The 114,786-nt window shown below is 68.4% G+C and carries 99 protein-coding genes, 1 pseudogene and 1 riboswitch (1 of these 101 only partly in view); of the genes and pseudogenes, 52 read left to right on the top strand and 48 right to left on the bottom strand.

The genetic code is table 11. The features are described from left to right. Together AP428_RS03225 and cdpA are read right to left on the bottom strand one after the other, a co-directional pair. Positions 1–193: pseudogene (locus tag AP428_RS03225) on the bottom strand (histidine kinase); the annotation flags it as partial. A 27-nt stretch (positions 194–220) separates the two neighbouring features. Next, positions 221–1,963: a cyclic di-GMP phosphodiesterase CdpA gene (cdpA, locus tag AP428_RS03230; protein WP_193759616.1), complete on the bottom strand. Its 1,743-nt coding sequence runs from the start codon at positions 1,961–1,963 to the stop codon at positions 221–223. A gap of 278 nt (positions 1,964–2,241) precedes the next feature. On the opposite strand from cdpA, the gene AP428_RS03235 reads away from it, so the two are divergent. Then, entirely contained in the window at positions 2,242–2,790 is a 549-nt protein-coding gene (locus AP428_RS03235) for a peroxiredoxin (RefSeq protein ID WP_011544995.1), read from the top strand. 87 nt (positions 2,791–2,877) lie between these two features. On the opposite strand, the gene AP428_RS03240 is transcribed toward AP428_RS03235, so the two are convergent. Beyond that, positions 2,878–3,507 (bottom strand): SDR family oxidoreductase, encoded by a 630-nt coding sequence (locus tag AP428_RS03240; RefSeq protein ID WP_006476432.1) that lies wholly within the window; start codon positions 3,505–3,507, stop codon positions 2,878–2,880. Between the two features lie 227 nt (positions 3,508–3,734). On the opposite strand from AP428_RS03240, the gene AP428_RS03245 reads away from it, so the two are divergent. Together AP428_RS03245 and AP428_RS03250 are read left to right on the top strand one after the other, a co-directional pair. Further along, a complete protein-coding gene (locus tag AP428_RS03245) occupies positions 3,735–4,787 on the top strand; it encodes an RNA-guided endonuclease TnpB family protein (RefSeq protein WP_041489291.1) in 1,053 nt (350 codons plus the stop codon). A gap of 119 nt (positions 4,788–4,906) precedes the next feature. Then, positions 4,907–6,403, top strand: coding sequence for an NYN domain-containing protein (locus AP428_RS03250; protein ID WP_011544997.1), 1,497 nt, complete (start codon positions 4,907–4,909; stop codon positions 6,401–6,403). 109 nt (positions 6,404–6,512) lie between these two features. Here AP428_RS03250 and AP428_RS03255 read toward each other — a convergent pair whose 3' ends face one another. From AP428_RS03255 to AP428_RS03290, 8 genes are all read right to left on the bottom strand, one after another. Beyond that, positions 6,513–6,896, bottom strand: a complete 384-nt coding sequence (locus tag AP428_RS03255; RefSeq protein ID WP_011544998.1) for a VOC family protein — start codon at positions 6,894–6,896, stop codon at positions 6,513–6,515. Between the two features lie 231 nt (positions 6,897–7,127). Continuing rightward, positions 7,128–10,436, bottom strand: coding sequence for an efflux RND transporter permease subunit (locus AP428_RS03260; protein WP_011694234.1), 3,309 nt, complete (start codon positions 10,434–10,436; stop codon positions 7,128–7,130). A 3-nt stretch (positions 10,437–10,439) separates the two neighbouring features. Next, the gene (locus tag AP428_RS03265; protein WP_011545001.1) at positions 10,440–13,559 is read right to left on the bottom strand and encodes an MdtB/MuxB family multidrug efflux RND transporter permease subunit; all 3,120 of its coding nucleotides are present in this window, start codon (positions 13,557–13,559) and stop codon (positions 10,440–10,442) included. Between the two features lie 15 nt (positions 13,560–13,574). Further along, positions 13,575–14,948: an MdtA/MuxA family multidrug efflux RND transporter periplasmic adaptor subunit gene (locus tag AP428_RS03270; RefSeq protein WP_011694235.1), complete on the bottom strand. Its 1,374-nt coding sequence runs from the start codon at positions 14,946–14,948 to the stop codon at positions 13,575–13,577. A gap of 254 nt (positions 14,949–15,202) precedes the next feature. Then, on the bottom strand, positions 15,203–16,027 hold the full coding sequence (locus tag AP428_RS03275; RefSeq protein WP_011694236.1) for an IclR family transcriptional regulator: 825 nt from the start codon (positions 16,025–16,027) through the stop codon (positions 15,203–15,205). Positions 16,028–16,643: 616 nt separating this feature from the next. Continuing rightward, positions 16,644–18,608, bottom strand: coding sequence for a PhoX family phosphatase (locus tag AP428_RS03280; protein ID WP_054927566.1), 1,965 nt, complete (start codon positions 18,606–18,608; stop codon positions 16,644–16,646). Between the two features lie 190 nt (positions 18,609–18,798). Beyond that, complete coding sequence (locus AP428_RS03285; protein ID WP_011694238.1) at positions 18,799–19,992, bottom strand: ammonium transporter; 1,194 nt, start codon at positions 19,990–19,992, stop codon at positions 18,799–18,801. Positions 19,993–20,246: 254 nt separating this feature from the next. Beyond that, positions 20,247–20,582: a hypothetical protein gene (locus AP428_RS03290; RefSeq protein ID WP_011545006.1), complete on the bottom strand. Its 336-nt coding sequence runs from the start codon at positions 20,580–20,582 to the stop codon at positions 20,247–20,249. A gap of 197 nt (positions 20,583–20,779) precedes the next feature. Between AP428_RS03290 and AP428_RS03295 the strand changes: the two genes are divergently transcribed. The 4 genes from AP428_RS03295 (at position 20,780) to AP428_RS03310 (ending at position 23,234) form a co-directional block, all read left to right on the top strand. Continuing rightward, a complete protein-coding gene (locus AP428_RS03295) occupies positions 20,780–21,208 on the top strand; it encodes a hypothetical protein (RefSeq protein WP_011545007.1) in 429 nt (142 codons plus the stop codon). A 90-nt stretch (positions 21,209–21,298) separates the two neighbouring features. Beyond that, complete coding sequence (locus tag AP428_RS03300; protein WP_011545008.1) at positions 21,299–21,754, top strand: Rrf2 family transcriptional regulator; 456 nt, start codon at positions 21,299–21,301, stop codon at positions 21,752–21,754. Between the two features lie 132 nt (positions 21,755–21,886). Continuing rightward, entirely contained in the window at positions 21,887–22,528 is a 642-nt protein-coding gene (locus AP428_RS03305) for an NAD(P)-dependent oxidoreductase (RefSeq protein ID WP_006476420.1), read from the top strand. 235 nt (positions 22,529–22,763) lie between these two features. After that, positions 22,764–23,234 carry an Lrp/AsnC family transcriptional regulator gene (locus AP428_RS03310; protein WP_006484401.1) on the top strand — a complete coding sequence of 157 codons (471 nt, stop codon included), beginning with the start codon at positions 22,764–22,766 and terminating at the stop codon, positions 23,232–23,234. 30 nt (positions 23,235–23,264) lie between these two features. On the opposite strand, the gene AP428_RS03315 is transcribed toward AP428_RS03310, so the two are convergent. Genes AP428_RS03315 through AP428_RS03325 form a run of 3 tightly spaced genes read right to left on the bottom strand, consistent with a single transcriptional unit; the run spans position 23,265 to position 26,764 of the window. Further along, complete coding sequence (locus AP428_RS03315) at positions 23,265–24,038, bottom strand: ABC transporter ATP-binding protein (protein WP_011545009.1); 774 nt, start codon at positions 24,036–24,038, stop codon at positions 23,265–23,267. Positions 24,039–24,042: 4 nt separating this feature from the next. Next, entirely contained in the window at positions 24,043–25,731 is a 1,689-nt protein-coding gene (locus AP428_RS03320; RefSeq protein WP_011545010.1) for an iron ABC transporter permease, read from the bottom strand. Next, entirely contained in the window at positions 25,721–26,764 is a 1,044-nt protein-coding gene (locus AP428_RS03325; RefSeq protein WP_011545011.1) for a Fe(3+) ABC transporter substrate-binding protein, read from the bottom strand. The genes AP428_RS03320 and AP428_RS03325 overlap by 11 nt, the downstream gene beginning before the upstream one ends. A 243-nt stretch (positions 26,765–27,007) precedes the next feature. Between AP428_RS03325 and AP428_RS36580 the strand changes: the two genes are divergently transcribed. Further along, a complete protein-coding gene (locus AP428_RS36580; RefSeq protein WP_006476417.1) occupies positions 27,008–27,169 on the top strand; it encodes a hypothetical protein in 162 nt (53 codons plus the stop codon). Between the two features lie 147 nt (positions 27,170–27,316). Here AP428_RS36580 and AP428_RS03330 read toward each other — a convergent pair whose 3' ends face one another. Both AP428_RS03330 and AP428_RS03335 read right to left on the bottom strand, forming a co-directional pair. Continuing rightward, positions 27,317–28,684 carry an amino acid permease gene (locus tag AP428_RS03330; protein ID WP_011545012.1) on the bottom strand — a complete coding sequence of 456 codons (1,368 nt, stop codon included), beginning with the start codon at positions 28,682–28,684 and terminating at the stop codon, positions 27,317–27,319. Positions 28,685–28,976: 292 nt separating this feature from the next. Beyond that, a complete protein-coding gene (locus AP428_RS03335; protein WP_011545013.1) occupies positions 28,977–31,271 on the bottom strand; it encodes an FUSC family membrane protein in 2,295 nt (764 codons plus the stop codon). A 179-nt stretch (positions 31,272–31,450) separates the two neighbouring features. On the opposite strand from AP428_RS03335, the gene recC reads away from it, so the two are divergent. The 4 genes from recC to arfB are packed head-to-tail and all read left to right on the top strand — an operon-like array spanning position 31,451 to position 41,209. Then, complete coding sequence (recC, locus tag AP428_RS03340; protein WP_011545014.1) at positions 31,451–34,789, top strand: exodeoxyribonuclease V subunit gamma; 3,339 nt, start codon at positions 31,451–31,453, stop codon at positions 34,787–34,789. Further along, positions 34,786–38,493: an exodeoxyribonuclease V subunit beta gene (recB, locus tag AP428_RS03345; protein WP_054927567.1), complete on the top strand. Its 3,708-nt coding sequence runs from the start codon at positions 34,786–34,788 to the stop codon at positions 38,491–38,493. Before recC ends, recB begins: the two co-directional genes overlap by 4 nt. Next, on the top strand, positions 38,490–40,808 hold the full coding sequence (locus AP428_RS03350; RefSeq protein WP_054927568.1) for an AAA family ATPase: 2,319 nt from the start codon (positions 38,490–38,492) through the stop codon (positions 40,806–40,808). Before recB ends, AP428_RS03350 begins: the two co-directional genes overlap by 4 nt. Further along, on the top strand, positions 40,805–41,209 hold the full coding sequence (gene arfB, locus AP428_RS03355) for an alternative ribosome rescue aminoacyl-tRNA hydrolase ArfB (protein ID WP_006476409.1): 405 nt from the start codon (positions 40,805–40,807) through the stop codon (positions 41,207–41,209). Before AP428_RS03350 ends, arfB begins: the two co-directional genes overlap by 4 nt. Before the next feature lie 51 nt (positions 41,210–41,260). Here arfB and AP428_RS03360 read toward each other — a convergent pair whose 3' ends face one another. The 5 genes from AP428_RS03360 to thiC form a co-directional block, all read right to left on the bottom strand. Next, positions 41,261–42,541: an EAL domain-containing protein gene (locus AP428_RS03360; RefSeq protein ID WP_011545016.1), complete on the bottom strand. Its 1,281-nt coding sequence runs from the start codon at positions 42,539–42,541 to the stop codon at positions 41,261–41,263. Positions 42,542–43,058: 517 nt separating this feature from the next. Further along, the gene (locus AP428_RS03365) at positions 43,059–43,985 is read right to left on the bottom strand and encodes a DMT family transporter (protein ID WP_011545018.1); all 927 of its coding nucleotides are present in this window, start codon (positions 43,983–43,985) and stop codon (positions 43,059–43,061) included. A gap of 145 nt (positions 43,986–44,130) precedes the next feature. Then, a complete protein-coding gene (locus AP428_RS03370) occupies positions 44,131–44,385 on the bottom strand; it encodes a hypothetical protein (RefSeq protein ID WP_054927626.1) in 255 nt (84 codons plus the stop codon). Positions 44,386–44,601: 216 nt separating this feature from the next. Continuing rightward, positions 44,602–44,814 (bottom strand): glycine zipper 2TM domain-containing protein, encoded by a 213-nt coding sequence (locus tag AP428_RS03375; RefSeq protein WP_011545020.1) that lies wholly within the window; start codon positions 44,812–44,814, stop codon positions 44,602–44,604. 251 nt (positions 44,815–45,065) lie between these two features. Next, positions 45,066–46,997: a phosphomethylpyrimidine synthase ThiC gene (gene thiC / locus AP428_RS03380; RefSeq protein ID WP_054927569.1), complete on the bottom strand. Its 1,932-nt coding sequence runs from the start codon at positions 46,995–46,997 to the stop codon at positions 45,066–45,068. 124 nt (positions 46,998–47,121) lie between these two features. Then, positions 47,122–47,238, bottom strand: a riboswitch (TPP riboswitch). A gap of 270 nt (positions 47,239–47,508) precedes the next feature. Between thiC and AP428_RS03385 the strand changes: the two genes are divergently transcribed. The 3 genes from AP428_RS03385 (at position 47,509) to AP428_RS03395 (ending at position 49,309) form a co-directional block, all read left to right on the top strand. Beyond that, the gene (locus AP428_RS03385) at positions 47,509–47,784 is read left to right on the top strand and encodes a pentapeptide MXKDX repeat protein (protein WP_041489178.1); all 276 of its coding nucleotides are present in this window, start codon (positions 47,509–47,511) and stop codon (positions 47,782–47,784) included. A 76-nt stretch (positions 47,785–47,860) separates the two neighbouring features. Then, complete coding sequence (locus AP428_RS03390) at positions 47,861–48,493, top strand: cytochrome b/b6 domain-containing protein (RefSeq protein WP_011545022.1); 633 nt, start codon at positions 47,861–47,863, stop codon at positions 48,491–48,493. A gap of 27 nt (positions 48,494–48,520) precedes the next feature. Further along, positions 48,521–49,309 (top strand): molybdopterin-dependent oxidoreductase, encoded by a 789-nt coding sequence (locus AP428_RS03395; RefSeq protein WP_011545023.1) that lies wholly within the window; start codon positions 48,521–48,523, stop codon positions 49,307–49,309. Between the two features lie 34 nt (positions 49,310–49,343). Here AP428_RS03395 and AP428_RS03400 read toward each other — a convergent pair whose 3' ends face one another. Continuing rightward, positions 49,344–49,625, bottom strand: coding sequence for a helix-turn-helix domain-containing protein (locus tag AP428_RS03400; protein ID WP_011545024.1), 282 nt, complete (start codon positions 49,623–49,625; stop codon positions 49,344–49,346). Next, positions 49,622–49,975, bottom strand: coding sequence for a type II toxin-antitoxin system RelE/ParE family toxin (locus tag AP428_RS03405; protein ID WP_011694241.1), 354 nt, complete (start codon positions 49,973–49,975; stop codon positions 49,622–49,624). The genes AP428_RS03400 and AP428_RS03405 overlap by 4 nt, the downstream gene beginning before the upstream one ends. 510 nt (positions 49,976–50,485) lie before the next feature. Between AP428_RS03405 and AP428_RS03410 the strand changes: the two genes are divergently transcribed. Next, the gene (locus AP428_RS03410; protein WP_011545026.1) at positions 50,486–51,688 is read left to right on the top strand and encodes an EamA family transporter; all 1,203 of its coding nucleotides are present in this window, start codon (positions 50,486–50,488) and stop codon (positions 51,686–51,688) included. Positions 51,689–51,709: 21 nt separating this feature from the next. On the opposite strand, the gene AP428_RS03415 is transcribed toward AP428_RS03410, so the two are convergent. From AP428_RS03415 to AP428_RS03465, 11 genes are all read right to left on the bottom strand, one after another. Then, positions 51,710–52,909, bottom strand: coding sequence for an MFS transporter (locus AP428_RS03415; RefSeq protein WP_011545027.1), 1,200 nt, complete (start codon positions 52,907–52,909; stop codon positions 51,710–51,712). A gap of 187 nt (positions 52,910–53,096) precedes the next feature. After that, on the bottom strand, positions 53,097–53,921 hold the full coding sequence (locus tag AP428_RS03420; RefSeq protein ID WP_011545028.1) for a phosphodiesterase: 825 nt from the start codon (positions 53,919–53,921) through the stop codon (positions 53,097–53,099). Between the two features lie 82 nt (positions 53,922–54,003). Next, a complete protein-coding gene (locus tag AP428_RS37775; RefSeq protein ID WP_011545029.1) occupies positions 54,004–55,035 on the bottom strand; it encodes an ABC transporter ATP-binding protein in 1,032 nt (343 codons plus the stop codon). A 14-nt stretch (positions 55,036–55,049) separates the two neighbouring features. Further along, positions 55,050–55,952, bottom strand: coding sequence for an ABC transporter permease (locus AP428_RS03430; protein ID WP_011545030.1), 903 nt, complete (start codon positions 55,950–55,952; stop codon positions 55,050–55,052). Between the two features lie 10 nt (positions 55,953–55,962). Beyond that, positions 55,963–56,784 carry an ABC transporter permease gene (locus AP428_RS03435; protein ID WP_054927570.1) on the bottom strand — a complete coding sequence of 274 codons (822 nt, stop codon included), beginning with the start codon at positions 56,782–56,784 and terminating at the stop codon, positions 55,963–55,965. Positions 56,785–56,801: 17 nt separating this feature from the next. Next, on the bottom strand, positions 56,802–57,830 hold the full coding sequence (locus AP428_RS03440) for an ABC transporter substrate-binding protein (RefSeq protein ID WP_041489179.1): 1,029 nt from the start codon (positions 57,828–57,830) through the stop codon (positions 56,802–56,804). Between the two features lie 80 nt (positions 57,831–57,910). Further along, complete coding sequence (locus tag AP428_RS03445; RefSeq protein WP_011545033.1) at positions 57,911–58,936, bottom strand: substrate-binding domain-containing protein; 1,026 nt, start codon at positions 58,934–58,936, stop codon at positions 57,911–57,913. A 799-nt stretch (positions 58,937–59,735) separates the two neighbouring features. Next, the gene (locus AP428_RS03450; RefSeq protein ID WP_011545035.1) at positions 59,736–60,722 is read right to left on the bottom strand and encodes an SDR family oxidoreductase; all 987 of its coding nucleotides are present in this window, start codon (positions 60,720–60,722) and stop codon (positions 59,736–59,738) included. Positions 60,723–60,876: 154 nt separating this feature from the next. Beyond that, entirely contained in the window at positions 60,877–61,881 is a 1,005-nt protein-coding gene (locus AP428_RS03455) for a zinc-binding dehydrogenase (protein WP_054927571.1), read from the bottom strand. 99 nt (positions 61,882–61,980) lie between these two features. Beyond that, on the bottom strand, positions 61,981–62,409 hold the full coding sequence (locus tag AP428_RS03460) for a DoxX family protein (protein ID WP_011545037.1): 429 nt from the start codon (positions 62,407–62,409) through the stop codon (positions 61,981–61,983). A gap of 75 nt (positions 62,410–62,484) precedes the next feature. Continuing rightward, the gene (locus AP428_RS03465) at positions 62,485–63,606 is read right to left on the bottom strand and encodes an alkene reductase (protein WP_011545038.1); all 1,122 of its coding nucleotides are present in this window, start codon (positions 63,604–63,606) and stop codon (positions 62,485–62,487) included. A gap of 156 nt (positions 63,607–63,762) precedes the next feature. On the opposite strand from AP428_RS03465, the gene AP428_RS03470 reads away from it, so the two are divergent. From AP428_RS03470 to AP428_RS03510, 9 genes are all read left to right on the top strand, one after another. Continuing rightward, on the top strand, positions 63,763–64,662 hold the full coding sequence (locus AP428_RS03470; protein ID WP_006476390.1) for a LysR family transcriptional regulator: 900 nt from the start codon (positions 63,763–63,765) through the stop codon (positions 64,660–64,662). A 147-nt stretch (positions 64,663–64,809) separates the two neighbouring features. Further along, positions 64,810–65,436, top strand: coding sequence for a flavin reductase family protein (locus AP428_RS03475; RefSeq protein WP_011694242.1), 627 nt, complete (start codon positions 64,810–64,812; stop codon positions 65,434–65,436). A gap of 414 nt (positions 65,437–65,850) precedes the next feature. After that, the gene (locus AP428_RS03480; protein ID WP_006476388.1) at positions 65,851–67,083 is read left to right on the top strand and encodes a 3-methyl-2-oxobutanoate dehydrogenase (2-methylpropanoyl-transferring) subunit alpha; all 1,233 of its coding nucleotides are present in this window, start codon (positions 65,851–65,853) and stop codon (positions 67,081–67,083) included. A 2-nt stretch (positions 67,084–67,085) separates the two neighbouring features. Beyond that, positions 67,086–68,126, top strand: coding sequence for an alpha-ketoacid dehydrogenase subunit beta (locus AP428_RS03485; protein ID WP_011545040.1), 1,041 nt, complete (start codon positions 67,086–67,088; stop codon positions 68,124–68,126). A 1-nt stretch (position 68,127) separates the two neighbouring features. Beyond that, positions 68,128–69,438, top strand: coding sequence for a dihydrolipoamide acetyltransferase family protein (locus tag AP428_RS03490; protein ID WP_011545041.1), 1,311 nt, complete (start codon positions 68,128–68,130; stop codon positions 69,436–69,438). A 4-nt stretch (positions 69,439–69,442) separates the two neighbouring features. Then, positions 69,443–70,834, top strand: coding sequence for a dihydrolipoyl dehydrogenase (gene lpdA / locus AP428_RS03495; RefSeq protein ID WP_011545042.1), 1,392 nt, complete (start codon positions 69,443–69,445; stop codon positions 70,832–70,834). A gap of 340 nt (positions 70,835–71,174) precedes the next feature. After that, positions 71,175–71,804: an NAD-dependent epimerase/dehydratase family protein gene (locus AP428_RS03500; RefSeq protein WP_054927572.1), complete on the top strand. Its 630-nt coding sequence runs from the start codon at positions 71,175–71,177 to the stop codon at positions 71,802–71,804. A 393-nt stretch (positions 71,805–72,197) separates the two neighbouring features. Further along, entirely contained in the window at positions 72,198–73,628 is a 1,431-nt protein-coding gene (locus tag AP428_RS03505; protein ID WP_054927573.1) for a cytosine permease, read from the top strand. Positions 73,629–73,785: 157 nt separating this feature from the next. Further along, positions 73,786–74,856, top strand: a complete 1,071-nt coding sequence (locus tag AP428_RS03510) for a porin (RefSeq protein ID WP_054927574.1) — start codon at positions 73,786–73,788, stop codon at positions 74,854–74,856. A gap of 67 nt (positions 74,857–74,923) precedes the next feature. Here AP428_RS03510 and AP428_RS03515 read toward each other — a convergent pair whose 3' ends face one another. Beyond that, positions 74,924–75,880 (bottom strand): LysR family transcriptional regulator, encoded by a 957-nt coding sequence (locus AP428_RS03515; protein ID WP_006476381.1) that lies wholly within the window; start codon positions 75,878–75,880, stop codon positions 74,924–74,926. 188 nt (positions 75,881–76,068) lie between these two features. Between AP428_RS03515 and AP428_RS03520 the strand changes: the two genes are divergently transcribed. From AP428_RS03520 to AP428_RS03530, 3 genes are read left to right on the top strand one after another with little or no spacing between them, the layout of a single operon-like run. Next, the gene (locus tag AP428_RS03520; protein WP_054927575.1) at positions 76,069–77,379 is read left to right on the top strand and encodes an MFS transporter; all 1,311 of its coding nucleotides are present in this window, start codon (positions 76,069–76,071) and stop codon (positions 77,377–77,379) included. 31 nt (positions 77,380–77,410) lie between these two features. Continuing rightward, a complete protein-coding gene (locus AP428_RS03525) occupies positions 77,411–78,682 on the top strand; it encodes a Zn-dependent hydrolase (RefSeq protein ID WP_054927576.1) in 1,272 nt (423 codons plus the stop codon). A gap of 24 nt (positions 78,683–78,706) precedes the next feature. Then, positions 78,707–79,729, top strand: coding sequence for a histone deacetylase family protein (locus tag AP428_RS03530; protein WP_027807532.1), 1,023 nt, complete (start codon positions 78,707–78,709; stop codon positions 79,727–79,729). Between the two features lie 104 nt (positions 79,730–79,833). Here the strand turns inward: AP428_RS03530 and AP428_RS03535 are convergent, their stop codons facing one another. Both AP428_RS03535 and AP428_RS03540 read right to left on the bottom strand, forming a co-directional pair. Continuing rightward, a complete protein-coding gene (locus AP428_RS03535) occupies positions 79,834–81,039 on the bottom strand; it encodes an MFS transporter (RefSeq protein ID WP_023477717.1) in 1,206 nt (401 codons plus the stop codon). A 753-nt stretch (positions 81,040–81,792) separates the two neighbouring features. Then, the gene (locus tag AP428_RS03540) at positions 81,793–82,704 is read right to left on the bottom strand and encodes a LysR family transcriptional regulator (protein WP_041489181.1); all 912 of its coding nucleotides are present in this window, start codon (positions 82,702–82,704) and stop codon (positions 81,793–81,795) included. A gap of 161 nt (positions 82,705–82,865) precedes the next feature. On the opposite strand from AP428_RS03540, the gene AP428_RS03545 reads away from it, so the two are divergent. Beyond that, positions 82,866–83,786 (top strand): pyridoxal-phosphate dependent enzyme, encoded by a 921-nt coding sequence (locus tag AP428_RS03545; protein WP_041489182.1) that lies wholly within the window; start codon positions 82,866–82,868, stop codon positions 83,784–83,786. 247 nt (positions 83,787–84,033) lie between these two features. Here AP428_RS03545 and AP428_RS03550 read toward each other — a convergent pair whose 3' ends face one another. Both AP428_RS03550 and AP428_RS03555 read right to left on the bottom strand, forming a co-directional pair. Further along, the gene (locus tag AP428_RS03550) at positions 84,034–85,185 is read right to left on the bottom strand and encodes a DUF2242 domain-containing protein (RefSeq protein WP_011545054.1); all 1,152 of its coding nucleotides are present in this window, start codon (positions 85,183–85,185) and stop codon (positions 84,034–84,036) included. A gap of 116 nt (positions 85,186–85,301) precedes the next feature. Further along, positions 85,302–86,195, bottom strand: a complete 894-nt coding sequence (locus AP428_RS03555) for a LysR family transcriptional regulator (RefSeq protein WP_011545055.1) — start codon at positions 86,193–86,195, stop codon at positions 85,302–85,304. Between the two features lie 110 nt (positions 86,196–86,305). On the opposite strand from AP428_RS03555, the gene AP428_RS03560 reads away from it, so the two are divergent. Further along, a complete protein-coding gene (locus tag AP428_RS03560) occupies positions 86,306–87,061 on the top strand; it encodes a TerC family protein (RefSeq protein WP_011545056.1) in 756 nt (251 codons plus the stop codon). A 90-nt stretch (positions 87,062–87,151) separates the two neighbouring features. Further along, entirely contained in the window at positions 87,152–87,454 is a 303-nt protein-coding gene (locus tag AP428_RS03565) for a zf-TFIIB domain-containing protein (RefSeq protein ID WP_011545057.1), read from the top strand. A gap of 112 nt (positions 87,455–87,566) precedes the next feature. Here the strand turns inward: AP428_RS03565 and AP428_RS03570 are convergent, their stop codons facing one another. Both AP428_RS03570 and AP428_RS03575 read right to left on the bottom strand, forming a co-directional pair. Next, positions 87,567–87,977 carry an Hsp20/alpha crystallin family protein gene (locus tag AP428_RS03570; protein WP_054927577.1) on the bottom strand — a complete coding sequence of 137 codons (411 nt, stop codon included), beginning with the start codon at positions 87,975–87,977 and terminating at the stop codon, positions 87,567–87,569. Between the two features lie 16 nt (positions 87,978–87,993). After that, positions 87,994–88,434, bottom strand: a complete 441-nt coding sequence (locus tag AP428_RS03575; protein ID WP_054927578.1) for an Hsp20/alpha crystallin family protein — start codon at positions 88,432–88,434, stop codon at positions 87,994–87,996. A 246-nt stretch (positions 88,435–88,680) separates the two neighbouring features. Here AP428_RS03575 and AP428_RS03580 point away from each other — a divergent pair, with 246 nt between their 5' ends. After that, positions 88,681–89,598 (top strand): 3-hydroxyacyl-CoA dehydrogenase NAD-binding domain-containing protein, encoded by a 918-nt coding sequence (locus AP428_RS03580; protein WP_027811861.1) that lies wholly within the window; start codon positions 88,681–88,683, stop codon positions 89,596–89,598. Between the two features lie 39 nt (positions 89,599–89,637). Here the strand turns inward: AP428_RS03580 and AP428_RS03585 are convergent, their stop codons facing one another. Together AP428_RS03585 and AP428_RS03590 are read right to left on the bottom strand one after the other, a co-directional pair. Then, positions 89,638–89,919, bottom strand: coding sequence for a DUF4148 domain-containing protein (locus AP428_RS03585; RefSeq protein WP_006476367.1), 282 nt, complete (start codon positions 89,917–89,919; stop codon positions 89,638–89,640). A 167-nt stretch (positions 89,920–90,086) separates the two neighbouring features. After that, a complete protein-coding gene (locus AP428_RS03590; protein WP_012328224.1) occupies positions 90,087–90,935 on the bottom strand; it encodes a LysR substrate-binding domain-containing protein in 849 nt (282 codons plus the stop codon). A 331-nt stretch (positions 90,936–91,266) separates the two neighbouring features. Here AP428_RS03590 and madL point away from each other — a divergent pair, with 331 nt between their 5' ends. From madL to AP428_RS03645, 11 genes are all read left to right on the top strand, one after another. After that, positions 91,267–91,662 carry a malonate transporter subunit MadL gene (gene madL, locus AP428_RS03595; protein ID WP_006485307.1) on the top strand — a complete coding sequence of 132 codons (396 nt, stop codon included), beginning with the start codon at positions 91,267–91,269 and terminating at the stop codon, positions 91,660–91,662. A gap of 11 nt (positions 91,663–91,673) precedes the next feature. After that, positions 91,674–92,441, top strand: coding sequence for a malonate transporter subunit MadM (gene madM / locus AP428_RS03600; protein ID WP_006476364.1), 768 nt, complete (start codon positions 91,674–91,676; stop codon positions 92,439–92,441). Positions 92,442–92,572: 131 nt separating this feature from the next. Continuing rightward, a complete protein-coding gene (mdcA, locus tag AP428_RS03605) occupies positions 92,573–94,219 on the top strand; it encodes a malonate decarboxylase subunit alpha (RefSeq protein WP_011545063.1) in 1,647 nt (548 codons plus the stop codon). A 10-nt stretch (positions 94,220–94,229) separates the two neighbouring features. Beyond that, positions 94,230–94,544, top strand: a complete 315-nt coding sequence (mdcC, locus tag AP428_RS03610) for a malonate decarboxylase acyl carrier protein (protein WP_006485317.1) — start codon at positions 94,230–94,232, stop codon at positions 94,542–94,544. Beyond that, complete coding sequence (locus AP428_RS03615) at positions 94,541–95,470, top strand: biotin-independent malonate decarboxylase subunit beta (RefSeq protein WP_054927579.1); 930 nt, start codon at positions 94,541–94,543, stop codon at positions 95,468–95,470. Before mdcC ends, AP428_RS03615 begins: the two co-directional genes overlap by 4 nt. A gap of 79 nt (positions 95,471–95,549) precedes the next feature. After that, entirely contained in the window at positions 95,550–96,257 is a 708-nt protein-coding gene (gene mdcE / locus AP428_RS03620) for a biotin-independent malonate decarboxylase subunit gamma (protein WP_011545066.1), read from the top strand. Continuing rightward, the gene (gene mdcG / locus AP428_RS03625) at positions 96,244–96,912 is read left to right on the top strand and encodes a malonate decarboxylase holo-[acyl-carrier-protein] synthase (protein ID WP_011545067.1); all 669 of its coding nucleotides are present in this window, start codon (positions 96,244–96,246) and stop codon (positions 96,910–96,912) included. The genes mdcE and mdcG overlap by 14 nt, the downstream gene beginning before the upstream one ends. Next, on the top strand, positions 96,909–97,775 hold the full coding sequence (gene mdcB / locus AP428_RS03630) for a triphosphoribosyl-dephospho-CoA synthase MdcB (RefSeq protein WP_011545068.1): 867 nt from the start codon (positions 96,909–96,911) through the stop codon (positions 97,773–97,775). Before mdcG ends, mdcB begins: the two co-directional genes overlap by 4 nt. Continuing rightward, positions 97,772–98,704 (top strand): acyltransferase domain-containing protein, encoded by a 933-nt coding sequence (locus AP428_RS03635; protein ID WP_011545069.1) that lies wholly within the window; start codon positions 97,772–97,774, stop codon positions 98,702–98,704. Before mdcB ends, AP428_RS03635 begins: the two co-directional genes overlap by 4 nt. A 117-nt stretch (positions 98,705–98,821) precedes the next feature. After that, positions 98,822–99,343: a phospholipase D-like domain-containing protein gene (locus AP428_RS03640; RefSeq protein ID WP_011545070.1), complete on the top strand. Its 522-nt coding sequence runs from the start codon at positions 98,822–98,824 to the stop codon at positions 99,341–99,343. A gap of 125 nt (positions 99,344–99,468) precedes the next feature. Further along, positions 99,469–100,116, top strand: a complete 648-nt coding sequence (locus AP428_RS03645) for a phosphoribosyltransferase (RefSeq protein WP_054927627.1) — start codon at positions 99,469–99,471, stop codon at positions 100,114–100,116. Between the two features lie 7 nt (positions 100,117–100,123). Here the strand turns inward: AP428_RS03645 and AP428_RS03650 are convergent, their stop codons facing one another. Beyond that, positions 100,124–101,341: an esterase gene (locus AP428_RS03650; protein WP_041489183.1), complete on the bottom strand. Its 1,218-nt coding sequence runs from the start codon at positions 101,339–101,341 to the stop codon at positions 100,124–100,126. A 173-nt stretch (positions 101,342–101,514) separates the two neighbouring features. Between AP428_RS03650 and AP428_RS03655 the strand changes: the two genes are divergently transcribed. Beyond that, positions 101,515–102,144, top strand: coding sequence for a glutathione S-transferase family protein (locus AP428_RS03655; protein ID WP_011545073.1), 630 nt, complete (start codon positions 101,515–101,517; stop codon positions 102,142–102,144). 172 nt (positions 102,145–102,316) lie between these two features. Next, the gene (locus tag AP428_RS03660; RefSeq protein WP_006476356.1) at positions 102,317–102,523 is read left to right on the top strand and encodes a hypothetical protein; all 207 of its coding nucleotides are present in this window, start codon (positions 102,317–102,319) and stop codon (positions 102,521–102,523) included. Between the two features lie 109 nt (positions 102,524–102,632). On the opposite strand, the gene proP is transcribed toward AP428_RS03660, so the two are convergent. Further along, complete coding sequence (proP, locus tag AP428_RS03665; protein ID WP_011694245.1) at positions 102,633–104,123, bottom strand: glycine betaine/L-proline transporter ProP; 1,491 nt, start codon at positions 104,121–104,123, stop codon at positions 102,633–102,635. A gap of 538 nt (positions 104,124–104,661) precedes the next feature. Between proP and AP428_RS03670 the strand changes: the two genes are divergently transcribed. Further along, entirely contained in the window at positions 104,662–104,994 is a 333-nt protein-coding gene (locus AP428_RS03670) for a YnfA family protein (protein ID WP_011545077.1), read from the top strand. Between the two features lie 19 nt (positions 104,995–105,013). Here the strand turns inward: AP428_RS03670 and dnaQ are convergent, their stop codons facing one another. From dnaQ to AP428_RS03685, 3 genes are read right to left on the bottom strand one after another with little or no spacing between them, the layout of a single operon-like run. Beyond that, positions 105,014–105,748: a DNA polymerase III subunit epsilon gene (gene dnaQ, locus AP428_RS03675; RefSeq protein WP_011545078.1), complete on the bottom strand. Its 735-nt coding sequence runs from the start codon at positions 105,746–105,748 to the stop codon at positions 105,014–105,016. Positions 105,749–105,788: 40 nt separating this feature from the next. Continuing rightward, positions 105,789–106,232 carry a ribonuclease HI gene (rnhA, locus tag AP428_RS03680; protein ID WP_006476352.1) on the bottom strand — a complete coding sequence of 148 codons (444 nt, stop codon included), beginning with the start codon at positions 106,230–106,232 and terminating at the stop codon, positions 105,789–105,791. Further along, complete coding sequence (locus AP428_RS03685) at positions 106,229–107,041, bottom strand: class I SAM-dependent methyltransferase (protein ID WP_011545079.1); 813 nt, start codon at positions 107,039–107,041, stop codon at positions 106,229–106,231. Before AP428_RS03685 ends, rnhA begins: the two co-directional genes overlap by 4 nt. Positions 107,042–107,059: 18 nt before the next feature. Here AP428_RS03685 and gloB point away from each other — a divergent pair, with 18 nt between their 5' ends. From gloB to carB, 6 genes are all read left to right on the top strand, one after another. Further along, positions 107,060–107,881 carry a hydroxyacylglutathione hydrolase gene (gene gloB, locus AP428_RS03690; protein WP_011545080.1) on the top strand — a complete coding sequence of 274 codons (822 nt, stop codon included), beginning with the start codon at positions 107,060–107,062 and terminating at the stop codon, positions 107,879–107,881. Positions 107,882–108,032: 151 nt separating this feature from the next. Further along, positions 108,033–109,610: a transglycosylase SLT domain-containing protein gene (locus AP428_RS03695; RefSeq protein ID WP_011694247.1), complete on the top strand. Its 1,578-nt coding sequence runs from the start codon at positions 108,033–108,035 to the stop codon at positions 109,608–109,610. Positions 109,611–109,761: 151 nt separating this feature from the next. Next, positions 109,762–110,979: a nitrate/nitrite transporter gene (locus tag AP428_RS03700; RefSeq protein ID WP_054927580.1), complete on the top strand. Its 1,218-nt coding sequence runs from the start codon at positions 109,762–109,764 to the stop codon at positions 110,977–110,979. Positions 110,980–111,345: 366 nt separating this feature from the next. After that, positions 111,346–112,491, top strand: coding sequence for a glutamine-hydrolyzing carbamoyl-phosphate synthase small subunit (gene carA / locus AP428_RS03705; protein ID WP_023475510.1), 1,146 nt, complete (start codon positions 111,346–111,348; stop codon positions 112,489–112,491). 36 nt (positions 112,492–112,527) lie between these two features. Beyond that, complete coding sequence (leuE, locus tag AP428_RS03710; RefSeq protein ID WP_011545084.1) at positions 112,528–113,187, top strand: leucine efflux protein LeuE; 660 nt, start codon at positions 112,528–112,530, stop codon at positions 113,185–113,187. A gap of 49 nt (positions 113,188–113,236) precedes the next feature. After that, positions 113,237–114,786, top strand: partial view of a carbamoyl-phosphate synthase large subunit gene (gene carB, locus AP428_RS03715; protein WP_011545085.1) — the 5' portion only. It continues 1,705 nt past the right edge of the window; 1,550 of the gene's 3,255 nt are visible here — the first part of the coding sequence; it begins with the start codon at positions 113,237–113,239; its stop codon lies beyond the right edge, outside the window.

Genomic DNA, 114,786 nt, shown 5'->3' on the forward strand with positions numbered 1-114,786 from the left:
GCACTTTCTGCGTGAGCGCGAAGTCCGACAGCACGACGCGCACGAGCGCGGTGAAGTCGAGGTCGTCGTTCTTCATCGCGGCCATCGTCGCGCGCAGCGATTCCGACAGCAGCGGGAAATCGCCCCGTTCGTTCATCCGGGCCCACAGCTTGTCGAGCAGCGCGGTGCGGGGCAGGTATTCGGTGGTTGACATACGGATCTGTTCGGTTCGCCGCGCGCGTCAGGCGGCGGCGTGCAGGTGCAGCTGCTGCGCCTCGAAGCGCCGCGCGAGCTCCTCGGACGGCAGCGCCTGGCAGACGAGCCAGCCCTGGATGTGATTGCAGCCCATCTCCGACAGCAGCGCGCGCTGCGCCTCGGTCTCGACGCCTTCGGCAACGAGCTCGAGATCCAGTGTCTGCGCGAGGCCGACCACCGCGGACACGATCGCGCGGTCGTTGCGCGACGTCAGCAGGTTCTCGACGAAACTGCGGTCGATCTTCAGCTTCGCGAGCGGGAAACGCTGCAGATAGGCGAGGCTCGAATAGCCGGTGCCGAAATCGTCGATCGCGAAGCGGATGCCGAGACCGGTCAGTTCCTCGAGCAGGATTTTCGCGTGCGCGGGATCGTGCATCAGCAGGCTTTCGGTGATTTCGAGCACGATGCGGCGCGGGTCGATGCCGGTCAGCGCGATCGCCTCGCGCACGCTCTGCGTGAAGCGCGGGTCGCGGAACTGCTGCGGCGACACGTTGACCGCCACGTATTGCAGCGCGAGCCCCTGGCCGTCCCACGCGACGAGCTGCATGCACGCGGCCTTGAGCACCCAGTTGCCGAGGTAGTTGATCAGGCCGATCGATTCGGCGAGCGGGATGAAGGTGGCCGGCGGCACGAGGCCGTGCACCGGATGGCGCCAGCGGATCAGTGCCTCGACGCCGACCACCGCGCCCGACTGGCTGCGCGTGATCGGCTGGAAATGGAGCGAAAACTCGCCGTTGCGCACGCCGTCGTACAGATCCGCCTCGAGCTTGAGCCGTTCGGCGTCGGCCGGATCGTCGACGGGCGCATGGAACGCGAGCGCGTTGCCGCCCGATGCCTTCGCCTGCGCGAGCGCGTGGTCGGCGCGGCGCAGCAGCGGGCTGTGATGCTGCGCCCGGTGCGGTGCGGCACGTTCGTCGGGATAGAGCGCGATGCCGATGCTCGCGGACAGGTGCACGGTCTGCCCCTGGAATACATAGGGCTCGCGCACCGCGGCCTGCAGCCGGCGCGCGAGCGCATCGGCGGCATGGCTCGCCTGCGCGCGGTCCGCTGCGCCCAGCACGACCGCGAACTTGTCGCTCGCGACGCGCGCGAGCCGCTCGTTCGGCGTGACGAGCGCCTTCAGCCGCTGTGCGGTCTCGCGCAGCAGCATGTCACCGGCGTCGTAGCCGAGCGCGCGGTTGATCCGCTGGTAGTCGTCGAGGTCGAGCAGCAGCAGCGCCGCGCAGGTGCCGCTCTCGTCGGCCGTCTGCTGCGCGGCCATCAGCGCCGGCACGAGCGCGGACAGGTTGTCGAGCCCCGTCATCGGGTCGTGGTGCATTTCGTACGTCAGGCGAGCCTCGAGCGCGCGCCACGACGACACGTCGAACGCCGCGATCGCGAAGCCGTCGACGCCGTGGTGGCGGCTCTTGAACGCGCGGATCTCGACGTCCAGCGGGTAGGTGAGCGACTTGACGATGCACATCGTCGCCTTCTCGACCTGGCCGGAACGGGCGGCGCGTGCAAGCAGGCCTTCGAGCGCCGGGGTATCCTGTTCGGCGATCAGGTCGCGCAGCGTCAGCGTATGCAGATAGTCGCGGTGGTAGCCGATGAAGCGCAGGCTGGCGTCGGACACGTACAGAAAGCGCAGCTCGCGGTCGACGTGGGCGAGGAAATCCACCGTGCCGACCGTCTGTTCCAGCCAGTTGCGCACGGAGTCGTCGCGGCGCGGCGCGACGGCGCGCGCGGGCATCAGCGCGCCGCCCGACCGAGCGAAGCGTCGCAGCGTATGCAAGGCGCTGCGCCAGGAGCCCTTGCGTGACGTCTGTTTCCTGTTGGCTTCCATGTTTCTCGCTGACGTGAAGGGCTGGAACCGGTTGTCCGGAAGGAATAACGGCAGACTGTCAGAAATCTTTAACGGGCCGGCCGCAGGCGGCGCTGCCGCGGTCCGGATCAACGAGGCAGGCGTTCGACAGGCGAACACCTGAATGGCCTGCATCGAGGCCGACTTTATAAGAAATGAGGACGCAGATGAAGCGAAAACTGTTGCTGGGCGCCATGGCGGCGCTGGTGGCCGGCCATGCGCTGCTGGCGCAGGCGGAACTGAGGCCGGGCGCCGCGGCGCCCGATTTCACGACGCAGGCGTCGCTGGGCGGCAAGACTTACACGTACTCGCTCGCGGACGCACTGAAGCAGGGGCCGGTCGTGCTGTATTTCTATCCGGCGGCGTTCACGAAGGGCTGCACGATCGAGGCGCATGCGTTCGCGGACGCGGTCGACCGTTACAAGGCTTACGGCGCGACGGTGATCGGCGTGTCGGCCGACAACATCGACACGCTGACGAAGTTCTCGGTGAGCGAGTGCCGCAGCAAGTTCCCGGTGGCGGCCGACCCGGACGCGAAGATCATCCGCGAATACGACGCGAAGCTGCCGGCGCTCGACCGGGCCAACCGCGTGTCCTATGTGATTTCGCCGGAAGGGAAGGTTCTCTACGAATACACGAGCCTGTCGCCCGACAAGCACGTCGAGAACACGCTCGCCGCCGTGAAGGCGTGGGCCGACGCGCATCCGAAGCAGTAAGCGGCTGCCCCGCACGTGAAAACGGCCCGTCGTGCGGGCCGCGGGCACGGGCATGCGCCGCCCTTCCGGGAGGCGCGCGACGGGCCGTTACGCGCGCAATGCCTGTTCGATCGGCACGCTGCCGCCGACGAAGCCGACGATCTTGCGCGAGATGCCGAGCTTGATCGCCTCGATCGCGGCCCATGCAACATCCTGGCGCGAGACGGGCGGCGCGGGCTCGAGCCACCGGTCGGTCAGCGCGATCTTGCCGACGCCCGGATCGTCCGTGAGCGGGCCCGGGCGCAGGATCACATAGTCGACGCCCGACGCGATCACGCGCTCGTCGCCTTCGCGCTTCATCTGCGAATAGTGGTGCAGCGCGTCCGGGCCCTGCTCGGGCCGGTACGCGGACAGCGAGCTGACCACCACGAGCTTCTGCGTGTTGTAGGCCAGCGCGTAGTCGGCCGCGCGGGCGACCGCGTCGCGGTCGACCTGCTCCTCTTCGGTCGCACCGTCCGATTCCGCCGAGCCTGCCGTGTAGATCACGTGCGTGATGCCCTGGAACGCGTGCGAGAAATCGTTCGTCAGATCGGCCTCGACGACCCGTGCGCCCGCCAGCGCATAGCCGTGCCGGCGCACGAGCGCCGTGACCTCGAACTCCGGCTGCTTCAGCAGCAGATCCGCGCAGGCCTGGCCCGTCCGGCCGGTCGCGCCAATCAGCAGTACCTTCGTCGTCATGAAACCGCTCCTTGCTCGATGCGTCATCCATCCAGATAGGGACGGACGACCGATAACTCAAGTGTAATGTCGAATCGACCCGGCGGCGGGGGTGTAATAAGGGGCGTACCGGCATCGGGCGTACCGGCGTTCATTCATCAGTTGCTCCGAGAAACCCCGTCCTTCAGGACGGGGAGGAAAGGAGCGCCGCTGTTTGACAGCGGCATTCCACCGTTAAAATGGCCGGCATGATCCTTGTCTATCGCTACCGGGTGAAATCGCTCAACGGACTGCTCAACAAGCAGAGCCGTGCGGTGAACTACGTCTGGAACTTCTGCAACGACACGCAGAAGCACGCGCTCAAGTGGGGCAAGAAGTGGCCGACGGGATTCGACCTGAACGTGCTGACGACTGGCAGCAGCAAGGAACTCGGTATTCACTCCGGCACGGTCAACGCGACGTGCGAGCAATACGCGAAGTCGCGCAGCCAGCACCGTCGGCCCTACCTGCGCTATCGCGGCAGGAAATCGCTGGGCTGGTTGCCGCTGAAGGGGCGTGACCTGAAGCGCGAAGGCGACGCGTTCCGTTTCGCGGGCAACACCTTTCGCGTGTTCAACAGCCGACCGCTTCCCGAAGGCAAGATCAAGGACGGGACCAACTTCGCGCAGGATGCACGCGGCAACTGGTTTCTCAACATCGTGATCGAGATGCCCGATGTGCAGGCCCGCCCGATCCGTTCCGGCGTCGGCATCGATCTCGGCCTGAAAGACTTCACCACACTTTCGACCGGCGAGAAGCTGCCCAATGACCAGTTTGGCCGGCGCGCGGCTGAAAGGTTGGCGAAGGCGCAGCGTGCGCACAAGCACAAGCGGCATATCGCGAAGCTGCACGCCAAGGTCGCGAATGCGCGTGCCGATTTCCAACACAAGCTCGCGCTCGATCTGGTGCGGCGCTTCGATTACATCGCGGTTGGCAACGTATCTGCCGTCAAACTTGCCAGAACCAGGATGGCAAAGAGCGTCTACGACGCATCCTGGTCGTCCTTCCGAAACAAGCTCCGCTACAAGGCGATCGCGCACGGGGCCACGTTCGAGGAAGTCGACGAAAGCGGTTCGACCCAGTCCTGTTCGGCGTGCGGATCGAAAGACAGCACGACGCGGCCGAAAGGTATCGCGGGACTGAGAATAAGAGAGTGGGTCTGCAGTGACTGTGGTGTCTTGCATGATCGAGATACCAACGCTGCGCTGAACATTCTCCGATGCGGACGTGCATCGCCAGGTGTGGGAACCCTCTCCCTTTAGGGAGAGGAGGACGTCAATCACACGGATGCGGGAATGACGCGCCGACCGGCTATCATGTGCGCGATGCATTTTTCGCCGCTACGTGTGAATAACGCGGCGGCCCACCGGTTGGAGTACACATGGCATTACCCCTGGACAACGTCAGCATGGCCGTGTTCTGCGACTTCGAGAACGTCGCGCTCGGCGTGCGCGATGCGAAGTACGAGAAATTCGACATCAAGCCCGTGCTGGAGCGCCTGCTGCTGAAAGGCAGCATCGTCGTGAAGAAGGCCTATTGCGACTGGGATCGCTACAAGGGCTTCAAGGCGTCGATGCACGAGGCGAGCTTCGAGCTGATCGAGATCCCGCACGTGCGCCAGTCGGGCAAGAATTCGGCCGACATCCGGCTCGTCGTCGACGCGCTCGACCTCTGCTACACGAAGTCGCACGTCGATACGTTCGTGATCATCAGCGGCGATTCGGATTTCTCGCCGCTCGTGTCGAAGCTGCGCGAGAACGCGAAGAAGGTGATCGGCGTCGGCGTGAAGAAATCGACGTCGGATCTGCTGGTCGCGAACTGCGACGAATTCATCTTCTACGACGACCTGGTGCGCGAGCAGCAGCGTGCGCTCGCGAAGCGCGAACAGCAGCAGCGCGCGGGCAACGGCGGCGCGAAGCGGCCGGACGAGCCGTCGCGCAAGCACGACATGGAAGCGCGCAAGGCCGAGGCGATCGCGCTGGCGGTCGAGACGTTCGACGCGCTCGCGTCGGAGCGCGACGACGTCGGCAAGATCTGGGCGTCGGTGCTCAAGAGCGCGATCAAGCGCCGCAAGCCGGATTTCAACGAGTCGTACTACGGGTTCCGCGCGTTCGGCAACCTGCTCGACGAGGCGCAGGCGCGCGGGCTGCTCGAAGTGGGGCGCGACGACAAGTCGGGCGCGTTCGTGTCGCGGGCTCGCCAGTCGGCCGCAGCCGAGCACGTTGCCGCAGGGGGTGAAGGCGGCGCGGCGCACCACGGCGGCCACCACGGTACGCGCGCGGCGGAGGCGGTGCCGGCCGGCCGCGAGGCGCGCCGTCGCGGGCAGCGCGCGCAAGCCGTCGTCCACGAAAGTGTGCAGGTCGAGGCGGATGACGCGGAAGACGCGGAGTTTGCCGAGCTCGCCGATGCGACGCCGGCCGAAACACCCGACGCACCCGACACGCCCGACGTGGCCGAAGCGCATGGCGACGCGAAGGATGGCCGCAAGCGTGCGCGCAAGAGCGCGGCGAAGAAGACCGGCGCGAAGAAAGGCGCCGCCGCGAAGGGCGCCGATCGCTCCGCCGGCGGCAAGCCGGACGCCGCTGCGCAGGGCGATGCGGCGCACGGTGGCGATGCGCACGCGCCCGGCCAGCGTGGGGACGAGTCGCATCGCGACGCAGCGCATGACGAGCGGCACGCGGTGGCGCCAGCCGAACCGGCGCCTCGCGCTTCCGGCGCTCGGGACGAGGCAGTGCAATCGTCGCACGACGTGGCGCCGCTCGACGCGACGCCCGAAGGCGCTGCCGAAGCGCCGGCCGCCGCCAAGCCGAAGAAACCGGCCCGCAAGGCGGCACCGCGTGCGCGCCGTCCGCGCAAGACGACGGCTGCCGCCGAGTAACCGGGTAACGGTAGCTGGCAGTTGGCGACAGTCTGACGATCGGCCGGGTCTCGTCCGCAACCGGGCGACACCCGCGCCATCCGGGCCGGCGCAATGCCGGCCTGCCGCGCTACCCGTTCAGCCCATACGGCTGAGTCATCACTTCGAGGAAGTGACCGTCCGGATCGTCGAAGTACACGCCGCGTCCGTCGTTGTGGCGGTAGATGTCGCCGGGTTGCCGCTTCGCCGGATCGGCCCAGTGCGGCAGCCCGCGTTCGCGAATGCGCGCGAGCACGCGATCGAAGCCGGCTTCGTCGATCAGGAACGCGTAATGCTGCGACCGGATCTCGCCCGCCTGTTCGTAAAAATCGAGCGACACACCATTGTCGAGCGCGACGACCAGCATCGCGCCGAACGGCGTCGGCGGCGGCAATTCCAGCAGTTCGGTGAGAAAGCGGCTCGACGCATGCTTGTCGCGGCACCAGACGATCGTGTGGTTGAGCTGGACGTTCATGGCGGGTTCCCGTGCGGCGGGGCGGCGGTGGGCATGGACACACGATAGCCGATTGCGGCTGGCAATCAAGCCCGGCAATCAAGCGCAAAAGAAAGCGCAAAAGACGGCCGCCGAAAGAAACACTAACGCTCGGCGCTGTCCAGGAAATCCGGGCGGTTCATTCACGCCCCCCAAGGGTCGGGATAATGTCCAACTCTTGGGGGGGGCAACTCGGAAGGGCAGCCGCGTTCGTCACTCGCCCGCGACCGCCGGCCCGCCGGTATTGCCGCGGCGGTTGCGGCGCTTCTCGGCCCACACGCGGAACCGGTCCATGTACAGGTAGACGACTGGCGTCGTATAGAGCGTCAGCACCTGCGACATGACGAGGCCGCCGGCGATCGCGATCCCGAGCGGCGCGCGCAATTCGGCGCCGTCGCCGTTGCCGAACGCGAGCGGCAGCGCGCCGAGCAGCGCCGCCATCGTCGTCATCATGATCGGGCGGAAGCGCAGCAGGCACGCCTCGTGGATCGCGTCGAACGACGACTTCCCGTGATTGCGCGTCTGGTCGATCGCGAAGTCGACCATCATGATCGCGTTCTTCTTCACGATGCCGATCAGCAGGATCACGCCGATCAGCGCGATGATGCTGAACTCCGTCTTGAACAGCAGCAGCGCGAGCAGCGCGCCGACGCCGGCCGACGGCAGCGTCGACAGGATCGTGATCGGGTGGATGTAGCTCTCGTACAGGATGCCGAGCACGATGTAGACGGCCAGCAGCGCGGCGAGGATCAGGATCGGCTGATCGTTCATCGACTGCTGGAACGCCTGCGCGGTGCCCTGGAAGCTGCCGACGATCGTCGGCGGGACGCCGATCTGCGCCATCGTCTGATAGATGATCTGTGTCGCCTGCGACAGCGACACGCCCGGCGGCAAGTTGAACGAGATCGTGGTCGCGACGAACAGCCCCTGGTGGTTGACCGACAGCGGCGTCGTGCTCGGCCCGAACGTCGCGATCGCCGACAGCGGGATCATCGTCGACTTCGAGGTCGACACCGACGCGCCCGACGACGCGCTCGACTTGCCGCTCGCCGCGATCGAATTGAGCGCCTGGTTGCGCGCGGAATCGGACGCGATCGCCGCGGCGCTCTGCGCGGCCGTGCCGGCGCTCGACGTGCCGGCCGAGGTCGCGACGAAGGTGCCGGCGGCTGCGTTGGTGGTCTGCGAGCCGTTCGCGCTGCCCCCCGACGTGCTGATCCACACCTGGTTCAGCATCTCCGGGCTCTGCCAGTACTTCGGCGCGACTTCCATCACGACGTGGTACTGGTTCAGCGGGTTGTAGATCGTCGAGACCTGGCGCTGGCCGAACGCGTCGTACAGCGTGTTGTCGATCTGCGCGGGCTTGATGCCGAACCGCGCGGCGGTGGCGCGGTCGATCGTCACCATCGCCTCGAGACCGCCTTGCTGCTGGTCGGAGTTCACGTCGGTCAGTTCGGGGCGCTTCTGCAGCGCCTCGGTCAGGATCGGCCCCCACTTGTACAGGCCGGCGCTCGAATCGCCGAGCAGCGTGAACTGGTACTGCGCGTTGCTCTGCCGGCCGCCGACGCGGATGTCCTGCGCCGCCTGCAGGAACGTGCGCGCGCCCGCCACGTCCGCCAGCCGCGGGCGCAACTGCTGGATCACCTGATCGGCCGACAGCTTGCGCTCGGTGCGGTCCTTCAGCGTGACGAACATGAAGCCCGAGTTGGTCTGCGTGCCGCCGGTGAAGCCCGCGACGCTCTTCACGTTCGGGTTGCCCTGCACGATGCGCATCATCTCGGAGAATTTCAGCTTCATCGCCTGGAACGACGTCGACTGGTCGGCCTGGATGCCGCCGATCATCAGCCCGGTGTCCTGCTGCGGAAAGAAGCCCTTCGGCACGACGATATACAGGTAGACGTTCAGCCCGATCGTCGCGAACAGCGTCAGCAGGATCAGGAGCGGCCGGCGCAGCGCCCACGACAGCGAGCGCTCGTAGCCGCGCTGCATGCGCGCGAAACCGCGTTCGAGGAAGCGCCCGAAGCGGCCCTCGCTTTGCGGGTCGTGCTGTTCGGGCAACAGGCGCGCGCACATCATCGGCGTGACCGTGAGCGACACCGCGAGCGACACGGCGATCGCGAGCGATAGCGTCAGCGCGAACTCGCGGAACAGGCGCCCGACGATTCCGCCCATCAGCAGGATCGGCAGGAACACCGCGACGAGCGAGATGCTCATCGACAGCACCGTGAAGCCGACTTCGCGCGCGCCGTCGAACGCGGCCTGCATCCGCGGCTTGCCGTTCTCGATGTGCCGCGAGATGTTCTCGAGCACGACGATCGCATCGTCGACGACGAAGCCGGTCGCGACGATCAGCGCCATCAGCGACAGGTTGTCGATCGAGAAGCCGAGCAGATACATCGCGCCGAACGTGCCGACGATCGAGATCGGCACCGCGACGCTCGGGATCAGCGTCGCGCGCCAGTTGCGCAGGAACAGGAACACGACCATCACGACGAGGCTGACCGCGATCAGCAGCGTGTGTTCGGTATCCCTCAGCGATGCGCGGATGGTAGTCGAGCGGTCGAGCACCGGCGTGACCGTGATGTCGGCGGGCAGCGACGCGGTGAGCTGCGGCAGCGCCGCGCGCACTCGGTCGATCGTCTCGATGATGTTCGCGCCGGGCGAGCGGTAGAGGATCACGAGCACCGCGCGCTTGCCGTTCGACAGGCCGAGGTTGCGCAGATCCTCGACCGAATCGACGACGTCCGACAGATCGGACAGCCGCACGGCCGAGCCGTTGCGGTAGGCGACGACGAGGTCGCGGTATTGCGACGCCTGGGACGCCTGGTCGTTCGTATAGAGCTGGAAACGCTGCGGGCCGAACTCGATCGCGCCCTTCGGCGCATTGGCGTTCGCGGAAGCCAGCGCCGCGCGCACGTCCTCGAGGCCGATCCCGTAGTGGAACAGCGACTGCGGCTCGAGCTCGACGCGCACGGCCGGGTTCGCGGAGCCGCTCACGGTGACCTGGCCGATTCCGTCGATCTGCGACAGCGACTGCTGCAGCACCGTCGACGCGGCGTCGTACACCTTCGCGGGCGACGCCGTCTCCGAGGTCAGCGACACGACCATGATCGGCGAATCGGCCGGGTTGACCTTGCGGTAGGTCGGATTGCTCTTCAGCGCGGCGGGCAGGTCGGCGCGCGCCGCGTTGATCGCGGCCTGCACGTCGCGCGCGGCGCCGTCGATGTCGCGGTTCAGGCCGAACTGCAGGATGATCCGCGCATTGCCGACGGTGCTCGTCGACGTCATTTCGGAGACGTCCGCGATCGAGCCGAGGTGCCGCTCCAGCGGGCTCGTCACGCTGGTCGCGACCGTTTCCGGGCTCGCGCCCGGCAGCGACGCCTGCACCGAGATCGTCGGAAAGTCGACCTGCGGCAGCGGCGACACCGGCAGCTTGATGAACGCGAACAGGCCCGCGAGCGCGACGCCGAGCGCGAGCAGCGTCGTCGCGACGGGGCGGGTGATGAAGGGGCGCGACAGGTTCATCGGTTATGCACCCGTGTGCTTGCCTGCATCGGCGCCCGGCCCGTGCCGCTCGAACCAGCCGCGTACGCGGCGCGCGAGCGAATCGAAGCCGAGGTAGATCACGGGTGTCGTGAACAGCGTCAGCACCTGCGACACGATCAGGCCGCCGGCGATCGCGATCCCGAGCGGCTGGCGCAGCTCGGAGCCCGCGCCGGAGCCGACGATCAGCGGCACCGCGCCGAGCAGTGCGGCGAGCGTCGTCATCAGGATCGGCCGGAAGCGCAGCAGGCAGGCCTGATAGATCGCCTCGCGCGGCGGCTTGCCTTCGACGCGTTCGGCCTCGAGCGCGAAGTCGATCATCATGATCGCGTTCTTCTTCACGATGCCGATCAGCAGCACGATGCCGATGATCCCGATGATGTCGAGGTCGTGCCCGGTGATCATCAGCGCGAGCAGCGCGCCGACGCCGGCCGACGGCAGCGTCGACAGGATCGTGATCGGGTGGATGTAGCTCTCGTACAGCACGCCGAGCACGATGTACATCGTGACGATCGCCGCGAGGATCAGGAACAGCTGGTTCGACAGCGACGCCTGGAACGCGAGCGCCGCGCCCTGGAAGCGCGTCTGGAACGAGCCGGGCAGCCCGATGTCCTTCTCGGCGGCCTCGATCGCCTTGACGGCCTCGCCGAGCGATGCGCCCGGTGCGAGGTTGAACGAGATCGTCGTCGACGGGAACTGCGACAGGTGCGCGACCAGCAGCGGCGACGGCCGCTCGTGGAACGACGCGATCGACGTCAGCGGCACCTGGCCGCCGCCGGCCGACGGCAGGTAGATGTCGTTCAGCGATTGCGCGTAGTGCTGCTCCTTCGGCTCCGATTCGAGAATCACGCGGTACTGGTTCGACTGCGTGAAGATGGTCGACACGATGCGCTGGCCGAACGCGTCGTACAGCGCGTTGTCGACGGTCGCCGGCGTGATGCCGAAACGCGCGGCGCTCGCGCGGTCGATCTCGATGTACACCGACTGGCCGTTGCTCTGCAGGTCGGTCGCGACGTCGGCGAGCGACGGCTCCTGCTGCAGCCGCGCGACGAGTTTCGGCACCCAGGTCGCGAACTCTTCCGAGTTCGGGCTCGTCAGCATGAACTGGTACTGCGTCGGGCTGACCGTCGAGTCGATCGTCAGATCCTGCACCGGCTGCATGAACAGCGAAATGCCGGTGATGTTCGACACGCGCTGCTGCAGGTCGCGGATGATCTGCGCGGCGGTTTCGGTGCGTTCGTCGCGCGCCTTCAGGTTGATCAGCATCCGGCCGCTGTTCAGCGTGATGTTGCTGCCGTCGACGCCGATGAACGACGTGAGGCTGTCGACGTTCGGGTCCTTCAGGATCGCGGCCGCGAGCGTCTGCTGGCGTTCGGCCATCGCGCCGTACGAGATCGACTGCGGCGCCTGCGTGATCGCCTGGATCACGCCGGTGTCCTGCGCGGGGAAGAAGCCCTTCGGCACGTAGACATAGAGCAGGGCGGTCAGCCCGAGCGTCAGCAGCGCGACGACGAGCGTCGAGCGCTGGCGGTTCAGCACCCATTCGAGCGCGACCGCGTAGCGCGCGATCACCCAGTCGATCGCGCGGTGCACGCGCGCCTCGAAGCGGTGGCTCTCGGGCGGCGGCGAGTGGCGCAGCAGCTTCGCGCACAGCATCGGCACGAGCGTGAGCGATACGATCGCCGAGATCACGATCGTCACCGCGAGCGTGATCGCGAATTCATGGAAGAGGCGCCCGACCACGTCGCCCATGAACAGCAGCGGGATCAGCACCGCGATCAGCGACACCGTCAGCGAGATGATCGTGAAGCCGATCTGCCGCGAGCCCTTCAGCGCGGCCTCGAGCCCCGATTCGCCTTCCTCGACGTAGCGCGCGATGTTCTCGATCATCACGATCGCGTCGTCGACGACGAAACCGGTCGCGATGGTGAGCGCCATCAGCGACAGGTTGTTCAGCGAGAAGCCGGCCATGTACATCACCGCGAGCGTGCCGATCAGCGACAGCGGCACCGACAGGCTCGGGATGATCGTCGCGTAGACGTTCGCGAGGAACAGGTACATCACCAGCACGACGAGCGCGACCGCGAGCAGCAGCTCGAACTGCACGTCGCGCACGGCCGCGCGGATCATCGTCGTGCGGTCGGTGACGATCTCGACGTCGAGCGCGGCCGGCAGCGTTTCCTGCAGCTTCGGCAACTGCGCCTTGATCGCGTCGACGGTCGCGATCACGTTCGCGCCCGGCTGACGCTGCACGTTCAGGATGATCGCCGGGTCCGAATTCACCCACGCGCCGAGCTTGGTGTTCTCCGAGCCGGCGACGACCGTCGCGACGTCGGTCAGCATCACCGGGCGGCCGTTCTTGTACGCGACGACCGCGCTGTTGTACTGGTCGGCGCTCGTCAGCTGGTCGTTCGCGTTGATCGTGTACGCACGCGTCGGACCGTCGAAGTTGCCCTTCGGCGTGTTGACGTTCAGGTTCGAGATCGTCGTGCGCAGGTCATCGAGGTTCATCCCGTACTTCGCGAGCGCGGTGGGGTTCGCCTGGATTCGCACCGCCGGGCGGTTGCCGCCCGACAGGCTGACGAGGCCGACACCCGCGATCTGCGAGATCTTCATCGCGAGGCGCGTGTCGGCGAGATCCTGCACCTGCGTGAGCGGCAGCGTCTTCGACTTGACGGCGAGCGTCAGCACCGGCGCATCGGCCGGGTTCACCTTCGCGTAGATCGGCGGAGCGGGCAGGTCGGACGGCAGCAGGTTGCCGGCCGCGTTGATCGCGGCCTGCACCTCCTGTTCGGCGATGTCGAGCGGCAGGTCGAGCGAGAACTGCAGCGTGATCACCGACGCGCCGGCCGAGCTTTGCGACGACATCTGGTTCAGCGACGGCATCTGCCCGAACTGGCGTTCGAGCGGCGCGGTGACCGACGACGTCATCACTTCCGGGCTCGCGCCCGGGTAGAAGGTCTGGACCTGGATCGTCGGGTAGTCGACCTCGGGCAGCGCGGCGAGCGGCAGGAAGCGCAGCGCGACGAGGCCGGCCAGCATGATCGCCGCCATCAGGAGAGCGGTACCGACCGGCCGGAGAATGAAGAGGCGGGATGGATTCATCGAGCGGCCCGCGCGTTACTGGGCCGCGGGGGCCGCGGCTTGCGACGCGCCGTGCCGGTGTCCGCCGCGATGGCCGCCGGCACCGGACGCAGCCGATGCACCCGATGCGGCCCCTGCGCCGCGCGCGCCCGATGCGCCCTTCGGCTTGTCGGCCGGAATCGAGATCTTCGAGCCTTCGCGCAGACGGTCCGAGCCGTCGGTCACCACGCGCTCGCCGAGCGTCACGCCGCTGACGATGCTCGTGCGTTCGCCGTCGACCGGGCCGACCGTGACCTTGCGCACCGTCACCGTGTTGTCGGGTTTCACGACATAGACGAACTGGCCGATCGACCCCGTCAGCACGGCGGAGGTCGGCACGATCGTCGCGTTGCGCATCACGTCGACGAGCAGCCGCGTGTTCACGAACTGATTCGGGAACAGCATGCCTTCCTTGTTATCGAAGTTCGCGCGCAGCTTGACCGTGCCGGTGCTCGTGTCGATCTGGTTGTCGAGCGTCGCGAGCGAGCCCGTTTCGAGCGGCACGGTGTTGTTGCGGTTGTAGGCGGTGACCGACAGCTTCTGGCCGGCGTTCACCTGCTTGAGGATCTGCGGCAGGTTGTCTTCCGACGTCGTGAAGATCACGCTCATCGGCTGCAACTGCGTGATCACGACGATGCCGTTGGTGTCGCCCGGCGTCACGTAGTTGCCGGGGTCGACCTGGCGCAGGCCGACGCGGCCGGAGACCGGCGCCGTGATGCGCGCATAGGTGAGATTGAGTTTCGCGGAATCGATCGCGGCCTGGTCGGTCTTCACCGCGCCTTCGTATTGCTTGACGAGCGATGCCTGCGTATCGACGGTTTGCGACGCGATCGAGTCCTGCGACAGCAGCGTCTGGTAGCGCTTCAGGTCGAGGCGGGCCGTCGCGAGCAGCGCCGCGTCGCGCGCATGCGTGCCTTCGGCGTTCTCGAGCGCGACCTGGTACGGGCGCGGGTCGATCTGCGCGAGCACGTCGCCTTTCTTGACGATCTGGCCTTCCTGGAACGACACCGACTGCAGGTAGCCCGACAACTGCGTCTTGACCGTCACGTTCGCGAGCGGCGTGACGGTGCCGAGCGCGGACAGCACGATCGGCATCTCGCCCTGCGTCACGGGGGCGACCTGCACCGGCTGCGGAACGTTCGCCATTGCAGCGGGGCCGCCGCGGCCGCGATGGCTGCCTGCGGCCGCGCTGGCGCCCGCGCCTTGCGCCGAACTGCCTGTCGCGGGCGTGCGGTTCCACGGATGCCACCACAGCAGGCCGCCGATGACGACGACCGCGACGGTGCCGATCAGCAGCGTGCGGCGCGGGCGCCGTGCAGCGGCGGGCGCGGAGTCTTTCGAAGGGGGCGTGGGCTTTTGTTCGTTATCCATCGTGTTCTGTCAGGAAGACGGCGCGGCGGGCCGGAAAATCGGACTGCTGGGCTGCGCGTGGGCGTGCGGGTGACGGGACGGGGCGGCCCGGCTCGGTCCGGGGCCCCGCCGATCCGCGGGAAAAGAGCGGTGCGCACCGCGAATGCGGCGCGACGATGGGCATGATCCTACGTGCCGTCCCCGTTACAGTCCAGCGGTCTATCTTTCAACGGGTTACGGTCGTTACAGAACGCGACACGGCGATGACGAAACGATTACACGCCGACGCGCCGGGCCGGCGCGCCGCCGATTTCGCGGGTGATTTTCGCGATGCATTCCTGCAGCGCCGGCACCACCTGTTCCCGCAGCCATTCGGGCGGACACTGGTGCGCCGCGCCGCCGCAATTCACTGAATAGCGTTGACCGGACGGGCCGACGAACCCGGCGGCGACCGCATTCAGGCCCTCGCGCCATTCGCCGATCGCGATCGCGTGGCCGTCGCGCATCGCTTCGTCGAGCGCGGGCGTGAGGCGAGCGGACACGTGCGGCCAGTCGTCGCCGGCCGTGGTGCGCAGCGACTCGAGCAGTTGCCGCCGCTCGTCGTCCTCGAGCGCGGCGAGGTACGCGCGCCCCACCGCCGTACGCGCGATGTCCATCCGCGAGCCGATCTCGAGGCGCGTGACGAGCACGGCCGAGCGTGGGCGGATCACGTCGATCGCGACCATGTCGAGCCGGTCGCGCACCGCGAGGTGCACGGACAGCGACGTGCGTTCGGCCAGTTCGATCATGAACGGCCGCGAACGCGCGCGGATGTCGAAGTTGCGCAGGAAGCCGTGGCTCAGTTCGAGCACCGACGCGGTCAGCACGAAGCGCTCGCTGTCGGGCAACTGGAACAGGAAGCCGGCGCTGACGAGCGTCGCGGTGATGCGCGAGACGGTCGGCTTCGGGATGCCGGTCAATTCGGTCAGTTCGCGATTGCTGACGGGGGCGTCGGCAGCCGCGATGCGGCGCAGCACGGCGAGGCCGCGGGCGAGGGCGGTGATCTCGTCGGGCGACGATTCACGGTCCCGCGACGCGGGAGAGGTTACAGTTGTCGACACGAGGGATTCTCTCTAATTCCGAAACTCGATTTCAATTTTGTTGGTATTGTAGGACTATTGTCAAAGGATGCATGTTCCGCGGGTGAACCGGTCATTCGATGCGATTTTACGGGTTCACCCTTGGTTTATTAGGAAAACGCTCAAATGAGCGTTGCTGGAAAGTGCATGAACCGGTGCAAATACCGCTTGACTTGTCGGGCGGAAACGGAAAGAATGTCTCACGTTTTCGAAACATCGTTTCAAGAGTTTAACCGGCAACGATGTTTCGCGCAGTCTCTCAGGTTCTAGCACGGCCCTCGGAATGGCTAGAACTTTTTTAGCGCCACGGTCTCCGTGGCGCTTTTTTTTGCCTGTCGTTCCGACCGTCCGTCCGGACGCGTCAGGCCCGTATTATCCCCCGATCGCCGCAAACGTCTGTCCAGGGCTGCTTCGCGCCTGCTTGCAGGTGCGTTGTGCGCCGCTCTCACGATCCCCGCACGCAAAAAAAAGCGCGACGCCCGCAGTGGGCATCGCGCGTGAAACGGCGTGGAGCGCCGACGAATGAACGGTGATGAAGAAACGACGCCTGGTCGGAGGCGCCCGGTCAAGGGAGCAACGCCTCCGCCTCGCGTGGGAATCAGCCCTTCGCGAGCTTGATGCTGGTCTGCTCGGCCGTCAGGTAGCCGACGCTGGCGCCGAAGCGATCCTTGTAGTTCGCGCGCACGAGCGGGTCGAGCGTCGGCTTGACCTTGTCGTGCAGCGGCGATTCCCAGTCGCCCGCATGCTGGAAGTTGCTCATGATGTAGGTCCAGCCGTTGATCTCGTCGACCGCGTGCAGGCCCGTCGATTCGGCGCCGGCCGGGCACGACAGCACGCGCGAGAGCGATTTCGTGTCGACGTTGTAGGCCCACAGGAAGTTGTTCACGTGCATGCCCGAGTCTTCGCCGATGAAGAGGGTGCGCAGCTTTTCGGAGAACTTCAGGTTGTCCGGGTTCGCGATCTTGTCCGGGTTCGCGAGGTTGCCGAGCGCGTCGGCCGCGGCGAGATCCTCGCCGACCAGCGCGGCCGGCGCACCCATGTCGACCGGCACCCATTCGCTGTCGATCGCGCCACCCGTCGTGTCGCGCTGGCCGGCCTTCAGGTTCAGCGCGTAGACGGCGCCCGCGGCGATCTTCTTGTCGACCGCGACGTCGCGCGACACCGCGTTGCCCTTGACCATCGACGTTTCGATCCGCGACATCGCCGTGTAGACGATCTTGTCCTTCGCGTTCACGGTCGTGCCTTCGAGCTTCGTGAACGCCATGCTGCCGCCGAGCAGCGCCGCGTAGCGGTGCGTCTCGAGGAACGCGGCCGCTTTCTCCATCCCCGGCTTCACGCGCATCCAGTTGAACTTGCCGCCGAAGTGGATCTTCGTGTAGCTCGCATCGTTCGGATCGGTCGTCACCAGGTCCATGATGTCCGACGCCTTCAGCGTGTTCGCGAGCGTCTCGATCTCGCTGCTGGTCGCGTGGCCGATCTTGATCCACGTCAGCGTCGCGGTGCCGGCGCCGGCGGACGACGTCTGCGTCCACTTCGCGACGTACAGCGTGCCGGCCGACAGGTCGGCCGCCTTGTCGGCGACGAACATGAACAGGCCGCCGTTGGTGGCGTCGTCGCCCATCATCACGGTGCGCTGGTCCGGCATGACCTGGATCAGCTCGTGCGAGATGCGGCCGAGGCAGTAGTGCTTCTTCACGGTGCCGGTGCCGTCCGGATTCACGGTGATCTCGGGCAGGTGGCCGTAGTGGTAGGGGTTCGCCTTCGTCTCGTCGCCGAACGTGTTCTTGCTGAACGCCTTGAACTGCGCATCGGTCGCGGCCTTCGTCGCGTCCGGCTCGTATTCCTCGCTCGACAGGTGCGTGCCCCACGGCGACAGGCTCGCGCCGCAGGTGATCCACAGGCCGTGCGCCTTCGACGTGTCGACGTTGTGGTACTTCACGACCCTCAGCGCGCCGGTGGCCGGGTCCTGGTCGAGCGTGAGCACGGCGATCGGCGACGGCAGCTGGCCGTACTGCGACGCGCTCGCCTGGTCGCGCGTCGTGTATTCGAACTGCACGACCGCGAACACCGTGTTGCCCTTCACGCCGGGGACGTTCGCGTTCTTCAGCGTCAGCAGCGAGCTGCCGTCCGGGCAGTCGGAATAGAACTGGCGTTCCTTGCCGGCGACCGAGCGATCGATGATCGGCTGGTTGTTGATGTCGTAGTAGCCGCCCGCGAGCGTCGTGCCGCCGTTGCCGTCCGGCACCATGTCGCCCGTCACGAAGAACGGCTTGTACGCGAGCTTGAAGTTGCGCGACGAGCCGTCCGAGAACGACACCGACAGCGTCGAGCCGACCGTCGTCGTGGCCATCGCGGCCGCGTTGTCGAGCGTCGGCGCGGTCATCGCCGAGAATGCCGCCGACGTATAGGCAGCGGCGACCGGCGCCGGCGTGGACGCGGGATCGTCGTCGCCGCCGCAACCCGTCAGCAGGGCCGGCAGCGCGAGGCCGGAAAGGGGCAGCATCGGCGCGCCGGCGAGGATCTTCAGGGCCTGACGACGGGAAGCATTGGGCAACGCGGGCATGTGGAGTCCAGTTTCGGTTGTTGGAAGAATGGCCTTCGCGAAGCGGGCGAGCGGCAAGCTTCGCGAAGGCATATTGAAAACTGGACGGAAGTGTAAGGACGCTAGATGAAAGTTTTTTGAATCGAAAACGTAATGAGGCGTCGGGCGTCCGTCAGGTGAGCTGGCGGACGCCGATCGCAAGCGTTTGCGCTCAATCGCGCTCGGGCGTGGCCGAGATGCGGTGGATCGACAGGTCGGCGCCGTCGAATTCGGCTTCGCGATCGAGACGCAGGCCGACGGTCGCCTTCAGCGCGCCGTAGACGAGCGTGCCGCCCGCGGTCGCGATCGCGATGCCGCCGAGCGTGCCGACGAGCTGCGACAGGAACGACACGCCGCCGAGGCCGCCGAGCGCCGGCAGCCCGAACACGCCGGCCGCGAGGCCGCCGAGTGCGCCGCACATCCCGTGCAGCGGCCACACGCCGAGCACGTCGTCGATGCGCCAGCGGTTCTGCACGCAGGTGAACATCGCGACGAACAGCGCACCGGCCGCGGCGCCCGTGACGAGCGCGCCGATCGGGTGCATCACGTCGGAGCCCGCGCATACCGCGACGAGGCCCGCGAGCGGCCCGTTGTACGTGAAGCCCGGGTCGTTGCGGCCGGCCATCCACGCGGCGAGCGTGCCGCCGACCATCGCCATCAGCGAGTTCACCGCGACGAGGCCGCTGATCTTGTCGAGCGTCTGCGCGCTCATCACGTTGAAGCCGAACCAGCCGACCGCGAGCACCCACGCGCCGAGCGCGAGGAACGGGATGTTCGACGGCGGGTGCGCGGCAATCCGGCCGTCCTTCGCATAGCGGCCGTGGCGCGCGCCGAGCAGCAGCACGGCCGGCAGCGCGACCCAGCCGCCGAACGCGTGCACGACCACCGAGCCCGCGAAGTCGTGGAACGGCGCGCCGAACGCGTGCGCGAGCCAGGCCTGCACGCCGAAGCGCTCGTTCCAGGCGATCCCTTCGAAGAACGGATAGATGAAGCCGACGATGATCAGCGTCGCGACGAGTTGCGGGTTGAACTTCGCGCGCTCCGCGATGCCGCCCGACACGATCGCCGGGATCGCCGCCGCGAACGTCAGCAGGAAAAAGAAGCGGACGAGCGCGTAGCCGTTGTGCTGCGACAGCGTGCCGATGTCGTCGAAGAATTCGACGCCGTACGCGATCGTGTAGCCGATGAAGAAGTACGCGAGCGTCGACACCGAGAAGTCGACCAGGATCTTCACGAGCGCGTTGACCTGGTTCTTCTTGCGGACCGTGCCGAGTTCGAGAAACGCGAAGCCCGCGTGCATCGCGAGCACCATGACGGCGCCGATCAACAGGAACAGTGTGTCGACGCCGGATTTCAGACCATCCATGCCGTGGCTTCCTTGCGCAAAAAACGGGCAAGGAATGCAAATATCGAGCCAACCTGGTGAACGATTGCGTGGAATTGGTGCCTGGATGCCGCGCCATGCGGCATTCCGGTGAATCGTGCACGGGATCGAAGCGTGATCGACGCCGCTCGAGGGGCGCGTCGATTGCACGTAGCTGGTGCGAGACGTGCTGAACTGGTGCGTACGATGAACGAGGCGGTGCGCGGCGATGCGGTATCACGCACCGATCTGGCGCGTCAGTGGCGTGCGAACAGCGCGGGCGGCCGGCGCAGCCGCAGCGCGCAGGCCGACCAGTAGGCGGCGACGGTCGCCAGCCCGAGCGCGGCGAAGGCAAGCGCCGCGAAGCCCGCGAGGGACTGGCCGTCGGCGTCGGCGCCGAGGATGCCTTGCGCGACGATCAGTGCCGCGGTCCAGAACCCGATCACGGCCTGCGTGAGCAAGCGCGCGCAGGCGATGCGGCGCGGACGCCCGGATTCGGCGAGGCGGCGCGCCGACGGCGCACGCAGGCACAGGAAGAGGGTGGCGGCGAGCAGCGCGGCCAGGGCGATGAGCCAGTCGACGAGGAAAGCCATAACGAGGAAAAGGGGGACACGTACGAAGCGGATTGAAGCGTGCCCACTTTAGAGGCGTGGCGCGTGCGATTGAATCAGACGAATCCGAAATTGAAAGGCATTTTTAATGACGGGTCGTTATTTGGCCTGTTCCACAGGCGGTATCATCGACACCGGTCCAACCACGAGGTCGCGCCACGCGCGGCCGGAGATTGCTGATGAACATGAAGACATCGCGGGCGCGTCGTGTGCCCGGGTCCGTGCTGGCGGCCGTGGCCGCCGGTGCGCTGCTGTTGCTCGCGGGCTGCGAGAAGTCCGGCACGCCGGCCGCGCAACCCGATACGGCCGCGAGCGCGGCCGCCGATGCCGCGAACAATGCGGCCAAGGCGCTCGACCAGGTGGCGAGCACCGTCAATCAACAGATTAACGCGGCGAAGGCCGGCATCGCGTCCGCGGCGTCGGCCGTGCCGCCGCTGTCCGCGAGCGGCCTCGCATCGGCCGCGCAGGCGCAGATCGACGCGGCGGCGTCCGCGGTCGTCGCGCATGCGGCTTCCGAAGCGGGCGCGAAGATCGCCGAAGCCGGCAAGAAACTCCAGCAGTGGAGCCAGCAGAACGCCGCGGGGGCGAAATCCGCGAGCGGCGAATGACGCGGGCTTGCACGATTCGCAAAATGTAATTATGATGGTTACACAAGTCGCCGGTTGCGGGTCGGGCCGGCGTCGCCGAGTGAGTCAGGAATGAATACCAGCAGCCGGTTCGCGTTTGCCGTTCACGTGCTTGCCTTGCTGTCGATGCAGGAAGGCGTGCCGTTGTCGTCCGACATCATCGCGGGCAGCGTGAATACGAATCCGGCGCTGATTCGCCGGTTGCTGTCGATGCTGGCGGCCGCGGGCCTGACCACGTCGCAGCTCGGCGCGGGCGGCGGTGCGCTGCTGGCGCGCGAGCCCGGTGAGATCACGCTGCTCGACGTGTATCGCGCGGTCGACGATGCGCAACTGTTCGCGCTGCACCGCGAGGCGCCGAATCCGGCGTGTCTCGTCGGGCGGCACATCCAGGGCGTGCTGACCGGCTATATCGGCGACGCGCAGCGCGCAATGGAGGCTTCGCTCGCCACGCGCACGCTGGTCGACGTGACGGCCGACATGCTGGATCGGGAGCAGCGCACGCAACGGGCGGCGCGCGCCGGGGGGTGACCGACGGCGGGCAGGGCAGGAAGCCGGACGGCGCGTACGCGCGGCGATCGGCGCAACGGGGGCTTCGCCCCGTTTTTTTCGGTCTTATGTGTAATTAACTGTGTTACATATTTTCATTACTGGAGAATCGATATGACGCAACGTTCGTTGAATATCGCGCTGTTCGGCGCCACCGGCACGATCGGCTCGCGCATCGCGGCGGAAGCCGTGCGACGCGGCCACCGCGTCACGGCGCTGTCGCGCCATCCGGGCGCGTCCGGCGACGGCATCACCGCGAAGGCGGCCGACCTGTTCGACGCGGCCAGCATCGCCGCCGCGCTGCCGGGCCATGACGTCGTCGCAAGCGCGTACGGCCCGAAGCAGGAAGATGCGGCGCAGGTCGTCGCGGCCGCGAAGGCGCTGGTCGCCGGCACGCGCCAGGCCGGCCTGAAGCGGCTCGTCGTGGTAGGCGGCGCCGGTTCGCTCGAAGTCGCGCCGGGCAAGCAACTCGTCGACACCGAAGGTTTTCCGGACGCGTACAAGCCGCAGGCGCTCGCGCACCGCGATGCATTCGACTACCTGAAGACGGTCACCGATCTCGACTGGACCTTCTTCGCGCCGGCCGCGCTGATCGCGCCGGGCGAGCGCACGGGCACGTTCCGCACCGGCGTCGGCAAGCTGATCGTGGACGCGCAGGGCAACAGCAAGATCTCGGCGGAAGACTACGCGGTCGCGTTCGTCGACGCGCTCGAGCAGGACAGCTTCGTGCGCGAAATCGCGACGGTCGCGTATTGATCGGCGTGGCGGCCGGCGGCGTGTGAGCGCCGGCCCGGGCGCGGCGTGCAAGCCGCGACGCGCGACGATGTCAGGCGACGCCACCCCTCGCGGGTGGCGTCGCCTGTTTCATTTGGGGCGGCGAGCGCGTGGCGGATCGGTATTTACACCGGTCGACGTGCCGAGACACTTTTCATATTGTTCCCCGTTGGGCAGGATGAATAGAATAAATTTCTATCGACGAGGGAATGGAGAAATGGACGCCATCGATCGCAAGCTGCTGGAGCTGCTGCAGGCGGATGCCACGCTGCCGATCGCGGAGCTGGCGCAGCGCGTGAACCTGTCGCAGACGCCGTGCTGGAAGCGCGTGCAGCGGCTGAAGGAAACCGGCGCGATTCGCGCGCAGGTCGCGCTGTGCGATCCGCGCAAGCTCGGGGTCGGCACGACCGTGTTCGTCGCGATCCGCACGAACCAGCACACCGAGGAATGGGCGCAGCGTTTCACGCAGGCGGTGCGCGACATGCCGGAAGTGGTCGAGGTGTACCGGATGAGCGGCGAGACCGATTACCTGCTGCGCGTGGTGGTGGCCGGCATCGACGATTACGACCGCGTCTACAAGCAACTGATTCGCACGGTGCCGCTGTTCGACGTCAGTTCGTCGTTCGCGATGGAGCAGATCAAGTATTCGACCGCGCTGCCCGTGCGCGATCTGGCCGAGCCGGCCTGACGGGCTTGCCGCCGCGTCGGCCGCGCGGCTTCAGCGGCCGCGCGCCAGCGCGCGTGCGCGCTCGTCGGCCAGCGCGTCGCGGCGCACGAAATCCGCGACGAACGGGCTGGCCGGATGATGGTGCAGCGCATACGGCGTGTCCCATTGCGCGAGCCGGCCGTCCTTCATCACGCCGATCCGGTCGGCGATCGCGAACGCTTCCGCCTGATTGTGCGTGACGAGGATCGCGGTGTGGCCCGTGTGCTTCAGGATGTCGCGCAGCTCGAACGCGAGCCGCTCGCGCGTATCGACGTCGAGATTCGAGAACGGCTCGTCGAGCAGCAGCAATTCCGGCGACGGTGCAAGGGCGCGTGCGAGGGCGACGCGCTGCTGCTGGCCGCCCGACAGTTCGTGCGGATACGCGTCGCCGGAATCGGCTAGGCCGACGAGGTCGAGCATCTCCGCGATGCGCAGGCGCCGTTCGGCCTTCGGCATGCGCCGCAGGCCGAACGCGACGTTGTCGGCCGCGCTCAGGTGCGGAAACAGCGCGTAATCCTGGAACATCATGCCGATGCGCCGCCGCTCGGGCGGCACGTCGAGCGACGGCGCCGCGACCGGCGTGCCGTCCAGCACGATGCGCCCCATGCGCACGGGTTCGAAGCCGGCGATCGCGCGCAGCACGGTGGTCTTGCCGCAGCCGGACGCGCCGAGCAGGCAGCCGATGTCGCCGCGCGGCAGCGCGAGGCTCAGGCCGTCGACCACGGTGCGGCGGCCGTGCGGCGTGTCGTAGGCGACGCAGAGGTCGTCGAGTTCGAGCAGGTTCACGGTGTCAGGCTCCGATCTTGTGGCGGGTGCGGGCGAGCAGGATCACGGGCACGAGCCCGGCCAGCACGATCGCGAGCGCGGCGACCGCGCCTTCTTCATAGGTGCCGCGCGCGGCTTCCGCATACAGCCAGGTCGCGAGCGTGTCGAAATTCAACGGACGCAGCAGCAGCGTGGCCGGCAGCTCCTTCATCGCGTCGACGAACACCAGCAGCGCGCTCGTCGTGAGCGCGGGCCGCAACAGCGGCAGGTGGATGCGGCGCAACGTGCCGCCGGCCGTCTCGCCGAGCGAGCGCGCGGCCTGTTCGAGCGACGGCGGAATGCGCGCGAGGCCGGCCTCGATGCCGCCGGCCGGGATCGCGAGAAAACGCACGGTATAGGCGATCACGAGCGCGGTCGCCGAACCCATCAGCAGCAGCCCGTCGCGGCCGAGCGCCGCGCCGAACAGCCGGTCGGCCGCCGCGAACGGAATCAGCAGGCCGATCGCGAGTACGGTGCCTGGCACCGCGTAGCCGAGGCTCGCGATCCGCGCGCACAGGCGGGCAGGGCCCGCACCGGCGCTGTCGCGCTGCGCGCGGGCGGCCCACGCGACGACGAGTCCGCACGCGAGCGTCGCGACGGTGGCGGCGGTCGCGATCGTCAGCGTGTTCGCGAGCCCCGTCATCAATTGCGCGGAGATGCCGCCGACGAGGTGCAGCCGCTTGGCCGTTTCGACCGTGAGGTACGCGGCCGGCGCGCCGAAGCCGAGCAGGACGGGTAGCCAGCCGAGCACGGCGGCGCCCAGCGCGGCCGCGCCGGTCAGGCGGCGCGGCGCGATCGGCCGCATGCGTCGGCCGTGCGCGTAGCGCTGGCGGCGGCGCCCATAGCGTTCGAGCGCGATCATGCCGACGACGATCGCGAGCATCGCCAGCGCGATCTGCGCGGCGCCGGCGAGATCGGAGCGCGTGATCCACGTCGTATAGACGGACACGGTCAGCGTCTGCACGCCGAGGAATTCCGACGCGCCGATATCGTTCAGCGTTTCGAGCAGCGCGAGGCTCACGCCGACCGCGATCGCCGGGCGGGCCAGCGGCACGACGACGCGCCAGAACGTCGCGAGGCGGCCCGCGCCGAGCGTGCGCGCGGCCTCGAGCAGGCTCGCGGACTGCGTGACGAACATCGCGCGCGTGCTCAGATAGACATACGGATACAGCACGAAGCCGAGCACGAAGATCGCGCCGGGCAGCGAACGCAGGTCGGGCAGACGGAACTGGCGCGGGCTGTCGAAGCCGAGCAGCCAGCGGATCGCGCCTTGCACGGGGCCGATCGGATGCAGCAGATCGAGATACGCGAACGCGACGATGTAGGTGGGCACCGCGAGCGGCAGCAGCAGTGCCCAGGTCAGGGTCCGGCGGCCGGGAAAATCGTAGGCGGTGACGAGCCATGCGCAGCCGGTGCCGACGATCGACACGATCGTGCCGACCCCGGCGAGCAGCAGCAGCGTATTGACGAGCGCCTGCGGCAGCACGAATTCCGCGAGATGCCGCCAGTGCGCGAGATCGGCGTCGAAGGCGGCGGCCACGAGCACCGCGAGCGGCGCCGCGACCGCCGCGGCGATCGTCAGCGCCGCGAGCAGCCACAGGCTGCCCGCGCGCGGCCGCAGGCGCAGGCCGCTCGGCTCGCGGCAGGCGCGGGCGGGCGATGCGTCAGTTGTCAAAGCCGACCTTGTCGACGAGCTGGCTCGCCTGCTTGCGATGCTTCGCGATGTCCGCCAGCGGCAGCGGATCGACTTTCAGCGTGCCGAAGCTGGCGATCACCGGGTCGAGCTTCACGTTCGCGCGCACCGGGTATTCGTAGTTCGCCTGCGCATACAGCGCCTGCGCTTCCGGCGACACGAGATATTCGAGCAGTTTCACCGCGTTGGCCTTGTGCGGCGCGTGCTTCGCGACCGTCGCGCCGCTGATGTTCACGTGCGTGCCGCCGCTCTTCGCGTTCGCGAAGGTCGGCCGCACGACCTTGATCGCGTCGCCCCATTTGCGCGCATCGCTGCCCGGTTCGGCGTTTTTCATGTGGCCGACGTAGTAAGCGTTCGCGAGGCCGACGTCGCAGATGCCGCCGAGGATGTCGCGCGCGACGTCGCGGTCGCCGCCGGTCGCCTTGCGTGCGAGGTTCGCCTTCACGCCGCGCAGCCATGTCTCGGTCGCGGCCTCGCCGTCGTGCGCGATCATCGCCGCGACGAGCGCGGTGTTGTACGGATGCTGGCCCGAGCGGATGCAGACCTTGCCCTTCCATTTCGGATCGGCGAGATCTTCGTAGCGGAACGCATCGACCTTCAGGTCCTTTTCGACGTACAGCACGCGATCGCGCAGCGACAGCGCGTACCAGTCGCCGTTCGTGGCGCGCAGGTTCGCGGGAATCGCGTCGTCGAGCACCTTCGAGCGCACCGGCTGCGTGACGCCGCCGTCGACGAGGTCGAGCAGGTTGCCGACGTCGACCGTCATCAGCACGTCGGCCGGCGACTGCGCGCCTTCCGCCTTCACGCGCTCGAGCAGGCCGTCCTTCACGAACACCGTGTTGACCTTGACGCCGCTCTGCTTCGTGAACGCGTCGATGAGCGGCTGGATCAGCTTCGGCTCGCGGGTGGTGTACAGGCTCACTTCCTCGGCCGCGTGGGCAAGCGGCGCGAAGGCTGCTGCGGCGGCGGCGAGGGCGCCGGCGAGCGGCAGCAGGCGGGTGCGCGGATTCGACATGAAGACTCCGGTGCGGCAGGTGGACGAGGGAGCGTTCCGGGGCGCGCCTGCCGCCCGAGCGACCCGAAACATTACAAAATGAAAGACTTTGGATTCTAGATCGAAATGGGAACGATTAACAATCGAAAGCTGACGGAAAGCGGAGGAGAAGCCGGGGCCGGAGGGCGGCGAACGGGGCGGTGCAGTGTGGGCGCAAGCGCGTAGAATGCCCGCTTCGACGAATTTGACGGAGCCGCACCGACCATGAACGATCAGCGCAAGAAGAACCCTGTCCGCAACGTGAGCATCCTGATCGTCGTGGCCGTGCTGCTCGTGATCGGGACGATCCTGTACAACGCGATTTCGCAGAAGCACGCGTACGACGAGGCCCATCCGGCCGAGGCCGCGAGCGCGGCGTCGCACTGACGCGCCGCTACGCGGCCTGATCGGGTCGCGTGCGGGGCATGCCACGGGAGTCGATCCGCGGCGTCCGGCGCGACGGGCGCCGCGCGGAACCGGGACATCGGAAGGCGCGTCGGAACCGGCGCGCCGCACCGGCCAGTCCGCCGTGCGTCAACGTGACGCAGGTGCGAATTTCGGGCGAATCCGTGCGTAGAACACGGCCGCGAGCAGCGCGAGCCATGCCGCGCCGACATACAGCGCCACGCGCGTATCCTCGAACCAGCCGAGCATCACGATCACGAAGCCCATGAAGGCGATCGTCAGCGCGGGCGCGACGGGCCACAGCGGCACCTTGAACTTCAGCGCGGCGACTTCGGCACTCGACAGGCGGCGACGCATCGCCACCTGCGACAGCAGGATCATCAGCCACACCCACACGGTCGCGAACGTCGCGATCGCGGCGACCACCAGGAACACGTCCTTCGGCATCAGGTAGTTGAGCAGCACGCCCACCAGCAGCGCGCCGGCCATCACGAGCACCGTGACCCACGGCACGCCGTGGCGCGATGTCGTCATCAGCACGCGCGGCGCCTGACCCTGCCGCGCCATCCCGAACATCATCCGGCCCGCGCCGAAGATGTCGCTGTTGATCGCCGAGATCGCCGCGCTGATCACGACGAGGTTCAGGATCGTCGCGGCCGATTTCACGCCGAGCGCCGAGAAGATCTGCACGAACGGGCTGCCGTCGCTGCCGACACCCGTCCACGGGCTGATCGACATCAGCACCACCATCGTCAGCACGTAGAACAGCAGGATGCGTGCGGGCACCGCGTTGATCGCGCGCGGAATCACGCGTTCCGGGTCCTTCGCCTCACCGGCGCTCATCCCGATCACCTCGATCCCGCCGTACGCGAAGATCACCACCGACAGCGACGCGATCAGCCCGCCGATGCCGTTCGGCAAGAAGCCGCCGTGGTTCCACAGGTTCGCGAACGTCGGCAAGTCGGCCGAATGACCGAAGTGCATGCCGGTCAGCAGGATCGCGACGCCGCCGCCGATCATTGCGACGATCGCGCCGACCTTGATGATCGACAGCCAGAATTCGAGCTCGCCGAACACTTTCACGTGGCACAGGTTCAGCCCGCAGATGATCGCGACGACGCCGAGCACCCAGATCCATTGCGGGACGTCCGGAAACCAGAAGCCCATGTAGATGCCGAACGCGGTGATGTCCGCGATCGCGACGATCACCATTTCGAGCGTGTAGGTCCAGCCGGTGACGAAGCCCGCGAAGGGGCCGAGGTTCTCGGTCGCGTAGTGGCCGAACGAGCCGGCGACGGGTTCGCGCACGGCCATCTCGCCGAGCGCGCGCATCACCATGTAGACGGCCGCGCCGCCCAGGATGTACGCGAGGATCACGGCCGGGCCGGCAAGCTGGATCGCGGACGCGGAGCCGTAGAACAGGCCCGTACCGATCGCCGAGCCCAGCGCGAGAAAGCGGATGTGCCGCGCGCTCAGGTGGCGCTGCAAGTTTTTCATCGAGTCTCCGATATCGTTATGCGACGAACCTGGCGAGCGGGGCCGGTTCGAGTGCGCCAAGTTGTCTATACAACTTGAATGTGAACGAATGATAACAAGCCGGACCCGGTGACCGGAATCGGGTATTCCCTGACTGGCGCGGCGAGCGGAACGGGGCGTGGGGCGGTCGCGCGCTGAATGCGCGCGCCGCATGGAGCGGTGGAGCATGCTTCGGGGGATCGTTGAATCGAGGCGCGCCGGTGGCCGAGCCGCGTCGTGCGCGGGCCGGCCTGCCGGCGCGGACAGCCGGAGGTCAGGCCGGCAGGCGGATCACGCTCGCATCCTTGCGGATCAGCAGCGACGACGCGAGCATCTGTTTGCACTGGTGCGCGAGCACCTTCAGGTCGTGCGTGAGCTCGGCGCCGACTGCATCGGATTTTTCCGCGGACACGACCATCGCATCGAGATCGCGCGTGATCTGCTTCGACGCTTCGAGCTGGTCGGTGGGCGGCGGCTCGCCGGCCTCGGCCTTCTCGAGATTGTCGAGCACCGCGGCGAGGCCGCGCTGCAGCGCATCGTCGTGGACGAGGCCGCCGTCGGCCGCGCATGCGCTGCGGATCAGCGGCGCGGCGGCCGTGATCTGCGCGCCGAGCACGTGCGTCTGCACGAGCAGGTCGTTCAGTTCGGGCACGAAGCGCTGGTGCGCCTTCGGCTCGATCATCATCCGCTGGAACGCCTGCCCGAGGTTCGCGAACGCGATGTGCACGTCCTTGCGGGCGAGGCGGTAGCGGTAGTCGTCGTCGAGGCTGGCCGTCGGGGATTCGATCGCGGCGGCGACGCCCGCGACGACGGCGGCACCGTCGGCGGTCGGCACCGGCACCGGCGGCGACATGCCGCGCCCGGCACGCCACACGGCCTCGAAATACTTGCGGGTGGACGTCAACATGTCGGTGACGAGCTTGCCCATCAGCCGGTATTCCCAGTACGGGAACAGCCGGCTCGCGGCGATCGCGATCATGCAGCCGACCACCGTGTCGATCGCGCGTTCGCCGATGATCCGCATGCTGCCCGGCGCGAGCAGGTGGAACATCAGCAGCACGTATGACGACGTGAACACGACGCTCGCCGCATAGTTGAACAGCAGCAGGCTGTAGCTCATCACCATCGACCCGAACATGATCGCGATCAGCAGGTGCGTATCCTTGACCGTGTAGATCAGCGCGACGCTCGCCGCGCAGCCGATCAGCGTACCGACGATACGCGCCGCGTTGCGCTGCTTGGTCAGCGAATAGCCGGGCTTCAGGATGATGATGGTCGTCATCACGATCCAGTACGCGTTGGTGAGCGGCAGCAGCCGGCCGATCCAGAAGCCGACCGCCACTGCGATCGTCACGCGCAGTGCATGGCGAAAGCTCGGCGAGCGCATGTTCAGGTTCGAGAAGATCAGCAGCGGCGACATGCGGCGGCGCTGCAGGAAGCGCGTGAGCGCCTTGTCGATCTTCAGTTCGGTTTGCTGCGGATCGGCGTGGCCCGACAGGTTGCGGCGCATCCGGTCGATCAGGCGCGTCGCGCTCCAGATGCGCCGGAACGTCGCGACCACGGCCGCATAGGCTTCCGCGTGGGTGGCCGCGAAGTTTTTCTTGCGCATCAACTCGATCTCGTACTCGATCGCGCGCAGCTCGGCCTTCACGCTGATGTGCGAATGCGGCGCGCGGTTTTCGAGCACCGCGAGGCCGACCTCCTCGAGATCGGCTGCGGCCTTGCGGATCAGGTCGCGATAGAAAATGATCAGGTCCGAGCCGCCGAACGTGTTGCGCACGAGCGGGTAGTCGGTGTGCGCGCCGACGAACAGCTCGTGCAGGTCGACGCTGTTGATGAACAGGTTGTACATCGTCGTGCGGCCGGGATCGAGCTTGCCGCGCCGCAGCTTCGGCAGGTTGCGCAGCACGATGTCGCGCGCGGTTTCCTGCGTTTCGACCGCGGTGATCTGCCGGGCGACGAGATTGCGGTAGCACTCGTCGAGATCGGCGTCGAGGTCGTAGAACTGCGCGCGCGCGAGCAGGTAGTCGGCGCAGGCGAACAGGCTTTCGGCCAGCGCCTGCTGCTCGATTCGGCGCGCCTGCCATTGCGACACGAGCGTGGCCCAGTACGTGTACCAGAGGCCGCCCGCGAGAATCCAGCCGGCGTTGACGAACGCCTGCAGCGGCGTGAACTTCTCCTCGAGCGTCATCACCATCATGAACAGCGTCGCGAAGCTGATCTGCGGCCAGCGGTTGCCGTAGACGACGATCAGCGACAGCACGAACGTGAGCGGCACGATCGTGAGCCACAGCGCGAAGATGTTCGGGGTCGCGAGACCGGTCGCGAGCGCGGCCAGGAAGCCGATCACGCTGCACGCGAGCATTTCGTTGTGTTTGTACTTCAGCGGGCCCGGCATGTCGACCACGCACGCACCGAGCGCGCCCGTCGAGATCGTGAAGCCAAGCTCGCGGTTGTGAAACACGATCAGGCACAACACGGCCGGCAGCGACACGCCGACCGCGATCCGCAGGCCGCCGAAAAAGTACTGGCTGTAGAAAAACTTTCTGATTTCGACCGAATAGCGCATCGATGGGCTGAATGACAGACGAAGACGCCGGGGCGGCGTATTGACTGGCGACGAGTCTATCGTATTTCGCGGCTCGCAAAAGCTGGCTGTCCGGACGATGGCCGTGGCTGCGGCCCTTTGCTATCCTTGGTCATCCTGTTCGCCCGGCCCCGTCGGTGCGAGGTTCCGACGCCCGCCTCATGCTCCATCTCTTCTATTCGAACCGTCACGAAACGCTGGCCGACGCGCTGCTCGAGGATCTGACCGCGTTCCCGGCCCGCAACGGCCCGTGGGCGCCGCAACAGGTCATCGTGCCGAGCGCGGCGCTGCGCCGCCGTCTCGAGCTCGACATCGCCGCGCGCAATGGCGTGTGCGCGAACGTCGAGTTCACCTATCTCGCGCAGTGGCTGTGGGCGCAGATCGGCCGCGTGCTGACGGTGCCCGCGCGCTCGCCGTTCGCGCCCGACCGGCTCGTGTGGCGCTGCTACCGGCTGTTCGCGCAGGCGGCCGATGGTGCGCCGTGGCTCGCGTCGCCGCGGCTCGCCGCGTATCTGTCGGCTTCCGACGATGCGATGCGCTACGAACTGGCCCATCGCGTCGCGGCCGTGCTCGATCACTATCTGACCTACCGCCCCGAATGGCTGGCCGCGTGGCAGGCCGGCGAATCGGTGCTCGCGGGCGACGCCGCACCGCGCGGGATCAGCGACGCCGCGCGCGACGACGAGCGCTGGCAGGCTGCGCTGTGGCGTGCGCTGCTCGCCGAGCTGAGCGACAGCGGCACGCCGCCGGCACACCGCTTCCTCGTCGAAGCGCGCCATCTCGATGCCGACGCGGTCGCGCGGGCCGACTGGCCCGAATCGGTCAGCGTGTTCGCGCTGCCGACGATGCCGCCGCTGCACGTCGCGCTGTTGCGCGAACTGTCGCGCTGGATCGACGTGCGCGTCTACGCGCTGAACCCGTGCCGCGAATTCTGGTTCGACATCGTGACCGCCGCGCATGCCGAGGCGCTCGATGCGGCCGGGCGGCGCGACTACCAGGAAGTCGGTCATCCGCTGCTCGCCGAATGGGGCAGGCAGACGCAGGCGCAACTGCACATGCTGCACGAACTGACCGAAAGCGCCGCGTCGGGCGATGCGTCGCGTTTCGTCGAGAATCCCGCACCCACCTGGCTCGCGCGCGTGCAGAACGCGATCCTCGAATTGCAGCCGGAAGCCGACATCGGCGACACGCCGGTCGAGCGGGGGATCGAGGTGCACGTGTGCCACAGCCTCGCACGCCAGCTCGAGGTGCTGCACGACCGGCTGCTTGCCTGGTTCGACGCCGATACGAGCCTGCAGCCGTCCGACGTGCTCGTCGCGGTCGCCGATCTCGCCGCGGCCGGGCCGCTGATCGACGCGGTGTTCGGCACGGCCGGCGCCGGCGGCGCGCGGGTGCCGTACCGGATCACCGGCCTGCCGCCGTCGCAGGCGAACCCGGTCGCGCGCGTGCTGCTCGACTGGCTCGCGTTGCCGGAACGGCAGGTCGGCGCGCCGGAGCTGGTCGAATGGCTGCGCGTGGATGCGGTGGCCGCTCGCTACGACATCGACGCGGCCGCGCTCGAAACCGTGCAGACCTGGCTCGCGGCCGCCGGCGCGCGGCGCGGGCTGTCGCCGCTCGCGAGCGACGACGCGGCCGTGCCCGCGCCGCGCCATACGTTCTCCGATGCGCTCGCGCGGCTCTTTCTCGGCTATGCGATGCCCGAAGGGGCGGCGCCGATCGGCGCGTGGTTGCCGATCGAGGCGGCCACCGGCAGCGAGGCCGAACTGCTCGGCCGGCTCGCACGCTTCACCGACGATCTCGACGGCTTCGCGCGGCGGCTCGCCGAGTCGCACACGCCGCGCGGCTGGAGCGAGCTGTTTGCCGACACGCTCGCGCGCTTCTTCGATTCGGGCGCCGCGTATGCGGATGCGCTGGCCGGCGTGCGCGACGCGCTCGACGCGATGCTGGCCGCGATGACGGAAGGTGCGCCGGACGAGGCGTTGCCGGCGGCCGTCGTGCGCGCGGGGCTCACCGCGGCGCTCGACGATCCGGCCCGCGGCGGGGTGCCGTGGGGCGGCGTCACGTTCTCGTCGCTGACGAGCTTGCGCGGCCTGCCGTATCGCGTCGTCTGCCTGCTCGGGATGGACGACGGCGTGCTGCCGAGTCTCGCGCGCGCGGATGAATTCGACCTGATGGCCGTGCTGCCGAAGCTGGGCGACCGGCAGCGTCGCGACGACGAGCGCAATCTGTTTCTCGACCTGTTGCTCGCCGCACGCGACCGGTTGCTGATCGCCTATACGGGCCGCAGCATCCGCGACAATGCGCCGTTGCCGCCCGCGGCGCTCGTCGACGAGCTGCTCGATCATCTGGCGATCGTCACGGCCGGGCTCGGCGCCGCACCGGATGCGGTCGATGCCGCGCGGCGCGCGTTCATCGTCGAGCATCCGCTGCAACCGTTCGCGGCCGCGTATTTCCAGCCGGGCAGCGAACTCGTGTCGTACGACGCCGAGCGGGCGACACTCGCGTCGCTGCTGGCCGCCGAAGCGTCGCGCGGCGAGCCGCGCGAGCAGCCGTTCTTCGCGCAGCCGCTGCCGGCCGAGCCGGTCGAGCCCGTCGCGTTCAGCGAATTCGAACGCTTCTGGCGGCATCCGGCGCGTGCGTTGCTACGCGGCCGGCTCGGCATCGTGCTCGCCGACGCACAGGCCGAACTACTCGATACCGAGCCATTCGCGCTGGACTTTGCCGGCAGCGACGCGCTGGCCGAGCGCGTGCTGCCGCTCCTGATCGAAGCGGGCGAGGGTGGCGTGCACGATCACGCGCTGCGCATTGCGGACGCGAGCCCCGAACTGCCCGGCGGCGCGACGGGGGCGGTGTGGCGCGACCAGGCGCTCGGTTCGATGACGCAGCTTGCGTCGAACGTGCGCCGTGCGCTGGCCGACGGGATCGAGCGGCGGCCGTTCTCGCTCATCGTCGCACCGAAGTGGCCCGACACCGAGCAGGCGCTGTTCGGCGCCGACGACGCGATGCTGGCGGCCGACGCGGTGAGCGCGCCGCTCGAATTGCACGGCACGCTGAACCGGCTGACGCCGGCCGGGCAGGTCATCTACCGCTATGCGCGGCCGAGCGCGCGCGATTACCTGTCCGCGTGGCTCGCGCATCTCGTCTACTGTGCGATCGAGCCCGGCGGCCCGCGCCGCACGCTGTGGTTCGGCAGCGGCGGTGCGTTCGAGCTGACGCCCGTCGCGGCGCCGCTCGAACGGCTCGCGCCGCTGGCCGCGCTGTTTCGCGCGGGGCGGCGCATGCCGCTGCGGTTTTTCCCGCGCAGTGCGTGGGCGCGGGTATCTGACGGCGAGGCGAAGGCCGCGAGCGTGTGGATCAACGAGCGGGTCGTGAGCGAAGCCGACGACCCGGCCATCGCGATCGCGTGGCGCGGCGCGCATCCGTCGCTCGACGAGCCGTTCGGCACGCTCGCGCGGCTCGTGTTCGAGCCGCTCGTCGAGCATCTGAAGGAGGTCGCATGAGCGCCGTGTCGCAGCAGCAGGCGCTCGAACTCGACGTGTTCGCCTGCCCGCTCGACGGCGTCAACCAGATCGAGGCGTCGGCCGGCACCGGCAAGACCTGGAACATCTGCGCGCTGTACGTGCGTCTGCTGCTCGAAAAGGATCTCGGCGCGGACGAGATCCTCGTCGTGACCTTCACGAAAGCGGCGACGGCCGAGCTGCACGAGCGGATTCGCAGCCGGCTCGCGCAGCTTGCGCATGCGCTCGACACGGGTGACGACGGCGGAGATCCGTTCATCGCGCGCCTGCTGGAGACCACGCTCAGCGATGACGGCGCGCTCGACTCCGAGACGGCCGCGAAGCGGATCCGGCGCGCGCTGCGCGCGTTCGACCAGGCGGCGATCCATACGATCCACGCGTTCTGCCAGCGTGCACTGCAGGAAGCGCCGTTCGCGGCCGCGATGCCGTTCGCGTTCGACATGGAGGCCGACGATGCGTCGCTGCGCTTCGAACTCGCGGCGGATTTCTGGCGCACGCGTGTCGAACCGGCGGCCGCGCGCTGGCCGGGCTTCGCGACCTGGCTCGTCGAATCGGGCGCCGGCCCGGCCGCGCTCGATGCACAGCTTGCACGCCGGCTGAAGAAGCCGCTCGCCGCGCTGCGCTGGGATGGCGTGACCGAGCCGGACGAATCAGCCGAAGCGGCGGCGGCCGAATGCTTCGCCGAGGCGGCGCGGATGTGGGCGGCCGAGCGCGACGCGATCGATGCGTTGCTGCGCGCCGCGCAGCCCGTGCTGAATCAACGCTCGCACAAGCCCGACGCGGTCGCCGATGCGCTCGCCGCGTGGGCCGTGCATTTCGAGCAGGGCGACGCGACGGCCGCGCTGCCGAAAGCCGCGCTGAAGCTCACGCAAACCGCGCTGACGAAGGCGACCAAAAAAGGCGGTGCGACACCCGCACACGCGTTCTTCGACGTGGCCGACGCGCTCGAAGCGGCCGTGGCCGCAGCCGAGGCCGCGCAGCGCGCGCGCTGGCTCGCGCTGATCGCCGAATGGCTCGACATGGCGCCCGGGGAGCTGGCCGAGCGCAAGCGCACGCGACGCGCCGTGTCGTTCGATGACCTGCTCGCGAACCTGTATCACGCGCTGCACGCGCATCCATGGCTCGCCGAGACGCTGCGCGCGCGCTATCCGGCGGCGCTGATCGACGAGTTCCAGGATACCGATCCGCTGCAGTTCGCGATCTTCGACCGGATCTTCGCGCCGGGCGGCCCGCTGTTCCTCGTCGGCGATCCGAAGCAGGCGATCTACAGTTTCCGCGCAGCCGACCTGCATACCTATCTCGCCGCGCGCGCACGGGCGAGCGCGTGCTACACGCTCGCGGTCAACCAGCGCTCGACACCCGCGATCGTCGAAGCGTGCAACCGCTTCTTCCTGTCGAATCCGCGCGCGTTCGTGCTCGACGGGCTCGACTATTACGCGGTGCGCGCCGGCACGCGTGTGCGTGCGCCGTTCGTCGACGAGACCGATCCGGGCCCGGCCGGCGATTTCCGGGTGTGGGCGCTGCCGGGCGGCGAAGGTACGCTGCTCAAGCGCGATGCGCAGGCGCAGGCTGCGCAGGCCTGCGCGGCCGAGATCGCACGACTGATGGCCGGCGCGCGTGAAGGGCGAGTGCGGTTGGGCGACACGCCGTTGTCGCCGGGCGACATCGCGGTGCTCGTGCAGACGCACCGGCAGGGCAGCCTCGTGAAGCGCGTGCTCGCGACGTGGGGCATCGGCAGCGTCGAGCTGGCGCAGGCGTCGGTGTTTTCGACCGGCGACGCCGAACAGCTCGAGCGCGTGCTGGCGGCGATCGATGCGCCAGGCGACCTGCGGCGTCTGCGCGCGGCGCTCGCGTCCGACTGGTTCGGGCTCGATGCCGGCGCGCTGTGGCGCATGGAGCAGGGCGACGGCGATGCGCCACCCGGCGCGTCGGCGGCCGACAGTGCGGACGCGATGAGCTGGGTCGAGCGCTTCTCGCGGTATCGGCTGCTGTGGCGCGAACGCGGCTTCGCGGTGATGTGGCGCACGTTCACGCGCGAGCTGCGGATCGCCGAACGGCTGATGGCCGGTGCGGACGGCGAGCGCCGCGTGACCGACATCAACCATCTGGCCGAGTTGACGCAGGCGCGGGCATCCGCGCAACCGGGTATCGCGCCGACGCTGCGCTGGCTGGCCGCGCAACGGCTGGACGGCGGCGGCGAGGAAGCGCAACTGCGGCTCGAATCCGATCGCAACCTCGTGCAGATCGTCACGGTGCACAAGTCGAAGGGGCTCGAATACGCGGTCGTGTTCTGTCCGTTCCTGAACGACGGCGCACTGCGCGAGCCGCCGTCTTCCGCGCTGCCCGATGCGCGCGAATATCACGACGACGCGGGCGATGCGGTGCTGCATTACGGATGCGACGACGAAGCGGCCGCGCACGCGGCGCGGCAGGCGCTGCGCGAGCAGGCCGCGGAGCGCGCGCGGCTCGTCTACGTGGCGCTCACGCGCGCGGTGTATCGCTGCTATGTCGTCGCCGGGCCCTATCTGTCGTCGCGTTCGACGCGCGAAGCGCGGCGCAGCGTGCTCAACTGGCTCGTCGCCGGTGCCGGCCATGCGTTCGATGCGTGGCTCGACGAGCCGCCCGACGAAGCCGCGCTCGAGGCGGCATGGCGCGCGCTCGCGGGCGGCCCCGTGAGCGTCGCGCCGCTGCCCGTGCCCGCGCGCCGCGAGCGTCTCGCGGCCGGGCACGACGCGTCGCAGACGCTCGCGGCGCGCCATGCGACGCGCGTGCTGCGCGATGCGTGGCGGATGGCGAGCTTCAGCTCGCTGACCGCGTCGATGGCGCGCGAGGAGGCGGGTGTCGCCGCCGTGCCCGACGACGAACTGCGGCCCGATCACGATGCGCTCGCCGCGGTGACGCCGGACGGCGAACTGATATTCGCCGATACGGTTGCGACCGACCCGCCGGACGACGACATCCTCGTGTTCCCGCGCGGCGCGGCGGCCGGCGAATGCCTGCACCGCCTGTTCGAACTCAGCCGGTTCACGGAGCCCGAATCGTGGCACGCGGCCGCGCTCGGCGCGCTGCACGACCGGCCGGTCGAGGCCGAGCCGGCGCTTGCGGCGCGTCTGCCGGCGATGATGGTGCGGCTCGTCGACGACGTCGTGCACACCGAGCTCGTGCCGGGCATGCGGCTCGTCGATCTCGATCCGGCGAAGCGGCTCGACGAAATGGGTTTCCTGTTTCCGGCGCCGTCGCTCGACCTGCTGGCGCTGCGCCGGCTGCTGGTCGCGCACGGTTATCCGGACGTTGCACTGGAGGCGGGCACGCTCGCCGGTTTCATCAAGGGTTTCATCGACATGATCGTCGAACACGACGGCCGTTTCTGGATCGTCGACTGGAAGTCGAACCACCTCGGCACGACACCGGACGCCTACGGCCCGCGCGCGCTCGACGTCGCGATGGCCGATCACGCGTATCACCTGCAGGCGCTGCTCTACACGGTCGCGCTGCATCGCTATCTGCGCGGCCGGTTGCCGGATTACGACTACGACACGCATATCGCGGGTTACCTGTACCTGTTCGTGCGCGGCGTGCGGCCAGGTTGGCGCAGCGGCGGCGAGCCGGCCGGCGTGCATGCGCGGCGGCCCGCCCGCGCGCTCGTCGACGCACTCGACCGGATGATGGAAGGGGGCCGCGCATGATCGCATCCGACGACATGCTCGAATTCACCGGCGGTCTCGTCGCGCGGCTGCCCGAGCCGGCCGATTTCGGCATTGCGCTCGCGGAAGGCTTCGCGCGCCGCATCGGCGAGCTCGCGCGACGTGCCGGTGCGCCGTCCGTGTCGGCACGCTGGGCGGCGCGTGCCGCGTTCGCGACGAGCCGCGCGACCGCGAGCGGCCACGTGTGCGTCGCGCTCGGCGCGCTTGCACAGCGTTACGAAGCGCCGCTCGACGAGGTCCGCGCGGCGCTTGCCGCGAGCGGCGTGGTCGCGTTCGGCACGCTCGCGCGCGGCGACGAGCGGCCGCTGATCGTCGACCGGCTCGATCACCTGTACCTGTCGCGCTATTTCGATTACGAACGGCGGCTCGCCGATGCGCTCGTCGCGCAGGCCGGCGTCGCCGCGCCGGACGAAGGCCTGTCGCCCGACCGGTTGCGCGACAGTCTCGCCCGTTACTTCGGGCCGGCCACCGGTGAAGTCGACTGGCAGCGCGTCGCGGCGATCGTCGCGCTGACGGGCCGCGTGACGATCGTCAGCGGCGGGCCGGGCACGGGCAAGACGACGACCGTCGTCGGCGTGCTGGCCTGTCTGCTCGACGCGCACCCGGGGCTGCGCATCGCGCTGGCCGCACCGACCGGCAAGGCCGCGCAGCGGATGCAGGAGGCGCTGCACGCGCGCGCCGGCGATCTGCCGCCCGAGCTCGCGGCGCGCCTGCCCGACACGTCGTACACGCTGCATCGGCTGCTGGGCGGCGGCGGGGCGGCCGGCTTTCGGCATCATCGCGACAATCCGTTGCCGTACGACCTGATCGTCGTCGACGAGGCGTCGATGATCGACGTCGCGCTCGCCGCGCATCTGCTCGACGCGCTCGCGCCCGGTGCGCGGCTCGTGTTGCTGGGCGACAAGGACCAACTGGCGGCGGTCGAGGCCGGCGCCGTATTCGCGGAGCTGAGCGCGCGGCCGGCGTTCACCGCCGCGGCGCGCACGCGCATCGCGCAGGCGCTGGGCATCGACGAGGCGACGTTCGTCGCGGCGTTGCCGGTGTCGGACGAGGCGGCGCCGGCAGCGGTTCCGGCCGCGCATCCGGTGTCCGCTTCCGCACGGGCTCCGGCGTCGCCATCGGCATCCGCGCCTGTTTCGCGCAAATCGGCGCTTCGGTCGTCGAAAGTCGATGCGCGACAGGCGTCGCTGTTCGACGACGAACCGCAGGATGACGAAGTGTCGTCGACCGACATCGCGCCGCCCCCGCGCGCCGAGTCGGCACTGACCGCCGATGCCGGCGCACCAGACGGCAAGGCACCGGCCTGGATCGAGGCCGACGAACTCGCGTGGCTCGACACCGTCGAGCTGCCGCCATTCGACGCAGGCGATGCGGCGCTTGCATCGATGACGGCGCCCGCATCGCCATTGGCCGGCGAAGCGGCAGCCGCAGCCGCGTCCACCGGCACGCCCGCCGCGGCGCCGCTCGCGGACTGCGTCGTATGGCTCGAACGCAATTACCGCTTCGGTCTCGATTCGCCGATCGGGCGGCTGTCGCTCGCGATCCGCCGCGGCGACGTGCAGGCGGCGCTCGAAGCGCTGCCCGCCGACGATTCGGCCGCCGCATCGTTTCACGACGATGCGGGCGACACGCTGGCGTCGTCGACGGTCGAGCGGCTCGCCCGGCGTTTCGGCGTCTACCTTGACGCATTGCGCGATGCGCTGGCCGCGCCGGCGCCCGATCCGCTGCCGCTGTTCGACGCGCTCAACCGGTTCCGGATCCTGTGCGCGACCCGCAGCGGCTCGCGCGGCGCGGAACACGTCAATGCGCTGGTGGCCGCGCACGTGCGGCATGCGGCGCGCGTGCCGCTCGCGGTCGGCGCGCACTGGTTCACCGGGCGGCCGATCATGGTCACACGCAACGACTACGCGCTGGGGCTGTTCAACGGTGATATCGGCATCGCGCTGCCAGACGCGCATGGCGTGCTACGCGTGTGGTTCCGGCGCGCGGACGGCACCGCGCGCGCGGTGTCGCCGGCTGCGCTGCCGCCGCACGAAACGGCTTTCGCGCTGACGGTGCACAAGTCGCAGGGCTCGGAATTCGACGAGGCGGCGCTCGTGCTGCCCGCGTCGTTCGGCCGGGTGCTGACGCGCGAGCTGGTCTATACGGCCGTCACGCGCGCCCGCACGCGCGTGCAGGTGATCGGGCCGCGGCGCGTGCTGGCGCAGGCGGTCGCGACACGCACGCAGCGCGATTCGGGGCTCGCGGCCCGCGTCGACGAGGCGCTTGCCCGGCGCCGCACGGAGGTTTCGCGATGATGATTCGCTACACGCTCGATCCGGCCGAGGTCGAATGGACGGCCGTGCGCGCGCAGGGCGCGGGCGGGCAGAACGTGAACAAGGTGTCGAGCGCGATTCATCTGCGCTTCGACATTCGCGCGTCGTCGCTGCCGCCGGTCCTCAAGGAGCGGCTGCTTGCGCTGTCCGACCAGCGCATCACGCGCGACGGCATCGTCGTGATCAAGTCGCAGGAATATCGGACGCAGGAGAAGAACCGCGAGGCCGCGCTGGCACGGCTCGATACGTTGATCGGCAGCGTCGCATACACGCCGCGTGCCCGGGTCGCGACGCGGCCGACGCGTGCGTCGAAGGAACGGCGGCTCGAGCACAAGTCGCGCCGCAGCACGGTGAAGTCAGGACGAGGGAAGGTGATCGACTGACGAGCGAAGGGCCGGTGCGGGTCGCAGGCGAACGTGCGCCGTGCGCGCCGGCTACCGCATCACGGTTCCGGCGCTGTCGAGCACGAAGTCGACGCAGAACACGACGAGCCGGCTCTGCGCGCGGATCGCGACGGCGGCCGTATAGCAGTCGCGGCCTTCCGTCAGCGAGAAGTGCGGCCCCATCAGCGCGACGCGCCCGGGGGCGGCGATCGCGCGCTGGAAATACGGGCGTCGCGACCAGTTGCTGTGGGTTTCCGGGAACAGCGGCGCGAGACGCGTCACGCTCGCCTGGCTGTCGTCGGGCGGTGCGCCGATCGACGGCAGGAACTGTTCGCCGGTCTCGTCCGTGACGAACACGCGACGCGCGGCCGGCACCGCGAACACGCGTTGCGCGGCGTCCTGCAGGTTGCCGCTCGCTGAAAACGCGGCCGCGCCGCCGAGCACGAGCCGTTCGATCGCGTCGAAGCCGGGCTGCTCGGGGGCCACCGGCGTGTGCCGGCGGGCGAGGAAGCGCCGCCACGCGGCATCGAGCATCGCGGGTGCCGCGGCGCTCGCGTGCGCGATCGATGCATCGGGCTGGCCGAACTGGAAACCCTGCACGAAATCGATGTCGGCTTCCATCAGCGCCTGCAGCGCGTCGTCGCTTTCGACGCCTTCGGCCAGCACCATCGCGCCGGCCTGGTGCAGCATCGACACGAGGTGATGCATGATGCGGCGATCCTCGGCCGAGCCGGTCGATCGCTCGACGAGCGAACGGTCGAGCTTCACGATGTCGGGCCGTGCCCGCCACACGCGGTCGAAGTTCGAGAAGCCGGTGCCGAAATCGTCGATCGCGATCAGGAAATCGCGATGCTGGATCATGTCGATCGTGCGGGCGAGCGCGGCTTCGTCGCGCGCCGGCTGCTCGATCACCTCCAGCACGATGCGATTCGGCGGCAGTGCGAAATGCCGGCACAGCGCCTCGACGAACTCGCGCTGCACGAGGCCCGTGTCCAGCACGCGCGGCGTCACGTTCAGGAACAGCCAGCCGTCGCCGATCCCCTGCGCGACGAAGTTGGCCGTGTGCAGGCAGCGCGCGAGCCGGTCGAGCAGCAGCGCGTCGGCGTCGCCGCGCGCCTTGTCGAACAGGGCGGTAGGCGACGCCAGCGCGCCGTTGCCGTCGACGACGCGCAGCAGTGCCTCGTAGCCGACGACACGCTTGTGCGTGATCGACAGCACGGGCTGGAACACGCTGCGCAAGGTCGTGGTGCGATAGGTGGCGAGCCAGCCCTGAGGCGTCGGCGTGAGGCGTTCGAGCAGGGCGTCGAGCGACAGGTCGCGGGTGGACTTCATGTCAACGGTGCCCGGCAGCGGGCGGCGGGGCGGCGGCGCATCGCCACGCCGATGCAGCCGCATGCGCAGGCGGACGCAAAAGAACGTGGAGCATCGAGACCGCCTTCTGCGGATGAGTTTTCCGAGTGTAACGGGATTGCCGCGGCGCGCGTATCAGGGTAACTCCAGACGCAAACGGTACACCGCGATTCCAGCCCGTGCCCGGCGGCGCGGCGACGGGCGCCGCGTGCATGCGTACGGTGCATGACCGTCGCGAAACGAAGCGCGCCGCAGCCAGCAGCAGATGACAATCTCGCGACAGAGCCTCGGCATGACCGTGCGTCGCCGCGGCGCAACGCGCAGGCCGATGCGGGAAATCCCGGCGGCCGCCGCCGCCGTCAGACGAATGAGGCGAATGCCCGCGCGTCATGATGCGATCCGCGGCCCGTCGGCAGACCCGCGTCGCGTCGTCACCGGCATTGCCGCGCGACGGGCGACGGGCGACCGGCCGCAGTTCGTGCGCTCCGCGCGCCGATCGTCAAGCCGCCTCGCCGCCGCGCGGTCGGACGCCGGGAATCCGCTTGATCACACCGGTTGCGAGCGCAGTGCCGACGAGCACGATCGCGCAGCCTTCGATCATCACGGCCGACACGTGTTCGCCGAGGAACAGCGCGCCCCACAGCAGCCCGAACACCGGGATCACGAACGTCACGGTAATCGCACGGGCCGGCCCGACATGCGCGATCAGGTAGAAGAAGATGAAATACGCGATGCCCGTGCATGCGACGCCGAGGGCGAGCACCGCGCTCCAGGCGTGCACGCCGACCGGCGCGGGCGGCCAGGTCGCGATCGCGAACGGCAGCAGCAGGAGGGTCGAGCCGATCATGCTGCCGGCTGCGTTGACGAGCGGATCGACGCCGCTGAGCTTGCGTTTCGTATAGTTGGCCGCGATGCCGTACAGCAGCGTCGCGCCGAGCGCGGCCGCCGCGGCGAGCGCGGTCGCGCTGGCGCCCGTGTCGCCGTGCGCGTTCGCGACCTGGTTCCACACGAGCGTGAGCACGCCGGCAAATCCGATGACGAGCCCGAGCGCGCGCGGCAGCGACAGCTTGTCCTTCAGCCACAGGTAAGCGACCAGCGCGCCCCACAGCGGCGTGGTCGCGTTGATCACCGACGTCACGCCGGCCGACAGCGTCAGCTCGGCGAACGCGAACAGGCAGAACGGGATGCCGGAATTCAGCGCGCCGACGACGAACAGCGGCCACGCATGACGGCGCAACCGGGCGCCCAGATCGGCGGGTTTGAAGCGTGTCAGCGCGAAGCCCGCGAGAAACAGCGCGCCGATGCCCACGCGCAGCGCCATCAGCGGCGCGACACCGAAATCGACCACGCCGATCCGGATGAACAGAAAGGAGGCGCCCCACAGGGCGGCGAGTACGGTCAGCAGGAAAGCGTTCTTGGGCGACATCGATCAGGCCGGGGCGGGACGGGATGCGAAGAATCTTACACCGCGTTACCGCACCGTCGTTTCAGGATCGGATGAAACGACAAGAAACGGGAATTCCGCCGCTTGCTGCTCCGGGCGAGTAACCGGCCGCGTGCGGCGCGGCCGATCAGTGATGACGCCAGCCGCCGCGTCCGCCGAAACCGAAATTGAGCGACAACGCCGGGCCCCAGTAACCGCCCCACGCGGGCGCATACGCCGGCGCCGGATAGTAGTAGGTGGGGGCCGGATCGACATACACGGGCGCGGGCTGTACCGGCACCGGCGCCACCGTGTAATAGCCGCCCGGATAGTAGCCGTAGGGGTAGTAGCAGCCGGCAAGCGTCGTGCAGGCAAGCGCCGCGGCGACGAAGGTCCTGTTCATGATGTGTCTCCGGCGGAAGCCGGCCATCGGCAGATGCTTCAAGCTTAGGCCGCGTACCGATGACACGGTATGAAAAACGGTAACCGATCATTTCCGGGCGGCGCGGCCGCGCCTGTTGCGGCACGCATACGAAAACGGCGCTTCCGCACCGCGGAAACGCCGTTGAACCGACCGGCCAGCAACTGGGCGACGCCCAACCGGCCGATGTCGCGCTCGTTACTTGCCGACCTGGTTACCGATGATGCCGCCGGCCGCCGCGCCGCCCAGCGTCGACAGCGCGTTGCCGCCGATCGCCGCGCCGGCCACGCCGCCGACACCTGCACCGATTGCCGTATCGCGCTGGCGTCGCGACATCGAATCGCAGGCCGACAGGCTGGCCACTGTCGCGACGAGGAGCGCGCATACCCCAAAACGCCGAATCGAATTCATGATCGTTGTCCTTGTGGTAGTGAACGGAAGGCGCACGACCGGCTGGCGGCCGCGCATGACTTCAATCTACGCGCCGTCCCGCGACGCTGCTGTAAGGACTTGTTAAGGCCCGCGCGGTTTCGTAATCAATTGTTTCGCACCGGGTTGGCAGGCACACGGCATGCGCAACAGGCACACGGCACGCGAAAAAAAGCCCGCTCGAAAGCGGGCTTCGTGCATCGCGACGCGAGCCGGTGCGGCTGGCCGCGCGCTTACTGACGGTGGTAGATCTCGGCGCCGGTCTTCACGAACTCGACCGCCTTGACCTCCATCCCTTTCTTCAGCGCTTCGGTTTCCGACACGCCCTGCTGCGCCGCGAACTCGCGCACGTCCTGCGTGATCTTCATCGAGCAGAAGTGCGGGCCGCACATCGAGCAGAAGTGCGCGACCTTGGCGGAATCCTTCGGCAGCGTCTCGTCGTGGAATTCGCGCGCCTTGTCCGGGTCGAGACCGATGTTGAACTGGTCTTCCCAGCGGAACTCGAAGCGCGCCTTCGACAGCGCGTTGTCGCGCACCTGCGCGCCCGGGTGACCCTTGGCCAGGTCGGCGGCGTGCGCGGCGAGCTTGTACGTGATGATGCCTTCCTTCACGTCGTCCTTGTTCGGCAGGCCGAGGTGTTCCTTCGGCGTCACGTAGCACAGCATCGCGGTGCCGAACCAGCCGATCATCGCGGCGCCGATGCCCGACGTGATGTGGTCGTAACCCGGCGCGATGTCGGTGGTGAGCGGCCCGAGCGTGTAGAACGGCGCTTCCTTGCACCAGTCGAGCTGGAGATCCATGTTCTCCTTGATCAGTTGCATCGGCACGTGGCCGGGGCCTTCGATCATCACCTGCACGTCGTGCTTCCACGCGATCTGCGTGAGTTCGCCGAGCGTCTTCAGTTCGCCGAGCTGCGCTTCGTCGTTCGCGTCGTAGATCGAGCCGGGACGCAGGCCGTCGCCGAGCGAGAAGCTCACGTCGTACGCCTTCATGATCTCGCAGATCTCTTCGAAGTGTTCGTACAGGAAGCTTTCCTTGTGATGCGCGAGGCACCACTTCGCCATGATCGAGCCGCCGCGCGACACGATGCCCGTCATCCGGTTCGCGGTGAGCGGCACGTACTGCAGGCGCACGCCCGCGTGGATCGTGAAGTAGTCGACGCCTTGCTCGGCCTGCTCGATCAGCGTGTCGCGGAAGATTTCCCAGGTGAGGTCCTCGGCCTTGCCGTTGACCTTTTCGAGCGCCTGGTAGATCGGCACCGTGCCGATCGGCACCGGGCTGTTGCGGATGATCCACTCGCGCGTTTCATGGATGTGCTTGCCGGTCGACAGATCCATCACCGTGTCGCCGCCCCAGCGGATCGCCCACGTCATCTTGTCGACTTCCTCGCCGATCGACGACGTGACCGCCGAGTTGCCGATGTTCGCGTTGATCTTCACGAGGAAGTTGCGGCCGATGATCATCGGCTCGGATTCCGGGTGGTTGATGTTCGCCGGGATGATCGCGCGGCCGCGCGCGATTTCGTCGCGCACGAATTCCGGCGTGATCTCGGCGAGCGCGTTCGCGCCGAAGGCCGCGGCGCCGAACGCCTGGCCCGGATGCTGGCGGCCCGTCATCGCGGCGAGCTTCGCGCCGTTCGGGCCGCTCGACTTCAGGCTCTCGATGTACTCGGCGCGGCGCTGGTTCTCGCGGATCGCGATGTATTCCATTTCCGGCGTGATGATGCCCTGACGCGCGTAGTGCATCTGCGTGACGTTCTTGCCGGGCTGCGCACGGCGCGGATTGCGGTGCAGGCCTGGAAAGCGAAGTTCGGCCGTGGCCGGATCGGCCGCGCGTTCGAGGCCGTACTGGCTCGACAGGCCGGGGAGCACTTCGGTGTCGCCGCGCGCCTCGATCCAGCGCTGGCGCAGTGCGGGCAGGCCCGCGCGGATGTCGATCTTCGCGTCCGGATCGGTGTAGGGGCCCGACGTGTCGTACACGTAGATCGGCGGATTCTTCTCGCCGCCGAAGCCGGTCGGCGTGTCGGCCTGCGTGATTTCGCGCATCGGCACGCGGATGTCGGGCTGCGAGCCGGTTACATAGACCTTTCGCGAATTGGGCAGCGGCGCGACGGCGGCGGCGTCGACGTGCGCGTCGGCAGACAGAAACTTCGGATTGGCGTTCATGCAATCTCCTGTGCGGGCGCCGGACAGGCGCTGCGGCGCTTGCCCGGAGCCCTTGACGAATGTGGGGCTCGAGCTAAGCAGGAGACGAGGCTTGGTGAGGCGGCGGATTTCGTCAGAAGGATGGCGGCGAAATCCGTACGCTTCCCTGCGCTGGCATTATCCAGATCAGGTTCAAAGGGTATTTCTCACCCGCAATGCCGGTTGTTTGACCGAACGCATTGCAGGACCCCCGCGTTAGCAAGGGCACACGATACACCGGCTTGGCGGTGGTTTCAACCGGGTGCGAAGCCGATGCCGCCGGGCGGCGGCCGGATCGCGGCCGGCGAACCGGGCAGGGTGCACCGCAGCAATCCCGACTGCCGAACGGCGTCCCGGCCGGGCGGGATAGCGCCAGGCGGTGCAGCATTCGCGTCTTCATTTTCGGCGTCTAGAATTTTTTTTGACATCGCTGTCATTTCCGGCGGTGTGCTCCGTCTATTCGGCTCCCAAACCCATGTATCGGAGAGATGTCATGAAAAACGTATTCCTCGCCGCCTGCGTCGCCGCACTTGCCACGATCGCAACGGGCGCCCATGCGCAGAACGACGCCATGTCGAAGGACGGCACGTCGATGTCGAAAGACGCGATGGGCCACGACGCGATGGCCAAGGACGATGCGATGGCCAAGGACGGCGCGATGAAGAAGGACGGCATGAAGAAGCACGCGATGAAGAAGGATGCGATGGGCCACGACGCGATGAAGAAGGGCGATGCGATGAAGAAGGACGCCATGAGCCCGTCGAACTGACGAATGCGGGCGGGGCGCGGCCGGCCGGTTACCGGCACACGTCGCGTCCCGCTGCATCATCCCGGGAGTCTTCATCATGCAAACGGTTCCTGTCACCGATCGCACGAACGTGCCGCCGCCCGCGCCGACGATCCATCCGCGGTGGGTGCGCGCGAGCCACTGGCTCAACGCGCTCGCGGCGATCCTGATGGCGTTGTCAGGCTGGCGTATCTACGATGCGTCGCCGATCTATCCGGCGTTCACGTTCGCGCACGGCATCACGCTCGGCGGCTGGCTCGGCGGCGCGCTGCAATGGCATTTCGCGGCGATGTGGCTGCTGGTCGGCAACGGACTGTTCTATCTCGCGATGTCGATCGCGACGGGGCGCTTCGCGCGCAAGTTGCTGCCCGTGACGCCTGCGTCGGTGTGGCGCGACGTGCGCGCGGCGCTCGGCGGGCGGCTGTCGCACGACGACCTGAGCGTCTACAACGCGGTGCAGCGTGCCGCGTACCTGACCGCGATCGTCGATCTCGTCGTGCTGGTGCTGTCGGGGCTCACGATCTGGAAATCGGTGCAATTTCCGCTGCTGCGCGAGCTGTTCGGCGGTTACGACAACGCGCGCATCGTGCACTTCTGGGCGATGGCGCTGCTGGTCGCATTCGTCGTCGTCCACGTCGCGATGGCGTTGCTGGTGCCGCGCTCGCTGCTCGCGATGCTGCGCGGTCGATGACCCGCTTCGCGGGCGAAGGAACTCATCATGTCGGAATCCGAAAAAAACCGCGACGCGCCGCGCTGGACGCTCGACCGGAAATCGCTCGAGCTCGACGTGCGCCGCGAGCTCGAGATGCCGTCGCGACGGCTCTTCAACCGACGCGTGCTGACGCTCGGCGGCCTCGCGATGCTGAGCGGCTGCACGCTGCAGGACGACGCGTCGGTCAACACGTTCCTTGAGAAAGTGTCGCGCATGAACGATCGCGTGCAGGCGTGGCTGTTCAATCCCGACCGGCTCGCGCCGACCTACACCGAAGCCGATATCACGCGGCCGTTTCCGTTCAACGCGTACTACGGGATCGACGAAGTGCGGCACGTCGACGAGTCGACCTACCGCCTCGTGCTGTCCGGCCGTGTAACGGGCAAGCGCGTGTGGACGCTCGACGAGCTTCGCGCGCTGCCGCACGCGGAACAGATCACGCGGCATATCTGCGTGGAAGGGTGGAGTGCGATCGGCCGCTGGGGCGGCACGCCGTTCGGCGCATTCCTCGCGCGCGCTGGCGCCGACACGCACGCGAAATACGTCGGCTTCAAGTGCGCGGACGACTACTACGAAAGCATCGACATGCCGACCGCGCTGCATCCGCAGACGTTGCTCGCATTCGATTACGACGGCCGCCAGCTGCCGCCGGAATACGGGTTTCCGATGAAGCTGCGGATGCCGACCAAGCTCGGCTACAAGAACCCGAAGCACATCATGGAAATTTTCGTGACGGATACGTTCCCGGGCGGCTACTGGGTCGATCAGGGCTACAACTGGTTCGGCGGCTCGTGAGCTGTGCGCGCGGCGTGCACGGCGTGCGCACGCGTCATACGGATTCGCGCACCTGGAGATCGACGCGCAGGCCGACTGCCGAGGCCATGTTCACGAGCGCGTCGAGCCCGAACAGGTTGATCTTGCCGCGCATCAGGTCGGAGACGCGCGGCTGCGTGACGCCCAGCTGCTTCGCGGCCTCGGCCTGACTCAGTTCGAGCCGCGCGATGCGCTGCTTGAGCGCGATCATCAGTTCGGAGCGCAGCTTCATGTTCGCGGCTTCCGCCGGCTCGCTTTCGATTGCGTCCCAGACGTTCGCGTAGCGTTCATTGGTCATCGTTTCAACTCCATCATCAGCGTCCGATAGCGGCGGGCGGCGAGGTCGATATCGGTCTTGTTCGTGCGCGTCGATTGCTTGCGGAAGCAATGCAGGACGTAGACGGCCTCGGCGAAAGTCGCGACGTAGACGACCCGGAATGCGCCGCTCGCATCGCGCAGGCGAATTTCCCGCACGCCGACGCCGATCGTGCGCATCGGTTTCCAGTCGTCGGGTGCGAGGCCGCGCTGCACCTGGTCGATCTGGTGGCCGGCTTCGCGTCGCGCAGGCAACGGAAAGCCGCGGAGATCGGCCAGCGCGCTGCCGACGAAAACGACGGGCTTCGGCGGAAGAATGTCTGGATTATACAAAATTTTGTATGGGCTGTGCAGGTGGCGGAAAGAAGCTGCGGGCGCCGCCAGGGGCGCGCGCCGTCCGTCACGATAGGCGCGTCACGGCGCACCGATGCACAAACTGGCTGTCAGGCCGATGCTGGATCAAGGGTTGCGAAGGGTGGCGCAGGCGTGTCGCCCACACGCCAGCGATTCCCCCATTGCGTATCCGGCCCCGGATTTCACCGGTCCGTCGCGCGAAAAATGTCGCGCCGAAACATCAGTCGATATCTTTCAGACAGGTCCGACGATGCTTTCGAATCCTTGATGCCATAATGCCGAGCGTGTGCAGCCGACGCGGTTGCGCACGTTTTTTTTGCCCCGTTTTTGTCCCTTTGCCGCCGCTTGCCGGTTCTCTTTCGTCGCCGTTCGCACTGCCATGTCGTTCCGCACGTTCGCTCTGCCTTCCCGGTCCCGCGTGGACCGTTTGCCGGCATCGCCGGCGTCTTTCAGCGGAGCACGCGGCGTGACGTGCGGGCGGGTGGCTCGATGACGCCGCTCGACCGCCTCCTCGATTTCCTCGCCCGCTTTTCGTTCCGGATTCGCCTGCCGCAAAGCCGCGGCGGCCGCGTGGCGCTGGCGCTCGTCTTCATCTATTTCGTCTGGGGTTCGACCTACAGCGGGCTGCATTTCGCGCTGCAGTCGTTCCCGCCGCTGCTGCTGTCGGGGTTGCGCAACCTGCTCGGCGGGATCGGCCTGTTCATCTTCGCGTTGCGGCGCAAGCCCGAATGGCCGACGCTGCTGGAAATCCGCAACTCGGCGATCGTCGGCACGATGCTCGTCGCGCTGTCGTCCGGCACAATCGCGCTCGGCATGCGCACCGTCAGCAGCGGTTCGGCCGCGGTGATGGTGGCCACGGTGCCGCTGTTCGCGACCGTGATCGCGGCGGTGGCCGGGCGGCCGGTGACGAAGGGTGAATGGGCGGCCGTCGCGCTCGGGATGGTCGGCATCGTCGTGCTGAATTCGGGCGGCGCGGCCGCCGCGAACTCGGCGCTCGGCACGATCTGCGTGCTGGCCGGCGCGCTGTTCTGGGCGGGCGGCGCGCATCTCGCGACACGGCTCAAGCTGCCGTCCGACCTGTTCCTGTCGACGTCGCTGCAGATCGGCCTGGGCGGCCTGATGTCGACGATCGTCGCGTGGCTGCTCGGCGAACGCGTCGAACAGCTGGCCGTCGGGTCCGTGTTCGCGTTCGTGTACCTGATGGTGTTCTGCACGATGGCCGCGTACGTCGCGTACGGCTACCTGATCCGCCACACGAGCCCGATCATCGCGAGCAGCTGCATGTACGTGAACCCGATCGTCGCGGTCGCGCTCGGTGCGTTGTTGCTGGGCGAACCGGTGACGATGGCGACCGTGGTCGCGACCGTCGCGATCCTCGGCAGCGTCGGGTTGTCGTTCGTGTTCGATCCGGCGCGCCGGCCCGCGGCGGCTACGGCCACCGCTCCGGCTCAGGCTACCGCTGCCAGTTCGCCGGTCGTGGCGGCCGAGCAGGCGGTGACGGCGGACGCTTCGCCCGTCGTCGAGCAGATCGCGACGCCGGATGCGCCGCCCATCCTCGCGCCTTCCGCCGTCCCGCTCGCGGTGCCGGCGCCTGCGGCCGTGATGGACCCGGCCGCGGTGATCGAGCCCGCCCCGGCGTTCGCGACGCCGCCCGCCGCTACCGAGCCGGCCGTTTCGCGCACCGACGCGTGACGCCGCGCTGGCCGGTCGCGCTCAGCCGCGCCGGCCGCCGCGATGGTGGGACCAGCCGGCGAGTGCGGTAAACAGCAGCCCGGCCGCGCACATGCCGATCCAGCCGAACGCGCGCCATGCGGCGACGCCGGCCGACGAGCCGAGCGCGCCGCCGATGAAATAGCACACCATGTACACCGTGTTCACGCGGCTGCGCGCCTCCGGCTTCAGCGCATAGATGCGCGACTGGTTCGAGATCTGCGCGGCCTGTACGCCCACGTCGAGCACGATCACGCCGATTACGAGCCCGACGAGGCTCGACCCCGACAGCGCGAAGATCACGAACGACAGCGCGAGCAGCACGATCGCGAGCGAGATGACCGCGCGCGGGCCGCGCGTGTCCGCGGAGCGGCCTGCATACGGTGCGGCGAGCGCGCCCGCGGCCCCGACGATTCCGAACAGGCCGGCTGCCTGCGGGCCGAGATGGAACGGCGCGCCGGCGAGCAGCAGCGTGAGCACCGGCCAGAATGCGCTGAACGCCGCGAACAGCGCGGCGCCCGTGAGCGATGCCTCGCGCAGCCCGCGCAGTTCCACGGCCAGATCCCACATCGAGCCGAGCAGCTTGCCGTACGACAGCGTCGACGTCGGCGAGCTGCGCGGCAGCCGCAGCACGATCACGACGGCGAGCGCGACGAGCGCCGCGACCGACGCGGCGAACACCGCGCGCCAGCCGAAATACTCGGCGATGAAGCCGGCGGCGGTGCGCGCGAGCAGGATGCCGAGCAGCAGGCCGCTCATCACGGTGCCGACCGCGTGGCCGCGTTCGGCCGGCGGCGCGATTTCGGCGGCGAACGGCACGGCCTGCTGCGCGATGGTCGCGAGGATGCCGATCGCGAGGCTCGCGAGCGCGAGCACGACGAGCGACGGCGCGGTGGCCGCCACGATCAGCGCGATCGACAGGCCGGCGATCTGCAGCAGGATCAGCCCGCGGCGATCGAAGCGGTCGCCGAGCGGCGCGAGCAGGAACATGCCGGCCGCATAGCCGAGCTGCGTCGCGGTCGGTACCGCGCCGATCCACGAGGCGCCGTCCGGAAAGGACGCGCGGAAGCTGTCGAGCAGCGGCTGGTTGTAGTAGATGTTCGCGACCGATACGCCCGCGATCGTCGCGAGCAGCAACAGCAGGCTGCGCGAGTAGTGGGGCGAGGCGGCGTCGGTCGGACGGTCGGTGGAGGTGGTGGACATGGCGGCGGACACGAAGTTGGGCGGCGCGGCAGACGGCGCACGCGTCGGGTGCGCAGGCAGGCCGGGCGCCGGTCGAGGCTGCCGATCATACCGGAGCGACGTGAATCCTGCCGGCGGCGAGCCGGCATAACCGGCATAACCGGACAACCAGCCGGCCGCCGGTCGTCACGGCACGCGCGCCACATCGTCAGTCGACCAGCTCGCCCGTCGGCTCGTAGAACGGATACGGCCCCGCGCCTTCGTCCACATAGACGTGATGCGACGTCATTCCCGTATCGGGCGCATGGTGATGGACCGCGAACGCCGGCGGTTCGAGCCGGAATGCGGACGGCGCATCGGTCCGCAGGTCGAACGCGACCTGGTGCGCGGGCGACGGCACCGCAGCCGCGAGCGTGCCGCCGAAGCGGGTGAACATCGTGCGGTGCACGTGACCGCACAGCACGCGCTCGACGTTCGGATGGCCGCGCAGCAGCGCATCGAGTTTCGCGGCGGCGGCGGGCGCGAGACGCAGCTTGTCCATGTGGCCAATGCCCGACACGAACGGCGGGTGATGCAGCGCGACGATCACCGGGCGGTCGCGCGCGGCGTCGAGCTGCGCGGCAAGCCACGCGAGCCGGGCGTCGCACAGGTCGCCGTGGCTCGCGCCCGGCACCTGCGAATCGAGCGCGAGTACGCGCACCGCGCCGACGTCGAGCGCGTACTGCACGAATTCGCCGTCCTGCAACTCGGCGCGATCGGCGAACGCGCGGCGCAATCCGGCGCGGTCGTCGTGATTGCCGATCATCAGGTAATACGGAATCTCGAGCGCCGCGAGCAGCCCGCGCAGGTTGCCGTACTCTTCATCGTGGCCGAAGTCGGTCAGGTCGCCGGTGACGAGCACGGCGTCGGGGCGCGGCACGAGTGCGTTCAGCTTCGCGACGCAGCGCGCGAGCGCGGCCGCCGTGTCGACGCGCCGGTACGCGAGCTGGCCCGGCCGCTTGATGTGGAGATCGCTGATTTGAGCAAGCAGCATCGTCGTTCCTCGGAATCTCTGGTTGTTGTCGCGGCGGCGTGCGCCGCCATGGGGGCTGCCTGGATGATGCCCGATCGACGGCTTACGCGCCGAGCGCGATCAGGCCTTCCGGCGCGATCGTGAGGCCGACCGCCGTGCCGCGCGCAAGCGCGATGCGGCCCGGCACGTCGATCACGAGCGCGTCGGGCGCCGCATGCTCGATCGTGAGCCGTGTGCGTTCACCGAGGAACGCACACGCGCCGACCGCGCCGCGCAGCGGCGCAAGCGCGGGATCGGCGAGCTGCGCGTCCTCGGGGCGGAAGAACCATTCGTCGGCCGCGTGCGGCGTGACGATCGCGCCGCCCGTCGTTGCGAGCGCGCCGTCGCGCCATTGGCCCGCCAGCCGGTTCAGCGTGCCGATGAACTGCGCGACCGTGCGGTTCGCAGGGTGGTAGTAGATCTCGCGCGGCGTGCCGATCTGCTCGATGCGGCCCGCGCCCATCACGACGATCCGGTCGCCGAGTTCCATCGCTTCGGCCTGGTCGTGCGTGACGTAGACGGTCGTCACGCCGAGTTCGCGCAGCAGCGTGTTCATGTCGCGGCGCAGCACGTCGCGCAGCTTCGCGTCGAGCGCGGTCAGCGGTTCGTCGAGCAGCAGCACGCGCGGCCGCACCGCGAGCGCGCGTGCCAGCGCGACGCGCTGACGCTGGCCGCCCGACAGTTGATCGACCGGTTTGTCCGCATGCGCGTCGAGCCGCATCATCGCGAGCAGTTCGTCGACGCGTTCGCGCAGCGCACGCGGCTCGGTCTTGCGGATCTTCAGCCCGTAGCCGACGTTGCCGCGCACCGTCAGGTTCGGAAACAGCGCGTAGTTCTGGAACACCATGCCGACTTGCCGGCGTTCGATCGGCAGTGCGGTGACGTCGTCGTCGCCGAATGCGATCGTGCCGCCGGCATCCGGCGTGTCGAGGCCGGCGATCAGGCGCAGCGTGGTCGTCTTGCCGCAGCCGGACGGCCCGAGCAGCACGAGCGTTTCGCCGGCGCCGATCGACAGGTCGAGCGGTTCGAGCACGCGTGTACCGCGGAACGTCTTCGCGCAGCCGGTCAGGGTGATGGGAGTGGAATCGAGTTTCATGTCTGCAGGAAAAGTCAGCGTGGGCGCTTCTTCAGCGCACGCGTACCGGACGGATCGACGCCGAGCCATTGCATCGCGACGAGCAGCGGCAGCGTCATCAGCAGGAACAGGATCGTGTACGCGCTGCCGACTTCGAGGCGCAGCGACGCATACGTGTCGGCAAGCCCGACCGGCAGCGTCTTGGTGTCGGGCGTATGCAGCATCCAGGTGAGGTTGAATTCGCCGATCGACAGCGTGAGCACCGCGAGCGCACCGGCGACGATGCCGGGCCGCAGGTTCGGCAGCACGATCGTGACGAAGCGCGTGACGAACGATGCGCCGAGGCTCGCCGCGCCTTCCTCGAGCGTGCGCAGGTCGGCGCTGGCCGCGACGGCCGCGACCGCGCGCACCATGAATGGCAGCGTGAACACGACGTGGCCGACGACGATGAACCACAGGCTCATCCGGAACGCGGTGAAGCCGCCGTACACGACCAGCAGCGCGAGCGCCGAAGCCAGCCCCGGCAGCGCGACCGGCAGCACGAGCGCTTCCTCGATCGCACGCGCGATGCGGCTCTTGCTGCGCGCGAGCGCATAGCCGGCCGGCACGCCGACCGCGAGCACGATCGCGAGCGTCGCGAACGCGACGTAGAGCGACAGCGCGACCGAGCCGTGATACTGCTGCCACACCTGCTCGAGCCAGCGCAGCGTGAGGCCGCTCGACAGGCCGCGGAAATAGTTGACGGTTAGCCCCGCGAGCACCGACATCACGACGGGCACGATCAGGAACGCGCACAGCAGCAGCGTGACGCCCCATTGCAGCGCGGCGATCGCGCGTGCACCGGCGACCCGCGGCGCGTGCCGGGCGGCAGGTTTCGCTGGCAGGGAAGCCGGCACAGGTGCCGGGGAGGGCGCGGAAGAGCCGGAAAGCGATGTCATGCGGAATTCCTCAGGCCGCGGCGGCGGTGTGACCGGTGAAGCGTCGTGCGAGCGCGAGCACGGCCCAGGTGACGACGCCGAGCACGATCGACAGGCCGGCCGCCGTTGCGATGTTCGCGTTCAGCGTGAACTCGGTGTAGATCGTCATCGGCAATACGTTCAGGTCGGTGGCGAGCGTGAACGCGGTGCCGAACGCACCCATCGCGGTCGCGAAGCAGATCGCGCCGGCCGCGATCAGGCCCGGCGTGAGCGCGGGCAGCACGATGTCGACGAAGATGCGCCACGGCGACGCGCCGAGCGAACGCGCGGCTTCCTCGAGCGACGCGTCGAGCTTCGACGCGGCCGCGATCACGGTGACGATCACGCGCGGAATCGAGAAGTACAGGTAGCCGATGAACAGGCCCGCCACCGAATACGCGAATACGAACTTGTCGCCGGTGAGCTTCGCAGACAGCATGCCGATCAGCCCCTGGCGTCCGGCGAGCATGATCACCATGAAGCCGACCACGACACCCGGGAACGCGAGCGGAAACGTCAGCAGCGCGAGCAGCACGCGCTTGCCGGCGAATTCGCGGCGTGCGAGCAGCAGGCCGGAGATCGTCGACAGCGCGAGCGTCGCGAGCGTGACGCCCGCGGACAGCGCCACCGTCTCGCCGAGGCTCTTCATGTAGCGTGCATTGCCGAGCAGCGCCGCGTAGTGCGAGAAGAAGGCGCCATCGGCGGACACCTGCACGAGCGACGCCATCGGCAGCAGCCAGAACGCGGCGAATACCGCGAGCGCCGGCGCGACGAGCGCGACGCGCCAGCGCAGCGGAAAAGTCAGGTCGAGCATGACGTGGGGCCGGCCGCTTACTGCATCACTTGCAGGTACTGCTGGCCGAACACCTGCTGGCCGGCCGCCATCTTGCCGAAGTCGACCGATTTCGCTCGCGCGTATTCGCTCGCCGGCAGGAACTTCGCGGCGATGTCGGCGCCGAGCGCCTGCGCGCGCACCGGACGCAGGTAGGCGTTGGCCCACAGCTTCTGGCCTTCGTCCGACAGCACGAAATCGAGCACCTTCTTGCCGTTCGCATCGTGCGGCGCGCCCTTCACGAGGCTCATCACGTACGGCACCGCGATCGTGCCTTCCTTCGGGATCACGAATTCGACGTTCGCGTTGTCCTTGTATTTCGCGCGATACGCATCGAAGTCGTAGTCGAGCAGGATCGGAATCTCGCCGGACAGCACGCGCGCATACGCGGTCTGCTTCGGCACGATCGGCGCGTTCGCCTTCAGCTTGCGGAACCAGTCGAGGCCCGGCTTGAAGTTGTCGAGGCTGCCGCCGAGCGCCTGGTTGACGGCGACCGCGCCCGCGTAGCCGACGAATGCGCTCGACGGATCGAGATAGCCGACCATGCCCTTGTATTCGGGCTTCAGCAGATCGGCCCACGAACGCGGCACCGGCTTGCCGTCGAGCGCGTCCTTGTTCACGAAGAAGCCGAGCGTGCCCGAGTGGATCGCGAACCAGTAGCCTTGCGGGTCCTTCAGGTTCGCGGGAATGTCGTTCCAGTGCGCGGGCTTGTACGGCGCGATCACGTCCTTGTCCTTCGCCTGGAACGCCGACGACACGCCGAGGTAGACGACGTCGGCCACCGGGCTCTTCTGCTCGGCGATCAACTGCGCGATCGACTGGCCCGAGTTCTTGTTGTCGAACGGCACGCGGATGCCGGTCTTCTGCTTGATCGCCGCGATCTGCGCGGCCCAGTCGGCCCATTCGGGCGGGCAGTTGTAGCAGATCGCCGTTTCGTCGGCGTGGGCCGCGGGGGCGCCGGCGACGAGCGCGGCGAAGGCGAGCGGCGCGGCAAGCGCGCGCAGCAGCGAGGTCAGGCGAAAGGACACGGCGAATCTCCGGGCGAGTGGGTGTAGCGCTGGGGTGTGGTTATGGGTGTGTGTGGCCGCGCGGCGCATGCGGTCGGCGCTCAGGCCTTGCGCAGTTGCAGGTCGGCGGCGGGCGGTGCAATCGTCGCGCCGTCGCGTACCGCGTGCGGCAGGATCGTCGACGTGCGGTCGATCGCTGCACCGCCGATACATTCGACGAGACGCTGCCACGCGTGGCGGCCGATGTCGCGGTTCGGCGTCGTGACGCTCGCGAGCGGCGGCGCGAGCAGCTCGCCGATCGCGATCCCGTCGAAGCCGAGCACCGACAGGTCGTCGGGAATCGAGAAACCCGCGCGGCGCAGGCCGCGCATCACGACCATCGCGAGCAGGTCGTTGCTGCAGAAGAGGGCCGTCGGCCGCGTGGCGTGCGCGGTGAGATGCGCGAGCACCGCGTCGGGCAGCTCGGGCGCGTTGAAGTCGACTTCGACGGGCGGCAGCGGCGCCACGCCGCTTTCGTCGAGTGCCTGCGCATAACCGAGATGACGCTGGCGCGCGCGATCCGACGCGGCGAGCGAACCGGCCAGCATCAACACGCGACGGTGACCGCGCGCGGTCAGCAACCGCACGCCGTCATAGGCGGCGCGGCGGTTGTCGACCGACACCGACGGGCGGCGCTGCGTGTCGTTGTGCATCAGCACGTAATGCGGGCCGTCGCGATCGAGCATGTCGAGCAGCGGGTGCGTATCCGCATCGGCGACGGTGAGGATCAGCCCTTCGACGCGCTGTTCGCGCAGCGTCTCGATCGCATGACGTTCGCGCGCCGCATCGTATTCGGTCGTCATCAGTATGAGCTTGAACCCGGCCGCGGTCGCGAGCGCGTCGATGCCTTGCAGGCAGTCGGCGAACACCGGGTTCGACAGCGTCGGCACGACGACGCCGACGAGCCGCGTGCGCTCGCCGCGCAGTTGCCGGCCGAGCGGGCTCGGGCGGAACTGCAGCGTGTCGATGGCGGTGCGGATCGTCTGCAGCGTGGCGGGGCTGACGGTATGCGGCGCGTTGATCGCACGCGAAACGGTGGCGATCGAGAAGCCCGCGAGGGCGGCGACGTCCTTGATGGTCGAGGTCATGAAGTCATGCGATGTAAACGTTTTCGGCCGGGGAATTATCGAAAACGTTTGTGACTTCGCGATGACGCGCGCGACGCTTGTTTCGCGAAAAGCACGACACAAACGTCAGACGGTTGAGGTGGTCAGACGACGCGCGGTCGATTGTATCGGCGGAGGTGGCGGCGTGGGACGAAATCGTCGGCCGTGTGGCATCGGTGTCGTATCGGCGTTGAATGCGAGGGAGGAGGCGATGCTGCGATGGCCGGTGTCGCGATGCGGTGCGGGGAATAAGGGGAACGCATGCGCAAGCAATGGTAGAATCGCGTCCGCCCTCTTGCCGGGGTGATGAAATTGGTAAACATAGCGGACTTAAACGATTGAGTGCCCGGCCGGAAACGGTCGGTGCAGAACCCTTCAAATTCGGCGAAACCCCTGATGCGCGCATCGAGGCAACGCCGAGCCAAGCCTCGCGGCATCCGCGAGGAAGGTGTAGAGACTAGACGGGGGGCGCCTAAGGTGCACGGGCAGCGGTCACGCCCGCGCGCGACGGTGAAGGCATAGTCCAGCGCACGAACGGTTCGCGCACGCGACGCCGGCTTTGAAAGAAGCAGTGTGACGAAAATCCGCCGCCTTAACTGGCTTGCCGGTTCGAGTCCGGTCCCCGGCACCATCGATTGCGTTGATGCGATTCGATTCGATGAAGGTGTGAAAAACCCGCGAGAAATGCAGCGCTCGCGGGTTTTTTGTTTGTGCGGCGTCGCCATCGAGGCGAGGCTGCGACGCCGGCCGGGACATGAAAAATATCGCGGCTTGTCGCGTGTCAGAAAATTCCCAGCCCGCCGTCCGCGCCCCAGACCTGCCCGTTCGCATAGCTCGTTTCCGACGAGGCGAGCGCGACATACAGCGGGGCGATTTCGGCCGGTTGTCCCGGCCTGCCGTACGGCGAGCCCGCCGCATAGTTGACGACCGTCTCCGGTGGCTGGCCGCCGCTCGATTGCAGCGGGGTCCAGTAGGGGCCGGGAGCGACTGCATTGACGCGAATGCCATGCGGCCCGAGCTGCTTCGCGAGCGATCGGGTGAACGCGATGATGCCGGCTTTCGTCGTCGCATAGTCGAGCAGGTTGGCGCTCGCCCTGACTGCCTGGACCGACGTGGTGTTGATGATCGACGCGCCGGGCGGAAGATGCGGGATGGCCGCCTTCGTGATCCAGAACATCCCGTAAAGATTGGTCTTGATCGTTGCATCGAAATGCTCGGTCGTCATCTCGTCGATCGAATCGAGCGCCTGTTGTCGGGCGGCGTTGTTGACGAGAATGTCGATCCCGCCGAGTTCCGCCGCCGCGCGTGCGACCAGCCGCTGGCAGAACGCTTCGTCGCGGATGTCGCCGGGCAGCGCGACGGCTTTGCGTCCTGCTGCCCGGATCAACGCCACGACTTCCCGCGCATCGGATTCCTCGACGGGGAGATAGCCGATCGCGACGTCCGCCCCTTCGCGCGCGAACGCAATGGCTGCTGCCCTGCCGATGCCCGAGTCGCCGCCGGTGACGAGGGCCTTGCGGCCGACGAGCCGGCCACGGCCGCGATAGCTTTGCTCGCCGTGGTCGGGGCGCGGCTGCATCCGGCTCGCGAGTCCCGGCGGCGCCTGGACCTGATGCGGGAACGGCGGCTTCGGGTACAAGCCGACCGGATTCGTCAGGCTCTCCGCGGCTGGCGGCGCGTCGACGGCATGCGCGGCGGACGGACCGAGTGCGGACATCGCAGCCAGTGCGCCAAGATTGCCGATGACCTGTCGGCGCGAGACGCGCATGCCTGCTTCGTTATCGTCGTCTTTCAACGGATGCTCCGTGAGCGAAATCGCGCGTCGTGCTCCGGGTCGTCCGCGCGAAAGTGGGTGATCGCCATACGGCAGGCGAGCTCGCTGGCGCGCGACGACGGTGCCGTCACGCGCCGGTATATCACGATCATTCGACGCGCAGGATCAGCTTGCCGGTCGTCTGGCCGGTTTCGAGCGCGTGATGTGCGTCGGCAATCGCATCGAACCCGTAGCTGCCGCCGATCAGCGGCTTCAGCTTGCCGGTCGCGAGCAGTCCGAACAGTTCGCCGAGTGTCCGGCGCACGACGTGCTCGTTGAGGAACGCGTGCAGCGCGAAGCCGGCCACCGATCGGCTGCCGAAGATCAACGCATTCATCAGCGCCTCGTCGATCGTCAGGAGTTGACCGCTCGCGGCGCCGTAGCTGACGAACCGGCCGTATACCGCAAGACCCGACACCAACGTGCGCGCGACCGTCCCGCCGATCGAATCGAATACGACGTCAGGGCCCTCGCGGCCGGTGGCGTCGCTCAATTGATCGGCCCAGTCCGCGTCGCGATAGCTGATGGCCCGATCGGCGCCGAGCGTTCGCACCGCATGCAGTTTGGCCGGCGCGCCTGCGAGGCCCGTGATCGAGCGTGCCCCGTCGAGTCGCGCCAGCTGGATCAGCATCGAGCCGACGCCGCCGGCCGCGGCAGTGATCGCGACCGTGCGTGCGGCCACGGGCGTCTCGCGCAGCAGCACACGGGCCACGAGCCCCTGCAACATCACGGCGACCGCGTCGTCGTCGGAGACTTCGTCGGGAATCGCGGTAATCAGCGCGGCGCCGAGCGTCACGTATTCGGCGTAGCCGCCGGTCGCGCGCATCGCGCCGAACAGCGGCGCCGCGACGCGTGCGCCGACCCGGATGTCCCGCACGTTCGCGCCGACGGCAGCGACGGTGCCGACGACTTCCGAGCCGGGCACTGCGGGCAGTGTCAGCGCCGGGCCCGGATAGGTGCCGGCACGTTGCAGCGTTTCCGCGAAATTCAGTCCGATACGCGTGACCCGTACGAGAACCTCGTCGGCGGCAGGGGTCGGGCGCTCGATCACGACGGGACGAAGGACAGAAGGATCGCCGACCCGCTCGATCTGGATGGCATGCATGCTGGTCATGGAAACATCTCGCTTGGAATGGGGGCGTTCGCCCCCGGGGATGGATGAAGCGCGGACCCGGATCGGCCGCGCAGTTGTGTGTCGCCGAAAGCCGACGGGTCAGTCCGGCTGTGCGCGGTCGAACGCGAGAGGGCCGGCGCCATGCAGGAACAGCGCGAGCAGGCCGCCTGCCATCGACAGGTTCATCATGAAGAACGTCTGCTGGGTCTGGTCGCCGCCGCCGTGGAAGATCACTGCGGCGATGATCGAGAAGATCGCGAGCCCGAGCGCGGCGAGCCGCGTCATGAAGCCGGTGATCAAGGCCAGGCCGCCGGCGATTTCGACGACGATCACGAGCGGAAGCAGCGCGCCCGACACGCCCATGTGTTCCATGTACTGCTGGGTGCCCGCATAGTTGAAGATCTTGCTGATCCCGGCGCCGAGATACACGCCGGCGATGAGGAGTCGCACGAGGACGGACAGCACGAGGTTGACGACGGGCGTTTGAACGGTTGTTTTGTACAGTGCGCGGTTGATCGAATTGATCATATGGAATCCATAATGAATGAGTGGGTGGATCGTCGATCCGATCGAGCGACCGACCTGTTGTCGGGCGATTGATGCTTACGCGTCGAGCGTCGGATAGTCGGTGTAGCCGGCTTCACCGCCGCCGTAAGCGGTGGACATGTCCGCGTGCGCGAGCGGGCGATCGTGTCGAAGACGCGTCACGAAGTCCGGGTTCGCGATGAACGGATAGGCGAACGACACGAGGTCGGCATGGCCGTCGTCGAGTGCCTGTTGCGCACGCGCCTTCGTGTAGCCGCCGTTCGCGATGTAGAGCCCGCCGAAGGCACGACGCAATGCGCGGTAGTCGAACGGCGGTGCCTGATCGGCCGCGACCTGCGGAATGCCTTCGACGACGTGAAGATAGGCGGCGAGCCCGGTCAGCCGGTCGGCGAACCGGTCGAACAGCGCCTGCGGTTGACTGTCGGCGATGCCGCCGAAATGCGGTGTGACCGGCGAAATGCGGACGCCCACGCGCGCGGCACTCACGACACGTCCGACCGCCCGCACGACGTCGAGCGGCAGCCGGATACGGTTGTCGATCGTGCCGCCGTAAGGGTCCGTGCGCCGGTTCGTACCGTCGCGCAGGAACTGATCGAGCAGGTAACCGTTCCCCGCGTGGATTTCGACGCCGTCGAAACCTGCCCGCAACGCGGCCTGCGCCGCATGCGAGTATTGCTCGACGATGCCTGGTATTTCATTCGTCTCGAGCGCGCGCGGTACGGGGTGCGGTTTCGGTCCGGCCGGCGTGAATGCCTGTCCGTCCGGCTGAATGGCCGACGGCGCGACGGGCAGGGCGCCGTCGGGCTGCAGATCGGGATGGCCGATGCGGCCGACGTGCGCGAGCTGGACGAAAATCCGGCCGCCTGCGCGATGCACGGCGTCGGTCACGCGTTGCCAGCCGTCGATTTGCGCATCGCTGTAAATCCCCGGCGTGAACGGATAGCCCTTGCCGAGCGGCGAAATCTGCGTGCCCTCCGTGACGATCAGGCCAGCCGACGCGCGTTGGGCGTAGTAGGTGGCGCTGAGCGCGCCGGGTACATCCCCGGCGCCGGCACGGCTGCGCGTCATCGGTGCCATCACGATGCGGTTGCCGAGCGTGATCCCGCCGAATTCGAGCGGGTCGAACAACGTGGCGCGGGTCGATGCCGCCCGGCCGGAAGGAGAGTTGTCGATCGTCATGATTCCATTTGCCTGTCGTGTTCATGGGGCGTCGACGCGCGATCCGGGATGCCCGGCGCGCACGCGTCGAGCGCTGCTGAACAGGAATTTAGGAGAATGCCGTGATCGAAACAATCGTCTAGAATGGATCATTAAAATCGATTTTCTTGATGGATCATGGAGCGAAGCCCCAATCTGGATCAACTGCGCGCGTTCATCGCGGTGGTCGAAGCCGGTAGCTTTTCCGGCGCGGCGCGGCGGCTCGAGCGCGCGCAATCCGTCGTCAGCTACGCGATCGCCAATCTGGAGTCGTTGCTGGGCGTGCCGCTCTTCGAACGGGGCAAACGGCGACCGACGTTGACGGCGGCCGGTGAAATCGTCCTGGCCGACGCACGGCGGCTCGACATGCTGGCGGGCCAGTTGCTGGCGAAGACCGCCGGCCTGCGCGGCGGGGTGGAAGCCGAGCTGTCGCTGGCGGTGGACGTGATGTTTCCACTGGCCAGGCTCGTCGAGGGGCTGCGCGCGTTCGCCGACGAATTTCCGACGGTCGCGCTCAACCTGACCATCGAAGCGCTCGGCGGCGTGATGAAGCTGGTGGTCGACGGCGGCTGCGCGCTCGGCGTCAGCGGGCCCGTGCAAAACTGGCCGGATGTGATCGACGCGACGTCCATGGGAGCGATCGAACTGGTCACCGTCGCCGCGCCCACGCATCCGCTCGTGCAGCGCCGCGGGCGTGTGCCGCTGTCCGAGGCGCGCGAATATACGCAACTCGTGCTGACGGATCGAAGCAAGCTGACCGAAGGGCAGTCGTTCGGTGTGTATGCGACCCGCACATGGAAGACTGCGGACCTCGGCGCCAAGCATCGGCTGTTGCTCGAAGGGCTCGGCTGGGGTTCGATGCCGATGCATTTGATCGAGGACGACCTGCGGCAAGGCCGACTGGCCGTCGTGCGGTTGTCGGATCGCGATGTGATTCGATACGGTATGTCGTTGATCAGGCGGGCCGATCGTGCGAGCGGGCCCGCGACGCAGTGGCTGATCGACCATCTGACGCGTCCTGGCGAACCGGACGCCTGAAGCGCGACGCCGTCTATCCGCTTCACTGCGCCGAAAACGGCGCCATGTGATACTGCCAGGCACGTCGCACGGGCGCCTGCGTCGCCATCGGCAAACGCGTCCCGCTGACAGCCTTCACATCGTTCGCCTCTCGCAACACCACCCGTCATGACCGACTCGACCCATCACTATTACGAACCGTCGCAAGGCCACGGCCTGCCGCACGACCCGCTGAACGCGATCATCGGCCCGCGCCCGATCGGCTGGATTTCATCCCGCGGCAGCGACGGCACGCTGAACCTCGCGCCGTACAGCTTCTTCAACGCGTTCAACTATCGCCCGCCGATCATCGGTTTTTCGAGCACCGCCGCGAAGGACAGCCTGCGCAACGTGCAGGAAACCGGCGAGTTCGTGTGGAACCTCGCGACGCGCGATCTCGCCGAGCGGATGAACCAGACCTGTGCCGCCGTGCCGTACGACGTGAATGAATTCGAACTCGGTGGCTTGACCGCCGTGCCGTCGCGCCTCGTCGACGTGCCGCGCGTTGCGGAAAGCGGCGTGAACTTCGAATGCAAGGTGACCGACGTGATCCGGCTGCGCGATCATCACGGTGTCGAGACGCCGGCCACGCTGGTGCTGGGCGAGGTCATCGCGGTCCATATCCGCCATGACCTGCTGAAGGACGGCATTTTCGACACGTTCGGCGCGGGCATCATTCTTCGTGCGGGCGGCCCGTCGGCCTACGTGCACGTGACGCCCGACAGCCGCTTCGACATCTTCCGTCCCGACGCGTGATCGATCGCGCGCCGCAGTAAGCCGGCAAGCGGGCGCACGAGCGCCCGCACCCGACGAAAGACCCTGCTGAAATCCAGGATTTCACGGGGTCTTTTGCTTCGTACCCTCACATGATCGGGACGGCGCCGATCCGTCCGTTCCTTGATGCCCGCTCGCTGCCGCCGGCCCAACGACGATGCGCCGCAGCAAACCCGTCCGTCGCTAAAGCCAACCGCCGCACGCACGTGCCGACGACCGCCCCCATGGCAAATCTGCTCATCACGAACGAGCGGCTTGGGCATCGACGCGCACCGCTGCGAGGCATAAATTTCCAAGGTTGACGTGCTTATCCGCGCGTCAGCTCGCGCGCAGGCCGGCAACCGGCCCGCGCGTTCCCAAACAGCGTGAGACACAATCGAGCGTGGAGACGACACGATGAGCCTGTCAGAGCCATTGCGTCTGCATGTGCCGGAGCCCACCGGGCGCCCGGGCTGCAAGACGGACTTTTCCTATCTGCATCTATCGCCGGCCGGCGCCGTGCGCCGCCCACCGATCGACGTTGCCGCGGCGGACACCGCCGATCTCGCCCGCAGCCTCGTGCGCGTGCTCGACGACAACGGCAAGGCCGTCGGCCCGTGGGCCCCCGATCTCGACGATGCGCGGCTGATCGCCGGGCTGCGCGCGATGCTCAAGACCCGCATTTTCGACGCGCGCATGATGATCGCGCAGCGTCAGAAGAAAATCTCCTTCTACATGTTGAGCCTCGGCGAAGAGGCGATCGGCACCGCGCACGCGATGGCGCTGCGCGACGGCGACATGTGCTTTCCGACCTACCGGCAGCAGAGCATCCTGATCGCGCGCGACGTGCCGCTCGAGCGGATGATCTGCCAGCTGATGTCGAACGAAGGCGATCCGCTGAAGGGCCGCCAGCTCCCGGTGATGTACTCGGACCGCGAAGCCGGCTTCTTCTCCATTTCCGGCAACCTCGCGACGCAGTTCATCCAGGCGGTCGGCTGGGCGATGGCGTCGGCGATCAAGGGCGACACGAAGATCGCATCCGCATGGATCGGCGACGGCGCGACGGCCGAAGCCGATTTCCATACCGCGCTCACGTTCGCGCATGTGTACCGCGCGCCGGTCGTGCTGAACGTGGTCAACAACCAGTGGGCGATCTCGACGTTCCAGGCGATCGCGGGCGGCGAGGGCACGACCTTCGCGGGGCGCGGCGTCGGTTGCGGGATCGCGTCGCTGCGCGTCGACGGCAACGACTTCCTCGCGATCTATGCGGCGTCGAGCTGGGCGGCCGAGCGTGCGCGCCGCAATCTCGGCCCGACGCTGATCGAGTGGGTGACCTACCGCGCGGGCGCGCATTCGACGTCGGACGATCCGACCAAGTACCGGCCGAGCGACGACTGGTCCCATTTCCCGCTGGGCGATCCGATCGAGCGCTTCAAGCGCCACCTGATCGTGAAGGGCATCTGGTCGGACAGCGCGCACGACGCGTTGACGGCCGAGCTCGAGGCCGAGGTGATCGCCGCGCAGAAGGAAGCGGAGAAGTACGGGACGCTGGCCGACGACCGGATTCCGTCGCCGGCCTCGATGTTCGACGACGTGTACAAGGAGCTGCCCGCGCACCTGCGCCGTCAGCGCCAGGAACTGGGAGCGTGATCATGGCGCAACACGAGACAGGGACGGCGACGCAGCCGATGACGATGATCCAGGCGCTGCGCTCCGCGATGGACGTGATGCTCGGGCGCGACAGCGACGTGGTCGTGTTCGGGCAGGACGTCGGCTATTTCGGCGGCGTGTTCCGCTGTACCGAAGGACTGCAGAACAAGTACGGCAAGTCGCGCGTGTTCGATGCGCCGATCTCGGAAGGCGGGATCGTCGGCGCGGCGGTCGGGATGGGCGCCTACGGGTTGCGGCCGGTCTGCGAGATCCAGTTCGCCGACTATTTCTATCCGGCATCCGACCAGATCGTGTCGGAAGGCGCGCGGCTGCGCTACCGCTCGGCCGGCCAGTTCACCGCGCCGATGACGATCCGGATGCCGTGTGGCGGCGGCATCTACGGCGGGCAGACGCACAGCCAGAGCCCGGAGGCGATGTTCACGCAGGTGTGCGGGCTGCGCACGGTGATGCCGTCGAATCCGTACGACGCGAAAGGGCTCTTGATCGCGTCGATCGAGAACGACGATCCGGTGATCTTCCTCGAACCGAAACGGCTGTACAACGGGCCGTTCGACGGCCATCACGAACGGCCCGTCACGTCGTGGCTCAAGCATCCGGCGAGCGCGGTGCCGGAAGGCTACTACACGGTGCCGCTCGATACGGCCGCCGTCGTGCGGCCCGGCAACGACGTGACGGTGCTCACATATGGCACGACGGTGCACGTGTCGCTGGCCGCCGCCGAGGAGACGGGCATCGACGCGGAAGTGATCGACCTGCGCACGCTGTGGCCGCTCGATCTCGACACCATCGTCGCGTCGGTGCGCAAGACCGGGCGCTGCGTCGTGGTGCACGAGGCGACGCGCACCTGCGGCTATGGCGCGGAGCTCGTGTCGCTGGTACAGGAACACTGCTTCTACCACCTCGAAGCGCCGGTCGAGCGCACGACGGGCTGGGACACCCCGTATCCGCATGCGCAGGAATGGGCGTACTTTCCGGGGCCGACCCGGGTCGGTGAAGCGTTGCGACGCGTGATGGAGGCGTGAGATGGGGATTCATGTCATCAAGATGCCGGATATCGGCGAAGGGATCGCCGAGGTCGAGCTGGTGGCCTGGCATGTGGAAGTCGGGCAGACGATCAAGGAAGACCAGCCGCTCGCCGACGTGATGACCGACAAGGCGGCGGTCGAGATTCCGTCGCCGGTGACGGGCAAGGTGATCGAGCTGGGCGGCCGGATCGGCGAGATGATGGCGGTGGGCAGCGAGCTGATTCGGCTGGAAGTCGAAGGCGACGGCAACCTGAAGGCCGCGGCACCGGTGCGGGAAACGAAGGTAGCAACCGCACCGGTCGAGGCGCCGGCGCCGTCGAAGCCGGCGGCCGACACATCGGCCGAGCCGCCTGTGCAGCCCGCCGCGCCTCGGGCACCGGCGAAGCCGCGTCGCGAGGAACCGGCCACGCCGCCGCGCGCCGCGCTCGCGCCGGGCGAACGGCCGCTCGCGTCGCCGGCCGTGCGCCAGCGCGCGTGGGACATGGGCATCGAGCTGCGCTACGTGCGCGGCACCGGTGAAGCGGGGCGCATCCTGCATGCCGATCTCGACGCGTATGCGCGTACCGGCGGCGCGGCGCACGGGTCGCAACCGCGCGGCTACGACGAACGCCACGACGAAACCGAAGTGCCGGTGATCGGCCTGCGGCGCGCGATCGCGCGCAAGATGCAGGAGGCGAAGCGCCGCATCCCGCACTTCAGCTACGTCGAGGAAATCGACGTGACCGAGCTCGAATCGTTGCGCACGGAACTGAACCGCCGCCACGGCGACACGCGCGGCAAGCTCACGCCGCTGCCGCTGCTGATCCGCGCGATGGTGATCGCGCTGCGCGACTTCCCGCAGATCAATGCGCGGTTCGACGACGAAGCGGGCGTCGTCACGCGCTACGGCGCGGTGCACATGGGCGTCGCGACGCAGACGGACGGCGGCCTCACGGTGCCCGTGCTGCGTCATGCGGAAGCGCGCGACGTGTGGTCCATCTCGGCGGAAATCGCACGGCTTGCCGATGCGGTGCGGGCGAACCGCGCGCAGCGCGACGAGTTGAGCGGCTCGACGATCACGATCTCGAGCCTCGGCGCGCTGGGCGGCATCGTGTCGACGCCGGTGATCAATCATCCGGAGGTCGGCATCGTCGGCGTGAACCGGATCGTCGAGCGGCCGATGATCCGCGACGGCGCGGTCGTCGCGCGCAAGATGATGAACCTGTCGTCGTCGTTCGACCATCGCGTCGTCGACGGCGCGGACGCGGCCGAATTCATCCAGGCCGTGCGCGCTGTGCTCGAACGCCCGGCACTGCTGTTCGTGGAGTGAGCCGATGAAGAACGAACACACCACACTGCTCGTCATCGGCGGCGGCCCGGGCGGTTACGTCGCCGCGATCCGCGCCGGCCAGCTCGGCATTCCGACCGTGCTCGTCGAACGCGACCGGCTCGGCGGCACCTGCCTGAACATCGGCTGCATTCCGTCGAAGGCGCTGATCCACGTGGCCGACGCGTTCGAGCAGGCGTGCGGTCATGCCGGTGAAGCGGCGCTCGGCATCCGCGTGCGCACGCCGGAGATCGACATCGCGAAAAGCGTCGCGTGGAAGGACGGCATCGTCGACCGGCTGACGCGCGGCGTCGGCGCGCTGCTCAAGAAGAACGGCGTGCGCGTGCTGCACGGCGAAGCGCGCGTGATCGACGGCAAGACCGTCGAGGTCGTCAGCGGCGGCCACACGGTGCGGATCGGTTGCGAGCACCTGTTGCTCGCGACCGGGTCGGAGCCGGTCGAACTGCCGTCGATGCCGTTCGGCGGGCACGTCGTGTCGTCCACCGACGCGCTGTCGCCCGCGACGCTGCCGAAGCGGCTGGTCGTCGTCGGAGCCGGCTATATCGGGCTCGAACTCGGGATCGTCTATCGCAAGCTCGGCGTCGACGTCAGCGTCGTCGAGGCGGCCGAGCGCGTGCTGCCTGCGTACGATGCCGAACTCGTGCGGCCGGTGGCCGATTCGCTCGCGCGCCTCGGCGTGCGGCTGTGGCTCGGCCACACCGTGCTCGGGCTGGACGAGCACGGCGCGGTGCGCGTGCGGGCGGCTGACGGCGCCGAGCAGACGCTGCCGGCCGATCGCGTGCTGGTTGCCGTCGGCCGCAGGCCGCGCGTCGACGGCTTCGGGCTCGAGACGCTGATGCTCGATCGCAATGGCCGCGCGCTGCGGATCGACGACGCCTGCCGGACGTCGATGCGCAACGTGTGGGCGATCGGCGACGTCGCGGGCGAGCCGATGCTCGCGCATCGCGCGATGGCGCAAGGCGAGATGGTGGCCGAGCTGATCGCCGGCCGGCGTCGCCAGTTCACGCCCGCGGCGATTCCAGCCGTGTGCTTCACCGATCCCGAAATCGTGACGGCCGGCTGGTCGCCGGACGATGCACATGCGGCCGGCGTCGATTGCCTGAGCGCGTCGTTTCCGTTCGCCGCGAACGGGCGGGCGATGACGTTGCAGGCGACCGACGGATTCGTGCGCGTCGTCGCGCGGCGCGACAATCATCTGATCGTCGGCTGGCAGGCGGTCGGGCGCGGGGTGTCGGAGCTGGCCGCGGCGTTCTCGCAGTCGCTGGAGATGGGCGCGCGGCTGGAAGACATCGGCGGCACGATCCACGCGCATCCGACGCTCGGCGAAGCGCTTCAGGAGGCGGCGTTGCGGGCGCTCGGACACGCGCTGCATGTCTGACGTGCGGGCTTGACGGAGCGCTGCCGGTGCGTCGCGCACGCATCGGCGGCGCTTGCGGCGTCTGACGTATTTCATGTTGTTCATTCGGTATCCGCTCGTGCCGGTCCCGAAACCGATCCGATCGGGTTTGCCCGTGCTCGCGCGCCGGGTCGGGAACGCGAGTCAGGCGCAGCGCCGGGGCCGGGTCGCATTCGATCGCCCGGAACGGCGCCTGACAGGCCCGTAATTTTTCGAGACGAGGGGAGGGTTGCCGCCGCCACGTCGGCCGACGATCATGTCGATAGCCGGAAACCGGGCTGCCTCGGCCCGCCAACGCAGGCTTCACACGGAACAACCGGACATGAAACTGCTGCTCGTCGGCGCGACCGGACTCGTCGGGCGCCACGTCCTCGAAGTTGCGCTCGCCGACGCGCGGGTCGATCAGGTGATCGTCCTCGCGCGCCGGCCGTTGTCGCCGCATCCGAAGATGCGCGCGCTGGAAGTCTATTTCGACCATCTGCCCGACACGGCGGACTGGTGGCACGCGGATGCCGTGATCTGCACGCTCGGCACGACGATGCGGGCCGCCGGTTCGCAGGCGGCCTTCCGGCGCGTCGATCACGACTATCCGCTCGCGGTCGCGCGGTTCGCGCATCGGCACGGGACGCCGACCTACGTGCTGAATTCCGCGCTCGGCGCCGATGCCGGGTCGCGCATCTTTTACAACCGCGTGAAGGGCGAAGTCGAGCAGGCGCTCGCCGGCGTCGGCTTCGATTCGCTCACGTACGTGCGACCGGGCCTGATCGGCGGCAGCCGCGACGAGTTCCGGTTCGGCGAGCGGCTGTTCGTGTTCGCGCTGAGCGCCGTCGCGCCGGTGCTGCCGGCGAAGTGGCGCGTGAATCCCGCGCCGCGGATTGCGCGCGCGTTGCTCGACGCGGCGATCGACGCACGGCCGGGCGTGCAGGTCGTCGCGTCCGACCGGCTCGTCTGATGCGGTGCGGGCGGTGCGCTCGCCGGGTTATTCGTCCGTGCTTCCCCTGCAGTGACGGCTGCGCCCGATCGCCCCCCTCGGGTTGACCCAACTTTCATTTTTCCTACATCCGGCTCGCGGCAAAACTGCGCGGGTGTGCCGCGATTGCTCGGACGATTTCGAAAACCGATCGATACCGGGTAATCACCGATATCTCCCAAGTTGTATATACAACATCATCCGCTGGCAATGTCGGCACACGTCGTGCCGGTTGCGCGCCAGCGTGCAGACCGTGCGTGCGTGGCGCATGCCGGCGATCCACGGCGCCCCGCATCCGCAGCGCCGAAAGGGCGGCTCGCAGTTTCCTGTCCCGTTCAAACCATGTGTGGTCCTGAGTATTTTGGAGATTGACCCGTGTCAACGAATTCCAGTGGAAAAGCCGGCGGACTGATCGAGGTACGCTCGATCGACTTCATTCCCGACGCCGAGCGCCACGGCGGCCTGCTGAGCCAGTTCACGCTGTGGCTGTCGGCCAACATGCAGATCACGGCCATCGTCACGGGCGCGCTCGCGGTCGTGCTCGGCGGCGACGTATTCTGGTCGCTGGTCGCGCTGCTGCTCGGCCAGTTCGTCGGCGGCGCGGTGATGGCGCTGCACGGCGCGCAGGGGCCGCAGCTCGGGCTGCCGCAGATGATCTCGAGCCGCGTGCAGTTCGGCGTGTATGGCGCGATGATCCCGATCGTGCTGGTGTGCCTGATGTACATCGGCTTTTCCGCGAGCGGCTCGGTGCTGGCCGGGCAGGCCGTCGCGCAACTGCTGCACGTCGACGACGCGGCCGGCATCCTGCTGTTCGCGGCCGTGATCGTCGTGCTGACCGTGTTCGGCTATCGCGCGATCCACTTCGTCGGCCGGATCGCGAGCGTGGTCGGCATCGTCGCGTTCGTCTACATGTTCGCGCAACTGTTCGCGAACCACGACATCGGCGCGCTGCTCGCGAACCGGCATTTTTCGCTGGCGAGCTTCCTGCTCGCGATGTCGCTGTCCGCGTCGTGGCAGATCGCATTCGGCCCGTACGTCGCCGACTATTCGCGCTACCTGCCGCGCTCGACGTCGTCGGTCGCGACGTTTCTCGCGGTCGGCCTCGGCTCGGTGATCGGCGCGCAGGCGGCGATGGTGTTCGGCGTATTCGCGGCCGCGCTGGCCGGCAGCCAGTTCGCGCACCATGAAGTGTCGTACATCGTCGGCCTGGGCTCGACGGGCGCCGTGGCCGCGCTGCTGTATTTCAGCATCGCGTTCGGCAAGGTGACGGTGACGGCGCTCAACGCGTACGGCAGCTTCATGTCGATGGCGACGATCGTCAGCGGTTTTCGCGGCAAGGGCGCGGTATCGTCGAAGAGCCGTCTCGTGTACATCTTCGGGATGATCTGCGTGTCGACGTTGATCGCGCTCGCGGGCCGTCATTCGTTCCTGAAGGAATTCACCGCGTTCATCCTGTTCCTGCTCGCGTTCTTCACGCCGTGGAGCGCGATCAACCTGGTCGATTACTACTGCTTCACGCGTTCGCGCTACGACGTGCCGGCGTTGTCCGATCCCGATGGTCGCTACGGCCGCTGGAACGTGATGGCGATCACGATCTACGTGGTCGGCATCCTGGTGCAACTGCCGTTCATGTCGACGCACATCTACACGGGGCCGCTCGTCGATGCGCTCGGCGGCACCGACATCTCGTGGATCCTCGGCCTCGTCGTGCCGGCCGTGCTGTATTACGTCGGCGCGCGCGCGTCGCGACGCAGTATTCCCGAGCGCCTGATCCTGCCGCTCGAACGCGGCGAAGTTCACCACTGACCATACGTCTCGCGCATCGGGCCGGCACGCCACCGGCCTGAGCGCCGAGCCGGGCGCAGCCTGCGTCCGGCTCTGTCAATCATTTCCCTATCCCGCGATACCGGTGCGGCATTCACGCCGTGCCCGGTGTCGTTTCAATCTCGACCTATCGAATAGTATGACTAAGCATATTGAAACGCGCGGCATCGATTGCCGGGTGCGGCCGGTGCACGCCGGTTTTCGTCTCACGGTGGCGCTTGCCTGCGTCGCCGGTTCGGGCACTGCGTCCGCGCAGGACGGCGTCACGCTGTACGGCGTGATCGACGAATTCGCGCAGGTCGTGAACACGGGCAACGGCTATACGGCCGCGATCAACTCGGGCGGCCAGTGGGGCAGCCGGTTCGGATTGAAGGGCGGCGAGGATATCGGCGGCGGCCAGAAGATCGAGTTCGCACTGGAAAACGGCTTCAATCCGAATGACGGCTCGCTCGCGAGTACCGGCAGCCTGTTCAACCGGCAGGCGTGGGTCGGCATCGCGGGGCAGTGGGGCAAGGTGCGCGCGGGCCGGCAGAATTCGCCGCTATTCAACGATCAGGGCGGGCAGGATGCGTTCGGCGGGGTTACGCAGGCATCCGGCATGGACAACCTGACCGTGTTCGCGTTCCGCACGAGCAACACGCTGTCGTACCAGAGCCCGGAGATCGCCGGTTTCCAGGGCGGACTGTACTTCGGATTCGGCGATGCGGGCGGCGTGCGCTCGGCCGGCTCCAGCCAGCAGTTCGACCTGACCTACGAACACGGTCCGTTCGGCGCATTCGTCGCGGGCCAGTGGTTGAAGAACGCCGTGGCGACCACGACGGATCGCACGATCATGGCAGGTGCATCATATGCGATCGGCAAGGCCACCGTGTATGGCGGCTTTTCCGCGGTGAAGTGGGCCGACCTTGGAATCGATTCGCGTGTGTACGGGCTGTCGGTCAAGTACCAGTTCAACCCGGCCAGCTATGTCGCGCTCGGTTACGCGTACCTGCACGACCAGTCGTCGCAAGGCAACCACGCAGATCAACTCGGGCTGATGTACGAATACGACCTGTCGAAGCGCACGAGCATCTACGGCGCGCTGTCGTACCTGCGCAACCGCAACCAGGCCGGCTACACGCTCGCTGGCGCGGCGAACCCCGGCCTGCCGCTCGCGTATCCGGGCGCGAATGCGCGCGGCGTGCAACTCGGCATCGTGCATCGCTTCTGATGCATGCGCACGGAGCGACGCACCGGGCCGTATGCGCCCGGCGTTTTCTCCGAGCGCATGCGCGCCGTCATTTCCCCAACCGCTCCGCCAGCGAATAGCGCTGCATGCAGCGCTCCATCGCGTCGAGAAACGCCAGCTCGGCCGCGTTCATCTTGCGGTCGCGATGCCACAGCAGGAATACGTCGACATCGACGAGCCCGTCGTCGGGCGGCAGCCGCCACAGCCGTTGCTGCGCGATGTCGTCGCGCACGATGTGCTCGGGCAGGCAGCCGATCCCATAGCCCGCGAAGATCAGCCGCCGCACCTCCTCGAGGCTCGGCGACGACGCGACGATGCGTCCCGTGAAGCCCTTCTGGTCGCGAAACACGGTGAGCGGCGACAGGCTGTCGCCGATCTGGTCGCTCGTGAACGACACGAAATTCTCCGCGAGCAGGTCGTCCATCCGCAACTGCGTCTGCCCGAACAGCCGGTGATGGCGGCCGCAGTAGATCGCATAGCGCTGGCGCAGGAAGCAGCGCATCTCCAGCTTGTCGTGCGGCGTGCGGCACAGGCCGAGCCCGGCCGTGGCCGTTTTCTGCAGCAGCGACGACAGGATGTCGGACGAGCGCATCACTTCGATCTGCAGATCGATACGCGGATATGCGCGGTGGAAATCCGCGAGGAATTCGTCGTAGACGGGCGATTCGATGCGGCTCACCGTCAGCAGCCGGATCGAGCCGGTCAGGTCGGCCGTGCTGTCGTCGATTTCGGTTTCGAGGCGCGAGATGCCGCCGTAGATGTCGCTTGCGATCCGGTACACGGCTTCGCCGGCCGGCGTCGGCGCGAAGTGCGCACCGCGCCGCTCGATCAGCCGGCGCTCGAGCGTCTCTTCGAGCCGCCGAAGCGCCTGGCTCACGGCCGGCTGCGTGACGTGCAGGCGGGCGGCCGCGCGGCTCACGCTGCGCTCCTGCATGATCACCAGGTAGGTGCGCAGCAGATTCCAGTCGAGGCGGTCGTTCAGGAACGGGGCGAGGTCGGGGCGCATCGGGTGTCCGGGCAGCAGCGGTCAGGCATTAGTTGAATTTATATCGTGAATAATAACTTGAAATTTGACTAATGATTTGCGGCCACCGATAAAGGAGGGGCGCCGCAGCGTGCGGCGCGAGGCCGCGACAGACGGCCGCCGTCACGATATTGCGTGCTGCCCCGCCGCGGCGCGCGTCAGGAGCCCGCATGACCCAGTCCCTTCCTTCCGCCCGCCAGCCGGCACGCGCCGCGACGGCCGCGTTCATCGGCACGATGATCGAGTGGTACGACTTCTACATCTACGCGACCGCCGCCGCGCTCGTGTTCGGCGAACTCTATTTCCCGTCGCACGACCCGTTCGTCAGCACGATGGCGTCGTTCGCGACGTTCGCGGTCGGCTTCTTCGCGCGTCCGCTCGGCGGCGTGATCTTCGGCCATCTCGGCGACCGTATCGGCCGCAAAAAGGCGCTGATGACGACGTTGATGATGATGGGCGTCGCGACCGTGTGCGTCGGGCTGTTGCCCGCTTATTCGAAGGTCGGCATCCTCGCGCCGGTGCTGCTCGTCGCGCTGCGCATCGTGCAGGGGATCGCGGTCGGCGGCGAATGGGGCGGCGCAGTGCTGATGGCGGGCGAGCATGCGCCGCAGGGGCGCCGCACGTTTTTCGCATCGTTCGCGCAACTCGGCAGCCCGGCCGGGCTGATCCTGTCGCTGATCGCGTTCCGCGCGGTCACGTCGATGGACAAGGCCGACTTCCTCGCGTGGGGCTGGCGCCTGCCGTTTCTCGCGAGTTCGGTGCTGCTCGTGGTCGGCATCCTGATCCGGCTCGGCGTGAACGAGTCGCCGGAATTCGCGCGGGTGAAGGATGCCAACCGCACGGTGAAGCTGCCGGTCGCGGAAGTGTTCCGTTCGGCGTCGGGGCTCGTGCTGCTCTGTATCGGCGCGAACACGATCGGCATCGCGGGCGTCTATTTCACGAACACGTTCATGATCGCGTACACGACGCAGTACGTCGGCGTGTCGCGCTCGCTGATCCTCGACAGCCTGTTCGCGGTCGCGATCATCCAGTTTTTCGCGCAGCCGCTCGCCGCCTGGATCGCCGAACGTATCGGCGGCGCGCGCTTCCTCAAGCTCGCGGCGCTGCTCGCGATGCTGTCGCCGTATCCGATGTTCATGCTCGTGCAGGGCGGCACGTCCGCGTCGCTGATCGCCGGCATCGCGCTCGCCGTGGTGTGCATGGCCGGCTTCTATTCGGTGATCGCGGGCTTCGTCAGCGACGTGTTTCCCGCGCACGTGCGCTATTCGGCGATCTCGCTCGCCTACCAGATTTGCGGCGCGATCGCGGGCGGCCTGACGCCGCTCGTCGGCACGTGGCTCGCGCATCGCTTCACGGGCCAGTGGTGGCCGCTCGCGGTGTTCTACACGTGTCTCGCCGGTATTTCGCTGCTCTGCATCGTCGCGCTCGATGCGCGCCGCGCCGCGCGGCCGGCGGCCACCGAAGCGCTCGGCTCGCACTGACCTTCAACGAACGAATCGATCCGGAATGCATATGAAAGACCTGCTGGAAATCGACGGCGCCCGCCTGTGGCAGAGCCTGACCGACATGGCGCGCGTGGGCGCGACCCCGCGCGGCGGCGTGCGGCGCCTCGCGCTGACCGATGAAGACCGGCGCGGGCGCGACCTGTTCGCGCAATGGTGCCGCGACGCGGGAATGACGGTGAGCGTCGATGCGGTCGGCAACCTGTTCGCGCGGCGCGACGGCGCCGATGCGCAGGCAGCGCCTGTGCTGATCGGCAGCCATCTCGACACGCAGCCCGAAGGCGGCCGCTTCGACGGCGTCTATGGCGTGCTCGCCGCGCTCGAACTCGTGCGCACGCTGAACGACGCGGGCATCGCGACCGACAAACCGCTCGAGATCGTGTCCTGGACCAACGAGGAGGGCGCACGCTTCGCGCCGGCGATGCTCGGCTCGGCCGTGTTCACGGGCGCGTTGCCGCTCGCCGACGCGCTCGCGAAGCAGGACGCCGACGGCGTCACGCTCGGCGCGGCGCTCGACGCGTGCGGCTACCGCGGCACGCGAGCAATGGGCGGCCCGGTCGATGCGTATTTCGAGGCGCATATCGAACAGGGGCCCGTGCTCGAGGCGAACGGCACGACGATCGGCATCGTCACGGGCGGCCAGGCGATCCGCTGGCTCGACGTGACGGTGACGGGCGTGGCCGCGCACGCGGGCACGACGCCGATGCCGTATCGCAAGGACGCGTATTTCGCGAGTGCGCAGATCGCGCTCGAACTCGAACGAATCGTCGCCGGTTATGCGCCCCGCGGGCTCGCGACGATCGGGCAGGTCGGCATTCGTAACGCGTCGCGCAACACGATTGCCGGCGACCTGACCTTCACGGTCGACCTGCGTCATCACGACGATGCCGAAGTCGATGCAATGGAGCGCGACCTGCGCGACGCCTGCGCACGCATCGCCGTCGCGCGCGGCGTGCAGGTGGCGGTCGAGACCTGCTGGCGCAGCCCGGCGACGCCGTTCGACCGCGATTGCGTCGGGCTGGTCGCGCAGGCGGCCGCCGTGTTCGGCTATACGCACGAGCGGATCGTGAGCGGCGCCGGCCACGATGCGATCCTGCTCGCGCGCCGTTTCCCGACCGCGATGGTGTTCATTCCGTGCGTCGACGGCCTGTCGCACAACGAAGCCGAGGATGCATTGCCCGACGACGTGACGCGCGGCACGAACGTGCTGCTCCATGCGGTGCTGGCGCGCGCGGGCATCGCGGCGCGCGTCGACGCGGCGGCTGTCGCGCACGGCGCCTGATCCGGCGAATCGACGAGGACCATCATGAAAACCTATTTCCATCCCGAACAACTGCTGCACCATCCGCGCAGCTACCTGTCGCGCGGCCAGATGCGCGAACCGCAGGAAGTGCCCGAACGCGCGGCGCGGCTCGTCGCGGCCGTCCGGTCGCTCGACTTCGACGTGCGCGAGCCGGCCGATCGCGGCACCGCGCCGATCGCGGCCGTGCACGACATGAACTACCTGCGCTTTCTCGAGGACGCGCACCGCGACTGGAAGCAGATGCCTGACGACTGGGGTGACGAAGTGATGTCGAACGTGTTCGTGCGCGACCCGAACCCGCTGCGCGGCGTGCTCGCGAAGGCCGCGCGCTACCTCGCCGACGGCAGTTGCCCGGTGGGCGCGAACACGTGGCGCGCGGCGTACTGGTCCGCGCAGGGTGCGCTGGCGGCCGCGGCCGACGTCAACGACGGCGCACGCGAGGCGTACGCGCTGTGCCGGCCGCCCGGCCATCACGCGCGGCGCGATGCGGCCGGCGGCTTCTGCTACCTGAACAATGCGGCGATCGCCGCGCAGGCGCTGCTCGGTCGCCATCGCCGCGTCGCGGTGCTTGATACCGACATGCATCACGGGCAGGGCGTGCAGGAGATCTTCTATGGCCGCGACGACGTGCTGTACGTGTCGATTCACGGTGACCCCACCAACTTCTATCCGGTCGTCGCGGGCTACGAGGAAGAGACGGGCGCGGGCGCCGGCGACGGCTTCAACCTCAACTTGCCGATGCCGCACGGCGCGCCGGAGTCGGCATTCTTCGAGCGGCTCGACGACGCGTTGCGTGCACTCGCGCGGTTCCAGCCCGATGCGCTGGTGCTTGCGCTCGGTTTCGACATCTACAAGGACGATCCGCAATCGCAGGTTGCGGTCACGACCGACGGGTTCGGACGGCTCGGCGGCGCGATCGGCGCGCTCGGGTTGCCGACGGTGATCGTGCAGGAGGGCGGTTATCACCTCGCGAGTCTCGAGGCGAACGCGCGCGCGTTTTTCGGCGGGTTTGCCGCCGGGCGCTGACCGAGCCGTCGGAACCGGGCCGCACGCCGGAAATAACAACGGCCGCATGGCGCGGCCGTAAAAAAGCGAGCGGAAGGTTCCCGGCAGTCCGGACGTGCTCGTCCTTACGAGTTCGCGGCGGCCGGCGCGCGGCGGCGCTGCGTGACCTGCAGCATCACGAGTGCGAGCCCGGCGGCGGCGATCAGTGCGCCGACGAGCGGCACCGCCGCGTAGCCGAACCCGGCCGAGATCGCCGCACCACCGGCGGCGGCGCCCACCGCGTTGCCGAGGTTGAACGCGCCGATGTTCACGGCCGACGCGAGGCCCGGCGCTTCGTGGGCCGCGCGCATCACGCGCATCTGCAGCGGCGGCACGACCGCGAACGTCGCGATCCCCCAGACCAGCAGCGTGACGCCGGCGCCCGCATGGGTGGTGGCGAGCAGCGGGAACGCGGCCATCGTCGCGATCAGCAGCAACAGGAAGCCGATCAGCGTGCCGTCGAGCGAGCGGTCGGCGAGGCGCCCGCCCGCGATGTTGCCGATCGAGAAGCCGACGCCGATCAGCACCAGCATCGCGGTCACGAAGCCGGGCGTCGCGCCCGTCAGATGTTCGAGCGTCGGCGCGACGTACGTATAGAGCGTGAACATCGCACCGGCGCCGAGCACTGTCGTCCCGAGCGCGCCGAGCACGACCGGGCGCGTCAGCACGGAGAGCTCGGCGCGCAGGTCGGGCATCTTGCCGGCTTCGCCCTTCGGCAGCGCGGCGAACAGGCCGGCGATCGCGATCAGGCCCAGGCCCGCGGTCGCCGCGAACGACATGCGCCAGCCGATGATCTGGCCGAGCCAGGTTGCGGCCGGCACGCCGCCGACGTTCGCGATCGTCAGCCCCATGAACATCGTCGCGACCGCGCTGGCCTGCTTTTCGCGCGGCACGAGGCTCGCCGCGACCACCGAGCCGAGCCCGAAGAACGCGCCGTGATTGAGGCTCGTCACGAGGCGGGCGAGCAGCAGCGTCGTGTAGTCCGGCGCGACGGCCGACAGCAGGTTGCCGATGGTGAAGATCGACATCAGCGCGATCAGCGCGGAGCGGCGCGACCAGCGCGCGAGCAGCAGCGTCATCAGCGGCGCGCCGACCATCACGCCGATCGCATACGCGCTGATCAGCATGCCGGCTTGCGGAATCGACACGTGCACGCCATCGGCGATCACGGGCAGCAGGCCCATCGGCGAGAACTCGGTCGTGCCGATGCCGAACGCGCCGGCGGCGAGCGCGAGCAGCGGCAGCGCGGCGCTGCCGCCGGGGCGGGACGGAGAGGAAGTCGTGGTGGTCACGTGGTGGACTCCTGTAAGCGGGGGACGACGGCACGAGGCCGTTGAGGACAGCGTGAAGTGTGCCTGCGTTACTTTTGCGGAAAAAGCCGTATGCGGACGAAATTATCTTGATTTCATGTCAACAATGCAGCCCGCGGGCGACGCGGGTGTGCGTGACCTATGAGCCCGTGTTTTGGCGGGATAGACGAACGCCAAGGATTTTTAGAAAGCTTTTCGTAATGAATGGGCGCGCAACTTCCGGACAGGGAGCTGCGACGCCGTGACGGTTCCCGGCTCATGCGGAGGTATCTTGTGAGACGCTCGGGAAGTCGGCCGACGAGCATGAGATGACGCGCGGCTGCCTGGCCGGACGCGTTGCCCTGCGACAGGCGATTCTGCCGTCGCCGGCCGGGCGCAATGTCCGGAAAACCTTTCGCCGCAAGGCGCGACAGTAAAAAAGCCCCGACCACAGGGGGTCCATGGCCGGGGCGGAAACGCATCCTCTCTTTGGCACGAGGGTTGGATGCGCGCGCAGTATATTTCGGGCCAGGACGATTCGAATCGGCGTTAAACGACCGTTTTTGGTGTCAATTTGAAAATAGCGGTATCGCGGCGTCGGACGTCGGCGTTTTGAAAGATTTTTTCGATGACACGACGGTGTCGCTTCGTGTGCAAAGACATCGAAAGCGACGCGATCGCGGAAGTGAATTCCGCACGTCGGTCTGCGCGGCAAGTCGCATCGCCCGACCGCGCGCCGATGCGTCCAGCGTGCGTTCAGCCCGGTTCGCCGGCCGCATCGCGGACCGCCGCGAGAAACCGCGCGACGACGGGCGACGGCGTCGTCGCCGCGCCGTCGAACACGAACTCGATGTCGAAGCGGCTCGCGAGTTCGTCGAGCGCGACGAGCCGAACCGTGCTCGGGCAGGTCGGCGATGCGCTTTCCGGCACGAACGCGCAGCCCATCCCCACCGCGACGAGGCCGATCAGCGTCGGGATATCGCTGCCGACCTGCGCGATGCGCGGCGTGAAACCGGCCTGCTGGCACTGCGTCATCAGGAACCGGTGGTGCGCGGCGGAACGTTGCGCATCGAACCAGACGAACGGCTCGTTCGCGACGTCGGCCAGCGTGCGCGGCGCGACGAAGCGGCCGCCCGACGGTGCGGGCATCGCGAGCACGAAGCGGTCGCTCAGCAGCCGCACGCCCGTCAGGTGCGGCGCTTCCTCGCGACGCCACGCCATGATTCCGGCGTCGAGCTGGCCGCGCATCAGCGCGCTGGCCTGCTCGGCGGACAGCATCGGCGCGATCGACAGTTTCACGTCCGGGCACGCATCGCGAAATGTTTTGAGGACGTTCGCGACGACCGGCAACGGCAGGCAGTTCGGCAGCGCGCCAAGCCGCAGTTCGCCGAGCTGGCCGGCCGCGCTGCGCAGCGCGCGCTCACGGCTGTCCTGCAGCATCGCGAGCAGGCCGGCGGCATCGTGCAGAAAGCTCGTGCCGGCCGCGGTGAGCGTGACGCCCGTCGCGCGACGGATCAGCAGCGGCGTGCCGATCGCGTCCTCCAGCTCGCGGATCTGCCGCGACAGCGCGGGCTGCACGATGCCGGCCGCGCGGGCGCCGGCCATCACGCTGCCGGCCTCGGCGACGGCGACGAAGTAGCGAAGGTGACGCAATTCGATCTGGCGCATGCGGTGTCCGGTTCGATGGATGGATATGCCTGTAAAGCATAGCAAACGCCATTCGATGGTATTGGAAGGCATGGCCGGCCTGCCGTACGATGACCGTCATCGCCGCGCTCGCTTCCTCCGGAGTCGCGTGTGTTTCCTCCGTCCCCACTGCGTCCCGCCCCATGCCGCTTCATATCCCGACCCCTTATATCCGCTCACCCATCGCGTCCCGCCGGCTCGGCAGGACCGTGCGGCTGAAGCTCGATGCGCTGCAGCCATCGGGCTCGTTCAAGCTGCGCGGCATCGGCGCCGTCTGCGAGGCACGCCATGCGGCCGGGGCGCGGCGGTTCGTGTCGTCGTCGGGCGGCAACGCGGGCATCGCGGTCGCGTATTGCGGCCGCGAACTCGGCGTGCCGGTGCGCGTCGTCGTGCCGGAAAGCGCATCGGCCCGGGCGCGCGAGCTGATCCGCATCGAAGGCGCGGACCTCGTCGTGCACGGCGCGAGCTGGGCCGAGGCAAATGCGTTCGCGCAATCGACGCTCGACGAGCACGACGCGTTCGTGCATCCGTTCGACGATCGCGTGCTGTGGCAGGGCCACGCGACGATGATCGACGAGATGGCGGCGGCCGGTCCGAAGCCCGACGCGGTCGTGCTCGCGGTCGGCGGCGGCGGTTTGCTGTGCGGCGTGCTGGAAGGGTTGGCGCGCAACGGCTGGCACGACGTGCCGGTCGTCGCGGCCGAGACGGAAGGCGCCGACTGCTATGCGCGCTCGGTCGCGCAGGGGCGTCCGGTCGAACTGGCGGCCATCGCGAGCATCGCGACGTCGCTCGGCGCGAAGCGGCCATGTGACGCGGCGGTCGAGTGGGCGACGCGCCACGCGATCCATCCGGTCGTCGTGTCCGATGCCGACGCGGTGGCTGCGTCGCTGCGGTTTGTCGATGAACACCGGATCGTCGTCGAGCCCGCGTGCGGCGCTGCCTTGGCCGCGCTGGAGCGCCCGGTGCCGGTGCTCGCATCGGCGTCGGACCTTGCGGTGATCGTCTGCGGCGGCGTGACCACGACCGCCGAGCATCTGCAGACGCTGCGTGCGACGTTGCGGTAGGTGAGGGCGCCGCCAAGCCGCGCGGCGCGAGACGAGGCGCCTGCGATTTTCGTCCCGGTGGCGACCGCGGGTTGGGGCACGTAGCTAACCGCGACGCGTCGACGTTGCCTTTTCGTCGATCCCGTGCGGCCATGCGCGGCCGGCGCCGAGCCGGATGAACGGGAAGGGTCTCGGAGAATGATGCGGAAGGTATGCGTACCGCCGCGCTACGCCGCATGGGGGCGCGCGCGACGATACCGGAGCGCGGTCAGTTCGCGGCGGGTGCGCTCGCGCCGGACGGCGTGGACGATGCAACCGGGTTGGCTGTAGCCGGCGCAGGCGATGCGCTCGACGGCGCCGAGGCCGATGCGGGCGTCGATGCTGCAGACGAGGGCGCGGGCGATGACGGCGTGGCGGTGGCCGGCGCCGGAGCCGAAGCAGACGCGGGTGCGGAAGCCGGAGCGGCCGTCGAACCGGAGGTCGATGAAGGTGCCGGTGCGGTTACCGGACCGGAAACCGGCTTAGGCGCCAAAGCGGGCGCAGCAGCCGAAGCGGGAGCAGGCGCCGAGCCGCCAGCCGAAGCCGGCGCAGGTGCAGACGCAGGGGCCGCCCCCGAAACCGCCCCCGCCCCGGACGCCGCCGTCGGCGCGGCAGCCCGCATCGCGGCCGGCGCCGCCACGGCCGATGCCGCGGCCGGCACGGCATTCGCGCCCGATCCAGGCGCGACCCCCGGCGCCGAAAGCGGCACCGGCGCCGCGGGCGGCGTCGGCACGACCGGCGTCGTCATCTTCAGCGGTTCGCCCTGCGGCGTCGGCGCGGGCTCGGGCAGCGGCGCGACGGGCTCCTTCTCGGCGGCCTTCACGGTTGCGCGGTCGCGGCGCGCCGGGTCGATCTTCAGGAAATGGTCGACGAGCGTGAAGAAGCGCTCATAGAACACGCCGGCGGGAATCGTCTCGCTCGCGGTCTTGACGAGCGCGTCGTCGCTCGACCCGATCGGCAGCGACAGCGAGCCGAACACGCTCAAGCCGACGCTGGCCGACGTATTCGACTTCTTCAGCGTATAGCGGTCCTGCACCGCGTTCACGTACGCGATGCTCGACGAGCCGTCCGCATTCGCGTCCGCGCACACGACGTGAAACTCGATCACGACGTGCATGTCGTTGCTCGGCTGGAAATTCTTGCTGCCGTCGACCGCGTCGTTGCGCGACGACGACACCACGTAGCCCTGGCTCAGCAGCGCGCGCCGCGCGGCCTCGCAGGCCGCGTCGGATTTCGAGTGGAACGTGTGCGCATACGGGCTGGTGGTCGCGTCGAACTGTTCCTGCTGGTAGATCGGCTTGGGCGGCGACGAGCATGCCGCCAGCACGGTCGCGACCGCGAGCGCGCACGAAACGGAAAACAGGCGAAATCGGTTGTGCATGGCGTCTTTCAGAAGGCTCGGCGAGAGGCGGCGCAACGGGAGTGCCCGGATTGATGCGCGCGCACATCTCGTATGGCCGGGGCGACATTATAGTTTCGTTTGATGTCGCGCTCGCTTCAGTCGGCCGGCGCGCCGCGCGCCGCGGCCAGCAATTGGGCCGTCAGCGGATGATGTTCGCCGCGTCGGGAGCGGATCGCGTGGATCTCCTCGGTCACGTCGCCCGCGCGCCCGAGCCGCCTGAGCCCGCGCAGCAGCGACGCATCGTTCGCGCCGAGTTCGCTCAGTGGAAACACGCCGAGGCCGCGCGCCGCGAACACGGCCATCAGCGCGCTGTCCTCGAATTCGCCGGCCACGCGCGGCACGATCCGCTCGCTTTCCAGCCATCGGTCGAGATGGGCGCGCAATGCCGAATGCGCGGTCGGCAGCAGCACCGGCAGCTCGGCCAGACATTGCGGAAAGCGCTGGCGCGCGGCCGGCGTGACGAGTGCCGCGGGCCCGTACCAGTCGACCGGCGACGCGACGAGCCGCTCGCTCGTCACGCGCAGGTTCGACCCGGACGGCGCGCCGTGGCCGGCCAGCACGAGATCCAGATGATGCAGCGCGAGTTCCGCGAGCAGCGCGTCGTGCTCGCCCTCGTGGCACAGCAGCCGCAGCGTGGGCGTGTCGAGCACGGGGGCCAGGATCGCGTGCGCGGCGAGCTTGGAGATGCCGTCCGCGAGGCCGACCGCGAGCCGCACGGTCGGCTGGCTGGCCGCCGCGCGCACGTCGTCGGGAATCTGCCGGCCCATCTCGAAGATGACTTCCGCGCGTGCAAAGGCGGCCTGCCCGGCATCGGTCATCGCGACGCCGCGCCCGGCGGGGCGCAGTAGCTGGTGCCCGAGCGATTTCTCCAGTTCGCGCACCTGCGCGCTGATCGTCTGCACGGCCATGTCGAGCCGCTCGGCCGCACGCGCGAAGCCGCCTTCCTTCACCACGACCCAGAAATAGTACAGATGTCGGAAATTGAGCATCGAAGCGCGATATATCGGAAAAACCGAACCTAAAGTCAGATTCTCTCTGATTTTTACGAAGTTCGGGGCGTCATATCATCAGGCTTTCCACTTTCGTATCGGCCCCGCCCATGGACTACCTGCTGACGCTTGCCACCGACCCCGCCGTCTGGGCCGCGCTCCTGACGCTCGTCGTGATGGAAGTCGTGCTCGGCATCGACAACCTGATCTTCATCTCGATCCTCAGCAACAAGCTGCCCGAAGCGCAGCGCGCCCGCACGCAGCGCCTCGGCATCGCGCTCGCGCTGGTGATGCGCCTCGCGCTGCTCGGCAGCGTCGCGTGGATCGCGAGCCTGACCGAACCCGTGTTCACGCTGTTCGACCATGCGTTCTCGTGGCGCGACATGATCCTGCTGTCGGGCGGCCTGTTCCTCGTGTGGAAGGCGACCACCGAGATCCATCACCACGTGTCGCACGACGGCGACGGCGCGGGCGGGGCCGCCGGCGCGGCCGGCCTGACGGTATGGGCCGCGATCGGCCAGATCGTGATGCTCGACATCGTGTTCTCGATCGACAGCATCGTGACCGCGATCGGCATGACCGAGCACGTTCCGATCATGTTCGTCGCCGTGATCGTCGCCGTCAGCGTGATGCTGTTCGCCGCGCAGCCGCTCGCACGCTTCATCGACCGCAACCCGACGATCGTGATGCTCGCGCTGTCGTTCCTGGTCGTGATCGGCATGACGCTGATCGCCGAAGGGTTCGGTTCGCACGTGCCGAAGGGGTACATCTATGCGGCGATGGCGTTCTCGGCGTTCGTCGAGGGCATGAACATGCTGGCGCGGCGGGCCAAGGCGAAGCGGGCGGGGCAGGTGGCGCGCGACTAAGCGGGCGCGCGTGATGCCGGCCGCTGTGGCAGCCGGCTCGCGCACCTCATATGGAATCCGGATGAAATTCGCACGGAAAGGAGAAACGCGATGAAATGCCCTGTCTGCAAGACGCCCGACCTGCTGATGGCCGAGCGCCAGTCGATCGAGATCGATTACTGTCCGACCTGCCGCGGCGTGTGGCTCGATCGCGGCGAACTCGACAAGCTGCTCGCCCGCGAAACCGGTGACGCGCCGGCGCGACGCGACACGGCGCCAGTGCAGCACGATGCGCACGCGCCGCGCGGCCGCGACGACGGCTGGGGGCGCGACGCGCGCTCGCACGACGGGCGTGACCGGCACGACGGCCGGCGTCGCAAGAAGTCGGTGTTCGATCTGTTCGATTTCGATTGAATCTGCCGTCCGCGCGCTTGAGCGCGCGCGGCCCGATGCAAAAAAGCCCCGCCCGGCATCGCGCCGGAGCGGGGCTTTTTCATGCGCGTCGCGTCAGGACACGCGTCGACGCTCACGCATTGCCGGCCGTCACGTCGATGCGGCGCGGGCGTGTTTCCTCGCGGCGCGGGATCGTCAGCGTCAGCACGCCGTCGCGCAGGTTCGCGTCGATCCGCGACGTGTCGAGGTCGGCGCTCAGCACGAACGACCGTGCATAGCGCGTCGAACGGATTTCCGCATGCCGCACGCGCAGGTCGGCCGCCGTGTCGAACTGCGTCGCGGCTTCGATCGTCAGCGTGTTGTCGTGCACCTTCACGTCGAGATTCTCGCGCGGCACGCCGGGCAGGTCGGCGCGCAGCGTGACGCCGCGTTGATCCTCGACGATGTCGACGGACGGGGTGATCGCGGGTCGGCGCGCGGCTTCCGCGGCGGCCGGATGAACGGGGGTGGTTTGGCGTTCGGCCAGGGTCGGGTTCGTGTTCATGTCGGTATCCTGAAGGTTACTGAATGGTGATCGCACGCGGCTTCGAGGCCTCGCGCCGGCCGACGCGAATCAGCAGGCAGCCGTTTTCGTAGCGGGCGCTGACCTGGTCGGGGTCCGCGTCGCGCGGCAGTTCGACCACGCGGCGGAACGCGCCGTGAAAGCGCTCCTGTGCATAGGTGCGCACGTCGTCGCCTTCGGTGCGCGGCGCCGGTTTGCGCTCGCCGCTGATCGTCAGCAGATCCTTGTCGATCGATACGTCGAAGTCGGCCGCGGCCATGCCGGGTGCGAACGCGACGATCTCGATCGCGTCGTCGGTCGCGCCGACGTTGAGGGCGGGAAACGTGCCGGCGCGCCCCGCACGGATGCCCGACGGGCGTTCGCCGAGCAGGCTCGCCATCTGCCGCTGCACGCGGGCGAATTCGTCGAACAGATCGTTGCCGAAATGGATACCGCTCATGTTGGTCCTCCTGAACAGGGAACGCGGGAGACGTGACCGCGCGTCGCCTGCGGCGGGCGCGACGGGTGGCTCCACTGGGTCGATACGGGGGCGGTGCGTGGCATGCGGCACTGCCCGACGACGCTTAATTAGTGGCCGTCGCCACGCATTTCAAGAGGGAAGGTGCAATCCGCGTCGACGCCTGCGCGCGGGATTCGATGCGACAATCGCCGCGGCATATCCGCAGACCAACCACACGGGACAACCATGGACATTCGACGTATCGCGATCGTCGGCGCCGGCGTGATCGGCGCAAGCTGGGCCGCTTTCTACCTGACGCAGGGCTTCGACGTCGTCGCGACCGACCCGGCGCCGCAGGCCGATGCACGGCTGCGCGACGCGCTCGCCGCATTCCTCGGCGAGCGGGCCGCCGAGCTTTGCGCGCGGCTGTCGTTCGACGCCGATCTCGTGCGTGCGCTCGACGGCGTCGATTTCGTGCAGGAGAACGGCCCCGAGCGACTCGACCTGAAGCGTGCGCTCTATCGCCAGATGGACGACGTGCTGCCCGCGCACGTGCCGATCGCGTCCAGCTCGTCGGGCCTGAAGATGTCGGAGATCCAGACGGCCTGCGCGAAGCATCCGGAACGCTGCCTGATCGCGCATCCGTTCAATCCGCCGCACCTGATCCCGCTCGTCGAGCTGGTCGGGGGCGACGCGACCAGCCCGGACGTGATCGCGCGCGTGAAGCAGTTCTACGATGCGCTCGGCAAGCAGACGATCGTGCTGAACAAGGAGATGACCGGCCACGTCGCGAACCGGCTCGCGGCCGCGCTGTTCCGCGAGGTGTATCACCTGGTCGGCGAAGGCGTCGTGAGCGTCGCCGATGCGGACAAGGCGGTCGCGTGGGGGCCGGGCCTGCGCTGGGGGCTGATGGGGCAGTGCCTGACCTATCACCTCGGCGGCGGCGCGGGCGGGATCGCGCACTTTCTCGAACACCTGTCGGGGCCGATCACGAGCTGGTGGGACGACCTCGGCACGCCGTCGTTCGATCCGGAAGTCGATCGCAAGCTGACCGACGAGCTGCGCGCGATCCAGGGCGAGCGCTCGATGCAGGAACTGGCAGCGGAGCGCGATCGGCTGCTCGTCGAACTGATCGACGCGCGACGCCGCAGCTTCCTGCCCTGATCGTGATCCTGATCCGGTCGCGCGCCGCGGCGCCACCGGTCATTGCTGCGACGTCGCCTGGCTGGCGGGCGGCACGTGGGCCAGCCATGCCGGGCTCGCGGCCTGCACGAGTTCGCGGTTGCGCGCACGCGTCGCGGCGTTCGGCGGATAGTTGCCGTCGTTGGTCGGCAGTTCGCCGTCGAGATAGGCCTGCTTGAGCTGGTCGATAACTTCCGCGCGCGTCAGGCCCTGCGCGGGGGCCGACGCGTCGGTCTGGGCAAAGGCGGGGGACAGCAGCGCGGCTGCGGCGGTCGCGACGGCGAATCGCAGGACGTTTTTCATGGCGGGCTCCGATCAAGGGGACGGGGTACCGGACGCGCGCGGCGATGCGCGGTGCGTTCGGATGGGTCCCATTGTCGCGAGGGGGTGCTGCGCGGACAATGACGCGTTCCGGGCAAAGCCGTCAGGTGCGACCACGCCCGCGCCCGTGTGCGATGCGCGCCGTGCCGTTACAGCTCGGCCGCCGCCGTGATCAGAGTGGCTTCGAGCGCGAGCGTGGAGCGCGACGCGGCCGCCGGGCGATCGATCACGTATTCGAGTTCGCCGAGTTCGGGTAGCCCCGCGTCGAGCCGCGCGAGCCCGGCCGGGATCACATAGCCGGCGAACGCGCTGACGCCGAGCCCCGCGCTCGCGGCCGCCCGCAGCACCGCGATGCTGCTGCTCACGACGGCGATCCGGTAAGGGCGCCCGACGGCTTCGAGCGATTCGAGCACGCGGCGGCGCGACACGCTCGGCTCCGGATGCATCGCGAGCGGCAGCACGGCCTCGTGGCCGGTGATTCGCGAATCGGGGCCGGTGCACCAGTACAGCGGTTCGCTGCGGATCACGCGGCCGCGCCGGCTGCCGGCGATCCGTTTCGCGAACACGAGATCGTGCCGGCCTTCGTCGAGCGCGTCGAACAGGTCGCCCGACAGCCCGGTCGAGATCGCGAGCTCGACGTCCGGGTTGCGCTGCACGAAGCTTGCGAGCGCGGCCGTCAGGTGCGCCGACGCGAAATCCTCCGACATCGCGAGCCGCACCTTGCCCGACAGCGGCGGCCCGCAGACCGACGTGACGGCCTCGTCCATCAGTTCGAGGATGCGCACCGCGTAGCGGAACAGCGCGTCGCCGTGCTGCGACAGGTGCACGTTGCGCGTGTCGCGCTCGAACAGCGGCCGGTCGAGCAGCTCCTCGAGGCGGCGGATATGCTGGCTGACGGTCGATTGCGACAGGTTCACGCGCTCGGACGCGGCGGTGAAGCTGCCGGACTGGGCGACGGCGACGAAGCTGCGCAGCAGTTCGGGCGGTAACGGACGCATTGCTAAATCCACTGAATCGGTTTCGACAACTTCATAAATGGCCGGATTATGCGGCGCTAGTATCGGATCACGCGCCAGTGCGGCCTCCGCCAACGAGGGGGCACCGGACGCGTAGCCCGTGTCGCGCCGCCCGATGGCATCGGTCAGTCTAAGCCATCCGGCGTCCGGCCCGAATCCGCATCATCCCATCGACCCCGAGAACGTGCTCGCACGACGAGCCGCCGGGCCGCGGCGCCCCGCCGCAGGAGACAGACAGTCCGCCCGGGATCGGCGTGCGGGCCTGACTCCCGCATGCGTCAGGCGCCCGTCACGAAGAGACTGGAGACGACTCATGATCATCTACGGAACCGCGCTGCTGGCGTTCTGCCACCTGGCCGGACTGTTCCTCGGCGACCTGCTCGGCAGCGCGATCGGCGTGAAGACCAACGTCGGCGGCGTCGGCATCGCGATGCTGCTGCTGATCTGCCTGCGCCTGTGGCTGCACCGGCGCGGCTGGCTGCCGAAGGAGACCGAGGCGGGCGTCGGTTTCTGGGGCGCGATGTACATCCCGGTCGTCGTCGCGATGGCCGCGAACCAGAACGTCGTCGCCGCGCTCAAGGGCGGGCCGGTCGCGCTGCTGGCCGCCGTCGGCGCGGTCGCGATCTGCGCATGCTGCATTGCGGTACTCGCGCGCACGGGGCGCGACGACACGGCCTTCGCGGGCGTGCCGCAATTCGAAGAACAATAACGGAGGCCGCCATGCTGCAGATGCTCGAAAAAACCGTCGCCCACAACGGGCTCGTCGCGTCGTTCGCGCTGGTCGGCCTGATCATGTGGCTGTCGTCGATCGCGTCGCGCAAGCTCACGTTCGGCCGCGTGCACGGCTCGGCGATCGCGATCGTCATCGGTCTCGTGCTCGCCTACGTCGGCGGCGCATTCACCGGCGGCGAGAAGGGGCTGGCCGACGTCAAGCTGTTCGCCGGTATCGGCCTGATGGGCGGCGCGATGCTGCGCGATTTCGCGATCGTCGCGACCGCGTTCGAAGTACAGCCGACCGAGGCGCGCAAGGCCGGGCTCGTCGGTGTCGTGTCGCTGCTGCTCGGCACCGTGCTGCCGTTCATCGTCGGCGCGTGCGTCGCGCGCGCGTTCGGCTACACCGACGCGGTCAGCATGACGACGATCGGCGCGGGCGCCGTCACCTATATCGTCGGGCCCGTCACGGGCGCGGCGATCGGTGCGAGCTCCGACGTGATCGCGCTCAGCATCGCGACCGGGCTCGTGAAGGCGATCATCGTGATGGTCGGCACGCCGGTCGCGGCCAATTTCATGGGCCTGAAAACGCCGCGCTCCGCGATGATCTTCGGCGGGCTGGCCGGCACCGTCAGCGGCGTGAGCGCGGGCCTTGCCGCGACCGATCGCCGGCTCGTGCCGTACGGTGCGCTGGTCGCGACGTTCCATACCGGCGTCGGCTGCCTGCTCGGGCCGTCGGTACTGTTCTTCACGACGCGCGCGCTGGTCGGCGCGTAGGGCCCTGCGACGCGGCCCGCGCGCGGGCCGCATCCATCGCCGCGTCCTCTGAGTCGCATTCTGCAACATCATCAATCGGCGGCGGCGCCAGGCTTAGAATGCCGCTGAACCCTCGAAGCGGAGAACTGTTCATGACCGGATGGAATCACGCGCGGCAGGCGCGCGATGCACGCCTCGCGGCCGGCGCGGCATACGCGCAGGGCAAGCGGGTCGATGCGCGCGACACCGTCGCGTTGCTCGAAGCGGTGCTGCGGCCCGGCGATCGCGTGTGCCTCGAAGGCGACAACCAGAAGCAGGCCGATCTGCTCGCCACCGCGCTCGCCGACGTCGACAGCGCGAAGATCCACGACCTGCACATGGTGCAGTCGGGCGTCGTGCTGCCCGAGCATCTCGACGTGTTCGAGCGCGGCATCGCGAAGCGGCTCGACTTCGCGTATTCGGGCCCGCAGTCGCAGCGCATCGCGAAGCTGCTGTTCGGCGGCAAGATCGCGCTCGGCGCGGTGCATACCTATCTCGAGCTGTTCGCCCGCTACTTCATCGACCTCACGCCGCAGGTCGCGCTGATCGCGGCCGTGAGCGCCGATCGCGACGGCAACCTGTACACCGGCCCGAACACCGAGGACACGCCGACCGTCGTCGAAGCGACCGCCTTCAAGGACGGCATCGTGATCGCGCAGGTCGACCGCATCGTCGACAAGGTGCCGCGCGTCGACATTCCGGGCGATCGCGTGCATTTCGTCGTCGAGGCCGGCCGGCCGTTCTACGTCGAGCCGCTGTTCACGCGCGATCCGGCCGCGATCACCGAAACGCAGATCCTCACCGCGATGCTCGCGATCAAGGGCATCTACGAACCGTACGGGATCAAGCGTCTGAACCACGGAATCGGCTTCAACACGGCCGCGATCGAGCTGCTGCTGCCGACCTACGGCGCGAAGCTCGGGCTGAAGGGCAAGGTCTGCACGCACTGGGCGCTCAATCCGCACCCGACGCTGATCCCCGCGATCGAATTGGGGTGGGTCGAGCAGGTCCACTGCTTCGGCTCCGAGGTCGGGATGGACGACTACATCCGCGCGCGCTCCGACGTGTGGTTCACGGGCCCCGACGGGTCGCTGCGCTCGAACCGGGCGTTCTGCCAGACGGCCGGCCTCTATGCATGCGACATGTTCATCGGCTCGACGCTGCAGATCGACCTGTCCGGCCATTCGTCGACGGTCACGGCCGAGCGGATCGCCGGCTTCGGCGGCGCGCCGAACATGGGCAGCGACGCGCGCGGCCGGCGCCATCCGAGCGAGCCGTGGCTGAAGGCCGGCGCGGAAGCCGACCCCGACACGCCGGCGGCGCTGCGGCGCGGCCGCAAGCTGGTCGTGCAGATCGGCGAGACGTTCGGCGACAAGAACGTGCCGATGTTCGTCGAGAAGCTCGACGCGCTGAAGCTCGCCGACAAGCTGCAGCTCGACCTCGCGCCGATCATGGTCTACGGCGACGACGTCACGCACATCGTCACCGAGGAAGGGATCGCGAACCTGCTGATGTGCCGCGACAAGGACGAACGCGAGCACGCGATTCGCGGCGTCGCCGGCTATACCGACGTCGGCCGCGGCCGCGACAAGAAGCTGGTCGAGCGGCTGCGCGAACGCGGCGTGATCCGTCGCCCGGAGGATCTCGGTATCGATCCGCTCGACGCCGACCGCCGCTGGCTCGCCGCGCGGTCGATCAAGGATCTGGTGCACTGGTCGGGCGGGCTCTATGCGCCGCCGGCCCGGTTCCGCAACTGGTGAGGAAGAGGGCATGGAACAGTTGAACTATCGCTTCACCGCGCGCGAACGCGCGAAGGGCGAGCAGGCCGCGGCGCTCGTCGGCGTGGTCGCGTCCGGCAATCTCGAAGTGCTGGTCGAACGCGTGCTGCCGGGCAACGAATGCGAGATCGACATCCGCACCGCGGCCGTCGGGTTCGGCGCGGTCTGGCAGGCGGTCGTATCGGATTTCGTCGAACGGCGCACGCCGGGCGGCCTGAAGCTGTCGATCAACGACGGCGGCGCGCGGCCCGACATGGTGTCGCTGCGGCTCGCGCAGGCCGTGCGCGCGATCGAGGGGGACGCATGATGAGCGATATTCGTCATATCCATGACGCCCCCGCGTTCGTCGCGAACGCGGCGAGCTGGTACGAAGCGTCGGCGCGGCAACGCATCGACGGGCTGCTCGACGCGGGCAGCTTCACGGAATTCCTCGGGCCGGCCGAGCGCGTGACGAGCCCGCACCTGCCGCTGTTCGCGCTGCCGCAGCAGTTCGACGACGGGATGGTGGTCGGCCACGGCCGGCTCGATGGCAAGCCGGTGTTCGTCGCCGCGCAGGAGGGCCGCTTCATGGGCGGCGCGTTCGGCGAAGTGCACGGCGCGAAGCTCACCGGGCTGCTGCGCGCCGCGCGTGACGTCGGCAAGCCGGTGCTGATCCTGTTCGACACGGGCGGCGTGCGGTTGCAGGAAGCGAACGCGGGCGAGCTCGCGATCGCCGAGATCATGCGCGCGCTCGTCGACGCGCGGGCGGCCGGCGTGCCGGTGATCGGGCTGATCGGCGCGCGCGCGGGCTGCTACGGCGGCGGCGGGTTGCTCGCCGCGTGCTGTTCGGCGCTCGCGGTGTCGGAGCAGGGGCGCATCAGCGTGTCGGGGCCTGAAGTGATCGAGACCAATCGCGGCGTCGAGGAATTCGACTCGAAGGATCGCGCGCTGATCTGGCGCACGATGGGCGGCAAGCATCGCCGCTTGATCGGCGGCGCCGATCGTTACGTGGCCGATACGCCGGACGCGTTCCGCGCGGCCGCGCTCGACCTGATCGGCCGCGCGCCGACGTTCGATGCGGCGATGCTGCGTGAGGAACAGGCGCGTCTCGAAGCACGGATCGAGCGGTTCGGCGGCTGCCGGGATGCGCTCGACGTGTGGCGTGCGCTCGGGGCCGACGCGCCGGAAGCGATTCCGGGCATGTCCGACGACGAATTCGCGAAGCTCGCCGACCAGTTACAGGAGCAGAAATGAAACGACCCCCACGCTCACTTCGTTCGCTGCCCCCCGAGGGGGCGCCTGCCTCCCTTGGGGCGGCCCGGCGGGAGGCAGCATGACGCTCGATGAAGTACTGAACTCGCTGTTTCCCGCGGGCCATTCGATTGTGCGCAATGGCGGCCTGCTGACGGGCCACGCGGAACTGGCCGGCACGCGCGTCGACGTGATCGGCGTGGCCGACCGCCTGCCGTTCGGCATCGACGAGGCACTGACGCTCGCGTCGCGGGTGCTCGACACGGTCGCGCGCGGCGGCGACACGCCGATCCTCGTGCTGGTCGACAGCGACAGCCAGCGGATGAGCAAGCGCGACGAACTGCTGGGCCTGAACGAAGGGCTGTCGCATCTCGCCAAATGCCTGATGCACGCGGATCTCGCCGGACACCGGACGATCGGCGTGCTGTACGGCCACACGGCCGCCGGCGCGTTCATCGCGACCGCGCTCGCGACGCGCACGCTGCTCGCGGTGCCGGGCGCCGAGCCGGAGGTGATGGACCTGCCGTCGATGTCGCGCGTGACCAAGCTGCCGATCGACGTGCTGAAGGAGATGGCGCGTTCGACACCGGTATTCGCGCCGGGGCTCGACAACCTCGTGAAGATGGGCGCCGTCGACGCCGTGCTCGATCCGTCCCGCGCGCTCGACGCGCAGGTCGGCGAATGGCTGGGCAAGCCGGCCGAGCGCATCGACCGGCGCGCGGCGCGCGGCCGGCCGGTCGCGACCGACGTCGCCGCCCGCGTCGAGGCACTCGCGCGTGCCGCACGCTGAGCTGCCGCTGCGCCGCCACACGCTCGTCACGCTGACGGCGGGCGGGTGGGGCGCGGCATTCGCCCGCGACCCCGCGCTCGCGGGTGATCCGCTCGTGCGCGCATGGGCCGAACGCGGTTGGCCGCTGATCGTGCGTCGCGCGTCGCCGGACGAAGCCGATGCCGGCCGCGTGCCGCTCGGCCTGCCGCTGCCGCCGTCGGCGGGCAAGCGGCGCATCGCGCTGAACGTGGCCACCGACGCGCTCGCGACGGTCGGCCCGCTGCCGACCTTGACGGACGTGCTCGCCGCCGCGCCCGCCGCGTGGCATGCGCCATTGCGCGAACTCGAGGCACTCGGCGCGCGCTGCGGCGTGCAGGGCCGCGTGTTCGGCAGCCTCGCGTGGCAGGCGCTGACGGGCGAGCCCTACCTGAGCGCATCGTCCGATCTCGACCTCGTGTTGCCGCTGCCGGACCCCGTGTCGCTTGCGCCGTTGCTCGACGGTCTCGCGGCGATCGACGCGCGCGCGCCGATGCGCATCGACGGCGAGCTGCTGCGCGACGACGGTGCAGGCGTCAACTGGCGCGAACTGCACGCGCGCTTGCCCGAAGTCGCGGTGAAGACCGCGATTGCGGTCGAATTGATACGCGCCGATGCCTTCACCGGAGGCCTGCGATGAACGCACGGGCTGCCTGCCGCGTAGCGGCGCCGTCCGACGCCGAACGCATCGCCGCGCTGGCCGAGCGCAGCCTCGTGCTCGAGATCGACACCTATCCGAAGCCGGGCCTCGTCAGTCACGTCGACACCGGCAGTCACACGGACATGGATGCCGCGACGTTCGCGCGCAGCGCCGCCGTGCTGCGGCCGTACTTCGCGGAACTCGCCGACGCGGGCGCCCGCGACGCGGACATGGCCGTGCTGCGCAAGATCGGCCTGCGTGCCGAGCACGCGATGCTCGCCGCGACCGGCGGCGTCAATACGCATCGCGGCGCGATCTTCGGGCTCGGGCTGCTGTGCGCGGCTGCCGGCCGGCGCGCACTGTCGGGCGCGGTGCTGGACGGGACGACGCTCGGCGCGTTCGTATCCCGTCGCTGGGGCGTCGAGATCCTCGGCGGCCCGCGTTTGCCGGACAGCCACGGCGAGTGCGCGAGCCGCCGCTACGGTGTGGGCGGTGCGCGTCGCGAGGCGGCCGACGGCTTTCCGACCGTGTACGCGGTCGGGTTGCCCGCGCTGCGCGGCGCCCAGCGCGACTTGCCGGACGATCCGGAAGCCGCGCGGGTCGCCGCGTGCTTCGCGCTGATCGCCGCGCTCGACGACACGAATCTGCTGCACCGGGGCGGGCAGGACGGCCTCGATTTCGCTCGCGCGACCGCTCGTGCCTTCGTCGCGCGCGGCGGCGTGCGGGCGCCCGACTGGCGGCTGCGCGCGGCGGCCGCGCATCGGGCGTTCGTCGCACGCCGGCTGAGCCCGGGCGGGGCGGCCGACCTGCTCGCGATGAGCGTGTTCGTCGATGCGCTCGAAGCCGAAGGGCACGCACGATGACGCTGGCCATCCTGTGTTCGGGGCAAGGCGCGCAACGCGCCGACATGTTCGATCTGACCGGGTCGGCGCCGCAGGCCGACGCATTGTTCGCGCATGCGGGCCGGCTGCTCGGCGACGATCCGCGCACCTGGGTCCGGCAGGCCGGGCCCGATGCGCTGCGGGAAAACCGGGCCGCGCAGATCCTCTGCACGGTCCAGGCGCTCGCGGCGGCCGCGCTGCTCGATGCGGTGTGGCCGCGCCGGCGCTGCGTCGCCGGCTACAGCGTCGGCGAGGTCGGCTCGTGGAGCGTCGCGGGGATGATCGAACCGCACGACGCGCTCGACCTGGCCGATGCGCGTGCACGCGCGATGGATGCCGCAAGCGGCGGCGACGAGCGGATGGTGTTCGTGCGCGGCCTGACGCGTTCGCAACTGGCGCAGCTGTGCGACGGTCGCGACGCGGCCATCGCGATCGCGAACCCGGGCGATGCGTTCGTGGTCGCGGGGCGGCACGCCGATGTCGATGCGGTGGCCGGCGACGCGACGCATGCCGGCGCGCTGCGCGTCGCGCCCGTCTGCGTGCGGATCGCGTCGCACACGCGCCGGCTCGCGGCGGCCGTGCCGGCCTTCCGCGCGACGCTGGCCGCGACGCGCGTGCGCCGGCCGCTGCCCGGCACGCGGCTGTTCTCGGGGATCGACGGCGCGTCGGTGCTCGATGTCGACACGGGCCTCGACAAGCTCGCGCGGCAGATCGCGGAGCCGGTCGAGTGGGCGAGTTGTCTTGCCGCATGCGTGGAGGCGGGCGCCACCGCGTTTCTCGAACTCGGTCCCGGGCGCGCGCTGGCCGAGATGGCCGGCGGCGCGTATCCCGCGTTGCCGGCGCGCAGCCTCGCGGATTTCCGTTCCGTCGACGGCGTGACGAGCTGGCTCGCACGCGTCGCGCCCGGCTGATCGACGGGCTGAAACCCGGCTCGAAACACAGCGTCCGGGCACCGGTTTGGCACTGTGTGTTGCGCCGGCGCAGCAGCGTCGCAGCCGCCCCTTGCCACGCGAATTGGCGTCGCTACAATGGCGCCCGCCATGAGACCAGCCGCCTTCCTCCTCGCCGCGTTCTGCTGCGCGACGAGCGTCCACGCCAGCCAGATTCTGTCCGACGCCGCATCGGTCGGCACGTACTTTTCGTATGACAACGCGGCGGCCGACGCGACCGTCGATCTGATCGAACAGGCGCAGCGCCGCGTGCTGCTGGCCGGCTATACGCAGGTGCCGCCGGCTGTCGCGAGCGCGCTGCGCGCGGCCCGCGCGCGGGGGATCGAGGTGCGCGTGGTGCTGGTGCGCCCGCCGCGTGCGGGCAGGTACAGCGGCGCCGGCTATCTGAAATCCGCGGGCATCGACGTCGCGATCGATTCGCGGCATGGCGGCCCCGCGTCGCGTTTCGTGATCGTCGACGACAGCGTCGCGCTGACGACGCTGTCCGACGGCGCGGCCGAGCAGGCCGACACGGTCAACGTATTCCGGCGCGCGCCCGAACTCGCGCAGTCCTACGCGCAATCGTTCTGGCGGCTATACCGGCAGGCCGGCGGCCTCTGACCCCTTCCTTGCGGCGCATCGCGCGCCGGTGTGACCCTGCTTGCATCGGCGCGACCGATGAACCATCCTCGTTGACAGGCGCCGGCGCGGCTTTCGCACATCGGCGCAACGGCAGGGAGTCGATCGTGATCGAAAGCAGTTTTGCCGATCGCGCCGATGCCGGTCGCCAACTGGCCGATGCGTTGCGCGAATACGCGGGGCGAAGCGATGTCGTCGTGCTTGCGCTGCCGCGCGGCGGTGTGCCCGTCGCGTATCCGGTCGCCCGTGCGCTGCGCGTGCCGCTCGACGTGCTGGTCGTGCGCAAGCTCGGCGTGCCGTTCGACCCCGAGCTCGCGATGGGCGCGATCGCGACGGGCGGCGGGACGCATCTGCAACGTTCGATGATCCGCGCCATGGACGTATCCGATGCACAACTCGCCGACGTGATCGCGCGCGAGACGGCCGAACTGCATCGTCGCGAGGCGCTGTATCGCGGCGCGGTGCCGCCGCTGGCGGTGGAAGGGCGCATCGCGATCGTGGTCGACGACGGCGTCGCGACCGGCGCGACGATGCGCGTCGCGCTGCAGGCGCTGCGCGAGCGTCACCCGGCGCGCATCGTCGCGGCCGTGCCGGTTGCGCCGGCGGGTGCCGTGCATGCGTTCGACGGTCTGGCCGATGCATTCGTCACGGTGTCGCAGCCGGCGCGGTTCTTCGGGATCAGCCAGTTCTACGCGCGCTTCGAGCAGACGAGCGACGACGAGGTGCGCGCGCTGCTCGACGCCGCGCGCCCGTGACGCGGCGTCAGGTTTGCCGGTTTCGGCGCGGGCGTGGTCGGCCGGCTTCCGCGAGCGCGAACACGCGCTGCAGCGCCGGATGGACGTTGCCGTGCCAGCGTGGCCCCGTAAACAGCCCGTAGTGATCGCAATCGTCGACGTCGATGCGATGGCGCTCGTCGGCCGAGAGGCCGCTGCACAGATCGAGCGCCGCATGCGTCTGCCCGGCGCCCGTGACCCTGTCGCAGGCACCTTCGACGGTCAGCAGCGCGACATCGCGCAGCGCGGCCGGTTCGACGCGCCGGCCGTCCACATGCCACGCGCCGGTCGCGAGCAGCATGCGCTGAAACACGACGTCGACCGTGTCGAGGAAATAGTCGGCCGGCATGTCGAGCAGCGCCGTGTATTCGCGCAGTGCCCGCCGGGCGTCGGCGAGCCCGGTCATGTCGAAGCGGGAAGCTGCCAGCGCGTAGGTCTCGATCAGCGTCAGGAAGCGTTGCGGATACAGGAGCGCGATCTCGCCCTGTTGCAGATAGGTCGGGAACACGTGGCGGCCATGCCCGGCGAAGCCGGGCGGCACGATGTCGATCAAGTGGCGCCGGCACCAGTCGAGCGAATGGGCGGCGGCCGCGGCGCCGAGCGCGCTCGGGTTCAGGCGGGCATCGATCGGGCCGCCGATCAGCGTGATACTCGCGGGCGGCGCGAGGCCGCGCGCGGCGCGCAGCGCCAGGGCGCCGAGCGCCGGTACGGTCGCCTGGCATACGGCGACGACGTGCAGCGGCCGCTCGTCGTGCTGGAGGGTGCTGACGAAACCGTCGAGCATCGCGACGTATTCGTCGAGCCCGAAACGGCCTGCCGCAAGCGGCACGTCGCGCGCATTGCGCCAGTCGGTCACGCAGACGTCGCCATCGGCGAGCAGCGTTTCGGCGGTTTCCCGCATCATCACGGCCGCATGCCCGACGAGCGGCGCGCACAGCAGCACCGTGCGGTGCGCATCGGCGTGCGCGAAGCGCCGCAAGTCGCAAAACGGCGTGTGCGCGACGATCTGCTCGCTGACGGCGGGCCACGCGAGGTCGAAGCCTGGCGGCGCGGCCTGCGGGCCGAGCAGCGGTTCGAACAGGTCGTCGTAGCACGATGACGCGGCGTGCGGCAGCGACGCCGCGGGCCATGCGTCGAACGCGTATCGCGTCGCCGCGCGCCATGCGCGCATCCATTCCCGCTGCTGCTCGACGACGGCATACCACATGGCGGACCCTGGGGCGGAAGGAGCGTGAACCTCCATTATGGTCATAGCGGCCGGGCAGCGGGAGCCCGATGTACGGCCGGCTGATGCGCGTCAAGCTCAGGGGGCACGCTAGGCGCTGCCGGCCGCCGCTGCTACAGTCGTCAGGCCCATTCCCTCGAAGCGGAGCGTTCGCGATGAAGCTGATCGGCATGCTGGATTCCCCGTTCGTGCGCCGCGTCGCCATTTCGGCGAAGCTGCTCGACCTGCCGTTCGAACACGAGTCGATCTCGGTGTTTCGTCATATCGAGCGGTTCAGGACGCTCAACCCGGTCGTCAAGGCGCCGACGCTCGTGACCGACGGCGGCGCGACGCTGCTCGACTCGTCGCTGATCGTCGACTATCTCGACCACCTGGCCGCGCCGGAGCGGCGCCTGCTGCCCGACGCCGTCGAGGCCCGGCTGCGCGCGCTGGTGCCGATCGGGTTCGCGCTGGCCGCGGCCGAGAAAACCGTGCAGGTCGTCTACGAGCAGGCGCTGCGCCCGTCGGACAAGCAGCACGAACCGTGGGTCGATCGCGTGCTGAGCCAGCTCGAAGGTGCATACGGCGCGCTGGAGCCGCTGATCGCGGCCGCCAACGGCTGGTTCGGCGGCGCGCGATTGTTGCAGTCGGACGTGACGGTCGCGGTGGCGTGGCGCTTCACGCAATTCATGGCGGCCGATTACCCGGTGCTGGCGCGGATCGATCCGGCCCGTTATCCGGCGCTCGCCGCGCATTCCGCGCGGGCCGAAGCGTTGCCGGCTTTCGTCGAAACGCCGCTCGTCTAGGTTTCGAAGCGGGGCGCCGGACTGTCGCGCACCGCTGTCGGCCGCCGCTCGCCCTTGTCCGGCAAGCCGCTGCCGATTGTTCTCGGCGGCTGACAAGTGACTTCGCATTCGCGCTGTTTATCCGGAGGCGACCGATCCCTAGAATCCACTCCATCAAATCACGCATTGCCAGATGGAGCCGATGATGAAAGCCCTGATCGAATCGAGCCTGTACCACCCGTCCGTCGTGTTGGCGCTTGCCGGGCTCACGCAGCTGATGGTCGAGCGCGATTTCAATCTCGGCCAGGTCGGGATGATCGTCGCGGCGCGCGGTGCGCAGGCAGCCGTGTCGCGGTCGCGCGCGCTGATCTTCTGCCGTCACTGCGAAGCGCAGGCATGAAGGCGTTCGTGCCGACTGAATGAAAAAAGCCCGGCCGGCGCAAGCCGGTCGGGCAGATCGGGTTCGATCGGGCCCCGGCTTCGGCCGGGGCTTTTTCATTGCGCGACGCTTACGCGCGGGCGGGCGTCGCGACGCCGTAGACCTCCGATTCGTCGTCGTCCTCGCGCAACTGGCGCGCCAGCTGGTGCGCTTCGCGGCGCGTCGCGACGGCCGGCGGCGAGCCCTTCAGCGGCTGGCGCGCGGTTTCGGCGAGCGCGACGACCGACACGATGCCGATCAGCGCGGCGCCCATCATGTAGTACGCGGGCATCATCAGGTTGTGCGTCACGTCGACGAGCCACGCGGTCACCAGCGGCGTCGTGCCGCCGAACAGCGACACCGACACGTTGAAGCCGATCGCGAGCGCGCCGTAGCGGATCTCGGTCGGGAACAGCGCGGGCAGCGCCGACGGCATCACGCCGGTGAAGCACGACAGCAGCACGCCGAGGATCAGCAGGCCGCCGAACACCGACGCCGTGGTGCCCGTGTGGATCAGCATCAGCGACGGGATCGACAGCACCAGCAGGCCGACGCAGCCGGCGAGCATCACCGGCTTGCGGCCGACCTTGTCCGACAGGCGGCCGGCGTACAGCGTCATCGGCATCATCAGCACCATCACGATCAGCACCAGCACGAGGCTGTGCGATTCGTCGAAGTGCAGCGTCGACGACATGAAGCTCGGCAGGTAAGACAGCACCATGTAGTCGGTCACGTTGAAGATCAGCACGAGGCCGACGCACAGCAGCAGCGCACGCCAGTTGCGCAGCAGCGTCTCGCGAAAGCGCGCCTTCGGCACGGCCTTGTCCTGCGCTTCGCGCTCTTCGGCCTGGCGCTTGAACGCCGGCGTTTCCTCGAGCTTCATCCGGATGTACAGACCGATCAGGCCGAGCGGCCCGGCGATCAGGAACGGCACGCGCCAGCCCCACGACAGCAGCGCTTCCTGCGACAGCGACGCGGTGAGCAGTGCGACGACGCCCGCGCCCAGCACATAGCCGATCAGCGTGCCGAATTCGAGGAAGCTGCCCATGAAGCCGCGGCGCTTGTCGGTCGAGAACTCGGCGATGAAAGTGGCGGCGCCGCCGTACTCGCCGCCGGTCGAGAAGCCCTGCACGAGGCGGGCGACGAGCAGCAGGATCGGGGCCATGATGCCGATCGACGCATAGCTCGGGATCAGGCCGATCGCGAAGGTGCCGACGGCCATCATGATCATCGTGGCGGCGAGCACGCGCTGGCGGCCGATGCGGTCGCCGAGCGGGCCGAACACCATGCCGCCGAGCGGGCGCACGAGGAACGCGGCCGCGAACGTGCCGAAGGTGGCCAGCAACTGCGCGGACGGGCTGCTGGACGGAAAGAACACCTTGCCGAGCGTGACGGCGATATAGCTGTAGACGCCGAAGTCGAACCATTCCATCGCATTGCCGATGGCCATTGCGCTGACGGCGCGCTTGAGCAGGCTCTGGTCGACGACGGTGATGTCGTCCGCGGCGAGCGGGGCTTCGCCGGACGACGAAGCGGGGGAAGAGACAGCGGTCGGGCTGACGTGTGTTGCGGTCAAGGTCATGCACTCCTTTGACAGCGCCGGAACGGGCAGGCCGTCCGACACGGTTTGCCGGCGAGCGCGGTGTCGTGTGCTGCGCGTCGGGGCAGACCATTAAGCACTTACTGCACAGGGGGCAGCAAAGGGCCAAGGGGCTGCTTCGACGCGGGCCCGATGGGCCGTCGCGACAGTGCGCTCATGAAGAATGGGCCGCGTGATGCAGGCGGCGGATGCCGGTGCGGACGATGGGTCCGGCGTGCCGGCAACGCCCCGGAGGGGCAGCGAAACGAGAAAAGCGGGCCTGTCGGGCGGGCTTTCCTGTGGATGCAATTTCGATCGAGGCACCGGGCCGCAACGTGCGGACGGACTTCGCTCAAAATCGAAAAGACAGAGATTGAATGTTGAAACAGGCGACATGATAGCACGATGACGGATGATCGTGCAAATTGCCCGGAATCGCCCGTCTGGCGGGGCATCCCGGGGAGCCTGCTCGGGTATGATCGGCGGCGCGCGGCGCGGCCGTGCCGGCCGCCGCGACGGGGCTGAATTCGCGAGGAACCGGATGACCGAACTGATGAGGATCGCGGCGCTGTTCGCCGCTACCGCGCTGGCCGAAATCGTCGGCTGTTACCTGCCGTGGCTCGTGCTGAAGGCCGGGCGCCCGGCCTGGCTGCTGGTGCCCGCCGCACTGTCGCTCGCGCTGTTCGCGTGGCTGCTGACGCTGCATCCGAGCGCGGCGGGGCGCACGTATGCCGCGTACGGCGGCGTCTATATCGCGGTGGCGTTGATCTGGCTGCGGGTGGTCGACGGCGTCGCGCTGACCCGCTGGGACGTGGCCGGCGCGGTGCTCGCGCTCGGCGGAATGGCCGTCATCGCGCTGCAGCCGCGCGCCTGAGCGGCGCGTGCCGCGTGCCTCAGGCTGCTTCGGCGGTATCCGTGTCGGCGGGCTGGCGCCACACGCAGGTGCCCTTGACCGACTTGTCGAGCTCGTCGAGCTGAGCCTGGTGCGCGGCAAGCTCGTCTTCGCTCGCGGTCACCACGGCCAGGTCGAGCGCGGCGAGCGACACGCGTTTGCCGTTCGCCGCGCCGCCGTCGGCGCCCGCGTCGTCGAGCATGTCGATCACGAGGCTGTCCTGGCCGCGCGTCATCGCGAGATAGACCTCGGCGAGCAGCTCCGAGTCGAGCAGTGCGCCGTGCAGCGTGCGGTGCGCGTTGCTGATGCCGAAGCGGTCGCACAGTGCGTCGAGCGAATTGCGCTTGCCGGGGAACATCTGCTTGGCCTGCACCAGCGTGTCGATCACGCCGCCGCAATGCTCGGTGAACGGCGGCAGGCCGAGCCGCGCGAATTCGGCGTCGAGGAAGCCCAGGTCGAACGGCGCGTTGTGGATGATCAGCTCGGCGTCCTTCACGAAGTCGAGGATCTGGTGGGCGACTTCCGCGAATTTCGGCTTGTCGCTCAAGAATTCGGTCGTGAGGCCGTGCACCGCCAGTGCGCCCGGATCGCTGTCGCGCTCGGGATTCACGTAGAAGTGCAGGTTGTTGCCGGTGAGCCGCCGGTTCAGCAGCTCGACGCAGCCGATTTCGATGAGACGGTCGCCCGTGCGGGCGTTCAGGCCGGTGGTTTCGGTATCGAGAATGATCTGGCGCATATCGGGAAAAGCAACAAAAACAGGAGAGGGCGGCCGGAGTTCAGGCGGCCAGCGATTCGACGCCGCGGTTCGCGAGCGCGTCCGCGCGCTCGTTTTCGGGATGGCCCGCGTGGCCCTTGACCCAGCGCCACTCGATCTCGTGCTGAGCGACGAGCGCGTCGAGCCGCTTCCACAGGTCGGCATTCTTCACGGGCGTCTTCGCCGCGGTGACCCAGCCTTTCTTCTTCCATCCGTGAATCCACTCGCTGATGCCTTTCTGCACGTATTGCGAGTCGGTATGCACGATCACCCGGCACGGCCGCTTCAGCGCTTCGAGCGCGGCGATCACGCCCATCAGCTCCATGCGGTTGTTGGTCGTGTTCGGCTCGCCGCCGAACAGTTCCTTTTCTTGACTGCCGTAGCGCAGCAGGGCGCCCCAGCCGCCGGGGCCGGGGTTGCCCTTGCAGGCGCCGTCGGTATAGATGTCGATGGTGTCGGTTGTCATGAACGTTCTTGGTGAGTGGTCGGGGAGGCCGCCGGCGTCAGGCCCGGTGCGAGCACGGGCTTCTTCATCTTGATCGGGCCGACGAGGCGCATGCCGCGCACGCGCTTGACGGCCGTCACCATGTAGACGGCGCCGAAGATCGGCCACCAGCGGTCGCCGGCGGCCTCCATGAAGCCGTAGCGGGCCAGCCACTGGTCGGTGGCGAGCGGCGGCCGGTAGCAGCCGAAGCGGCCGCGTTCGAGGTCGAAACCGAGCAGCTTGATCCAGTCCTTGAGCCGGATGAACGCGATCTGGTCGCGCGTGGCCGGCACGAACGGGCGGTTCGCCATGCGCCCGAACGACTGCCGCATGCCCCACAGGCTCAGCGAATTGAAGCCGGTGATCACGAGCTGGCCTTCCGGCATCAGCACGCGCTCGGCCTCGCGCAGCAAACGGTGCGGGTCGGACGTGAATTCGAGCGTGTGCGGCATCACGATCAGGTCGACGCTCTGCGACTCGAACGGCAGGTCGAGCAGGTCGCACCACGTCGTGCTGCGATCGGCGGGCGCGTGGGCCGCCGTGTGTGCTTCGCGCGCCCACGGATACTGATACGGCGCGCTCGCGCCGCTCGCCGGGTCGAGCACGAGGCCGCGATACGGCATGCGGTTCTCGCGCAGCGCGTCGAGCTGCGGCAGGCCGAGCTGCAGCGCGTGGAAGCCGAAGACGTCGGATACGATCCGGTCGAGCTGCGCCTGCTCCCAGCCCAGCACGTAACGGCCAGGCGGCGAGTCGGTCCAGGCGGGCCAGTCTATAATTTGACGGTCAGACATAACGATGATTGCGCGCCTATGAACGAGCTGGAATACGTGCCGGTTCCGGCATTCGAAGACAACTATATCTGGCTCGTCTCGGACGGCCGCGATGCGATCGCCGTCGACCCGGGTGAAGCCGCGCCCGTACGCCGGGTTCTTGCCGAACGAGGCTGGCGGTTGACCGCTATTTTACTCACGCACCACCATGCCGACCACGTCGGCGGTGTCGAGGCGCTGCAGCATAGCCAACCGGCCGATGTTCCGCTCACCGTTTACGGCCCCGCGGCCGAAGCGATCGGCGTGGTCACGCGGCCGCTGTCGGGCGGCGATCGCGTGACGCTCGACGCGCCCGCGGTCGCATTCGACGTGCTCGACGTGCCGGGCCATACACGCGGCCACATTGCTTACTTTCAGGCGGCCGGTCAAGGCGCGGCCGGGCAGGGCAACGCGGTGCCGCACGTGTTCTGCGGCGACACGCTGTTCTCGTGCGGGTGCGGCCGCCTGTTCGAAGGCACGCCCGCGCAGATGCTCGCGTCGCTCGACGCGCTCGCCGCGCTGCCGGGCGACACCCGCGTGCATTGCGCACACGAATACACGCTGTCGAACATCCGCTTCGCGCTCGCGTGCGAGCCGGGCAATGCGGCACTCGCCGCGTGGCGCGACGACGCACAGGCGCTGCGTGCGCGCGGCGTGCCGACGCTGCCCACTACGATCGCGCACGAGCGTGCCGTTAACCCGTTCATGCGGGCCGACAGCGCGGCGATCCACGCGACGCTCGAGGCCGAGCTGCACGAAACGGTGACGGATCGTCTGGCGGCGTTCACGCTGATGCGCGAATGGAAAAACCGGTTCCGGTGACGTTTTCCGGAGGACTCCAAAGCTCAAGCGGTGTCTGTAAAAATTGCTCCAAATGTAGGATTTCGCTGAGTTTTCGGTGTTTTTATTGACGTGAAGCACGCACTTCCGTAGTATCGCCTGCAATTTCCAGCCGTCGGAAGCCGAGATTTTCATGCGACTTATATTGAGTGCGATGGTGGTGCTGCTACTCGCCGCTTGTGCGAGCCAGCCCCCTGTCGCCAACAACGCCGCCGATTCGCAGGCGACGTCCAACTACCTCCGTAAATCAGCCACCGCCAAAGAAACTGTCGACGTCGACAAGCAATCCGTCGGCGACCTGACCACTGCAGACTCCGATCTCTGGGCGCGCATTCGCCGCGGCTTCCAGATGCCCGACCTGCAGAGCGATCTCGTCGACATGCAGACGACCTGGTATACGCAGCGTCCCGATTACGTGCAGCGCATGACCGAGCGCTCGCAGAAGTACCTGTATCACATCGTCGAGGAGCTCGAGGCGCGTCACATGCCGACCGAGCTCGCGCTGCTGCCGTTCATCGAGTCCGCGTACAACCCGCAGGCGCTGTCGGTCGCGAAGGCGGCCGGCATGTGGCAGTTCATGCCCGGCACCGGCCGCACGTACAACCTGAAGCGCAACATGTGGCAGGACGAGCGCCGCGACGTGCTCGCGTCGACGAGCGCCGCGCTCGACTACCTGTCCCGCCTGCACGACATGTTCGGCGACTGGTATCTGGCGCTGGCCGCGTACAACTGGGGCGAAGGCAACGTGCAGCGCGCGATCGCGCGCAATCAGGCGGCCGGCTTGCCGACCGACTACCAGAACCTGCGGATGCCGAACGAGACGCGCAACTACGTGCCGAAGCTGCAGGCGGTGAAGAACATCATCGCGAGCCCGCAGCAGTATGGCCTAGCGCTGCCGGATATCCCGAACCACCCGTATTTCGTGACGGTCACGACGTCGCGCGACATCGACGTGGCGGTGGCCGCGAAGCTCGCGAACCTGCCGCTCGACGAGTTCCGCTCGCTGAACCCGTCGTTCTCGAAGCCCGTGATCCTCGGCGCGACCGAGCCGCAGATCCTGCTGCCGTTCGACAACGCATCCGCGTTCGAGAAGAGCCTGAAAGCGTACAACGGCCAGCTGTCGTCGTGGACCACCTACACGGTCAGCGAGCGTGCGCGCCCGGCCGCGATCGCCGAGAAGATCGGCGTCGACGCCGATACGCTGATGTCGGTCAACAAGATTCCGGCCGGCATGCGCCTGAAGCCGGGCTCGACGATCGTCGTGCCGCGCGGCAATGACGACGACGAGGACATCAGCGCCGACGTCGCCGAAAACGGCGCGCTCGCGATGGAGCCGGACGTCCCCGATACGCGCAAGATGCTGATCCGCGTGCGTCGCAAGCAGTCGATGGCGGCGATCGCCGGCCGCTATGGCGTGTCGGTCGGCCAGTTGAAGGCGTGGAACCGTACGCACCGCGATCTCGCGATGCCGGGTCAGGCGCTGGTGCTGCACGTGCCGGTCGGCCGTTCGGTGCCGGCGGAACCCGGTCCGGAGCGGATTGCGACGTCGACGGGCGGTGCGCACATCGAGCGCGCGAGCCTGGCGGTGGGCGGCAAGTCGCACGGCGGCAAGCGCGGCGCCGCCAAGTCGTCGGCCCGGCCGGCGGCGAAGGCCGCGCCCGCGAAAGCCGCGCCGGCCAAGGCCGCCGCGCACAAGGGCAAGAAGAAGTAAGCGCGGCTGCCGCGCGCAACGTGGCGGCCGGTGAGGCCCGCACGATTGCGCTATCATCCGACGAATTCGACGAAACGCCGTCACCGAGGTGACGGCGTTTTCTTTTGTGCGCGGCGCGGCGTCACGCGTCTTCACATGACAAGGAGAAGCGATGTCGTCGGTGCAGGTGAGGGTGCTCGCGCTGTTTTCGGTCGGGTATTTCGTGTCGTACGTCTTTCGCGGCGTCAATCTGGGCTTCGCGCCGTTCGTCACGCATGAGCTCGGGCTGTCGGCCGCCGATCTCGGCCTGCTCACCAGCCTCTATTTCCTCGGCTTCGCGGGCGCGCAGATCCCGGCCGGCGTGATGCTCGACCACTTCGGCCCGCGCCGCGTGACGGCCGGCATGCTGCTGTTCGCGGCGGCCGGCGCGGCCGTGTTCGGTGCGGCGCATGGCATCGGCACGATGATGGTCGGCCGGCTGCTGATCGGCGTCGGCGTATCGGTCTGTCTCGGTGCGGCGTTCAAGGCGCTCGCGCAGCATTTCCCGGTTGGCCGGCTGCCGCTCGTCAACGGTCTCGTGATGGCCGTGGGCGGCCTCGGCGGCGTAATGGTTGGCTCGCCGCTGACCTGGCTGCTCGGCTGGGCGAGCTGGCGCGCGATCTGTTTCGGCCTCGCGGTGCTGACCGTGGCCGTCGCTGTGTCGATCGGCTTCGGGGCGCCCGACGCGCAGCAGGCGCGTCACCAGGGCGGCCTCGTCAGCCAGTTCAAGGGCACGTGGCACATCCTGACGAGCCGCGCGTTCTGGAAGATCGCATCGTTCTCCGTCGTCACGCAGGGCGTGTTCTATGCGATGCAGTCGCTGTGGGTTGGCCCGTATCTGCGCGACGTCGGCGGATTCGACGCGCCGCATGCCGCGCGCCTCGTGTCGGTGCTCGGCTTCGCGATGATGGCCGGCTGCGTCGGCTTCGGCGCGGCGGCACGCGTGCTCGAGCGGCGCGGCGTGTCGGTCTACGCGACGTGCGGCATCGGCATGGCGCTGTTCGTCGCGACGCAGCTCGCGATCGTCGCGCGCGTGCCGTTGCCGCCCGCCGTGCTGTGGGCTGCGTACGGGATGTTCGGCGGCGTGGGCATCCTGACCTACGCGGTGATGGCCGGCCACTTTCCCGCCCATCTGATCGGTCGCGCGAACACGACGCTCACGCTCGTGATCTTCCTGCTGATCTTCGCGTTCCAGATCGGCGTCGGCGCCGTGCTGTCGCACTGGCCGGCGGTCGACGGCCGTTATCCGGCCGCCGCGCACTTCACCGCCTGGGGCGTGCTGCTCGCGCTGCAGCTCGCGAGCGCGGTCTGGTACGTCCGGCCCACGCGCGGCGCTGGCCAAGCGCACTGATCCGGCGGTACGCTGATGGATGGGGCGGCCGCGAAAACAGGGCCGCAGCACGGTGCGCTGCGTCCGCCGTTCGCGGCGCGCGCATGATCGGACGGCCATATCAATTGAAGATAGGGCCATTTTCAGGCTATAATTTGAAAGTTTGTGCTGATCAACCTCGCACCCTAGCGCCTACCTCATTCATCCCGTTCATCCGCCGCACGCCGCCTGCCGGGCGATGCCGCGAAGCCTCGTGCGCCACGCGCCGGGTTCGCGTCTCGACAACGCAGGCCGCGTCCAGCTAGCGACCACGCGCGCCCACGCAGCGCGGCGCTCGCGCGGCAGGGTAAACAGGTCGGCAGCAGGGTGTTCCCCAAGGAGCCTCCCGTGTTGCCGTCTTTTTCTCCCGCCTTGCTTGCACTCGCCGACGGCACGGTCTTTCGTGGTTATTCGATCGGGGCCGAAGGCCATACGATCGGCGAAGTCGTGTTCAATACCGCGATCACCGGCTATCAGGAAATCCTGACTGATCCGAGCTACTCGCGCCAGATCGTCACGCTCACCTATCCGCATATCGGCAACGTCGGCGTCAACGCCGAAGACGTCGAAGCCACGAAAGTCCATGCCGCCGGCCTGATCATCCGCGATCTGCCGACGCTCGCATCGAACTTCCGCATGGACCGCACGCTCGGCGACTACCTGCGCGACGAAGGCGTCGTCGCGATCGCCGGCATCGACACCCGCAAGCTGACCCGCATCCTGCGCGACAAGGGCGCGCAGAGCGGCTGCATCCTGACGGGCTCCGATGACGAAGCGAAGGCGATCGAGCTCGCGCGCTCGTTCGAGGGCCTCGCCGGCATGGATCTCGCGAAGGTCGTGTCGACCACCAAGCCGTTCGAGTGGAAGCAGACGGAATGGCGTCTCGAAGGCGGCTACGGCATGCAGGAAGCGCCGAAGTACCGCGTCGTCGCGTACGACTTCGGCGTCAAGTACAACATCCTGCGCATGCTCGCGGAGCGCGGCTGCCACGTGACGGTGCTGCCGGCCCAGGCGAGCGCGGAAGATGCGCTCGCGCTGAATCCGGACGGCATCTTCCTGTCGAACGGCCCCGGCGACCCCGAGCCGTGCGATTACGCGATCGCGGCCACCAAGGCATTCATCGAGCGCGGCGTGCCGACCTTCGGCATCTGCCTCGGCCACCAGATCATGGGTCTCGCGGTCGGCGCGAAGACGCTCAAGATGAAGACGGGCCACCACGGCGCGAACCATCCGGTGAAGGATCTCGGCGACGGCCGGGTCGTGATCACGTCGCAGAACCACGGCTTCGCGGTCGACGCCGATTCGCTGCCGGCCAACGCGCGCGTGACGCACGTGTCGCTGTTCGACGGCACGCTGCAGGGCTTCGAGTTGACCGACAAGCCGGCGTTCTGCTTCCAGGGCCACCCGGAAGCGTCGCCCGGCCCGCACGACATCGGCTATCTGTTCGACCGTTTCACCGCGCTGATGGACGCGGCGAAGCAGCGCAACGCCTGAGTCACTGACGCAACCGAAGAACGGGAGATTCACATCATGTTCGGCCACGCACTCGGCATCACGGATATCTGGACCTACGTGTTCGGCGTGATCTTCATCATCCTGCTGCCGGGGCCGAACTCGATGTACGTGCTGTCGCTTGCCGCGCAGCGCGGCGTGAAGGCCGGCTATCGCGCGGCGTGCGGCGTGTTCGTCGGCGATACCGTGCTGATGGTGCTGTCCGCCGCGGGCGTCGCGTCGCTGCTGAAGGCGAACCCGCTGCTGTTCTCCGTCGTCAAGTACGGCGGCGCCGCCTACCTGCTGTACATCGGCACCGGGATGCTGCGCGGCGCGTGGAGCAAGCTGCGCGCGCGCGGCGATGCGCCGGTCGAGGCGCCGCAGGCGGTCGACGGCGAGCGGCCATTCCGGAAAGCACTGATCGTGAGCCTGCTGAATCCGAAGGCGATCCTGTTCTTCATCTCGTTCTTCATCCAGTTCGTCGACCCGGCATTCCCGCATCCCGCGCTGTCGTTCGTCGTGCTCGGGGCGATCGCGCAATGCGCGAGCTTCCTGTACCTGAGCACGCTGATCTTCGCGGGGGCGCGGCTCGCCGAGCACTTCCGCCGCCGCCGCAAGCTCGCGGCAGGCGCGGCGAGCAGCGTGGGCGGCCTGTTCATCGGTTTCTCGGTGAAGCTGGCGCTGGCGACCATGAGCTGAGCGCCGCCGGCCGACCCACGACAACGATTACTTATTGAATTCACAAGCCATGCCAAAACGCACAGACATCAAGAGCATCCTCATCATCGGCGCCGGCCCGATCATCATCGGCCAGGCGTGCGAGTTCGACTATTCGGGCGCGCAGGCTTGCAAGGCGTTGCGTGAGGAGGGCTACAAGGTCGTTCTCGTCAACAGCAACCCGGCGACGATCATGACCGACCCGAACACGGCCGACGTGACCTACATCGAGCCGATCACGTGGGAAGTCGTCGCACGCATCATCGAGAAGGAGCGCCCGGACGCGATCCTGCCGACGATGGGCGGCCAGACCGCGCTGAACTGCGCGCTCGACCTGCACCACCACGGCGTGCTCGAGAAGTTCGGCGTCGAGCTGATCGGCGCGTCGCCGGAAGCGATCGACAAGGCGGAAGACCGCCAGAAGTTCAAGGAAGCGATGACCAAGATCGGTCTCGGTTCCGCGAAGTCGGGCATCGCGCACTCGATGGAAGAGGCGACCAAGGTGCACGCCGAGATCATGGCGGAGACGGGCGGCAGCGGCTACCCGGTCGTGATCCGCCCGTCGTTCACGCTCGGCGGCTCGGGCGGCGGCATCGCGTACAACCGCGAAGAGTTCGAAGAGATCTGCAAGCGCGGTCTCGACCTGTCGCCCACGCGCGAGCTGCTGATCGAAGAGTCGCTGCTCGGCTGGAAGGAATACGAGATGGAAGTCGTGCGCGACCGCGCCGACAACTGCATCATCGTCTGCTCGATCGAAAACCTCGACCCGATGGGCGTGCATACCGGCGACTCGATCACGGTAGCGCCTGCACAGACGCTCACCGACAAGGAATACCAGATCCTGCGTAACGCATCGCTCGCGGTGCTGCGCGAGATCGGCGTCGACACGGGCGGTTCGAACGTGCAGTTCTCGATCAACCCGCGGGACGGCCGCATGGTCGTCATCGAGATGAACCCGCGCGTGTCGCGTTCGTCGGCGCTCGCATCGAAGGCGACCGGCTTCCCGATCGCGAAGGTCGCGGCGAAGCTGGCGGTCGGCTACACGCTCGACGAGCTGAAGAACGAAATCACCGGCGGCCAGACGCCGGCGTCGTTCGAGCCGACGATCGACTACGTCGTCACGAAGATTCCGCGTTTCGCGTTCGAGAAGTTCCGCGAAGCCGATTCGCGCCTGACCACGCAGATGAAGTCGGTCGGCGAAGTGATGGCGATCGGCCGCACGTTCCAGGAATCGTTCCAGAAGGCGCTGCGCGGCCTCGAAGTCGGTGTCGACGGCCTCGACGAGAAGTCGACCAACCGCGACGAGATCGCGATCGAGATCCACGAGCCGGGCCCGGACCGCATCTGGTACGTCGGCGATGCGTTCCGCATCGGCATGACGGCCGAGGAAATCTTCGCGGAAACCGCGATCGATCCGTGGTTCCTCGAGCAGATCGAGCAGATCATCCTGAAGGAAAAGGCGCTGTCGGGCCGCACGCTCGCGTCGCTGACGTTCGACGAGCTGCGCTACCTGAAGCAGAGCGGCTTCTCCGACCGCCGCCTCGCGAAGCTGCTCGGCGCGACGCCGGAAGACGTCCGCAA

The sequence above is a fragment of the Burkholderia sp. E168m22 genome, assembly GCF_001319805.1.
Lineage (GTDB): Bacteria > Pseudomonadota > Gammaproteobacteria > Burkholderiales > Burkholderiaceae > Burkholderia > Burkholderia orbicola.

What these genes read in the sequence shown, in the direction of transcription:
- cdpA (WP_193759616.1), bottom strand. Translation starts at nt 1,963, where the DNA reads ATGCCCGCGCGCGCCGTCGCGCCGCGCCGCGACGACTCCGTGCGCAAC.
- AP428_RS03235 (WP_011544995.1), top strand. Translation starts at nt 2,242, where the DNA reads ATGAAGCGAAAACTGTTGCTGGGCGCCATGGCGGCGCTGGTGGCCGGC.
- AP428_RS03240 (WP_006476432.1), bottom strand. Translation starts at nt 3,507, where the DNA reads ATGACGACGAAGGTACTGCTGATTGGCGCGACCGGCCGGACGGGCCAG.
- AP428_RS03245 (WP_041489291.1), top strand. Translation starts at nt 3,735, where the DNA reads ATGATCCTTGTCTATCGCTACCGGGTGAAATCGCTCAACGGACTGCTC.
- AP428_RS03250 (WP_011544997.1), top strand. Translation starts at nt 4,907, where the DNA reads ATGGCATTACCCCTGGACAACGTCAGCATGGCCGTGTTCTGCGACTTC.
- AP428_RS03255 (WP_011544998.1), bottom strand. Translation starts at nt 6,896, where the DNA reads ATGAACGTCCAGCTCAACCACACGATCGTCTGGTGCCGCGACAAGCAT.
- AP428_RS03260 (WP_011694234.1), bottom strand. Translation starts at nt 10,436, where the DNA reads ATGAACCTGTCGCGCCCCTTCATCACCCGCCCCGTCGCGACGACGCTG.
- AP428_RS03265 (WP_011545001.1), bottom strand. Translation starts at nt 13,559, where the DNA reads ATGAATCCATCCCGCCTCTTCATTCTCCGGCCGGTCGGTACCGCTCTC.
- AP428_RS03270 (WP_011694235.1), bottom strand. Translation starts at nt 14,948, where the DNA reads ATGGATAACGAACAAAAGCCCACGCCCCCTTCGAAAGACTCCGCGCCC.
- AP428_RS03280 (WP_054927566.1), bottom strand. Translation starts at nt 18,608, where the DNA reads ATGCCCGCGTTGCCCAATGCTTCCCGTCGTCAGGCCCTGAAGATCCTC.
- AP428_RS03285 (WP_011694238.1), bottom strand. Translation starts at nt 19,992, where the DNA reads ATGGATGGTCTGAAATCCGGCGTCGACACACTGTTCCTGTTGATCGGC.
- AP428_RS03290 (WP_011545006.1), bottom strand. Translation starts at nt 20,582, where the DNA reads ATGGCTTTCCTCGTCGACTGGCTCATCGCCCTGGCCGCGCTGCTCGCC.
- AP428_RS03295 (WP_011545007.1), top strand. Translation starts at nt 20,780, where the DNA reads ATGAACATGAAGACATCGCGGGCGCGTCGTGTGCCCGGGTCCGTGCTG.
- AP428_RS03300 (WP_011545008.1), top strand. Translation starts at nt 21,299, where the DNA reads ATGAATACCAGCAGCCGGTTCGCGTTTGCCGTTCACGTGCTTGCCTTG.
- AP428_RS03305 (WP_006476420.1), top strand. Translation starts at nt 21,887, where the DNA reads ATGACGCAACGTTCGTTGAATATCGCGCTGTTCGGCGCCACCGGCACG.
- AP428_RS03310 (WP_006484401.1), top strand. Translation starts at nt 22,764, where the DNA reads ATGGACGCCATCGATCGCAAGCTGCTGGAGCTGCTGCAGGCGGATGCC.
- AP428_RS03325 (WP_011545011.1), bottom strand. Translation starts at nt 26,764, where the DNA reads ATGTCGAATCCGCGCACCCGCCTGCTGCCGCTCGCCGGCGCCCTCGCC.
- AP428_RS36580 (WP_006476417.1), top strand. Translation starts at nt 27,008, where the DNA reads ATGAACGATCAGCGCAAGAAGAACCCTGTCCGCAACGTGAGCATCCTG.
- AP428_RS03330 (WP_011545012.1), bottom strand. Translation starts at nt 28,684, where the DNA reads ATGAAAAACTTGCAGCGCCACCTGAGCGCGCGGCACATCCGCTTTCTC.
- AP428_RS03335 (WP_011545013.1), bottom strand. Translation starts at nt 31,271, where the DNA reads ATGCGCTATTCGGTCGAAATCAGAAAGTTTTTCTACAGCCAGTACTTT.
- recC (WP_011545014.1), top strand. Translation starts at nt 31,451, where the DNA reads ATGCTCCATCTCTTCTATTCGAACCGTCACGAAACGCTGGCCGACGCG.
- recB (WP_054927567.1), top strand. Translation starts at nt 34,786, where the DNA reads ATGAGCGCCGTGTCGCAGCAGCAGGCGCTCGAACTCGACGTGTTCGCC.
- AP428_RS03350 (WP_054927568.1), top strand. Translation starts at nt 38,490, where the DNA reads ATGATCGCATCCGACGACATGCTCGAATTCACCGGCGGTCTCGTCGCG.
- arfB (WP_006476409.1), top strand. Translation starts at nt 40,805, where the DNA reads ATGATGATTCGCTACACGCTCGATCCGGCCGAGGTCGAATGGACGGCC.
- AP428_RS03360 (WP_011545016.1), bottom strand. Translation starts at nt 42,541, where the DNA reads ATGAAGTCCACCCGCGACCTGTCGCTCGACGCCCTGCTCGAACGCCTC.
- AP428_RS03365 (WP_011545018.1), bottom strand. Translation starts at nt 43,985, where the DNA reads ATGTCGCCCAAGAACGCTTTCCTGCTGACCGTACTCGCCGCCCTGTGG.
- AP428_RS03370 (WP_054927626.1), bottom strand. Translation starts at nt 44,385, where the DNA reads ATGAACAGGACCTTCGTCGCCGCGGCGCTTGCCTGCACGACGCTTGCC.
- AP428_RS03375 (WP_011545020.1), bottom strand. Translation starts at nt 44,814, where the DNA reads ATGAATTCGATTCGGCGTTTTGGGGTATGCGCGCTCCTCGTCGCGACA.
- thiC (WP_054927569.1), bottom strand. Translation starts at nt 46,997, where the DNA reads ATGAACGCCAATCCGAAGTTTCTGTCTGCCGACGCGCACGTCGACGCC.
- AP428_RS03385 (WP_041489178.1), top strand. Translation starts at nt 47,509, where the DNA reads ATGAAAAACGTATTCCTCGCCGCCTGCGTCGCCGCACTTGCCACGATC.
- AP428_RS03390 (WP_011545022.1), top strand. Translation starts at nt 47,861, where the DNA reads ATGCAAACGGTTCCTGTCACCGATCGCACGAACGTGCCGCCGCCCGCG.
- AP428_RS03395 (WP_011545023.1), top strand. Translation starts at nt 48,521, where the DNA reads ATGTCGGAATCCGAAAAAAACCGCGACGCGCCGCGCTGGACGCTCGAC.
- AP428_RS03400 (WP_011545024.1), bottom strand. Translation starts at nt 49,625, where the DNA reads ATGACCAATGAACGCTACGCGAACGTCTGGGACGCAATCGAAAGCGAG.
- AP428_RS03410 (WP_011545026.1), top strand. Translation starts at nt 50,486, where the DNA reads ATGACGCCGCTCGACCGCCTCCTCGATTTCCTCGCCCGCTTTTCGTTC.
- AP428_RS03415 (WP_011545027.1), bottom strand. Translation starts at nt 52,909, where the DNA reads ATGTCCACCACCTCCACCGACCGTCCGACCGACGCCGCCTCGCCCCAC.
- AP428_RS03420 (WP_011545028.1), bottom strand. Translation starts at nt 53,921, where the DNA reads ATGCTGCTTGCTCAAATCAGCGATCTCCACATCAAGCGGCCGGGCCAG.
- AP428_RS37775 (WP_011545029.1), bottom strand. Translation starts at nt 55,035, where the DNA reads ATGAAACTCGATTCCACTCCCATCACCCTGACCGGCTGCGCGAAGACG.
- AP428_RS03430 (WP_011545030.1), bottom strand. Translation starts at nt 55,952, where the DNA reads ATGACATCGCTTTCCGGCTCTTCCGCGCCCTCCCCGGCACCTGTGCCG.
- AP428_RS03435 (WP_054927570.1), bottom strand. Translation starts at nt 56,784, where the DNA reads ATGCTCGACCTGACTTTTCCGCTGCGCTGGCGCGTCGCGCTCGTCGCG.
- AP428_RS03445 (WP_011545033.1), bottom strand. Translation starts at nt 58,936, where the DNA reads ATGACCTCGACCATCAAGGACGTCGCCGCCCTCGCGGGCTTCTCGATC.
- AP428_RS03450 (WP_011545035.1), bottom strand. Translation starts at nt 60,722, where the DNA reads ATGCGCGTCTCGCGCCGACAGGTCATCGGCAATCTTGGCGCACTGGCT.
- AP428_RS03455 (WP_054927571.1), bottom strand. Translation starts at nt 61,881, where the DNA reads ATGACCAGCATGCATGCCATCCAGATCGAGCGGGTCGGCGATCCTTCT.
- AP428_RS03460 (WP_011545037.1), bottom strand. Translation starts at nt 62,409, where the DNA reads ATGATCAATTCGATCAACCGCGCACTGTACAAAACAACCGTTCAAACG.
- AP428_RS03465 (WP_011545038.1), bottom strand. Translation starts at nt 63,606, where the DNA reads ATGACGATCGACAACTCTCCTTCCGGCCGGGCGGCATCGACCCGCGCC.
- AP428_RS03470 (WP_006476390.1), top strand. Translation starts at nt 63,763, where the DNA reads ATGGAGCGAAGCCCCAATCTGGATCAACTGCGCGCGTTCATCGCGGTG.
- AP428_RS03475 (WP_011694242.1), top strand. Translation starts at nt 64,810, where the DNA reads ATGACCGACTCGACCCATCACTATTACGAACCGTCGCAAGGCCACGGC.
- AP428_RS03480 (WP_006476388.1), top strand. Translation starts at nt 65,851, where the DNA reads ATGAGCCTGTCAGAGCCATTGCGTCTGCATGTGCCGGAGCCCACCGGG.
- AP428_RS03485 (WP_011545040.1), top strand. Translation starts at nt 67,086, where the DNA reads ATGGCGCAACACGAGACAGGGACGGCGACGCAGCCGATGACGATGATC.
- AP428_RS03490 (WP_011545041.1), top strand. Translation starts at nt 68,128, where the DNA reads ATGGGGATTCATGTCATCAAGATGCCGGATATCGGCGAAGGGATCGCC.
- lpdA (WP_011545042.1), top strand. Translation starts at nt 69,443, where the DNA reads ATGAAGAACGAACACACCACACTGCTCGTCATCGGCGGCGGCCCGGGC.
- AP428_RS03500 (WP_054927572.1), top strand. Translation starts at nt 71,175, where the DNA reads ATGAAACTGCTGCTCGTCGGCGCGACCGGACTCGTCGGGCGCCACGTC.
- AP428_RS03510 (WP_054927574.1), top strand. Translation starts at nt 73,786, where the DNA reads ATGACTAAGCATATTGAAACGCGCGGCATCGATTGCCGGGTGCGGCCG.
- AP428_RS03515 (WP_006476381.1), bottom strand. Translation starts at nt 75,880, where the DNA reads ATGCGCCCCGACCTCGCCCCGTTCCTGAACGACCGCCTCGACTGGAAT.
- AP428_RS03520 (WP_054927575.1), top strand. Translation starts at nt 76,069, where the DNA reads ATGACCCAGTCCCTTCCTTCCGCCCGCCAGCCGGCACGCGCCGCGACG.
- AP428_RS03525 (WP_054927576.1), top strand. Translation starts at nt 77,411, where the DNA reads ATGAAAGACCTGCTGGAAATCGACGGCGCCCGCCTGTGGCAGAGCCTG.
- AP428_RS03530 (WP_027807532.1), top strand. Translation starts at nt 78,707, where the DNA reads ATGAAAACCTATTTCCATCCCGAACAACTGCTGCACCATCCGCGCAGC.
- AP428_RS03540 (WP_041489181.1), bottom strand. Translation starts at nt 82,704, where the DNA reads ATGCGCCAGATCGAATTGCGTCACCTTCGCTACTTCGTCGCCGTCGCC.
- AP428_RS03545 (WP_041489182.1), top strand. Translation starts at nt 82,866, where the DNA reads ATGCCGCTTCATATCCCGACCCCTTATATCCGCTCACCCATCGCGTCC.
- AP428_RS03550 (WP_011545054.1), bottom strand. Translation starts at nt 85,185, where the DNA reads ATGCACAACCGATTTCGCCTGTTTTCCGTTTCGTGCGCGCTCGCGGTC.
- AP428_RS03555 (WP_011545055.1), bottom strand. Translation starts at nt 86,195, where the DNA reads ATGCTCAATTTCCGACATCTGTACTATTTCTGGGTCGTGGTGAAGGAA.
- AP428_RS03560 (WP_011545056.1), top strand. Translation starts at nt 86,306, where the DNA reads ATGGACTACCTGCTGACGCTTGCCACCGACCCCGCCGTCTGGGCCGCG.
- AP428_RS03565 (WP_011545057.1), top strand. Translation starts at nt 87,152, where the DNA reads ATGAAATGCCCTGTCTGCAAGACGCCCGACCTGCTGATGGCCGAGCGC.
- AP428_RS03570 (WP_054927577.1), bottom strand. Translation starts at nt 87,977, where the DNA reads ATGAACACGAACCCGACCCTGGCCGAACGCCAAACCACCCCCGTTCAT.
- AP428_RS03575 (WP_054927578.1), bottom strand. Translation starts at nt 88,434, where the DNA reads ATGAGCGGTATCCATTTCGGCAACGATCTGTTCGACGAATTCGCCCGC.
- AP428_RS03580 (WP_027811861.1), top strand. Translation starts at nt 88,681, where the DNA reads ATGGACATTCGACGTATCGCGATCGTCGGCGCCGGCGTGATCGGCGCA.
- AP428_RS03585 (WP_006476367.1), bottom strand. Translation starts at nt 89,919, where the DNA reads ATGAAAAACGTCCTGCGATTCGCCGTCGCGACCGCCGCAGCCGCGCTG.
- AP428_RS03590 (WP_012328224.1), bottom strand. Translation starts at nt 90,935, where the DNA reads ATGCGTCCGTTACCGCCCGAACTGCTGCGCAGCTTCGTCGCCGTCGCC.
- madL (WP_006485307.1), top strand. Translation starts at nt 91,267, where the DNA reads ATGATCATCTACGGAACCGCGCTGCTGGCGTTCTGCCACCTGGCCGGA.
- madM (WP_006476364.1), top strand. Translation starts at nt 91,674, where the DNA reads ATGCTGCAGATGCTCGAAAAAACCGTCGCCCACAACGGGCTCGTCGCG.
- mdcA (WP_011545063.1), top strand. Translation starts at nt 92,573, where the DNA reads ATGACCGGATGGAATCACGCGCGGCAGGCGCGCGATGCACGCCTCGCG.
- mdcC (WP_006485317.1), top strand. Translation starts at nt 94,230, where the DNA reads ATGGAACAGTTGAACTATCGCTTCACCGCGCGCGAACGCGCGAAGGGC.
- AP428_RS03615 (WP_054927579.1), top strand. Translation starts at nt 94,541, where the DNA reads ATGATGAGCGATATTCGTCATATCCATGACGCCCCCGCGTTCGTCGCG.
- mdcE (WP_011545066.1), top strand. Translation starts at nt 95,550, where the DNA reads ATGACGCTCGATGAAGTACTGAACTCGCTGTTTCCCGCGGGCCATTCG.
- mdcB (WP_011545068.1), top strand. Translation starts at nt 96,909, where the DNA reads ATGAACGCACGGGCTGCCTGCCGCGTAGCGGCGCCGTCCGACGCCGAA.
- AP428_RS03635 (WP_011545069.1), top strand. Translation starts at nt 97,772, where the DNA reads ATGACGCTGGCCATCCTGTGTTCGGGGCAAGGCGCGCAACGCGCCGAC.
- AP428_RS03640 (WP_011545070.1), top strand. Translation starts at nt 98,822, where the DNA reads ATGGCGCCCGCCATGAGACCAGCCGCCTTCCTCCTCGCCGCGTTCTGC.
- AP428_RS03650 (WP_041489183.1), bottom strand. Translation starts at nt 101,341, where the DNA reads ATGTGGTATGCCGTCGTCGAGCAGCAGCGGGAATGGATGCGCGCATGG.
- AP428_RS03655 (WP_011545073.1), top strand. Translation starts at nt 101,515, where the DNA reads ATGAAGCTGATCGGCATGCTGGATTCCCCGTTCGTGCGCCGCGTCGCC.
- AP428_RS03660 (WP_006476356.1), top strand. Translation starts at nt 102,317, where the DNA reads ATGGAGCCGATGATGAAAGCCCTGATCGAATCGAGCCTGTACCACCCG.
- proP (WP_011694245.1), bottom strand. Translation starts at nt 104,123, where the DNA reads ATGACCTTGACCGCAACACACGTCAGCCCGACCGCTGTCTCTTCCCCC.
- AP428_RS03670 (WP_011545077.1), top strand. Translation starts at nt 104,662, where the DNA reads ATGACCGAACTGATGAGGATCGCGGCGCTGTTCGCCGCTACCGCGCTG.
- dnaQ (WP_011545078.1), bottom strand. Translation starts at nt 105,748, where the DNA reads ATGCGCCAGATCATTCTCGATACCGAAACCACCGGCCTGAACGCCCGC.
- rnhA (WP_006476352.1), bottom strand. Translation starts at nt 106,232, where the DNA reads ATGACAACCGACACCATCGACATCTATACCGACGGCGCCTGCAAGGGC.
- AP428_RS03685 (WP_011545079.1), bottom strand. Translation starts at nt 107,041, where the DNA reads ATGTCTGACCGTCAAATTATAGACTGGCCCGCCTGGACCGACTCGCCG.
- gloB (WP_011545080.1), top strand. Translation starts at nt 107,060, where the DNA reads ATGAACGAGCTGGAATACGTGCCGGTTCCGGCATTCGAAGACAACTAT.
- AP428_RS03695 (WP_011694247.1), top strand. Translation starts at nt 108,033, where the DNA reads ATGCGACTTATATTGAGTGCGATGGTGGTGCTGCTACTCGCCGCTTGT.
- AP428_RS03700 (WP_054927580.1), top strand. Translation starts at nt 109,762, where the DNA reads ATGTCGTCGGTGCAGGTGAGGGTGCTCGCGCTGTTTTCGGTCGGGTAT.
- leuE (WP_011545084.1), top strand. Translation starts at nt 112,528, where the DNA reads ATGTTCGGCCACGCACTCGGCATCACGGATATCTGGACCTACGTGTTC.